General features: G+C 39.9%; 107 protein-coding genes, 1 tRNA gene and 1 other RNA gene (2 of these 109 running past the window's edge). 52 read left to right on the top strand and 57 right to left on the bottom strand.

The window, feature by feature from the left end:
* Positions 1–203: the 5' end (the start) of an FAD-dependent monooxygenase gene (locus AC27JL_RS03735; protein ID WP_487194828.1), read on the bottom strand. The gene continues 979 nt to the left of window position 1, outside the view; the window shows 203 of its 1,182 coding nt (coding positions 1–203); its start codon is at positions 201–203; the stop codon falls past the left edge of the window.
* Positions 204–447: 244 nt separating this feature from the next.
* On the opposite strand from AC27JL_RS03735, the gene miaB reads away from it, so the two are divergent.
* The 8 genes from miaB (at position 448) to AC27JL_RS03695 (ending at position 8,078) form a co-directional block, all read left to right on the top strand.
* Positions 448–1,896, top strand: coding sequence for a tRNA (N6-isopentenyl adenosine(37)-C2)-methylthiotransferase MiaB (miaB, locus tag AC27JL_RS03730; protein WP_010556002.1), 1,449 nt, complete (start codon positions 448–450; stop codon positions 1,894–1,896).
* A gap of 51 nt (positions 1,897–1,947) precedes the next feature.
* The gene (locus tag AC27JL_RS03725; RefSeq protein ID WP_006793414.1) at positions 1,948–3,006 is read left to right on the top strand and encodes a PhoH family protein; all 1,059 of its coding nucleotides are present in this window, start codon (positions 1,948–1,950) and stop codon (positions 3,004–3,006) included.
* Between the two features lie 4 nt (positions 3,007–3,010).
* Complete coding sequence (gene ybeY / locus AC27JL_RS03720; protein WP_006793413.1) at positions 3,011–3,469, top strand: rRNA maturation RNase YbeY; 459 nt, start codon at positions 3,011–3,013, stop codon at positions 3,467–3,469.
* 22 nt (positions 3,470–3,491) lie between these two features.
* Complete coding sequence (corC, locus tag AC27JL_RS03715; RefSeq protein ID WP_006793412.1) at positions 3,492–4,376, top strand: CNNM family magnesium/cobalt transport protein CorC; 885 nt, start codon at positions 3,492–3,494, stop codon at positions 4,374–4,376.
* On the top strand, positions 4,357–5,907 hold the full coding sequence (gene lnt / locus AC27JL_RS03710; protein WP_487194826.1) for an apolipoprotein N-acyltransferase: 1,551 nt from the start codon (positions 4,357–4,359) through the stop codon (positions 5,905–5,907). The genes corC and lnt overlap by 20 nt, the downstream gene beginning before the upstream one ends.
* A 156-nt stretch (positions 5,908–6,063) precedes the next feature.
* Positions 6,064–6,648 (top strand): hypothetical protein, encoded by a 585-nt coding sequence (locus AC27JL_RS03705; protein ID WP_487194825.1) that lies wholly within the window; start codon positions 6,064–6,066, stop codon positions 6,646–6,648.
* Between the two features lie 15 nt (positions 6,649–6,663).
* Positions 6,664–7,407: a hypothetical protein gene (locus AC27JL_RS03700; protein WP_487194824.1), complete on the top strand. Its 744-nt coding sequence runs from the start codon at positions 6,664–6,666 to the stop codon at positions 7,405–7,407.
* Entirely contained in the window at positions 7,404–8,078 is a 675-nt protein-coding gene (locus AC27JL_RS03695; RefSeq protein ID WP_487194823.1) for a hypothetical protein, read from the top strand. Before AC27JL_RS03700 ends, AC27JL_RS03695 begins: the two co-directional genes overlap by 4 nt.
* A 63-nt stretch (positions 8,079–8,141) precedes the next feature.
* Here AC27JL_RS03695 and AC27JL_RS03690 read toward each other — a convergent pair whose 3' ends face one another.
* Both AC27JL_RS03690 and AC27JL_RS03685 read right to left on the bottom strand, forming a co-directional pair.
* Positions 8,142–9,002: an alpha/beta hydrolase gene (locus AC27JL_RS03690; RefSeq protein ID WP_487194856.1), complete on the bottom strand. Its 861-nt coding sequence runs from the start codon at positions 9,000–9,002 to the stop codon at positions 8,142–8,144.
* Between the two features lie 40 nt (positions 9,003–9,042).
* On the bottom strand, positions 9,043–10,056 hold the full coding sequence (locus AC27JL_RS03685; protein ID WP_487194822.1) for an RDD family protein: 1,014 nt from the start codon (positions 10,054–10,056) through the stop codon (positions 9,043–9,045).
* A gap of 327 nt (positions 10,057–10,383) precedes the next feature.
* Between AC27JL_RS03685 and AC27JL_RS03680 the strand changes: the two genes are divergently transcribed.
* The gene (locus AC27JL_RS03680) at positions 10,384–10,908 is read left to right on the top strand and encodes a CIA30 family protein (protein WP_487194821.1); all 525 of its coding nucleotides are present in this window, start codon (positions 10,384–10,386) and stop codon (positions 10,906–10,908) included.
* Positions 10,909–10,957: 49 nt separating this feature from the next.
* Here the strand turns inward: AC27JL_RS03680 and bamJ are convergent, their stop codons facing one another.
* The 3 genes from bamJ to AC27JL_RS03665 form a co-directional block, all read right to left on the bottom strand.
* A complete protein-coding gene (gene bamJ, locus AC27JL_RS03675; RefSeq protein ID WP_008128159.1) occupies positions 10,958–11,434 on the bottom strand; it encodes a BamJ family beta-barrel-assembly machinery protein in 477 nt (158 codons plus the stop codon).
* A gap of 2 nt (positions 11,435–11,436) precedes the next feature.
* Positions 11,437–13,875 carry a Lon protease family protein gene (locus AC27JL_RS03670; protein ID WP_410900113.1) on the bottom strand — a complete coding sequence of 813 codons (2,439 nt, stop codon included), beginning with the start codon at positions 13,873–13,875 and terminating at the stop codon, positions 11,437–11,439.
* 77 nt (positions 13,876–13,952) lie between these two features.
* Positions 13,953–14,411, bottom strand: coding sequence for a zinc ribbon-containing protein (locus AC27JL_RS03665; protein ID WP_010555995.1), 459 nt, complete (start codon positions 14,409–14,411; stop codon positions 13,953–13,955).
* Positions 14,412–14,701: 290 nt separating this feature from the next.
* On the opposite strand from AC27JL_RS03665, the gene leuS reads away from it, so the two are divergent.
* From leuS to lipA, 13 genes are all read left to right on the top strand, one after another.
* Positions 14,702–17,290 carry a leucine--tRNA ligase gene (leuS, locus tag AC27JL_RS03660; RefSeq protein ID WP_487194819.1) on the top strand — a complete coding sequence of 863 codons (2,589 nt, stop codon included), beginning with the start codon at positions 14,702–14,704 and terminating at the stop codon, positions 17,288–17,290.
* Between the two features lies 1 nt (position 17,291).
* Positions 17,292–17,783, top strand: a complete 492-nt coding sequence (locus AC27JL_RS03655) for an LPS-assembly lipoprotein LptE (RefSeq protein ID WP_006793400.1) — start codon at positions 17,292–17,294, stop codon at positions 17,781–17,783.
* Complete coding sequence (gene holA, locus AC27JL_RS03650) at positions 17,783–18,820, top strand: DNA polymerase III subunit delta (RefSeq protein WP_487194818.1); 1,038 nt, start codon at positions 17,783–17,785, stop codon at positions 18,818–18,820. The genes AC27JL_RS03655 and holA overlap by 1 nt, the downstream gene beginning before the upstream one ends.
* A gap of 24 nt (positions 18,821–18,844) precedes the next feature.
* On the top strand, positions 18,845–19,480 hold the full coding sequence (gene nadD / locus AC27JL_RS03645; protein ID WP_487194817.1) for a nicotinate-nucleotide adenylyltransferase: 636 nt from the start codon (positions 18,845–18,847) through the stop codon (positions 19,478–19,480).
* A gap of 55 nt (positions 19,481–19,535) precedes the next feature.
* Positions 19,536–19,853 (top strand): ribosome silencing factor, encoded by a 318-nt coding sequence (gene rsfS, locus AC27JL_RS03640; RefSeq protein WP_006793397.1) that lies wholly within the window; start codon positions 19,536–19,538, stop codon positions 19,851–19,853.
* A gap of 37 nt (positions 19,854–19,890) precedes the next feature.
* On the top strand, positions 19,891–20,361 hold the full coding sequence (gene rlmH / locus AC27JL_RS03635; protein WP_002958522.1) for a 23S rRNA (pseudouridine(1915)-N(3))-methyltransferase RlmH: 471 nt from the start codon (positions 19,891–19,893) through the stop codon (positions 20,359–20,361).
* A 9-nt stretch (positions 20,362–20,370) separates the two neighbouring features.
* Positions 20,371–22,251, top strand: coding sequence for a penicillin-binding protein 2 (gene mrdA, locus AC27JL_RS03630; RefSeq protein WP_058428612.1), 1,881 nt, complete (start codon positions 20,371–20,373; stop codon positions 22,249–22,251).
* Complete coding sequence (gene rodA / locus AC27JL_RS03625; RefSeq protein ID WP_006793395.1) at positions 22,248–23,354, top strand: rod shape-determining protein RodA; 1,107 nt, start codon at positions 22,248–22,250, stop codon at positions 23,352–23,354. Before mrdA ends, rodA begins: the two co-directional genes overlap by 4 nt.
* Entirely contained in the window at positions 23,354–24,118 is a 765-nt protein-coding gene (locus tag AC27JL_RS03620; RefSeq protein WP_305397870.1) for a septal ring lytic transglycosylase RlpA family protein, read from the top strand. Before rodA ends, AC27JL_RS03620 begins: the two co-directional genes overlap by 1 nt.
* 100 nt (positions 24,119–24,218) lie before the next feature.
* A complete protein-coding gene (locus AC27JL_RS03615; protein WP_008128128.1) occupies positions 24,219–25,382 on the top strand; it encodes a serine hydrolase in 1,164 nt (387 codons plus the stop codon).
* Positions 25,383–25,551: 169 nt separating this feature from the next.
* Positions 25,552–25,830, top strand: a complete 279-nt coding sequence (gene ybeD, locus AC27JL_RS03610; protein ID WP_006793392.1) for a DUF493 family protein YbeD — start codon at positions 25,552–25,554, stop codon at positions 25,828–25,830.
* A 19-nt stretch (positions 25,831–25,849) separates the two neighbouring features.
* Positions 25,850–26,503 (top strand): lipoyl(octanoyl) transferase LipB, encoded by a 654-nt coding sequence (lipB, locus tag AC27JL_RS03605; protein ID WP_006793391.1) that lies wholly within the window; start codon positions 25,850–25,852, stop codon positions 26,501–26,503.
* Positions 26,500–27,465, top strand: a complete 966-nt coding sequence (lipA, locus tag AC27JL_RS03600; protein ID WP_004585911.1) for a lipoyl synthase — start codon at positions 26,500–26,502, stop codon at positions 27,463–27,465. Before lipB ends, lipA begins: the two co-directional genes overlap by 4 nt.
* Positions 27,466–27,549: 84 nt before the next feature.
* Here the strand turns inward: lipA and AC27JL_RS03595 are convergent, their stop codons facing one another.
* Positions 27,550–28,827 carry a VCBS domain-containing protein gene (locus tag AC27JL_RS03595; RefSeq protein WP_487194816.1) on the bottom strand — a complete coding sequence of 426 codons (1,278 nt, stop codon included), beginning with the start codon at positions 28,825–28,827 and terminating at the stop codon, positions 27,550–27,552.
* Positions 28,828–29,047: 220 nt separating this feature from the next.
* Here AC27JL_RS03595 and AC27JL_RS03590 point away from each other — a divergent pair, with 220 nt between their 5' ends.
* Positions 29,048–29,290: an RNA recognition motif domain-containing protein gene (locus AC27JL_RS03590; protein WP_006793389.1), complete on the top strand. Its 243-nt coding sequence runs from the start codon at positions 29,048–29,050 to the stop codon at positions 29,288–29,290.
* A 156-nt stretch (positions 29,291–29,446) separates the two neighbouring features.
* Here AC27JL_RS03590 and AC27JL_RS03585 read toward each other — a convergent pair whose 3' ends face one another.
* The 17 genes from AC27JL_RS03585 to AC27JL_RS03505 all read right to left on the bottom strand — a co-directional run bounded on the left by AC27JL_RS03585 (position 29,447) and on the right by AC27JL_RS03505 (position 47,442).
* Positions 29,447–29,662, bottom strand: coding sequence for a TIGR02450 family Trp-rich protein (locus AC27JL_RS03585; RefSeq protein ID WP_058428609.1), 216 nt, complete (start codon positions 29,660–29,662; stop codon positions 29,447–29,449).
* 189 nt (positions 29,663–29,851) lie between these two features.
* Positions 29,852–30,184: a Na+/H+ antiporter subunit G gene (locus AC27JL_RS03580; protein ID WP_006793387.1), complete on the bottom strand. Its 333-nt coding sequence runs from the start codon at positions 30,182–30,184 to the stop codon at positions 29,852–29,854.
* A 9-nt stretch (positions 30,185–30,193) separates the two neighbouring features.
* Positions 30,194–30,463, bottom strand: a complete 270-nt coding sequence (locus tag AC27JL_RS03575) for a K+/H+ antiporter subunit F (RefSeq protein WP_006793386.1) — start codon at positions 30,461–30,463, stop codon at positions 30,194–30,196.
* Positions 30,457–30,993 (bottom strand): Na+/H+ antiporter subunit E, encoded by a 537-nt coding sequence (locus AC27JL_RS03570; protein ID WP_006793385.1) that lies wholly within the window; start codon positions 30,991–30,993, stop codon positions 30,457–30,459. The genes AC27JL_RS03575 and AC27JL_RS03570 overlap by 7 nt, the downstream gene beginning before the upstream one ends.
* Complete coding sequence (locus AC27JL_RS03565) at positions 30,993–32,510, bottom strand: monovalent cation/H+ antiporter subunit D (protein ID WP_487194815.1); 1,518 nt, start codon at positions 32,508–32,510, stop codon at positions 30,993–30,995. Before AC27JL_RS03565 ends, AC27JL_RS03570 begins: the two co-directional genes overlap by 1 nt.
* Entirely contained in the window at positions 32,507–32,860 is a 354-nt protein-coding gene (locus AC27JL_RS03560) for a Na+/H+ antiporter subunit C (RefSeq protein ID WP_006793383.1), read from the bottom strand. Before AC27JL_RS03560 ends, AC27JL_RS03565 begins: the two co-directional genes overlap by 4 nt.
* Positions 32,860–35,652: a monovalent cation/H+ antiporter subunit A gene (locus AC27JL_RS03555; RefSeq protein ID WP_487194814.1), complete on the bottom strand. Its 2,793-nt coding sequence runs from the start codon at positions 35,650–35,652 to the stop codon at positions 32,860–32,862. Before AC27JL_RS03555 ends, AC27JL_RS03560 begins: the two co-directional genes overlap by 1 nt.
* A 200-nt stretch (positions 35,653–35,852) precedes the next feature.
* Complete coding sequence (locus tag AC27JL_RS03550; RefSeq protein WP_487194813.1) at positions 35,853–36,962, bottom strand: hypothetical protein; 1,110 nt, start codon at positions 36,960–36,962, stop codon at positions 35,853–35,855.
* A 1-nt stretch (position 36,963) separates the two neighbouring features.
* On the bottom strand, positions 36,964–37,842 hold the full coding sequence (gene nlpI, locus AC27JL_RS03545) for a lipoprotein NlpI (protein WP_010555983.1): 879 nt from the start codon (positions 37,840–37,842) through the stop codon (positions 36,964–36,966).
* A gap of 212 nt (positions 37,843–38,054) precedes the next feature.
* Positions 38,055–40,181 carry a polyribonucleotide nucleotidyltransferase gene (gene pnp / locus AC27JL_RS03540; protein ID WP_010555982.1) on the bottom strand — a complete coding sequence of 709 codons (2,127 nt, stop codon included), beginning with the start codon at positions 40,179–40,181 and terminating at the stop codon, positions 38,055–38,057.
* 330 nt (positions 40,182–40,511) lie between these two features.
* Complete coding sequence (rpsO, locus tag AC27JL_RS03535; RefSeq protein WP_006793376.1) at positions 40,512–40,781, bottom strand: 30S ribosomal protein S15; 270 nt, start codon at positions 40,779–40,781, stop codon at positions 40,512–40,514.
* A gap of 109 nt (positions 40,782–40,890) precedes the next feature.
* Complete coding sequence (gene truB, locus AC27JL_RS03530) at positions 40,891–41,835, bottom strand: tRNA pseudouridine(55) synthase TruB (protein WP_487194812.1); 945 nt, start codon at positions 41,833–41,835, stop codon at positions 40,891–40,893.
* Positions 41,836–41,849: 14 nt separating this feature from the next.
* Positions 41,850–42,296 carry a 30S ribosome-binding factor RbfA gene (gene rbfA / locus AC27JL_RS03525; RefSeq protein ID WP_006793374.1) on the bottom strand — a complete coding sequence of 149 codons (447 nt, stop codon included), beginning with the start codon at positions 42,294–42,296 and terminating at the stop codon, positions 41,850–41,852.
* A 109-nt stretch (positions 42,297–42,405) separates the two neighbouring features.
* On the bottom strand, positions 42,406–45,063 hold the full coding sequence (gene infB, locus AC27JL_RS03520) for a translation initiation factor IF-2 (RefSeq protein WP_006793373.1): 2,658 nt from the start codon (positions 45,061–45,063) through the stop codon (positions 42,406–42,408).
* 25 nt (positions 45,064–45,088) lie between these two features.
* On the bottom strand, positions 45,089–46,588 hold the full coding sequence (nusA, locus tag AC27JL_RS03515) for a transcription termination factor NusA (RefSeq protein ID WP_006793372.1): 1,500 nt from the start codon (positions 46,586–46,588) through the stop codon (positions 45,089–45,091).
* Positions 46,589–46,627: 39 nt separating this feature from the next.
* Positions 46,628–47,083 carry a ribosome maturation factor RimP gene (gene rimP / locus AC27JL_RS03510; protein WP_006793371.1) on the bottom strand — a complete coding sequence of 152 codons (456 nt, stop codon included), beginning with the start codon at positions 47,081–47,083 and terminating at the stop codon, positions 46,628–46,630.
* 282 nt (positions 47,084–47,365) lie between these two features.
* A tRNA-Met gene (locus AC27JL_RS03505) sits at positions 47,366–47,442 on the bottom strand.
* Between the two features lie 392 nt (positions 47,443–47,834).
* Between AC27JL_RS03505 and AC27JL_RS03500 the strand changes: the two genes are divergently transcribed.
* Both AC27JL_RS03500 and AC27JL_RS03495 read left to right on the top strand, forming a co-directional pair.
* Positions 47,835–48,302 carry a globin gene (locus AC27JL_RS03500; RefSeq protein WP_487194811.1) on the top strand — a complete coding sequence of 156 codons (468 nt, stop codon included), beginning with the start codon at positions 47,835–47,837 and terminating at the stop codon, positions 48,300–48,302.
* A 164-nt stretch (positions 48,303–48,466) separates the two neighbouring features.
* Entirely contained in the window at positions 48,467–50,023 is a 1,557-nt protein-coding gene (locus tag AC27JL_RS03495) for a cryptochrome/photolyase family protein (RefSeq protein WP_487194810.1), read from the top strand.
* A 66-nt stretch (positions 50,024–50,089) separates the two neighbouring features.
* On the opposite strand, the gene AC27JL_RS03490 is transcribed toward AC27JL_RS03495, so the two are convergent.
* Together AC27JL_RS03490 and AC27JL_RS03485 are read right to left on the bottom strand one after the other, a co-directional pair.
* Positions 50,090–50,536: an Hsp20 family protein gene (locus AC27JL_RS03490; RefSeq protein ID WP_010555978.1), complete on the bottom strand. Its 447-nt coding sequence runs from the start codon at positions 50,534–50,536 to the stop codon at positions 50,090–50,092.
* A 309-nt stretch (positions 50,537–50,845) separates the two neighbouring features.
* A complete protein-coding gene (locus AC27JL_RS03485) occupies positions 50,846–51,373 on the bottom strand; it encodes a redoxin family protein (RefSeq protein WP_277054241.1) in 528 nt (175 codons plus the stop codon).
* A 300-nt stretch (positions 51,374–51,673) separates the two neighbouring features.
* Here AC27JL_RS03485 and AC27JL_RS03480 point away from each other — a divergent pair, with 300 nt between their 5' ends.
* From AC27JL_RS03480 to AC27JL_RS03470, 3 genes are all read left to right on the top strand, one after another.
* Positions 51,674–52,168, top strand: a complete 495-nt coding sequence (locus AC27JL_RS03480; protein ID WP_487194809.1) for a TlpA family protein disulfide reductase — start codon at positions 51,674–51,676, stop codon at positions 52,166–52,168.
* A 127-nt stretch (positions 52,169–52,295) separates the two neighbouring features.
* The gene (locus AC27JL_RS03475; RefSeq protein WP_010555975.1) at positions 52,296–52,559 is read left to right on the top strand and encodes a GrxA family glutaredoxin; all 264 of its coding nucleotides are present in this window, start codon (positions 52,296–52,298) and stop codon (positions 52,557–52,559) included.
* Between the two features lie 159 nt (positions 52,560–52,718).
* On the top strand, positions 52,719–54,521 hold the full coding sequence (locus tag AC27JL_RS03470) for a DEAD/DEAH box helicase (protein WP_008128078.1): 1,803 nt from the start codon (positions 52,719–52,721) through the stop codon (positions 54,519–54,521).
* A gap of 229 nt (positions 54,522–54,750) precedes the next feature.
* On the opposite strand, the gene AC27JL_RS03465 is transcribed toward AC27JL_RS03470, so the two are convergent.
* From AC27JL_RS03465 to AC27JL_RS03430, 8 genes are all read right to left on the bottom strand, one after another.
* Complete coding sequence (locus AC27JL_RS03465; protein ID WP_006793363.1) at positions 54,751–56,307, bottom strand: AbgT family transporter; 1,557 nt, start codon at positions 56,305–56,307, stop codon at positions 54,751–54,753.
* 145 nt (positions 56,308–56,452) lie between these two features.
* Complete coding sequence (locus AC27JL_RS03460) at positions 56,453–56,728, bottom strand: YfcL family protein (RefSeq protein ID WP_008126956.1); 276 nt, start codon at positions 56,726–56,728, stop codon at positions 56,453–56,455.
* Entirely contained in the window at positions 56,725–57,888 is a 1,164-nt protein-coding gene (locus AC27JL_RS03455) for an ATP-NAD kinase family protein (protein ID WP_487194808.1), read from the bottom strand. The genes AC27JL_RS03460 and AC27JL_RS03455 overlap by 4 nt, the downstream gene beginning before the upstream one ends.
* Positions 57,878–58,432, bottom strand: a complete 555-nt coding sequence (locus tag AC27JL_RS03450) for an elongation factor P hydroxylase (RefSeq protein WP_487194807.1) — start codon at positions 58,430–58,432, stop codon at positions 57,878–57,880. Before AC27JL_RS03450 ends, AC27JL_RS03455 begins: the two co-directional genes overlap by 11 nt.
* A gap of 107 nt (positions 58,433–58,539) precedes the next feature.
* Positions 58,540–59,187, bottom strand: a complete 648-nt coding sequence (locus AC27JL_RS03445; RefSeq protein ID WP_058428599.1) for a glutathione S-transferase family protein — start codon at positions 59,185–59,187, stop codon at positions 58,540–58,542.
* A 68-nt stretch (positions 59,188–59,255) separates the two neighbouring features.
* Entirely contained in the window at positions 59,256–59,630 is a 375-nt protein-coding gene (locus AC27JL_RS03440) for a DUF4112 domain-containing protein (RefSeq protein WP_058428598.1), read from the bottom strand.
* 52 nt (positions 59,631–59,682) lie between these two features.
* Complete coding sequence (locus AC27JL_RS03435) at positions 59,683–61,683, bottom strand: winged helix-turn-helix domain-containing protein (protein ID WP_487194806.1); 2,001 nt, start codon at positions 61,681–61,683, stop codon at positions 59,683–59,685.
* A gap of 202 nt (positions 61,684–61,885) precedes the next feature.
* Positions 61,886–62,050, bottom strand: a complete 165-nt coding sequence (locus AC27JL_RS03430; RefSeq protein WP_487194805.1) for a hypothetical protein — start codon at positions 62,048–62,050, stop codon at positions 61,886–61,888.
* A 59-nt stretch (positions 62,051–62,109) separates the two neighbouring features.
* Here AC27JL_RS03430 and AC27JL_RS03425 point away from each other — a divergent pair, with 59 nt between their 5' ends.
* The gene (locus AC27JL_RS03425) at positions 62,110–63,813 is read left to right on the top strand and encodes a fused MFS/spermidine synthase (RefSeq protein ID WP_487194804.1); all 1,704 of its coding nucleotides are present in this window, start codon (positions 62,110–62,112) and stop codon (positions 63,811–63,813) included.
* 227 nt (positions 63,814–64,040) lie between these two features.
* Here the strand turns inward: AC27JL_RS03425 and aroC are convergent, their stop codons facing one another.
* Both aroC and prmB read right to left on the bottom strand, forming a co-directional pair.
* On the bottom strand, positions 64,041–65,138 hold the full coding sequence (gene aroC / locus AC27JL_RS03420; RefSeq protein ID WP_006793355.1) for a chorismate synthase: 1,098 nt from the start codon (positions 65,136–65,138) through the stop codon (positions 64,041–64,043).
* A gap of 103 nt (positions 65,139–65,241) precedes the next feature.
* Positions 65,242–66,177: a 50S ribosomal protein L3 N(5)-glutamine methyltransferase gene (prmB, locus tag AC27JL_RS03415; RefSeq protein ID WP_006793354.1), complete on the bottom strand. Its 936-nt coding sequence runs from the start codon at positions 66,175–66,177 to the stop codon at positions 65,242–65,244.
* Between the two features lie 152 nt (positions 66,178–66,329).
* Between prmB and smrB the strand changes: the two genes are divergently transcribed.
* Complete coding sequence (gene smrB / locus AC27JL_RS03410; protein WP_006793353.1) at positions 66,330–66,887, top strand: endonuclease SmrB; 558 nt, start codon at positions 66,330–66,332, stop codon at positions 66,885–66,887.
* A 27-nt stretch (positions 66,888–66,914) separates the two neighbouring features.
* Complete coding sequence (locus AC27JL_RS03405; RefSeq protein ID WP_203984219.1) at positions 66,915–67,844, top strand: AEC family transporter; 930 nt, start codon at positions 66,915–66,917, stop codon at positions 67,842–67,844.
* Between the two features lies 1 nt (position 67,845).
* On the opposite strand, the gene AC27JL_RS03400 is transcribed toward AC27JL_RS03405, so the two are convergent.
* From AC27JL_RS03400 to sixA, 3 genes are read right to left on the bottom strand one after another with little or no spacing between them, the layout of a single operon-like run.
* Positions 67,846–68,583 (bottom strand): SDR family oxidoreductase, encoded by a 738-nt coding sequence (locus AC27JL_RS03400; RefSeq protein WP_487194803.1) that lies wholly within the window; start codon positions 68,581–68,583, stop codon positions 67,846–67,848.
* A 6-nt stretch (positions 68,584–68,589) separates the two neighbouring features.
* On the bottom strand, positions 68,590–68,943 hold the full coding sequence (locus tag AC27JL_RS03395) for a RidA family protein (protein WP_462673840.1): 354 nt from the start codon (positions 68,941–68,943) through the stop codon (positions 68,590–68,592).
* A gap of 14 nt (positions 68,944–68,957) precedes the next feature.
* Entirely contained in the window at positions 68,958–69,428 is a 471-nt protein-coding gene (sixA, locus tag AC27JL_RS03390) for a phosphohistidine phosphatase SixA (protein WP_033019453.1), read from the bottom strand.
* A 190-nt stretch (positions 69,429–69,618) separates the two neighbouring features.
* Between sixA and AC27JL_RS03385 the strand changes: the two genes are divergently transcribed.
* Complete coding sequence (locus tag AC27JL_RS03385; protein ID WP_487194802.1) at positions 69,619–72,342, top strand: insulinase family protein; 2,724 nt, start codon at positions 69,619–69,621, stop codon at positions 72,340–72,342.
* Between the two features lie 53 nt (positions 72,343–72,395).
* The gene (locus tag AC27JL_RS03380; protein ID WP_487194801.1) at positions 72,396–74,654 is read left to right on the top strand and encodes a putative bifunctional diguanylate cyclase/phosphodiesterase; all 2,259 of its coding nucleotides are present in this window, start codon (positions 72,396–72,398) and stop codon (positions 74,652–74,654) included.
* Here AC27JL_RS03380 and AC27JL_RS03375 read toward each other — a convergent pair.
* Together AC27JL_RS03375 and efpL are read right to left on the bottom strand one after the other, a co-directional pair.
* Complete coding sequence (locus AC27JL_RS03375; protein ID WP_006793346.1) at positions 74,651–74,845, bottom strand: hypothetical protein; 195 nt, start codon at positions 74,843–74,845, stop codon at positions 74,651–74,653. The genes AC27JL_RS03380 and AC27JL_RS03375 overlap by 4 nt on opposite strands.
* Positions 74,846–75,248: 403 nt before the next feature.
* Positions 75,249–75,821, bottom strand: a complete 573-nt coding sequence (gene efpL / locus AC27JL_RS03370; protein WP_006793345.1) for an elongation factor P-like protein EfpL — start codon at positions 75,819–75,821, stop codon at positions 75,249–75,251.
* Between the two features lie 192 nt (positions 75,822–76,013).
* Here efpL and AC27JL_RS03365 point away from each other — a divergent pair, with 192 nt between their 5' ends.
* Positions 76,014–76,409 carry an MmcQ/YjbR family DNA-binding protein gene (locus AC27JL_RS03365; protein WP_006793344.1) on the top strand — a complete coding sequence of 132 codons (396 nt, stop codon included), beginning with the start codon at positions 76,014–76,016 and terminating at the stop codon, positions 76,407–76,409.
* Between the two features lie 82 nt (positions 76,410–76,491).
* Here the strand turns inward: AC27JL_RS03365 and fadJ are convergent, their stop codons facing one another.
* Positions 76,492–78,711, bottom strand: coding sequence for a fatty acid oxidation complex subunit alpha FadJ (fadJ, locus tag AC27JL_RS03360; RefSeq protein WP_487194800.1), 2,220 nt, complete (start codon positions 78,709–78,711; stop codon positions 76,492–76,494).
* On the bottom strand, positions 78,711–80,021 hold the full coding sequence (gene fadI / locus AC27JL_RS03355; RefSeq protein WP_006793342.1) for an acetyl-CoA C-acyltransferase FadI: 1,311 nt from the start codon (positions 80,019–80,021) through the stop codon (positions 78,711–78,713). Before fadI ends, fadJ begins: the two co-directional genes overlap by 1 nt.
* 306 nt (positions 80,022–80,327) lie before the next feature.
* Here fadI and AC27JL_RS03350 point away from each other — a divergent pair, with 306 nt between their 5' ends.
* Genes AC27JL_RS03350 through AC27JL_RS03315 form a run of 8 tightly spaced genes read left to right on the top strand, consistent with a single transcriptional unit; the run spans position 80,328 to position 88,569 of the window.
* Complete coding sequence (locus AC27JL_RS03350) at positions 80,328–81,284, top strand: AAA family ATPase (protein WP_487194799.1); 957 nt, start codon at positions 80,328–80,330, stop codon at positions 81,282–81,284.
* Positions 81,285–81,287: 3 nt separating this feature from the next.
* Positions 81,288–82,232 carry a DUF58 domain-containing protein gene (locus tag AC27JL_RS03345; protein ID WP_487194798.1) on the top strand — a complete coding sequence of 315 codons (945 nt, stop codon included), beginning with the start codon at positions 81,288–81,290 and terminating at the stop codon, positions 82,230–82,232.
* Between the two features lie 3 nt (positions 82,233–82,235).
* Positions 82,236–82,670 (top strand): DUF4381 domain-containing protein, encoded by a 435-nt coding sequence (locus AC27JL_RS03340; RefSeq protein ID WP_487194797.1) that lies wholly within the window; start codon positions 82,236–82,238, stop codon positions 82,668–82,670.
* On the top strand, positions 82,663–83,649 hold the full coding sequence (locus AC27JL_RS03335; RefSeq protein WP_039036625.1) for a vWA domain-containing protein: 987 nt from the start codon (positions 82,663–82,665) through the stop codon (positions 83,647–83,649). Before AC27JL_RS03340 ends, AC27JL_RS03335 begins: the two co-directional genes overlap by 8 nt.
* On the top strand, positions 83,649–85,550 hold the full coding sequence (locus tag AC27JL_RS03330; RefSeq protein WP_487194796.1) for a vWA domain-containing protein: 1,902 nt from the start codon (positions 83,649–83,651) through the stop codon (positions 85,548–85,550). The genes AC27JL_RS03335 and AC27JL_RS03330 overlap by 1 nt, the downstream gene beginning before the upstream one ends.
* Positions 85,544–87,199: a BatD family protein gene (locus AC27JL_RS03325; protein ID WP_487194795.1), complete on the top strand. Its 1,656-nt coding sequence runs from the start codon at positions 85,544–85,546 to the stop codon at positions 87,197–87,199. The genes AC27JL_RS03330 and AC27JL_RS03325 overlap by 7 nt, the downstream gene beginning before the upstream one ends.
* Before the next feature lie 60 nt (positions 87,200–87,259).
* Positions 87,260–87,817 (top strand): sigma-70 family RNA polymerase sigma factor, encoded by a 558-nt coding sequence (locus tag AC27JL_RS03320; protein WP_021032391.1) that lies wholly within the window; start codon positions 87,260–87,262, stop codon positions 87,815–87,817.
* Positions 87,817–88,569 carry a DUF3379 family protein gene (locus AC27JL_RS03315; RefSeq protein WP_271479990.1) on the top strand — a complete coding sequence of 251 codons (753 nt, stop codon included), beginning with the start codon at positions 87,817–87,819 and terminating at the stop codon, positions 88,567–88,569. The genes AC27JL_RS03320 and AC27JL_RS03315 overlap by 1 nt, the downstream gene beginning before the upstream one ends.
* Positions 88,570–88,633: 64 nt before the next feature.
* Here AC27JL_RS03315 and ggt read toward each other — a convergent pair whose 3' ends face one another.
* Together ggt and AC27JL_RS03305 are read right to left on the bottom strand one after the other, a co-directional pair.
* Positions 88,634–90,307 carry a gamma-glutamyltransferase gene (gene ggt, locus AC27JL_RS03310; RefSeq protein WP_487194794.1) on the bottom strand — a complete coding sequence of 558 codons (1,674 nt, stop codon included), beginning with the start codon at positions 90,305–90,307 and terminating at the stop codon, positions 88,634–88,636.
* Between the two features lie 139 nt (positions 90,308–90,446).
* Positions 90,447–90,992 carry a GNAT family N-acetyltransferase gene (locus tag AC27JL_RS03305; RefSeq protein WP_487194793.1) on the bottom strand — a complete coding sequence of 182 codons (546 nt, stop codon included), beginning with the start codon at positions 90,990–90,992 and terminating at the stop codon, positions 90,447–90,449.
* 50 nt (positions 90,993–91,042) lie between these two features.
* Between AC27JL_RS03305 and AC27JL_RS03300 the strand changes: the two genes are divergently transcribed.
* Positions 91,043–91,411: a hypothetical protein gene (locus AC27JL_RS03300; RefSeq protein ID WP_006793331.1), complete on the top strand. Its 369-nt coding sequence runs from the start codon at positions 91,043–91,045 to the stop codon at positions 91,409–91,411.
* 71 nt (positions 91,412–91,482) lie between these two features.
* Here AC27JL_RS03300 and fabB read toward each other — a convergent pair whose 3' ends face one another.
* Entirely contained in the window at positions 91,483–92,694 is a 1,212-nt protein-coding gene (gene fabB / locus AC27JL_RS03295; protein WP_008126923.1) for a beta-ketoacyl-ACP synthase I, read from the bottom strand.
* A gap of 178 nt (positions 92,695–92,872) precedes the next feature.
* Between fabB and mnmC the strand changes: the two genes are divergently transcribed.
* The 4 genes from mnmC (at position 92,873) to AC27JL_RS03275 (ending at position 97,607) form a co-directional block, all read left to right on the top strand.
* Complete coding sequence (gene mnmC, locus AC27JL_RS03290) at positions 92,873–94,882, top strand: bifunctional tRNA (5-methylaminomethyl-2-thiouridine)(34)-methyltransferase MnmC2/FAD-dependent 5-carboxymethylaminomethyl-2-thiouridine(34) oxidoreductase MnmC1 (RefSeq protein ID WP_487194792.1); 2,010 nt, start codon at positions 92,873–92,875, stop codon at positions 94,880–94,882.
* Positions 94,883–94,941: 59 nt separating this feature from the next.
* Positions 94,942–95,271, top strand: coding sequence for a hypothetical protein (locus AC27JL_RS03285; protein WP_058428578.1), 330 nt, complete (start codon positions 94,942–94,944; stop codon positions 95,269–95,271).
* A 171-nt stretch (positions 95,272–95,442) separates the two neighbouring features.
* Positions 95,443–96,078 carry an SDR family oxidoreductase gene (locus AC27JL_RS03280; protein WP_487194791.1) on the top strand — a complete coding sequence of 212 codons (636 nt, stop codon included), beginning with the start codon at positions 95,443–95,445 and terminating at the stop codon, positions 96,076–96,078.
* 470 nt (positions 96,079–96,548) lie between these two features.
* Positions 96,549–97,607 (top strand): hypothetical protein, encoded by a 1,059-nt coding sequence (locus AC27JL_RS03275; protein WP_487194790.1) that lies wholly within the window; start codon positions 96,549–96,551, stop codon positions 97,605–97,607.
* Positions 97,608–97,702: 95 nt separating this feature from the next.
* Here AC27JL_RS03275 and ssrA read toward each other — a convergent pair.
* Positions 97,703–98,059: a transfer-messenger RNA gene (gene ssrA, locus AC27JL_RS03270) on the bottom strand.
* Between the two features lie 267 nt (positions 98,060–98,326).
* On the opposite strand from ssrA, the gene AC27JL_RS03265 reads away from it, so the two are divergent.
* Positions 98,327–99,952 carry a flagellar assembly protein A gene (locus AC27JL_RS03265; RefSeq protein WP_487194788.1) on the top strand — a complete coding sequence of 542 codons (1,626 nt, stop codon included), beginning with the start codon at positions 98,327–98,329 and terminating at the stop codon, positions 99,950–99,952.
* Here AC27JL_RS03265 and rnt read toward each other — a convergent pair.
* Entirely contained in the window at positions 99,936–100,619 is a 684-nt protein-coding gene (gene rnt, locus AC27JL_RS03260; RefSeq protein WP_487194787.1) for a ribonuclease T, read from the bottom strand. The genes AC27JL_RS03265 and rnt overlap by 17 nt on opposite strands.
* A 205-nt stretch (positions 100,620–100,824) precedes the next feature.
* Between rnt and AC27JL_RS03255 the strand changes: the two genes are divergently transcribed.
* Positions 100,825–101,703, top strand: coding sequence for a flagellar protein MotY (locus AC27JL_RS03255; protein ID WP_006794687.1), 879 nt, complete (start codon positions 100,825–100,827; stop codon positions 101,701–101,703).
* A 97-nt stretch (positions 101,704–101,800) separates the two neighbouring features.
* On the opposite strand, the gene AC27JL_RS03250 is transcribed toward AC27JL_RS03255, so the two are convergent.
* Positions 101,801–102,688: a DMT family transporter gene (locus tag AC27JL_RS03250; protein WP_243533019.1), complete on the bottom strand. Its 888-nt coding sequence runs from the start codon at positions 102,686–102,688 to the stop codon at positions 101,801–101,803.
* Positions 102,689–103,014: 326 nt separating this feature from the next.
* On the opposite strand from AC27JL_RS03250, the gene AC27JL_RS03245 reads away from it, so the two are divergent.
* Positions 103,015–104,220 (top strand): aromatic amino acid transport family protein, encoded by a 1,206-nt coding sequence (locus tag AC27JL_RS03245; protein ID WP_243533016.1) that lies wholly within the window; start codon positions 103,015–103,017, stop codon positions 104,218–104,220.
* Between the two features lie 87 nt (positions 104,221–104,307).
* On the opposite strand, the gene AC27JL_RS03240 is transcribed toward AC27JL_RS03245, so the two are convergent.
* From AC27JL_RS03240 to AC27JL_RS03225, 4 genes are all read right to left on the bottom strand, one after another.
* The gene (locus tag AC27JL_RS03240; protein ID WP_006794684.1) at positions 104,308–105,498 is read right to left on the bottom strand and encodes an amino acid aminotransferase; all 1,191 of its coding nucleotides are present in this window, start codon (positions 105,496–105,498) and stop codon (positions 104,308–104,310) included.
* A gap of 80 nt (positions 105,499–105,578) precedes the next feature.
* Complete coding sequence (locus AC27JL_RS03235; RefSeq protein ID WP_487194786.1) at positions 105,579–106,232, bottom strand: GAF domain-containing protein; 654 nt, start codon at positions 106,230–106,232, stop codon at positions 105,579–105,581.
* Between the two features lie 56 nt (positions 106,233–106,288).
* On the bottom strand, positions 106,289–107,941 hold the full coding sequence (locus tag AC27JL_RS03230) for a SpoIIE family protein phosphatase (RefSeq protein WP_487194785.1): 1,653 nt from the start codon (positions 107,939–107,941) through the stop codon (positions 106,289–106,291).
* Positions 107,941–108,246 carry an STAS domain-containing protein gene (locus AC27JL_RS03225; protein ID WP_006794681.1) on the bottom strand — a complete coding sequence of 102 codons (306 nt, stop codon included), beginning with the start codon at positions 108,244–108,246 and terminating at the stop codon, positions 107,941–107,943. Before AC27JL_RS03225 ends, AC27JL_RS03230 begins: the two co-directional genes overlap by 1 nt.
* Before the next feature lie 134 nt (positions 108,247–108,380).
* On the opposite strand from AC27JL_RS03225, the gene AC27JL_RS03220 reads away from it, so the two are divergent.
* Complete coding sequence (locus tag AC27JL_RS03220) at positions 108,381–108,710, top strand: SUI1 family translation initiation factor (RefSeq protein ID WP_487194784.1); 330 nt, start codon at positions 108,381–108,383, stop codon at positions 108,708–108,710.
* A 15-nt stretch (positions 108,711–108,725) separates the two neighbouring features.
* On the opposite strand, the gene AC27JL_RS03215 is transcribed toward AC27JL_RS03220, so the two are convergent.
* Positions 108,726–111,737 (bottom strand): bifunctional diguanylate cyclase/phosphodiesterase, encoded by a 3,012-nt coding sequence (locus tag AC27JL_RS03215; protein WP_487194783.1) that lies wholly within the window; start codon positions 111,735–111,737, stop codon positions 108,726–108,728.
* 359 nt (positions 111,738–112,096) lie between these two features.
* On the opposite strand from AC27JL_RS03215, the gene AC27JL_RS03210 reads away from it, so the two are divergent.
* The gene (locus tag AC27JL_RS03210; protein WP_487194782.1) at positions 112,097–113,254 is read left to right on the top strand and encodes a chorismate mutase; all 1,158 of its coding nucleotides are present in this window, start codon (positions 112,097–112,099) and stop codon (positions 113,252–113,254) included.
* A gap of 60 nt (positions 113,255–113,314) precedes the next feature.
* On the opposite strand, the gene tyrA is transcribed toward AC27JL_RS03210, so the two are convergent.
* The 3 genes from tyrA to trmD form a co-directional block, all read right to left on the bottom strand.
* A complete protein-coding gene (gene tyrA, locus AC27JL_RS03205; RefSeq protein ID WP_487194781.1) occupies positions 113,315–114,448 on the bottom strand; it encodes a bifunctional chorismate mutase/prephenate dehydrogenase in 1,134 nt (377 codons plus the stop codon).
* 447 nt (positions 114,449–114,895) lie between these two features.
* The gene (rplS, locus tag AC27JL_RS03200) at positions 114,896–115,255 is read right to left on the bottom strand and encodes a 50S ribosomal protein L19 (RefSeq protein ID WP_008132530.1); all 360 of its coding nucleotides are present in this window, start codon (positions 115,253–115,255) and stop codon (positions 114,896–114,898) included.
* 33 nt (positions 115,256–115,288) lie between these two features.
* Positions 115,289–115,343, bottom strand: the 3' end of a protein-coding gene (gene trmD, locus AC27JL_RS03195; protein ID WP_305397834.1) for a tRNA (guanosine(37)-N1)-methyltransferase TrmD. It continues 713 nt past the right edge of the window; the window shows 55 of its 768 coding nt (coding positions 714–768); the start codon falls outside the window, past its right edge; the stop codon is at positions 115,289–115,291.

The following is a 115,343-nucleotide window of genomic DNA, read 5'->3' as shown; positions in this document are numbered from 1 at the left end:
TCGAGTAACTTTTCAGAAAAACGATTAATAGCCGATACTCTTATATCAACGTTGTCATTACTCAAAACATGAGACGGATCGATTAGGTGTTTTTCGATAATGCGCACTGACTTTCCCTGTTGTGCTAACTTTATTGCCATTGCCGCACCAACCATGCCGCCGCCAACCACTATCACATTATTTTGAGTCATGTTTATCATCATTTTGTTAATACGTTAATCTATTTTAATTGTACCGTAACTCGCCGCTATAGTGCGAGAGTATATAACTATCAAGCTATTAAACTCGTCTGAGTTTGATTTGAGATCACAAACATGAAAACTATACTTGGATCTGGGCGGGTATCCAGCTAAAATACGCGTCCTTTAAGTGAGCAAGCTTGCTCCTTAATTCTGTTTCAAGCACATATTTGTGCCATTATCGAATTGAACACGAGGCTAAATTTCAATGAGCAAAAAGCTGCATATCAAAACCTGGGGTTGTCAGATGAACGAATACGACTCTCAGAAAATGGCTGAACTTTTAGATGCCACCAATGGCTACCAGCTAACTGAAGATGCAACAGATGCCGACGTAATCTTACTTAACACCTGTTCAATTCGTGAAAAAGCACAAGAAAAAGTATTTCACCAATTAGGCCGTTGGAAGTTGTTAAAAGACGACAAGCCTGAGCTAATTATTGGTGTAGGTGGCTGTGTTGCCTCTCAAGAAGGTGATTCTATTCGCCAGCGAGCTCCATTTGTAGATGTTATTTTTGGCCCACAAACACTGCACCGTTTACCTGAAATGATTAAGCAAGTGCAAGGTAATAAAGGTTCGTCTGTTGTTGATATTTCGTTCCCAGAAATTGAAAAGTTTGACCGCCTACCTGAGCCAAAAGCTGAGGGCCCTTCTGCGTTTGTATCAATAATGGAAGGGTGTTCTAAGTATTGTACCTTTTGTGTTGTACCTTATACTCGTGGCGAAGAAGTTAGCCGCCCAGTTGATGACGTGCTCCTTGAAGTGGCACAACTTGCAGAGCAAGGCGTGCGTGAAGTAAATCTATTAGGGCAAAATGTAAACGCATACCGTGGTGATACTCACGATGGCGACATTTGCTACTTCTCAGATTTAATTCGATTAATTGCTGCAATTGATGGTATTGACCGTATTCGTTATACAACATCGCACCCAGTAGAATTTACACCAGATATTATTGATGCATATGCTGACGTACCAGAGCTTGTAGATCACTTACACTTACCGGTACAAAGTGGCTCTGACCGTATACTAAACCTAATGAAACGCGGCCATACAGCACTTGAATACAAATCAACAATTAGAAAGCTGCGTAAAATTCGCCCTAACTTAAGCATGTCGTCAGATTTCATCATCGGTTTCCCAGGTGAGAGTAAAGCTGATTTTGAAGCCACGATGAACCTTATCAACGATATTGGGTTTGATATGAGCTTTAGCTTTATTTACAGCGCACGCCCTGGTACCCCTGCGGCGGATTTACCAGACGACGTAACTGAGCAAGAGAAAAAAGAACGCTTATACCTGTTACAGAACCGTATTACACAAATGGCACAGCACATTAGCCGCCAAATGTTCGATACAGAACAACGTATTTTGGTTGAAGGTCCATCGAAAAAGAATCCAATGGAATTACGCGGTCGTACCGAAAATAACCGTGTTGTTAACTTTGTTGGTCCACATTCGGTGATCGGCCAGTTCGTTGACGTACGTATTACTGAGGCGCTGCCTAACTCTTTACGTGGTGACTTAATTCGTACAGAATCAGAAATGAACTTACGACGCGATATCGCTCCATCAGCTATTTTAACCAAAGCAGCAAGCAGTGAGCCAAAACCAGAGACAGTTAACGAGATTGGCGTAGCTACTTTCGTTCCTTAGTCAATACACCTAGCGCCAGTAAATACTGGCGCCGTTCTATAGGAAGCAATTTTGAGTAATCAGTTAAAAACATTAGAGATTTATTTAGAACCTGCCGATAACAAACGCCTTTCTTCTTTATGTGGCCCGTTTGACGAAAACATCAAACAAATTGAACGCCGCCTAGCTGTTGAAATTATTCACCGTGACAACTTTTTTAAAGTAACGGGAAAGCTACTCAATAGTGCCTCTGCGGTCGAAATCTTAAAAAATCTATATGTTGATACTCAACCTGTGCGCGGTGTTATTGGTGAAATAGAACCTGATAATGTTCACTTGGCAATTACCGAATCTAAAGCCCTAGAGCAAGATGCTTCAAGCAGTGCATACGGCAAAGAAATGGTTATAAAAACGCGCCGTGGTGTTATTAAGCCCCGAAACGACAACCAAGGCCTTTACGTTGCCAATATATTAAACCACGACATTACTTTTGGTATAGGCCCTGCTGGTACAGGTAAAACCTATCTAGCAGTAGCTGCCGCAGTTGATGCCCTTGAACGACAAGAAATTCGTCGTATTTTGTTAACGCGTCCCGCTGTAGAAGCTGGTGAAAAGCTTGGTTTTTTACCTGGTGATTTAAGCCAAAAAATTGACCCATACCTGCGCCCGCTTTACGATGCGCTATTCGAGATGCTCGGTTTTGAAAAAGTCGAAAAGCTAATAGAAAAAAACATCATTGAAGTTGCACCCCTTGCCTATATGCGTGGTCGTACATTAAACGATGCGTTTATTATTTTAGATGAAAGTCAAAATACCACAGCAGAACAAATGAAAATGTTTTTAACCCGTATAGGGTTTAATTCAAAAGCGGTGATCACTGGTGATATAACCCAAGTTGATTTACCGCGCGGCACACGCTCTGGCCTACGCCATGCTATAGAAGTACTCGATAGTGTAGATGAAATTAGTTTTAATTACTTCAAAGCACACGATGTAGTGCGCCACCCTGTTGTTGCGCGTATTGTTGAAGCCTACGAGCGTAACGATGAGAGCGAGCGTTTGAAGCGAATTGAAAAGCAAAAAGCAAAAGACGAGCTAGCTGCTCAACTTAACTCTACTACTAAAGAGTAATACTTTGACAACCGAACTTGATTTACAAATAGCCTGTGAGTTTGACAACCTCCCTAGTGAAGCCCAATTTGCATTATGGGCTGATAAAGCGTTAAGCCAATATCGTGATGAGTCTGAACTCACCATAGTAATTAGCGACGAAGCGCAATCACAACAGCTTAATAACGACTACCGGGGTAAAAACAAACCCACTAACGTATTGTCGTTTGAATTTGAAGCGCCACCAGGAATAGAGCTTCCCCTTGTTGGTGACTTAGTTATTTGCCCAGCCATTGTATTGGCTGAAGCAGTGGAGCAAGAGAAGTCATTTCATGACCACTTTGCCCACATGGTCATTCATGGGTGCTTGCATTTACTTGGATTTGACCATATAAAGAGTGAAGACGCTTTGCAAATGGAAAGCATCGAAAAGCAATTACTTGCAGAGCTAAATATAGCAGACCCATACCGGGACGAAATTTAAATTAACGGAGCAATTAGACGCAATGAGCGACGGTAACTCGCAATCTAGCCAGGGTTCTTCTGGCAAAACGTGGTTGGGTAGAATAACCCAAATGCTGCAAGGGGAACCCCAGAATAGAGAAGAGCTGGTCGAAGTGATTGCCGATGCGCAAGAACGAGACGTAATCGATCCAGAAACAAAAGAAATGATTGAAGGTGTGCTTAGTGTATCTGAGCTTAAAGTGCGAGACATAATGATCCCGCGCTCACAAATGGTCACTCTTGAGATCGACAGCCCGCTTGAAGAGCTAATACCCATGATGGTTGACTCAACTCACTCACGCTTCCCTGTGGTGATTGAAGACAAAGATCACGTGGAAGGTTTTTTACTTGCTAAAGATTTGCTCCCGCTTATCTTAAATAAAGACGAGCATTTACCTTCAATACGCGATTACTTACGCCCTGCCATGGTCGTACCTGAGAGCAAACGTGTTGACACCCTGCTTAATGAATTTCGTCAGCAACGCTATCATATGGCTGTCGTTATTGATGAATACGGCGGCGTATCGGGACTCGTTACAATTGAAGATATTCTTGAAACCATTGTTGGGGAAATAGAAGACGAGCACGACGAAGAAGAAGAACAACAAGACATTCGTCAACTTGCAAAACACGTTCATGTTGTTCAGGCCTTAACGCCAGTAGATGACTTTAACGAGCACTTCAGCACAGGATATAGCACAGAAGAAGCCGACACTATTGGTGGCACCGTTTTACATGCATTTGGCCATATGCCCAGCCGTGGTGAAACAATAGACATAGATGGTTACCAATTTAAAGTAACCAATGCCGACAATCGTCGTATCTTGCAACTGCAAGTCACCGTTCCTAAGGCTGATGACACCGACAGTGAAGAAACTGCTAACTAGACTGACCCTATTAGCAAAAGATATAAAATCATGGCTCGCATTTATTGCGGGCCTTATTTTAACTTTTAGCTACTCCCCTTTTGAAATTTGGCCAATTGCATTTATTAGTATTGCAGCTGTCATTTTTTGTATTAATCCAAACAATACCGGAAAAGCCCATGCGAAGAATGCCGCTAAATATGGTTTTATATTTGGTTTAGGCTGGTTTGGTGCAGGTATTAGTTGGGTACATGTGTCTATAGCTACCTTTGGCGGTATGCCGCTTGTAGCCTCTTTTTCGTTAATGGCACTATTGTGCGGCTACTTAGCGCTTTATCCCGCCTTAGCGTTCTACTTAACAACTCGCTTTGCCACCAGCCCAAATAGCTTTGGTTTGCTGCTTATTAGCTTTTTTGCTCTTAGTGAATATTTACGGGGTGTGGTCCTTACCGGATTTCCGTGGTTAAGTTTTGGGTATACCCAAACCGATGGACCATTAAATATACTGGCCCCATACATTGGTGAATTTGGACTGACCTTAGTATGTATTGCCATTGGCTTTGCACTGTACCGATTAACACAAAAAGACATAAAGACCCCGCTGGTTACGCTCACTGTATTTACTGTTTTATGCATTGGTTCGCGTGCAACAAACACCGTAGAGTACTCAGGTAAGTCAATGTCGACTTTACTAGTACAAGGCAATATAAAGCAGCACCTTCGCTTTGAGCCTAGCGAGTTTTGGACCACCATGAGCAAATACCAAGACATGACTCGCCCACATTGGGATGCTGATTTAATTGTTTGGCCTGAAGCCGCAGTTCCTGAAATAGAAGCCCTTGCCGACAGCTACTTAGCTGGGCTAGATAGCGCAGCCTCATTTAATGAAACCGCCCTTATAACGGGCATTGTCGACTACCAAATCGATACTAAAACCATATTTAATACACTTATAGTGCTGGGTAACAAAGAGCGCGGCGACGAGCACGGCCATTATGAATACCTCGGTAAAAATCGCTATCAAAAACACCAGTTACTACCGATTGGAGAATTTGTACCGTTTCAAGATATTCTGCGCCCAATCGCACCTTTGTTTGATTTACCTATGTCGTCGTTTACGCGTGGCGACAGAATACAAAACAACTTGCGCGCCAATGGCTTTAATCTGCTCCCTGCTATTTGCTTCGAAATAGTATTTGCCGATTTAGTACGTGGCAATTATAAAACTAACTCAGACATATTATTTACTGTAAGTAACGACGCGTGGTTTGGTCAATCAATTGGGCCATTGCAACACATGCAAATTGCCCGCATGCGTGCCCTTGAGTTACAACGCCCGCTGGTACGTGTTACCAACAACGGTGTAAGCGCCGTATACGACCCGCTAAGCAATACACAACAAACCATGCCACAGTTTGAAGCCGCTGTATTAAAAGCCGATGTAAAATTGATACAAGGTAATAGTGTGTATAGCCAATATGGCAATGTGTTTGTATGGGGAATTGTGACGTTATTAGGGATTGGTGGGACTCTAATGCGATTTAAAAACTAAAAGTACTCAATATTTATGGGTCAAATTAGAGAATAAACTTGTGTGAAAAATTCATATTTAATTTTATTTACATTGAGTTACATATTATAAATTTATGTGTTTTAGTCTTATTTCATATTAGTTACTATCAATATACTAATAATAATTAAAATATTTATGAAAAAAGTAATAAGCATAGCAACCTTAGTCATATTATTGTTTGGCTGCGCTAATTCAGCTAAAAGTGACCTATCAAGACTAAAAAGTAATCCCGCCTGCTGTGTCAACTTAAGCGATATTGCATTTACAACACAGCAAATAAACAAGCTGACCTCTTATGATTTAAAGAACCAGCCTATTAGAGTTTTTAATGAAGCCAAAAGCCCATTCATTGCAATTGAAAAACCAAATAATAGTCGCTTCGCTCAAGTTTTTAGTTACGCCAATGGCGCATTTATTCAAACAGCAACGCTTGTTTACCCTGAGTTAATACTGTTAGATAAATCAAAGCAGATTATAAAACACCTTAAACCTTATGAGGCGTGGGAAAATGGTTTACCAACAACATTAGATTTAGCTGGTAACCTATATTACAAAACTCAATTTACTCTACCAGAGGAAGCCAAATACTTAATTTTTTATACTGATAGCAGTTTGAATAATAAAAAAACAACAATCAATTGGCGCTCACAAGTTGGTGGAAGTGAATATAGGCAACTTACCCTTACATCGTTCGCTAAAATTGGTATCAAATTACTTTAATTTTCAGGAGTTTTTATGAGATATATTTTTACCATTATTATCCTTGTCATATTAAGTGGATGTAAATCCTCACCAAACTACATGAATACGGGACAACTAAAAGCAAATTATCAGGTACTTGGATTTGGCGGTTTTTATGTTGAAGAAGATCTCACTTATTTTGAAAAACAATTAAAAAATCATTATAAAGCGCCAATAAAAAAAGCACTTGAAGCGCGTGGTTTTAAAGTAGTAGACGCCAGCGAAGTTTATACGGTATTTAATCAATTATTAGATAACGCTGAGAACTTATACGACCCGCTTACAGGACAAGCAAATGAAAACCTACGTAATGAACTCTGGAAAGAAGCACTTGCCACTACAAAAACAAACCTCGGTGTAAATGCTTTTGTGTTTGCAGGTGTTGATACTGTTCGCGCACATTTTACAAACAGTATTTTATTAGGCCACGTAGCCAAGTGGTATGGCCAAGAAGAGTCTTACCTTGAAGGTGGTGCCGATGGGGGTGATATATTCGTATCGTTATTTCAAAACGAACAAGGTTATGTGCCAGGAAGCAGAGTGTATATCAGAATTAGAGATGAGAAAGACACACTCTTAACTATGGGCTCTGGAGGTATTGAGTTAGTGGCACAATTTAACAGTGATGAAGAAATTATTGTGAAAGATGCCGCTAAATTATTTAAAGACCCTGCAAAATTGGATAGTGCATTACAGTTCGCATTAAAAACAATCGACACTTGGAAGACGAAAAAATGATTAAACACATGGTTGTCATCATCGTTTTACTCAATTTAGTCGGTTGCAAACTATTTCAATACAATAGCGACCCTAAAGTGATAGCGAATGGAATTAGAATCGCTAAACCGGCAACACATAGTAACCTAGCCTATATATGGTTACCAACAGCCAATACCGGTAACAAAGCACTCTATAGAGAAGCATTTGATAATAACGTAATTAACTTTTCAAAAAAATATAACTTAACTAACCTAAACCCTAAAGTTCAACCCATGTTTGATAACTTTATTATTGAACAAGGCGGTGCTTTTAACACAAAAACAGGCAAACTCGAATCAGGACGAGTGCAAGCAGCTATACAATTTACGTTTAACAGCATTAAGCAAACGTATCCAAATATTGGCAATTTGCTGGTTATCCACCCAAAAGAAAATTCAATTAAAATAGTAGACGGCACTGCAACTTGGAATGGTGTTGAGCAGCACGTATTGACAAGGTCAAGAGACTCAGTCGAATTCAGGCCTGCAATTAGTATCGCATTACAATATTATAATGACGTTGAAAAAAATAATTTTCATGAGGTTGGCCTAGATCTACATGCCCCTGACTTAACTGATAACGATAAATATGAGCAAATACTTAAGCATATTTTAACTCCTATTGTCTTGTTAAATACAAAAGTAAAATAGTCTTCGATCGTCCAATAATTAACTAAAACTTTAGCTAGTTATTGGGCTTTAATTTATAGTTATTTATCGATTTTCAATTACAACTGATTGTTGAAGTAATTTTCTCAATCCATAATACCAGCTAAGTGCAGCAACGGTACCGTGTGTTTCGTTTTCAAAGTAACGCTGTTTTACTGTTAATTTTTTACTTGGGTGATTCCTTAATTTATCTGCAAACGCTAATCCCCACTGATAATTTGTTTTACCTATTTCACCAAATGCTGTGGCGTTATTCGCAAACGTAAAATACACACCCCCTGCCATCTCTTTGTTTTCAAGTTGGTTATTTTTAAAGTAACGGTTTAAATAATTATTATCCCAAATGTAGGTAGCATCAATTATTAAGTAATCTGTAAATAATGTGTGATTAGTCAACAGTACGTAACTTGCAAATAAGCCACCAAAAGACTCACCAATTAATACCCGCTTATTTGATGTTCGGTAGTTTTTATTAATATGTGGAATAAGTTCTTTTTCAAAAAATGCACTGTAGTTTGCGGCATTGCCGATATTTTCAAACCTTTCTAATAATTTTTCGTTAAACGTCCAGTCAACATTGGTTGGGGTAAAGTCGCGCTCTCTTATTGCGTTTTGGCTGTTAGGAATAGCTACAATAATTGCTTGCTGTATTTGCTGCTCTAAACGCTCTGTACTTAACGCTTCTACCAGCCCTGCAACTGCTTTTAAATGTGTGCTATCACCATCAAGTAAGTAAACTACAGGGTATGTTTTATCAGTATTTTGGCTATAACTAGGTGGTAAGTAAACGCTATAAAATCGCCTCTCTTTTAAAATTCGAGACTCAATATGGTTATTCTTTGCTAACACAACCGACTCGGAAGCACTTGCACTGATTGCAAAAAATAAAGTGATAATCGTCAACATTAAAAACTTCACTAGCGTACCTATTGCCTATAACTATTAATTATTTAGCTTTTACGGTTTCTTCTACTGTTTCTATATTCACAATTTGCTTTACGCTACCTTGAATAACCACAGTCGCTGATATTTTATCTTGAATGGCTTGCCTGTTTGGGTCCCAATACACTTGTAAAAAGCCTAGTAACCCAGTGGCAAAACCCGCGCCATAACCACCGTAGCGGCCAAAGCAATCAAGCAAACCAAGTGGTTCGCCATTTAAGGCAACAACACGTATATTACACACCTTCTTACCGGGAGTTTGGCCACGCCAAAGTAATGAAAATAGCGTAAAGTAAACAGCAGCCCACCCAAAACCTAAGCCCAAGTCTTGGATAATACCTTTGCCCCACTGCAAAATACTGTTTGTGGTTGTTTGTGCGGGTTTATCTTCTGTTAACTGCGCAAGCTTTAATCCGTTATTTTCACCAAGCACTAATAATTGTAAAAATGCTTTTGCAAGTTGTGGGTTTTGTAGGTCGTCCATTTCGGCTAATTTGGGTACTTGCCCTATCAAATTATCAAGTGCATTTTGTTGACAAGATTGCTCACAGCTTTCGTCGTCTGTTTGCACTAAGTAGGCATTTACCTGCTTTTTTTCTGTGGAAGTAAGCTGAATGTCATCCTCTATTTTTAAGCCTTGAACAGTTAAGCCTTGAGCAGAGTCATCGCCTTCTAAGTAATCTATGCCAATTGAAAGCACAGCAAGAGCGCTTACAAATAAAATACTCGCCGCTACTATTTTTAATATTCTTCGCCATACACTCGACATTTTAGGAAGGTATTGCTGCGCAGTGCCTTTATAAAAAGCCATAGCAGCAACAAACGCAATTAAGGTGGCGCTAAGCTTTGCAGCTACAAATATTAGGGCAACATCTATTACTATTGCTAAAGCTCGTTTAAGAGGTGTTGCCAGAGGTATGCCTAACAGAGCGTTATCAACCTTAAATGCATAAGGGGTAATGACTTCTCTAGTTTCGGTTTTAGATAATTCTAATTGTTCTATTTCTTTTGCTTTCATTTTAATTCTTGTTATTAAAATAGGTAACGCGTTTAACTTACGCGCTTTTTATTTTTTGCTCAAGCTAATTCAAACAAGCGCTATTTACTGTTTGTTGCCTTCAAGGTGAAGGTAAAAGGGTGAGCGGGACGCAGAAGCTTTACTCGATTTTTATTTAGTCCACTAGGTTACAAACTTTGCGCAGTGACTAAAAACCCTCGATTTAACAAATTTTTTATCCTTAAAAGCCAGCAAGCCCTGCACGTTATTAATAAATTAGTTTAGGTTAAGTGAACAATTTATATATGTGATCGTATTAGTTTATCAAAACCCTTAGGAGCAACCCCAATGACCACTAAACAATTAGCCTCTCTTTTTATATTTAATACTTTGCTGCTAAGCGCAGAGGTTAACGCCAATCAGCGTTGGTACGTTGTAAACGATTCGGTCATGGGGGGCGTGTCTAATAGCCAAGTAAGCCATACAAAAGAGGCATTGGTATTTGAAGGTAATGTATCGCTTAAAAATAACGGAGGGTTTGCTTCTATCCGCACTGAGCTCAACACACAGGGCCAAAACGCAAATACTATTAATTTACGTGTTAAAGGTGATGGTCAAACGTATCAACTAAGGCTGCGTACATCCAACTACCTTGATGGACCTGCGTATACACACTCATTTAAAACAATAGAAAATGAATGGACTAACATTAATTTTACCCCAAGCGATTTTACGCTTACTTTTCGTGGTCGTACGCTAATGCAGCAACCGGTGATTGATTTTAGTGATATTAGACAACTTGGTTTTATGATTGCAGGAAAACAGGCGGGAAAATTTAAGCTTGAAATAGCACACATTGAATTTGCAGGTTAGTACGTCATGCTCACTTTTAATCGGTTAAAAGTGAGCATACACGGTAAGTTTACGACTCTATTGCAAGCAGTTCTACTTCAAAAATAAGCAGTGATGCTGGTGGAATACTCCCTACCCGCTTTTCGCCATAAGCCAACTGATGCGGTATATAAAACTGAAATTTATCTCCCGGGCTCATTAACTGTAACCCCTCGGTCCACCCTTTAATAACTTGGTGTAAACCAAAGCTGATAGGTGACTTGCGCTCTACTGAGCTATCAAACACAGTTCCGTCGATGAGTGTACCGTGGTAATGCACATTGACCATACTTGTTGGGCTAGGTGTGTTGCTGTTTTCTCCTTTGTGCAATACTTTATATTGCAGGCCAGATGCAGTTTCTAATACACCATCTACCTTAGCGTTTGCCACTAAATAGTCGCTTTCAATTTGCGCATTAGCAATCGACTGTTGTTTGGCCTTTTTACTGTTTTTAAATATTAAAACGCACAAAATAGCGATCACAACCGCCAAAATAATATTGATCATAATTAGTTTTTCTCGTCTTCTAGTTTTTCGTTTTCTAGCTCGTCATCCGCATCGTCTTCGTTATCGCCATTAACAATATCGGCAATCTCTTTTAAACGCGCAAGTGCGATGCCGTTTACTGAACTTTCAGGGTATACATCGTCGATGAGTTCGCCCGCTTCAATATCCATCAGTAAGTTTAGCGCCTGATCGACCGTCTCTACTGCGTAAATATTAAATTTGCCTTGCTCTACTGCATTGAGTATTTCGTCGTCTAAAACCAAATTAACTTGGTTTGACTTAGGAATAATGACGCCTTGCTCACCCGTTAAGCCGCGCATTTTACACAACTTAAAAAAGCCTTCTATCTTCTCGTTTACACCACCAATAGCTTGTACATCACCATGTTGGTTTATAGAGCCGGTAAGCGCAATTGATTGGCTTATTGGTAAGCTTGTAATAGCCGAAATTAACGCGCAAAGCTCAGCCAACGAGGCACTATCGCCGTCTATGTAGCCATAGCTTTGTTCTATTGCAATGTTTGCGCTGAGCGTAAGGCTAAACTGCTGGGCATATTTATTACCTAAATAACCGGTAAGTAACATCACGCCTTTAGAGTGAATAGCTTTACCCAGTTCTGCTTCGCGCTCTACGTCTATTACGCCATCAGCGCCGGCGTATACCGTGGCAGTAATTCGCGCCGGTGTACCAAACGACGTATCACCAATGTGCAGTACCGTTAAGCCATTTACTTTACCAATGGCTTGTCCGGTTGTAGCAATTAACGTGTGGCCTTCTTTGATATCACTGAGCATATTTTCACTAATTTGACCGGTGCGGTATTGCTTACCCTCAATGGCTTCATCAATATGATGCGCATCAATAACCGTTAGCTTATCTTGTTTTGCGTAATAACTTGCCTCAGCCACCAGCTCTAACACATCAGCAAAACGCGCTGAAAGCTTGTTATGATGCTCAGCTTGGCGATAACTAAATTTAAGCAATCTCACCATAGCGGCTTGCGTTGTGGTGCACTTAAGCGTTTTTTCGCAGTACTCTGTCACTTTAGTAATAAACTGGTACTGTAACTTATCACTGCTTGGTAAATAGTAATCAAAGTCTGCTAGTACTCTGAATAGCTCTGCGAATTCTTCATCGTATTCACCTATGGTGTAATACAAATCGCGCGAGCCTAATAAAATAATTTTTACATCAAGTGGGATCAATTGCGGGCGAAGCGTAAAGCTCGTGCCTACTGTACTATCTTGATATGGTAAGTCATTTTTAATTTGGTGCATTTTCAGCGATAACTTTAGCCCATCCCACACTTGCGGGTTAGCCATTACTTTTTCAGCATCCATTATCAAATAACCGCCATTTGCACGGTGTAATGCACCGGGCTGAATTGAGCGGTAGCTGGTGATTAGTGTACCTTGTGAAGTGGCATACTCTATTTTGCCAAATAAATTACCAAAGGTAGGGTTAGGCTCGTACACCACGGGGGCTGCATCGTCTTCTTTAAACTCGACTAAAATATTGGGTGCAAAAAAGTCAGTGAGCATGCCTTTACGATCAAAGTCTTCTTTATTCTCTTCGTTTTCGTCTTCATCGTCTAGCCATTCAAGTACAGCATCTATAATTTCTACACGTATGTCTTTTAAATAGCGAAGCACGCCAATATGTGTGGCGTATTTATGTTCTAAATCTTTTAACAGTGGTTTAGTTGCTTGCTCAGCGGTCGACTTTTTAAGGTTGCGGAGTTTTTCTTTAGATTCACGTTTCCAACGCGGCAACTCTATCAGTGCTTCAATTAACGCATCTTCTAGTTTTTCTATTTTCTCAAAAAACGCTTCGCGAAGTTCATCTTCTAGTTCTGCAAACTCGCTATCACTCAACTGCTTGCCATCTATAAGTGGCGCAAAGCCCACTGAGCTTTTTTCTTCAACAAGTGCAACACTTTGCTCAAGCGCAGCCACTTCAACGGCAGTAATTGCGCTGTCGTAAGCATCATTAAATTCACGATCAATTGATTTTTTCTTTCGCTGGTAAGCAGGGTTATCAAATGCGGCTGGAAACGTGTCGAGCACTTCGTCTAAAAACGAGTCTATATCGTCACTCAATTGTTTGCTTTGCCCTGCCTGCATAAACAATGCTATTGGCTCGCGATGGTCGTCGTAGTTATTAACATACAACCATTCGTTTGGGGTTACTCGGCCTTTGGCATGCTGTTTTAGTTTGTCCTTTACGAGTGTGTAACGCCCATGTGCGGCTTCGCCCATAACGTAAACGTTATAACCAGGTAATTCCATCCCCAGCGAAAAGTCGAGCGCACTTTGTGCACGTTGTTGCCCAATAAAATTGAGTTGCTCTGGGTAGGGATTATTCATGCACGTCAGTACGTGATTAGCAGAAATACTAGGTGCAAGCGTTGATACAGATAGTGGCAGCAGTTTTTTCGTCATTCTAACTTCTTTATATACCAGCATAATCGCTGGCTTTTGGGCGTATTAAGTGGCCAGCAGCCACTTAATACATATGCTTAAGGGTGCAGTGCCTTACGACTAAAATAGATTCCATCACACTCAATACACGGTAAAATTTGTGTGGCGTGATAAACATCGTAACTATGAGTGCAATTCTTACATACTAATGTGCCCATGGCTATCCATTCACCTGCGTGATACACCCCATTATGTTTAAAATCTTGGTTTAAGGATTGCCATTCCAGCTGAGTTTTGTCTTCTATATGTGAAAGTTCAAACCATAAAGATTCTTTAAGCTCTTGCCATGCAAGCGAATTATAGTGGGAATCGTTCTCGCTAAGGTGCTCTATGTCACGTTTTAAGTAGTTGCGGTAGAGCTGATACTTTTCCTCACCTAAATTTTTAAGTGCTTGCTCTGATTCAACAAAACGAGTTACCGCATCTTTTACCTCATGATCTTTGATGTCTTTTAGCCACGCGCTTAAATCACTAAGCCATGCTTTATAATCTGCCATTATGTACTCCTTCAAAATTGCTAATAAACGAGTTGGATTGACGCAATATTTATGAATCTTTGCTCAGGCCACTAAGTGACATTTTATAATGTGATTAGAAAACCCTAAACTGAGCAAATTTCAATCTACACAGGTCAACACGCCTGACGTTTAACATAGATAAGTATAGGTTAACCTGACATGAAGGTTACAATTTAGCAAAACGGTGTTTTTGACGCTGTGAATAGTGCTTTATTTGGGTTATCCTATCGGCAATTTTTTATTAGTTTGCAAGAAGTCTGGAATCGTAGATGCAAGAGCAATATAACCCGCAAGATATAGAGTCAAAAGTACAAAGCTACTGGGAAGAAAACCAAGTATTTAAAGTCACTGAAGATGAGAGCAAAGAAAAATATTACTGTCTTTCTATGTTCCCTTATCCGAGTGGTCGACTGCATATGGGTCATGTGCGTAACTACACCATTGGTGATGTTGTTTCTCGTTTCCAGCGCCTGCAAGGCAAAAACGTAATGCAGCCTATGGGTTGGGATGCGTTTGGTTTACCAGCAGAAAACGCCGCTATTAAAAATAAAACAGCGCCTGCAAAGTGGACTTACGAAAACATTGATTACATGCGTAACCAACTTAAGCAATTAGGTTTTGGTTACGATTGGGATCGTGAAATTGCAACGTGTCACCCAGAGTACTATAAGTGGGAGCAGTGGTTTTTTACTAAGCTTTACGAAAAAGGCTTAGTGTACAAAAAAATGTCGACCGTAAACTGGGATCCGGTTGATCAAACTGTACTTGCTAACGAACAAGTCATTGACGGTCGCGGTTGGCGCTCTGGCGCTGTGGTTGAGCAAAAAGAAATCCCGCAGTGGTTTATTAAGATTACCGACTACGCACAAGAGCTTTTAGACGATTTAGACAAATTAGACGACTGGCCTGAGCAAGTTAAAACCATGCAGCGCAATTGGATTGGCCGCTCTGAAGGTTTAGACATTGAGTTTACGCGTACCGATAACAACGAAAAGTTTAGCGTATACACCACTCGCCCAGATACTTTTATGGGTGTAACTTATCTTGCCGTTGCCGGTGGCCACCCTATTGCCCAAGAAGCAGCTAAAAACAGCGATGCGATTGCAATGTTTGTTGAAGAATGCAAAAACACCAAAGTAGCCGAAGCAGATATGGCAACAATGGAGAAAAAAGGCATTGCAACAGGCTTTTACGCAACTCACCCATTAACAGGCAAGCAAGTGCCTATTTGGGTGGCTAACTTTGTGCTTATGCATTACGGCTCAGGCGCAGTAATGGCAGTACCTGCCCACGACCAACGTGACTTTGAGTTTGCAAATGCATACGGCCTAGATATTAAACAAGTTATTGCGCCTGTTGAAGGCTCAGACTTTGAAGTAAACCTAGCGCAAGAAGCATTCACCGAAAAAGGTGTATTAGTAAACTCTGGCGAATTTGATGGATTAGACTTTTCAGCAGCGTTTAATGCGATTGCCGACAAACTAGAAGCACTAGGCGTGGGTGAGCGTAAAGTAAACTTCCGTTTACGTGACTGGGGTGTTAGCCGCCAACGTTATTGGGGCTCTCCAATTCCAATGCTGAGCGACGAAAACGGCAACGAGCTTGCTGCAACAGAAGATATGTTACCAGTTCGCTTACCAGAAGACGTGGTAATGAATGGTGTAACATCACCAATAAAAGCAGACCCTGAGTGGGCTAAAACCACAGTAAACGGCGTACCTGCTACTCACGAAACTGACACCTTCGATACTTTTATGGAATCGTCTTGGTATTACGCACGTTACTGTAGCCCACGTTACGACGAAGGCATGTTAGACCCAGCAGCCGCTAACTATTGGTTACCTGTAAACCAATACATAGGTGGTATTGAACACGCAATTTTACACTTATTGTACTCACGCTTTTTCCATAAACTATTACGTGACTTTGGTTTAGTAAATTCAGACGAGCCATTTGACCGCTTACTATGTCAAGGCATGGTATTGGCTGAAACGTTCTATCGTAAAGATGAGAAAGGTGGTGATATTTGGATTTCACCAAGCGATGTAGAAACAGAAACTGACGAAAAAGGTCGAGTTACTAAAGCATGGCACAAGGAAGATGGCGAACCAGTATTTTCTTCAGGCATGAGCAAAATGTCTAAGTCTAAAAATAACGGTATAGACCCACAACAAGTAATTGCACAATACGGTGCTGATACAGTGCGTTTATTCATGATGTTTACTGCACCACCAGAACAAACACTTGAATGGTCAGACTCTGGCGTTGAAGGCGCACACAGATTCTTAAAACGTGTATGGAAATACGCAGTAGACGTGAAAGCGGCAGGTTACCAAGCACTTGAAAAGTCTGCGCTTACTAACCCACAAAAAGTACTTCGTCGCGAATTACACAAAGCCATTGCAAAGGTAAGCGATGATGTTGAACGCCGTCAAACGTTTAACACGGCAATTGCTGCCATCATGGAGCTGTCTAATAAGTTAATAAAAGCGCCACTTAACGATGCACAAGACATTGCCATTGCAAACGAGGCACTTGAAGCGTTAATCATTATGCTTGCCCCTATTACGCCGCATTTATCTCATGAGTTGTGGGAAGAACTAGGTAAAGACGGTGATATTTTAGATGCAGCATGGCCAATAGTTGACGAATCAGCCTTAGTTGAAGATGAAAAGCTCATCATCGTTCAAGTAAACGGTAAACTTCGCGCTAAGCTAACTGTGGCAGCAGATGCAACACAAGAACAAGTAGAAACACTTGCCTTTGCAGAAGCAAACGTAACTAAGTTTACTGATGGTAAAACCATTCGTAAGATCATTTACGTGCCAGGTAAACTACTTAACGTGGTTGCTAACTAATATGGCTGTATTTAAGGCCATTAAAAACGGGCTAGCCTTAGCGCTAGTCTGTTTTTTGTTATCTAGTTGTGGGTTTCACTTAAAGCAAGCGTCAAGCCTGCCTGATAATCTAAAACTCATTACGCTTATTGGTGATGACGAAAAATCAGCTTTATTTGAACAGCTACAAAAAGAGCTGTTAGCAAGTGAAGTTGAACTTACCTCTTCATCTAAAAACGTAGCGCAGCTGTATTTACGTAAAGAAACCATAGAACGCCAAACGTTGTCGTTATTTAAAAATGGCCAGGTTGCTGAATACGAACTTGCCTATGGCGTTTCATATGTTCTAAAACACCCCAATAAAGATGCTATAGAAAAACGCTTTGAGCTTTATAGAAATTATCAAGACGACCCCGATAACGCACTTGCCAAAGCCAAAGAGCTAGAGCTGCTAATTAACGAAATTCGTAAGCAAGCAAGTCGCCGTATTGTTAGAGAGCTGTCGCAACTGTAATGCGCTGTTACGCTAATCAATTACCTAACGAGTTAAACAAAGGCTTAAAACCTTTTTACCTAGTTTTTGGTGAAGAGCCTTTTCAAGAAGCACAGTGTGTTCAGCTAATCCGCGATACTGCCAAAGCACAAGGCTTTGATGAAGTCATTAAATTTACTTTAATGCAAGGATTTGATTGGCAAGAAATAATAGCGCAATATCAAAGCATGTCGTTATTTAGTGCACGCACTATTATTGAGTTTGATCTAAACCAGCAAAAGCCCGGTGTAATTGGTAGTAATACCTTTAAGCGTGTCGTTGAGCTTGTTAACCCCGACACGATACTAATTATTAAAGGTGCAAAAGCGAGCCAAGAAGTACAACGCGGTGCCTGGTTTAAAGCGCTCGACAAACAAGGTGTATTTGTACCTTGTTACCCACTGACTGGCTCGCACGTAAAACAATGGCTTGATGAGCAATGTCAACGCTTGGCTCTTAACATGCAAAATGATGCCAAATTAAGCCTTATCAATGCTACAGAAGGTAACCTTCTAGCGTGTTTTCAGGAACTTGAAAAGCTCTCCTTACTGCATGGCAACGCACTTATTACCCAGCAATTGGTTATGCAAGGGTTATTAAATCAAGCCAAATTTGATATTTTTGATTTAAGCGATGCCTTATTAAATGGTCATGCCAAGCAAGCCATTAAAGTTTTAAACAAATTAGCCAGTGACAACACTGAAGTAGTGAGTATATTGTGGGCGATTACAAAAGAGCTCAACACCTTGATGAATGTGCAATTGGGATTGTTAAATGGTGAGCCAATCGCCAGCTTATTTAAACAAAATGCCATTTGGAAAAATCAGCAAGGGCCGGTGCAAAATGCCGTTAATCGCCTAAATATTACTGTACTTGAGCAAATTAATAGTGACATTGCTTTATTTGATGCAAGCTATAAACAAGGCAACTTAATTGCTCCTTATCAGGCACTTGCACATATTTGTATTAAGTTTTGTCAACCGCTCGATATTCCTATGCCGCGTCACAGCCTTAATTAGTTGCTTAACCTGTTGGACAAAAAAATGATTGCTATTTTTGGTGGCACCTTCGACCCCGTTCATCTAGGCCATATTAATATGGCTCAGCAATGTGTAAGCGCATTTAATTTAAGCACATTGTATTTTATGCCCTGCGCACTACCTGCCCACAAAGCGGCACCAGGTATAAGCACAGAACATCGTGTTAATATGCTCAATGCGGCGATTAAACCGTACCCTCATTTTGCACTCGATTTAAGAGAGCTAGATCGTTCAGGCCCATCATACTCATTACTTAGCCTGCAAGAACTGCGTAAAGAGTACCCAAGCACACCTATATTATTTTTGATTGGAATGGATTCATTTAATTCTCTTGATAAGTGGTTTGAATGGCAAACAATTACTGAGCTTTGCCATATTGTGGTATATCAACGACCAGCGCAGAGTTGTCAGGTAAAAGGTGAGCTTAAACACTACATGCAGCATGCCCTCGTGGATGACCCCGCTCTTATTGCAGAGCATTTAGGTGGTAAACTTTACTTTTTACCGGGTAAAATGCTTGATGCAGCTTCCAGTTCTATTCGTGATGATCTTAAAAAAAGTAACAAAAAGAATGAACTATTACCCGATGCCGTGAGTCATTACATACAAATGCATCAGCTATATCAAATTGATGCTTAAAAATGCCTAGCGTGTTAAAATACGCGCCATTAAATTTTTAAATTGAGACAAAACCTTGGATTCAAAACAACTACTCGCCTTTGCAATGGATAAAATTGACGATATGAAAGCGCGTGACATCGTTGACATAGACGTAACTGATAAATCAGACATTACCGATTACATGGTAATTTGTACTGGCACGTCTAAACGCCACGTTCAATCAATCGCTGACCACTTAGCAAAAGAAGCACGTCATGCAGATTCAGAGCCATTAGGCTATGAAGGCGAAAATGACGGCGAATGGGCACTGGTTGATTTAGGCGATGTGGTTGTACACGTGATGCAAACTGAAGCACGTAGCTATTACGATCTAGAAAAACTGTGGGGCTAACCACCCACTTGTTAAAAGCAACGCTTGGAAGTTATTCGTGAAAATACAAATGATTGCTGTTGGTACAAAAATGCCAGCGTGGGTAGAAACGGGATTTGCTGAATACCAGCGCCGTTTTCCCAAGGATATGGCTTTAGAGCTAATTGAAATACCCGCTGGTAAACGTGGCAAAAATGCCGATATAAAGCGTATTTTACATATTGAAGGCGAAAAAACATTAGCCGCTATTCCTAAAGGCAATCGTATTGTTACGCTAGAAGTCACTGGCAAAGCGCTAGATACTCACCAACTTGCTAAAAACATGGAAAAATGGCAACTCGATGGCCGCGATGTAAGTTTACTTATTGGCGGCCCAGAAGGACTTGCTCCAGAATGCATTGCTGCATCGGAGCAAAAATGGTCGTTATCGAACCTAACATTACCACACCCTTTGGTGCGAATTATTGTTGCAGAAAGCCTATATAGGGGCTGGAGCTTAAATAACAATCATCCCTATCATCGCGAGTAATGCCTTGCCATGCTAAAACAAAGACCCACTATTCGCGATCACTCCGCAGAAGCAAATTTGTTTGCACGGCGTGCATTTGTGGGTTTTGTTTTTGTATTAGGGTTAGTAGCTGTTTTAATTACTAATCTTTACAACATTCAGGTAAAAGACCACCAAGATTATCAAACCCGCTCCAACGACAACCGTATTAAAGTTATTCCTATTGCACCTAATCGCGGTTTAATTTACGACCGAAACGGTGTACTGCTTGCTGAGAACAAACCCGTTTATAATCTCGAGGTGATCCCCGAGGAGGTTGATAACCTTGAAAAATCACTTGAGCAAGTAAGCCAACTAATCACGATTACAGAACAAGAAAAACAAGATTTTTTAAAAGATATAAAAAACACGCGCCGTTTTAAATCACAAGTACTTAAAGCGCGCCTTGATGAAGCCGATGTTGCTACCTTTTCGGTTAACCAGCATAAATTTCCCGGGTTTAGTATCGAAGCCCGTTTAGCACGTTATTACCCATTCGGCGACACGCTTACTCATGCCCTAGGTTATGTTGCAAAGCTAAACCGAAAAGAGCTGAACAAGCTCGAACAAGAAGGCCAAGCCACAAACTATCGTGCAACCCACGATATTGGCAAACTCGGTATTGAAAAATACTACGAGCAACTTTTACATGGTCAAGTCGGTTCGCAACGTGTAGAAGTTAATAACCGTGGTCGTGTTATCCGCACCCTGAGTATGCTTCCCCCACAGCCAGGTAGTGATTTAGTGTTAACGCTCGATATCGGCCTGCAACAAATAGCCCAACATGCACTCAAAGACATGCGCGGTGCGGTTGTCGTAATGGATGCAAAAGATGGCGGAATACTTGCGCTATATTCGAACCCAAGCTACGACCCCAATTTATTTGTACACGGTATTAGCAGTAAAAATTATAAGGCACTTCTTAACCCAGATCGCCCACTCATTAATAGGGCTACCCAAGGCCGATACGCACCAGCATCCACCATTAAACCGCATATGGCTATTTTAGCACTTGAAGAAAACATGGTGACGGAAGGGACAACCATGTGGGATCCGGGCTTTTTTGAAATACGAAACGTAGAGCACAAATGGCGTGACTGGAAACGTTGGGGGCATGGCCATGTGGATGTATACAAAGCCATTGAAGAGTCGTGCGATACGTACTTTTACGATACCGCGTACCGATTAGGCATTACAAAAATTAGTAATTTTATGGCGCATTTTGGTTTTGGCGATCTATCGGGTATTGATATACACGAAGAAACCACCGCGATATTGCCTTCAAAAGAATGGAAAGAAAACAGATTTAAAGAGTCTTGGTGGCCTGGCGATACAATTTCTGTAGGCATTGGCCAAGGGTATTGGACCGCCACACCCATTCAAATTGCTAATGCAACTAACATACTTGTTAACAAAGGGGTTAACCACCCTCCTCACTTAGCGCAAGTGGCTAAAAAAGAGGACGATGTGACGCAAATAAATAATGAAGAAAAGCCACCTGTAGTACTGAACAATCCTGACAATTGGCGTATAGCCATTGATGCTATGCATAATACCGTAACTAAAGTCACAGGCACCGCCCACAAAGCGTTTAAGGGCGTAAACTACGACCCTGCAGGTAAAACGGGCACGGCACAAGTTGTGAGCATTGCACAAGGTGAAAAGTACGATGCAGAATCACTTAAAGAGCGACAACGCGATAATGCCATTTATGTGGGGTTTGCCCCTTACAATAATCCTCAAATAGTTGTGTCTATTGTTGTTGAAAATAATGGTGGTGGCAGCACGGTTGGCGCACCTATTGCCAGACAGTTAATGGATTATTACTTTGCAGCTAACCCTGTTGAACTGGCAAGGAATAACACCCTATGACCGCCCTGCATGACAAGCGCTCTATTTGGATGCGCATGCATTTAGATTTGCCTTTACTTATTGCCATTTTACTTATGATGGCTGGAAGCATTACGGTTGTGTACAGCGCAAGTGGCCAAGAGTCAGCGATGATGATAAGACACATGACGCGGATGGGTGTGGCCATCATTGCCATGGTAGTACTTGCACAAATTCCTCCCGCGACACTGAAAAGACTCACTATACCGATGTACTGCGTTGGGTTATTAATGCTGGTTGGTGTGTTGTTATTTGGTGTGAGCTCTAAAGGCGCGCAACGTTGGCTTGATTTGGGGTTAACTCGCTTTCAACCTTCAGAATTAATGAAGCTAGCAGTACCTATGATGGTAGCTTGGTATATTGGCCGTAAACATTTACCACCACGACCACTACACTTAATTTTTGGCTTTGCGATAGTAATGCTGCCTACATTATTAATTAAAGAGCAACCAGACTTAGGAACATCAATACTGATTGCAAGCTCTGGCATATTTGTACTTTTTTTATCAGGTTTGAGCTGGCGATTAATTAGCTTTTTAAGTGCAGCAGTTGCATTAGCTGCATGGCCATTTTGGCAGTACGGCATGCATGCTTATCAACGACAACGCGTACTGACATTTTTAGATCCGGAGAGCGACCCTCTTGGCTCGGGTTATCATATTATTCAATCTAAAATAGCCATTGGTTCTGGCGGTGTCGAAGGTAAAGGCTGGTTGCAAGGTACACAGTCACAACTTGAGTTTTTACCAGAGCGGCATACCGATTTTATTTTTTCGGTATTAAGTGAGGAGTTTGGCTTATTTGGTGTCTGCGTTTTACTTAGCTTGTATTTGTTTATAATTGGCCGCAGTTTATATATTGCAGTAAATGCACAAGACGCATTTGGAAAGCTGTTAGCTGGCGCACTGACTTTAACTTTTTTTGTTTATATATTTGTAAATATTGGCATGGTATCGGGACTACTACCTGTTGTTGGTGTGCCCTTACCCCTGATAAGTTATGGTGGCACATCGATGATTACGCTAATGGCCGGCTTTGGTATTATTATGTCGATTGCAACAGACAAAAGGATGCTTTTAAAATAATGCAACGTTACGCTCAGATTCTAATAATCATCTTAATCACTATCACTGTCAGTGCCTGTAGTAGTGGTTCGAGTGGGCGTTACCATATGCGCCATGATTCAGCCCCTCTTAGAGCACCCACAGCGCTTGAAATGCAAGATGCTATTGTTACTGAGGTGCAAAAAAGTGCTAGTGCTTCTCGCCCCTACGAGGTGCTAGGTAAACGGTATACCCCAATGCTTGACGAAACGGGTTACAAAGAAGAAGGCATTGCATCGTGGTACGGCAGAAAGTTTCACGGATACCACACTTCAAATGGTGAAATATACGATATGTTTGCCATGACCGCGGCGCATAAAACATTACCTTTACCTAGTTTTGTTCGTGTTACAAACACGCAAAATGGTAAGTCAGTAATTGTACGCGTAAACGACCGTGGGCCTTTTCATGATGACAGAATTATCGACCTGTCATATGCGGCCGCATACAAGCTAGGCTACTATACACACGGTACAGCAAAGGTTAAGCTTGAAGCGGTTACGCTTTCGAATTCCGCTGCTAATAAAACGTATATTCAAGTAGCTGCAGGCAGTACATTGGCAAATATTGAAGCCCTTGCACAACGCTTACGCCAACAATATAAATTACCAACAAACATTGTAAAAAAAGACACTATTTACAGATTACATTTGGGGCCAATACAAAACGCCCAACATGCAGAAAAAGTATTAAAAAAATTAAAACAAAATCAATTTCAAAACGCGTTCTTGCTTTACACTCAGTAAGACAAATACCCAAACCAGCCTAACCACACTCGCATCTCGGGGGTGTTTGGGTATAGAATGGCGTAACGCGAATTTTTAACTTTAACCATTAATGAGTATGATGAAATCAATTAAACATAAAATCCTCAAAGGTGTATGTGGCTTAGTTTGTTCAGCCGCCGTATTTTCAGCCAGCGCCCAAATTATTCCGGCACCACCTCAAGTTAATGCAAAGGGTTATTTTTTAGTAGACTTTACAACAGGTAAGGTTATTGCTGAAGGCGAAGCCGATACTAAACTTGCGCCAGCAAGCTTAACTAAAATGATGACCAGTTATGTAATTGGTACAGAAATTAAAGTTGGTAACATAGCCCCTACCGACATGGTTACAATTAGCGAAAAAGCATGGGCAAAAAACTTCCCAGAGTCTTCAAAAATGTTTATCGAAGTGGGTAAGCAAATTAGTGTTGATGAGCTCAATCATGGCATTATTATTCAATCAGGGAATGACGCCTGTGTTGCTATGTCTGAGCACATAGCTGGCAGTGAAAGTGCTTTTGCCGACTTAATGAATGCTCACGCTGCTAAATTAGGTATGACTAACAGCCACTTTATTAATAGCCATGGCCTTGATACAGATGAGCACTATACTACACCACGTGATATGGCCACGCTAAGCGCCGCACTTATCAGAGATGTACCTGAAGAGTATGCTATTTATAAAGAAAAATCATACACCTACAATGGTATTAAGCAATACAACCGTAACTCACTATTATGGGATGAAAGCTTAGACGTAGATGGTATAAAAACAGGCCACACGTCTGAAGCTGGCTACAGCTTAGTTACATCAGCCACTAAAAATGGTATGCGTTTAATTGCTGTTGTTATGGGCACCTCAAGCGAGCGTGCACGTAAAGTAGAAAGCAAAAAACTACTTAACTACGGCTTTCGCTTTTTTGAAACAATTACACCTTACAAAGCGGGCGACAGCTTTGCAGAGCAGCGCATTTGGATGGGTAACAAAGAAAATGTATCGTTAGGTATTTTAGAAGACACACCTATCACTATTCCACGTGGTCAGCATAAAAACCTAAAAGCTAACTTTGAGCTAGACAACACCCTTGAAGCACCATTAGCTAAAGGCACTAAAGTAGGCACTTTATTCTTGCAACTAGAAGGGGAAGACATTGCGCAATACCCACTAGTGACACTTGAAGAAGTGGAAGAAGGCAGCTTCTTTAGTAAAATTTATGACTACTTACGTTTACAGATCATGCAATAACTTGTAAATGACTAAGTATATATAATTTAAGCGCCTCCATTGTGAGGCGTTTTTTTTTGCTTGAAAAATGCTAGAATGCGCCCCATATATGCATCACTGCTAAACGCCTATCTGTATTAAGCTTCGTGCTTTACATAGAGTTCACACTTTTGTATGAGGAGTCACTAACGTGGTTCAACCAGTTAAAAATACTAAATTTGATGAGTACCTAGAGTACCCTTGCCCATTTACATTTAAAATTATGGGTTTAGCCAACGTTAATTTAACAGATCAGATATTAGCAAAATTACAACCTATTGCTCCGGGCGACTACGCACCAAAAGTAAAACCAAGCAGTAAAGGTAATTATGAGTCTGTTACGCTAGTAGCTACGGTTACAAGTGGTAAACACATTGAAGAAATTTACAACGTGATCAGTAATATCGATGACGTACGCCATATGCTTTAAGCCATAGTTGAGATTTGATGTGAGCGAAAACACTTTAATCGTACGCCAATTAGGTCGCCAGCGTTACATGCCTATTTGGCAAAAAATGCAAGACTTTACCGATACACGTGATGAAAATACCCCTGATGAAATTTGGCTTGTAGAGCACGAAAGTGTATTTACTCAAGGCCAAGCAGGAAAAGACGAGCATTTACTTGCCCCTGGCGACATTGAAGTAATTAAAGTTGATCGCGGTGGCCAAGTTACCTACCACGGCCCTGGCCAACAAATGATGTACGTATTATTTAACCTACGTCGTTTAAAGATAGGTGTGCGTGAACTTGTTACTTGGCTCGAAGAGTGCATTATAGAGTCGCTTGCTGAATACAATATTGAAGCATACGCTAAAGCCGACGCCCCTGGTGTTTACGTTAACGACAGCAAAATTGCATCATTGGGTTTAAGAGTTCGCCGCGGCTGCTCATTTCATGGCTTAGCATTAAATGTTAACATGGACCTAAGTCCATTTTTACGCATCAACCCGTGTGGTTATGCCGGTATGAATATGGTGCAAACAAAAGAATTAGAGGGTCCTCAAAACCTACAAAGCGCAGGTGAAGGACTCGTAAAACACATGATTAAAAAGCTTAATGCAGCACAGGTTAAGCATACTGAAGGGTTTGAAAACGAATGAATAAACCAGTCAAAATGGAACCAGGTGTAAAACTACGCGACGCAGAAAAAATGGCGTTGATCCCCGTTAAAGTTTTGCCAACAGAAAAAACTGAAATGTTGCGTAAGCCAGAGTGGCTTAAAATTCGCTTACCAAAGTCAACAGAGCGTATTGACGGTATTAAACAAGCAATGCGAAAGCACGGCTTACACTCAGTATGTGAAGAGGCATCATGCCCAAACCTATCAGAGTGTTTTAACCACGGTACAGCAACCTTTATGATTTTAGGTGCTATTTGTACGCGTCGTTGCCCATTTTGTGATGTTGCTCATGGTCGCCCATTAAAACCTGATGCAGCAGAGCCTGAAAAGCTTGCACTAACTATTAAAGACATGAAGCTTAGCTACGTTGTAATTACCTCGGTTGACCGTGATGATTTACGTGATGGCGGCGCACAGCATTTTGCCGATTGTATTCGCGAAATCCGTAAGCACAACCCAACTATTACTATTGAGATTTTAGTACCCGATTTCCGTGGCCGTATGGACCGTGCTCTTGAAATTTTAATTGAGACACCGCCTGATGTGTTCAACCACAACCTAGAAACAGCACCGCGTCTATACAAACTTGCGCGCCCAGGTGCCGATTACAAATGGTCGTTAGAATTACTTCGTCGTTTTAAAGAAGCACACCCAGAAGTAAAAACTAAGTCTGGCTTAATGGTTGGTCTAGGTGAAGAGATTAGCGAAATAGAAGAAGTACTTCGTGATCTACGTGCTCATAACGTTGACATGCTTACCGTTGGCCAATACTTACAGCCTTCTAAGCATCACTTGCCAGTTAAACGTTACGTGCCACCAGCGGAATTTGACGCGTTGAAAGAGTACGCTGATGAAATTGGCTTTACACATGCAGCCTCTGGCCCATTCGTTCGTTCAAGCTACCACGCTGACCAACAAGCTGCCGGTAAAGAAGTAAAATAATTACTTTTAAAATGCATTAAAAAAGCCCTTGGTAATTAAATTACTAAGGGCTTTTTTGTGGATTTTATAATTGTATTATGTCGATTACTTTATTAAAGAACCTTTCTTAATCACAAAATCAGCAAATCGTACCTGTTCTTCTTCAGCGCGAAGGCTATCGGTCTCTACTATTGAGCGGTAAATTCCCCATTTAGGGCGTGCAAAGTCATCATCGCTAACGCCTCGCCACATATCTATGTTTTGCTCGTTTATATTCAATAGTTCTTCATTGTCGCTTAAGCGGGTAAGGGTCATCTCAAATTGCCCCTCCTCGCTAAATGTGGCTTGAACAAAAACCTGTATCCACTCATCGGTTATAAGTGACCAATCTGTTTCTAAAAGGTTTTTATCAAGTCCTGTACTGTTACCGTTTTCATCAAAACCTGCGCTATACCTTACTTGCAACTGGTTCCCTGTACTGTTTTTTTGAGCACCAGAGAGCGTAATGATAGGTTGATCGTCGTTACCATTGGTATTGTCGTTGGTATCGTTACGGGCTTTTATTTGGAAAAAGTGACTGAATTTACTCGTTAACTCAAGCTCACTACTTACTTTAAACTTCCAGTTGTATTGTACGGTTTCATTTTCAAAAGCAAGCGTTGCCGGGGGTGATTTATCATAGGACTTAATTTCGTTACGCTGACGATCACTTGGGCCTTTGTCTTTATCTTGGTCTTCATCGCGATGAGCTAAAAATACAAAGTGATTACCTACAATATCGTCTGTATCTTCCACTATATGTATAACACCTTCATGATTACCGCTATACATATCAGGCGATTCAATTGAGCCTTCACTAAATACATTTTCTATTAACGTATAAGCGCTGAGGCCTAAATTAACGCCATCAGCATTTAGGGTTGTTTCATCGCTTACTACAAAATTATCTGGCTGTACTACGCCAACAACGGTAATGCTTATTGTCGCTTTAGTGCCATCCGCAGAGCTAATTACTATTTCATCAAGTAATGTGTCACCTATATCTAAAGCGGTCACGTTTGTGTTAGCGAGGTCCAAGGTGTAAGACCAACTACCATTACTTGAAATATTAAATATACCATAACGTGTTTGACTGCTCGTCTGAGTAATAAACACCGCCTCACCAGCTTGCTCATCTGTTATAGAAAGCTCACCCACAACTGCACTTTGACGATTGTTTTCTATATTTGCTGATATTTCACCACTGATAATTGCGGCAGATTGTACCGACAGCTCAGAGCTGACCGACTCATTTTTCGAACTTGAACTCCCACAGCCCAATAATGAAAAACTTAAAAAGCACACAGTATAGATATTTAATACACTCAAACGAAATATCGACATAACAAACCAGCCCAACACATTAATGGTAAGTAAACTTTTAAAAATATAACTTACCAATTATTAATTTTAATAACTAGTTATTTATTACCAATAACTCATTATTCGCTTTAAGGGCTAGTTAAGTGTTTTAAACTAATAGAAGTAACGATGCTAAAAATATAATTAGGTTAAAACCAAGTTACTTGAGATAATCTATCCGATACCATTATTTAGGTTAAATATGAAATTATTAGTTCGTAACTTATCTCGCACTACATCAGAGCAAGATCTTCGTACATTGTTTTCAGCGCACGGCAAAGTGACTACCTGTAACTTAGTACTCGATAAAGAAACAGGCCAATCTAAAGGATTTGCCTTTGTAGAAATGCCAAACGATATTGAAAGCAAAAGCGCTATTAAAGCACTTAATCAATTAACCGTTGATAAAAGTAAGATTCGCGTAAAATACGCAGATGAAAAATAGCTGTTAGCTAAACACTTTTGTAAACCAGCTAAATGCTGGTTTTTTATTGTTGGTATTACTTTTTATCAATCTGATCTTCCCTAAAATTGATGGTTTTAAACTACTTTAACTATATATTTAAAGTTCAATCTATTGATTTATATAAATTTATTAAAATTATTTCCAGCCTTGACGCCATTTTTCTGTGTTTTTAAGATCGCGCCAACTAATGGGGTATTGGTTTTTAGAAAACACAGACTCAGTAATACACGCTATCACGTTAGCCTCTTCATCGTATTCTACTTCCACAATGATAAAGTGTTTTTCTTTATTGATAGCTGGAGTTGCAGTCCACTTACTGTTTAGTAATTTTTTTGGGTTTATGTTATTCATAAAATTTAAAGTTTCTTGTCAATTTGTGAGGCTCTATACGCACAATTATGTTCTTAAGCTCAATTAATCACTCTTAAATAAAAGCGTTAACGACTTCTCTAGTAACAAAAAACCGAATAAATCTGTTTATTCGGTTTGAGAACGCTCATTGCTATGGCACGACCTAGATAGTGTGATAATTAATAAAGCTTAATCATCTTCAATATTGTCTAGGCCTTTGGTTCCCTCTTTTGGCTTAAGTTTGTGATGAATAGCAGACTTAATTAACATATAGCCACTTATTGGGGCGGTAATTAATAGAAATATAGTGATCAATATTTCCTTAACACTTAAACCCGTTTCAGAGTTTGCAAAAAATACCATGGCGGCAATTAATATACTTGCCATACCTAAAGTGGTGGCCTTTGTTGGGCCATGTAAACGCATAAAAAAATCGGGCAGTTTTAATAAGCCTAACGAGCCAATTAAAATAAACGTGCCGCCAAATAACAATAAAATTGATACAACCCACTCGCTAATCATCTTGCCACCCTATTCAATTATATCGCCACGTAGTAAATACTTACACACCGCAACAGTACTTACAAACCCTAACATGGCTATCAACAATGCAGCCTCAAAATACAAGCCTGTTCCCATACTTATGCTGTATAAAACAATAAGTGCAATAACATTAATATACATAGTATCAAGGGCTAAAACTCTATCAGGAATCGAAGGCCCTATAATAAGGCGCCACAAATTAAGTAATAAAGAGAGCCCTATCATGGCAAAAACGATAAGTAATACGGTATCTAACATTGAAATATCTCCTTTAGTGGAGCTTCGTAACGCTTTTTAATATGCTTGATAAGCTCGGCTTCGTTATCAAGGTCAAGTACATGTATGAGCAAATAACGTTGTGTCATTTCCTCGCCCTGTGCTAACGATTCAGGAATAGGGTACACCTCCGCACTTACAGTACCGGGTGTTAACGACACACTGCTTGCTAAAATTGTAATCGGCATATCATGTGTTAAGTCTAAGGGGACTTTAATAAAAGCGGGGCGTAATTTTTTGGAAGGCCCAACAATTAATAACGCAACCTGTAAATTAGCTACAATAATATCGTAAAGTACAATTAAAAATTGTTTTAGAGCTAGCCCTGGCTTTAATATAAGCGGCTGAGGGTCTCTAAACGAGAAGCTTAAAATAGGAATAAAAATAGCAAAAAATGTTGCCAGTACAATATGACCAACCGACACACTATTATTGAGCAACAACCATACTATAAACAAAAATAAGCTACGAAATGGTGTTGGTAACCAACGAAAACGGGCTTGCAGTCTCATTACATGCCTCCTTTTAGTACAGCATTTATGCCACCGCTAATATCATGTAATTGCGTAGCAGCACCTATAATGTATTCGCTAATCGGCCCGCCAAAAATAACTAATAATGGCGAACATGCGAGTAACCCTATAATTACCGTAACTTGTAATGGGTTTGCATCAGCGCAGTCTGGGCTTTCGCTGCGTTTATCTTTTCTCTCCCAAAACAAGCTTGTACCTGCACGAGAAAGTGCAACTAGCAATGCAAAGCTTGTTATTAAATAAACGGGCCAAAATACTAAGGCCTGCTCACTATTTAACGTCGATTTTAGTATCCATATTTTACCAACAAAGCCAGATAACGGCGGCATACCTACTACTGTTAAAGCGGCAACAACAAAACATGCTCCAAGTAAAAGCGGCTGTTTAACTGCACGCCCACCAACAAGCCTGTCGGCAACTTTACCACGTTGCTTAGTAATTAAGTCGGCTAATAAAAATAACGCGGCACTCACTAATGTTGAATGCACTAGGTAATACAATAATGCAGCCGTTGCATTTACATTTTGTAAAGCCACTAGCGCAACTAATGTACCTACAGACACTAACACTAAATTAGCAGTTAACTTACGCAAGTCTTGGGCGGCTATTGCGCCCATAGCTCCGACGATAATAGTGGCAATTGCTAATCCCCAAAGCCAAGGTTGTACCATGTGCTCAAGTGCACCCGCCTGTTCACCAAATATAACGGTGTAAACACGCAGCATGGCATATACGCCCACCTTAGTCATAATAGCAAATAAGGCTGCAACAACAGGTTTAGCGCTTGCATAGGTATTTGGAAGCCATAAATGTAGGGGCAATAATGCGCCTTTTAAAGCAAATACAATAAGTAGTAATAAACCACCGGCTTTAGCAATAAATACATCGTCACCATTAAGCTGTGATACCTTTTGCGCCATATCAGCTATATTCAATGTACCTAATACGCCATATAAAATACCTAAACCTATTAAAAATACACTTGAGCCCACTAAATTTAAAATGACATATTGTAGCGCTGCACGTGTGTTTTGTTTGTCGCCACCGTGCATAAGTAATGCATATGATGCAATAAGTAAAACTTCAAAAAATACAAACAAGTTAAACAAATCACCCGTTAAAAAAGCGCCGTTAACACCCAATACTAAGAAATGAACAAGTGGGTGATAAAAGCTCCCTTTTTCATCATCGCCTGCACTGCCATATAAAATGGCCCCAAGTCCTAAAAACGAGGTTAGCGCTACGAGTAATGTTGATAAATTGTCGGCCACAAGTACTATCCCAAAAGGGGCCGACCAATCACCAATGGCATAAACACTGATGCCTGTATTGTAAATATGTATCAATAAAAACACACTGACGGCAAACGTAACAAGCGCCATAGCATTTGATGCGTAACGGCGAATCTTTACACTTTTACCACACGGTGGAAGTAACAAAATAACCGCTGCAAGCATAGGTAATAAAATAGGTAAGGATGCTAAATGTTGAATCATTTTTGCTCCTTAACTACAGCAGCTGATTTAACTGGGCTTCCATCAACATGATCGCTCCCTAAATCAGCACGTCCACGAATAGCCAAAATAACCACAAATGCTGTCATCGCAAAACCAATTACAATTGCGGTTAAAACCAAGGCTTGAGGAAGTGGATCTGCGTAATCTGCTCCGGTACCAAGTACCACTGCTTTATTTATAGTTAAACGCCCCGATGAAAATAAAAATAAGTTTACTGCATACGAAATCATGGTAAGACCCAGTACTACAGGAAACGTCCGTGCTCTCAACAGTAAAAATATACCGCAGCTAACTAATACACCAACGCACGATGCGTATAATAGCTCCATTAAATATTCACCTCTTTTTTAGGGGCATCGGAAGTCATATTACCCAAACTAGCTAAAATCATTAATGTTGCACCTACTACAGTGAGGTACACGCCAAGGTCAAACACAATTGCACTAGCAAGTTCTGTTTTACCTACAAACGGAATATCAAAATAATCAAACCACGTGGTTAAAAATGGCCGACCGAAGAACCAGCTACCTACACCAGTAAACATTGCGATACCTATCCCCAAGGCAATAATTTTACGGTAGTTGATGTCAAAACGCTCGGTGATCCAGATAGAGCCATGTGCCATGTACTGCAATATGAAAGCAATTGACGTAACCAAACCAGCAATAAAACCACCGCCTGGTAAGTTGTGACCACGCAAGAATATATACGCTGATACTAACAACGCCAACGGCAATAAGCTTTGTGAAATACTTGCAAGTAATATTGGGTAACGCTCACGCGCCCATGGACGTCCTTCGCTATCACTGGCAGGCATAAATAATGGGATACGTGAAAGCACTTTAAATATACCTAATGCGGCTATACCCAGTACCGTTATTTCACCTAGGGTGTCAAATCCCCTAAAGTCGACCAAAATAACGTTAACCACGTTTGTACCGCCACCACCTGTTTTGGCATTAGCGATAAAGTAGTCAGAAATAGAATTTAACGGACGCGTTAATATCGCATAACAAATACTCGCAACCACTACACCAATAGTAGAGGCAATTCCTAAGTCGCGCAGTACTCGCAACGAGCTAGACTCTTTAGGCGTATGCTGAGGTAAAAAGAACAACGCAAGCATAAGCAATATAATAGTGGCCACCTCAACAGTAAGCTGAGTTAACGCTAAATCTGGCGCAGAAAAACGAGTGAATAAAACCGACACCATTAAGCCTACAATAGACAGCATCAAAAGTGCGACCATTCTCGACCTGTGCCAAATAACGGTGGCTATTGCGCCAATTATTAATAAACCAGCACCAATTGCGTTATGCACATCAACAGGTGTGCGCGGCATACTGCCAGCTAATTGTTGCATTTCAAATAATGGCCAACCGGCACAAAGTAATACGACACCCAGCATAATAACCAAATAGCGCTGTAAAGAACCATTTTCAGTGCTGTTAATCTTGCTCTGACACCATGCAACTACACTCAGCACTGCACGTTCAAAGGTTTTTTTAGCATTAAGTGTGGGAAGTGATGCCTGAAATTGAAATAAATATTTGCGATTCACGTAAATAAACAAACCACCTACAACGGCCATTGCACTCATCAGTAACGGTAGATTAAAACCATGCCAAATTGTTAATTTGTACTCTGGCATCGCTTCCCCTAACACCGCTAATGACGCCGCAGATAAAATACTATCAACAGTAAAGCTTGGGAAAATACCCACCAAAATACATAGCACAACCAGTATTTCTATTGGCACACGCATATAACGTGGTGGTTCATGCGGTGTTCTAGGCAAGTCTATTGGGTCGCCGTTAAAAAATACATCGTGAATAAAGCGTGCTGAATAGGCGACTGCAAATGCACCTGCCACCGTCGCAAGTACCGGTATTAACCATGACATAGATCCAAGTACTTGTTGATGTAGTGTTTCGGCAAAAAACATTTCTTTAGATAAGAAACCATTGAGTAGAGGTACGCCCGCCATAGCTGCAGCAGCAACCATTGCAAGAGTCGCGGTATAAGGCATAAATCGCCACATACCATTAAGTTTACGCATATCACGCGTGCCTGTTTCATGGTCAATAATACCAGTAGCCATAAATAACGAGGCTTTAAATGTTGCGTGGTTAATTATATGAAATATGGCTGCAACCGTTGCAAGCTCGGTATCAAGGCCAAGCAATAGCGTGATCAAACCTAAATGGCTAATTGTCGAATACGCAAGTAACCCCTTTAAATCGTGCTTAAATAACGCTATGTAAGCACCAAATAACAATGTAGCTAAACCAGTTAAACCAACTAATAAAAACCACATTTCGGTTCCAGCTAAAGCTGGATAAAAACGCGCAAGTAAAAAGATACCGGCTTTAACCATCGTTGCTGAGTGCAAGTAAGCGCTAACGGGCGTAGGTGCTGCCATTGCATGAGGTAACCAAAAATGAAACGGAAACTGAGCCGATTTAGTAAATGCACCCAGCAAAACTAAAACAAGTGCTAACTCGTATAAATCATGGGATTGAATAATGGCTTTACTTGCCAAAATAACATCCAAGTCATAACTGCCAACAATATCACCTAGCAACATTAACCCGCCAAGTAGTGCTAAACCACCCGCCCCTGTTACAGCTAAAGCCATTCGCGCGCCCTTACGCGCTTCAGATTTATGCCACCAATAACTTATCAATAAAAAAGAACTGATACTGGTTAATTCCCAGAATAGCCATAGCTGTATAACGTTATTAGACATCACAATGCCTAGCATTGCTGTCATAAATAACATTAAGTAGCTGTAAAGCTTAGCCATTGAGTCATTGGCGCTGAGGTAATAACGTGTATATACAATAACAAGCAAACCAATGCCTAATATCATAAACATAAACAAGAGGCTTAAACCGTCTATACGAAGCGATAAATCAAGACCAATAGAGGGGATCCACGCTAAGGAATAGCGGATAGTTTCACCGGCAAGAACCGCTGGTGCATGGTATAAAGTAATCCCCAAAGCGGTTAACGGTGCAAGCACAGTAGCAAATGTACTTTGATTGCGAGAAAGTTTGCCTGTGAATGCAGAAATAACACTGCCAATCAAGGATAACAAGGGTATCCAGAGCAAAGTCATAATGTAGGGCCTTTTATAATCATAAGTTTATCAGGGCGCCACTTTTATACATTAAGTGATGCTTTTACTGCCTGTTTTTAAACGACATTAATGGTAATAGTTATACTCAATAACAGATATTTTGTCTATAAAAAGCGAAGCATGTTGAGTTAATTTTAAGTGAGAAAATAGGGACTTAAAAACCAATGGTTATAGACATATTAACGCTTAATTTTATCTATATGTGCTAACCAAAGGGCCCTGTATTGATCAGAGAGCTTTATCTGTTGATATTCTAGAATTGACCAGTCTTTACTTGGTTTGTAGGCTACACCGCCACTCTGGCAGCTTTTACTTCTATGCCAACCTTTTGGTGATTTTTCATCTTTTTGTGCAATATACAAGTTAGGAGCAACTAAGCCTCTCATTTTACACAACCAAGCCTGCTTAGCTTTGGGTAAAACATACTCATCTTCAAAGCCATTAAAGTGCATTAGCTCATGCAAGAAAATCCCATAATTGGCATCTGAATTTAATTGCATAATGCCTCGGCTAACATTAGCACTTCCATATTTGGGCATCATTACAACAAAATCAAATTTTCTTAAAAATTGTTTATTTATTAAAGTAGATTGCCAATCACAATTAGCCGCTTCGCTCATGCTATTATTGCACTTTAAAGCACCACCCACATACACGGGCTTACTAAAGCAAAAAGCGTCCTGTCTTGGCTCAGGGTTTTTATTATAAGTTTTGACTAATGCCGATAATTTATAAAGTCCACTTCGATGATCGCTCATCGTTAAAACATTAAACTGGCATTTTCTATTTACCGCAATAGTAGAATTTAACGATAAAAAGTCCAATGAGTGCAAAAATGGTTCGGGGATCTGTGTGTGAATAACACCATTGTGTAAGTTAAGGTGATTTAATACAAAACCAGGCTCTAGGTAGCCTAACGTGTTTAATAATTTAAGATCGTCCCACTGCTTATTAACAAGTAATTGCTGGGCTAACTTGGCAAGCTGAAAATTACTTATTTTTGGTAAACTAAGTCGCCAAAATAACTTCGCTGCTTCAGCTTGGTCTTTTTTGATCAGGTGTAAAGAATACTCGTATTGAGCAGAAGGTATGTGATGCCTAGCAAGTAGGCCAAGAGTATTTTTAGGCAGTTTATTTATATTTGCTAAAAAGTAGCGAGGAAACTGCCAATATAATTGTAGCGGTTCGGCTTTGGCATTTAATACCTGCCAAAAGCCAATACCACCATAGCTGTTGCTCGACCCTGCAACCAACAAGCTAAAAAGTAATGCTAATGTTGTTTTTAACACACTAACTTGCGTCTGCTTCCATTAAAAGTTCAAGCTCTAAGCGAGCATATTTGTATTCTATAAACTCATGTACATTAGTAGATAGTGCCAATCTAAAATAATCAGCGGCAACATAGGTATCACCCGCTGCTTGGTGTAGCTTTGCTAAGTAAAAATAAGCTTCGCACAAACGCTGGGCATATTCTTGCTCTGACTTAACGCCATCGCTTACACCAGATAAAAATGTATGCTCACTCATATCACCCGCAAAAAGTGAGATTAACTGATATGCCCATTGCGAGTCATCAAGCGCTTTAGAGTTAGTTTTTAGCTCAGCAACTGCTGAATCTTTGTCTAATTTAGCTTGTGCTAAATACACCCACAAAACGCGATACGGGTCGTTAGGAGAACGCGCTAAAAATTGACTGAAGTCTGTTTTTGCAATACTGGGCCTATCGCCATAATAAAGCGCAATACCGCGGTTCAAGTAAGCGTATTCGTGTTCTTCATCTAGCTCTAACGCAGAATCAAAAAGCTCATATGCTTTTTCATATTGCTGCATTAATGTGTGTTGAATACCTAAAAAATTATACACCTCAGCTAAGTCAGGCTTAAGTTTTACCGCACGGTTAAAGTCAATGCGCGATAAAGTGGTCATGCCTAAACTATCAAACAGCACTCCGCGATCGTAATATAACTTTGCTTGTTGCTCTGGCGTTAAATCAGCTCTATTAAGTAATTCTGAATAACGTGCAATAGCTATTTCACTGCGAAAATCAGACGCTAAGGGCGCAGTGAAAGGCACGTTTACTACAGGTGCTGATTCTGATTGGGTTGTTGTTTGGCAAGCGCTTAAAGACAAAATAGCAAAAGACGCCAAAGCAATGTGTTTGAAAATCATTAAAATCCTTAATACCAAGGTTGGTAGCCTTATGACTGACGACGAATGATTTGGTTCATAGTTGCACATACACTGTTGTGTATCATCGTAAGTAATTTAGCTTCCTTGAATAATCTTTGTTTAAATTCAAGTCCCTCATTAAAGCATAAAAAAAGGGGCTAAACAGCCCCCTTTTATATTATCCAGAAAATATCTGGATTAAGTATTAGCAATTAAGCATCAGTTGACGCATCTGCCGCTGGTGCAGCTGATTCCATTGCTTCTTTAATACTAAGACGTACACGACCTTGACGGTCTACTTCTAGTACTTTAACTTTAACTTCTTGACCTTCGCTAAGGTGATCTGCAACGTTATTAACGCGCTCTGTGCTAATTTGAGAAATATGCACTAAACCATCTTTACCAGGAAGAATATTTACAAACGCACCGAAATCTACAATACGTACAACTTTACCTTCGTAGATAGTACCTACTTCAAGTTCTGCTGTTAATTGCTCAATACGGCTGATTGCATTTGCAGCGCTTTCACCGTCAGTAGCGGCAATTTTAATTGTACCGTCATCACCGATTTCAATTGTTGTGCCTGTTTCTTCAGTAAGTTGACGAATAGTAGCGCCACCTTTACCAATAACTTCAGCAATTTTCTTCTGTGGAATTTTCATTGTGTAAATGCGCGGAGCAAACATTGAAAGCTCTTCAGAAGGAGCAGAAATCGCTTCGTCCATCACTTCTAATATGTGTAAACGTGCTGCTTTTGCTTGTTTAAGCGCAATTTGCATGATTTCTTGTGTGATACCTTCAATCTTGATATCCATTTGCAATGCAGTAATACCGTTAGTAGTACCTGCTACTTTAAAGTCCATGTCACCTAAGTGATCTTCGTCACCTAAGATGTCAGAAAGAACAACGAATTTCTCGTCTTCTTTAACTAGACCCATAGCAATACCTGCAACAGATGCTTTAATTGGAACACCCGCGTTCATAAGCGCTAGTGATGTACCACACACAGATGCCATTGAAGATGAACCGTTTGATTCAGTGATTTCAGATACAACACGGATTGAATATGGGAAGTCAGTCAATGTTGGCATTACTGCTTGGATACCACGCTTAGCTAGGTTACCGTGGCCAATTTCACGACGCTTAGGAGAACCAACAAAACCCGTTTCACCTACACAGAATGGAGGGAAGTTGTAGTTAAGCATAAAGTGGTTTTTGTGCGTGCCCGTTAAATCGTCGATTAACTGTGAATCACGTTCTGTACCAAGCGTTGCTGTTACTAATGCTTGTGTTTCACCACGTGTGAAGATAGCAGAACCGTGAGTACGCGGTAATACGCCAGTCATTACGTCTAGTGCACGGATCATATCTGGTTCACGACCATCGATACGTTTTTCGCCTGCAGCGATACGGCCACGAACAATTTTCTTCTCAAGTGAACCGAATACTTTACCCACTTCTTGCTTATCAAGCGTTTCGCCTTCAGCAAGCTCGCTTGAAAGTGCTTCGATAACTGCATCTTTAGCTACGCCAAGTGCTTCTTTACGCGCTACTTTATCAGTAATACGGTAAGCTTCGCCTACTTTATCAGCAGCAAGTTCAGCTACTTTCTCTTCAAGAGATACGTTTTTCTCAGGTGCAGTCCAATCCCAAGTAGGCTTGCCTGCTTCTGCTTTAAATTCGTTAATAGCATTGATGATAGACTGTGATTGCTCATGGCCGTATACAACCGCGCCTAGCATTACGTCTTCAGCAAGTACGTCTGCTTCTGATTCAACCATAAGTACTGCGTTATCAGTACCAGCAACAACTAAATCAAGTTGGCTCTCTTCAAGTTCTTTTAACGTTGGGTTAAGAACGTATTCGCCACCAATGTAACCAACACGAGCTGCACCAATTGGACCACTGAACGGGATGCCAGAGATAGCAAGTGCTGCTGATGTACCAATCATCGCAACCATATCAGGTTGGATTTCTGGGTTTACAGATACAACAGTTGCAATAACTTGTACTTCGTTTACAAAACCATTTGGGAAAAGTGGACGAATTGGACGGTCAATAAGACGTGCAATTAGTGTTTCGCCATCGTTAGGACGACCTTCACGCTTAAGGAAACCACCTGGGATACGACCTGCAGCGTACATACGCTCTTGGTAGTTAACTGTTAGTGGGAAGAAGTCTTGACCTGGCTGTGCTTCACGCTTACCAACAACCGTTACTAGTACTGACGTATCGCCAATGCTTGCTAGTACTGCGCCGTCTGCTTGACGTGCGATTGCACCTGTTTCTAGGGTTACAGTGTGTTGACCTAGTTGAAATTCTTTTATAATTGCTTGCACTTAAAATATCCTTTAAATCTAAATAAGTGTTCCATCAAAGTACCAATTACAGTACATAATTGTATTCAGTTGGAAATCAATTAAGTACTACAATTGGCAATGATGTTAATAACCGTAGATAAACCTTTTTATCTACGCGCACAGTATATACCAAAGCCACGTAAAAATGCGAGTCCAGCAAACAGTTTTAGTTTGTGTGTTTGGCATCTAATTGGCTCGAATTAATGAGAGCGACTACAGATAGCTTTAAAGGTGACATTGCGATGTAATTTGTTAAATTTCAGGCACAAAAAAAGGAGCTAAAAAGCTCCTTTTCTCGTAATCAAGTTCTTAGCGACGTAGGCCAAGTTCTTTGATTAGTGCAGTATAACGCGAGATATCTTTACCTTTAAGGTAATCAAGCAATTTACGGCGAGTGCTTACTTTACGAAGCAGACCACGACGTGAGTGGAAGTCATGCTTGTGATCAGCAAAGTGACCTTGAAGCTTGTTGATATCAAAAGTAAGTAATGCTACTTGTACTTCAGGTGAACCAGTGTCGCCTTCAGCACGTGCGAATTTAGCAATGATATCGATTTTTTCTTGATTGCTTAGTGACATAGTAACTCCAAAAATTAAATTTAAAAGGTGTCTTAGCCGATCACTAATTCAGCCAAAACGATTAAGCGGGCGTATTCTACCAAGTATAATAATAACTACAAGTTAAACTTTACTCTGCCTGCTGGTTTGATAGACCGCGTTTTGATTTTAAATGGCCATCAGGGTTTTTCTCGCCTGTGCCTATAAACAAACCATCGGCTAATACCTTTATTGCACCATCAGGTAATTCTTTACCAAGAACTACAGCTTGCCCGTGGCTAAATGAAACACCCTGCTCTTTAGTGATTTCCACAACCGGTAAATCAACTAGAGCGGTGTCCATTGGCAAAAGCAGTTCGTCAAGGTAGGTTGACGGAACGGTTTCTTCGTCTTTTGCTTTAGCTAGTAACGATTCTAACTGCTCTATCGATACCATTTTATCTGCGGGGTAATGGCCAACAGCCGAGCGGTGAAGCATAATTACATGAGCACCACAGCCTAAGTTTTCACCTAAGTCATCAACAATAGTACGAATGTAAGTCCCTTTAGAAACGTGAGCTGTCATTTGTACTTCATTATTCGCTTCATCAAACTCATCAAGCGTTAGGCTAAATACATTTATTTTTCTGCATTTTCGAGGAACTTCAATCCCTTCACGCGCATATTTATACAAAGGTTTCCCTTCATACTTAAGCGCAGAATACATCGATGGATACTGATCAGATTCACCTAAAAACGCTGAAATTTCTTGCTTTAATTGATCAACAGTTACGTTTACATCTCGCGTCTGAACTATTTCACCATCAGAGTCTGATGTTGTTGTTCTTTCACCTAACTTAGCACGCACAACATAGGTTTTATCGGTATCAAGTAAAAACTGAGTAAACTTAGTCGCTTCACCAAAACAGATTGGCAGCATACCGGTAGCAAGCGGATCGAGTGCACCTGTGTGCCCCGCCTTTTGGGCAAAATATATACCTTTTGCTTGCTGTAATGCCTTGTTTGACGAAATACCTTTGGGTTTATCTAACAACAAAATCCCGTCTATTGCACGGCCTTTACTGCGTCTTGCCATCGCTATATGCCTTCTTAGCTATCTTTATCATCTGCTTGTTTAATGTTGTCACCTGAGTTCGACGCATCATCAACACTGCTATCGTCTTCATTGACGTGTTTTGCGTTATCTTCTCTGATGATTGTGTCCACTAAGTTAGAGATACGCATCCCTTCCATTAATGAATTATCAACCACAAACTTTAGCTCTGGCATAATACGAGCACGAATACGCTTGCCTAAAAGCGAACGAATATAGCCCGTAGCTTCGTTAAGTACTTTTGCGCTTTGCTTTGCTGCATCTTCATCTTTTGTGTTAAACACAGTGATGAAAATTTTTGCATAAGATAAATCGCGCGATACTTCTACCGCAGACACTGTCACCATGCCTAAGCGCGGATCTTTAATTTCGCGTTGTAAAATCACAGCAATTTCTTTTTGGATTTGCTGGCCAACACGATCAGTGCGAGAAAATTCTCTCATGAAACTTGTCCTAAAAATGTAACTTATTGAAATTTAATAATAAGCTAATTAAGTAATAGATACACAAATGGGGGCTAAGCCCCCATTTATTTGTTTAGTGAGCTAACAATTATAGAGTACGTTGTACTTCAACTGTTTCAAATACTTCGATTTGGTCACCAACACGTACGTCATTGTAGTTCTTAACACCGATACCACATTCCATACCATTACGCACTTCTTGCACATCGTCTTTAAAGCGACGAAGTGATTCAAGTTCGCCTTCGTATATAACCACGTTATCACGTAGTACACGGATAGGCGCGCTGCGCTTAATAACACCTTCAGTCACCATACAACCTGCAATTGCGCCAATTTTTGGTGATTTGAACACGTCACGAACCTGAGCAAGACCAATAATTTCTTGCTTAAATTCTGGTGCAAGCATACCTGACATCGCTTGCTTAACTTCTTCGATTAAGGCGTAAATAACGCTGTAGTAGCGTAAGTCGAGGTTCTCAGAATCAATCACTTTACGTGCAGATGCATCAGCACGAACGTTAAAGCCAACAACAATCGCGTTAGATGCCGCAGCAAGCGTTGCATCTGTTTCTGTGATTCCACCAACGCCAGAACCCACAATCTTCACTTTTACTTCGTCAGTAGAAAGCTTAGTTAGTGAATCAGAAATCGCTTCGATAGAACCTTGAACGTCTGCTTTAAGTACCACGTTAACTTCAGAAACGTCACCTTCAGCCATGTTAGTAAACATGTTTTCAAGTTTCGCTTTTTGCTGGCGTGCTAATTTAACATCACGGAATTTACCTTGACGGTATAATGCAACTTCACGCGCTTTACGCTCGTCTTTAACTACCGTCGCTTCATCACCGGCTGCAGGGATACCAGATAGACCTAAAATCTCTACTGGAATAGAAGGACCTGCAGACTTGATATCTTTACCGTTTTCATCACGCATAGCACGAACACGGCCATACTCAAGACCACATAATACAATGTCACCTTGGTTAAGTGTACCTGACTGAACAAGGATAGACGCTACTGGACCACGGCCTTTATCAAGACGCGATTCAATTACAACACCTGCAGCCATACCTTGACTTGGTGCAGTTAGTTCTAATAGCTCAGATTGCATAAGTACGGCTTCAAGTAGTTCATCAATACCTAAGCCTGTTTTAGCTGAGATATGAACGTACTGCGTGTCGCCGCCCCATTCTTCTGGGATAACGTCAAGCTGTGCTAGCTCGTTCTTAACGCGATCTGGATCTGCGCCTTCTTTATCCATTTTGTTCACAGCAATGATTAAAGGAACACCCGCTGCGCGAGCATGCTGTACCGCTTCTTTAGTCTGTGGCATTACACCATCATCGGCTGCAACTACTAGGATTACAATATCAGTTGCTTTAGCACCACGAGCACGCATTGATGTAAACGCGGCGTGACCCGGAGTATCTAAGAATGTGATCATGTTGCCATTTGTTTCAACATGGTATGCACCAATATGCTGCGTAATACCACCGGCTTCGCCTGAAGCAACTTTTGCTGAACGAATGTAATCAAGCGTTGATGTTTTACCATGGTCAACGTGACCCATTACAGTAACAACTGGAGCACGAGGCTCTGACTTACCATCTTCATGGCGGTCGTTAAGTACTGTTTGCTCTAATTCGTTTTCTTTAACGATGATAACTTTATGGCCCATTTCTTCTGCTACAAGTTGCGCAGTTTCTTGGTCAATAACTTGGTTAATTGTAACCATGTCACCCATTTTCATCATTGTTTTTACAACTTCAGCGCCTTTAACAGCCATGCGTGATGCAAGCTCAGCAACTGTAATTGTTTCGCTAATACGTACTTCATTTTTTACATCAGCAGTTGGTTTTTGAAAACCATGTTGTAATGATGCAGGTGCTTTTAGCTTACCTTTTTTACCCTTAGACGCTGCAAACTTATCTTTTGCTGGCGCTTTTTTCTTTTTCTTAGCACGGCGAGAGCCTTGCTCTTCACGAGCATCAGCTACATCTTCTGCTTCACGTGCGTAAGTTGAAGTTGTAAGGTGGTGATCTGCTGTTTCTTCACGCTTCTTACGCTCTTCCTCTTCTTTCTTCCAACGAGCCGAGTTTTCTTCAGCTAGTTTTCTTGCTTCTTCTGCCTGACGTTTCGCTTCTTCTTCAGCTTTCTTCAATGCGGCCTCTTCTGCTTCTTTTTGCAGACGCTCAGCTTCGATGCGATCTTTCTCAGACTTAGCACTTTGCTCTGGGGTCATCTGCTTTTGTTTCGCTTTACGTTCAGCGTCTGCTTTACGTTTAGCTTCTTCTTTGGCTTTACGATCAGCGTCTTCTTTCGCTTTACGTTCTGCCTCTTGTTTTGCCTTTAACTCAGCTGCAGCTTGTTCAGCTTTTTGCTGCTCTTCAAGACGGGCTTTTTCTTCAGCGGCTAAGCGTTGTTGCTCTTGCTCTTGTTCCATCGCGCTTTTCTTCACGTATGTACGTGTTTTGCGAACTTCAACCTGAACCGCCTTCGCTTTACCTGTAGAGCCAGTCACATTTAATGTGCTTTTGCTCTTACGCTGTAAAGTCATGCGTGCAGGGCCTTCAGAGCCCGTGCCGCCATGTGATTTGCTTAAATGATCAAGTAACGTTGCTTTTTCAGCTTCAGTTACATTATCAGTTGCCTGCTTAGTGATACCCGCTTGCGAAAATTGCTGTAGCAATTTATCAACAGTTGTACCTATATCGCCGGCTAGTTTTTCAACATTTACTTCTGCCATAGTGTGTAATACCTCCGTTAATAAATTACTCGTCTGCAAACCAACAAATGTTTCGTGCAGCCATAATCAGCTCACCTGCTTGTTCAGATGAAAGCTCTGTGATATCGACTAGCTCGTCAATACCTTGCTCAGCCAAGTCTTCAAGTGTTACAACACCTTTACTTGCCATTACAAATGCTAGATGACGCTCTAAGCCTTCAAGCGCAAGTAAGTCTTCAGCTGGCTCTGCGCCTTCTAAGCTTTCTTCCGTTTTAAGTGCTTTAGTTGTTAATGCATCTTTAGCGCGTGAACGTAAAACATCCACCGTTTCTTCGTCAAGACCGTCAATTTCTAAAAACTCAGAGGCTGGCACGTACGCCACTTCTTCAAGTGTTGAGAAACCTTCGTTGATAAGTAAGGTTGCAAACTCATCATCGATATCTAAATTTTCAGTAAATAAGTTAAGTAACTTATCTGATTCTGCTTCATTTTTAGTACGCATCTCGTCAACAGTCATAACGTTTAGTTCCCAACCAGTTAACTGGCTTGCTAAACGAACATTTTGACCATTACGACCAATCGCTTGTGCTAGATTATCGGCTTCTACAGCGATATCCATCGAATGAGTGTCTTCATCTAATACTATTGAAGCAACCTCAGCTGGCGACATTGCATTGATAACAAATTGTGCAGGGTTGTCATCGTAAAGAACGATATCAACACGCTCACCACCAAGTTCAGACGAAACAGCTTGAACACGAGCTCCACGCATACCAACACATGCACCAATTGGATCAATGCGCTTGTCGTTTGACTTAACAGCAATTTTAGCGCGCGAACCTGGATCACGTGCAGCAGCGCGAAGTTCAATCATTTCTTCGCCAATTTCTGGCACCTCAATGCGGAATAATTCCATCAGCATTTCTGGCTTAGAACGCGTTACAAATAACTGTGCGCCGCGTGCTTCTGGCTTAACTTCGTATAAAAGACCACGAATACGGTCGCCTGGACGGAAGTTTTCGCGTGGTAGCATGTCATCACGGTAAATAACTGCTTCAGCGTTGTTGCCTAAATCAAGTACGATTGAATCACGCGTTGCTTTTTTAACAACACCTGTTACTAACTCACCCACTTGGTCTTTATATGCGTCAACAACTAAAGCGCGCTCAGCTTCACGTACTTTTTGTACGATTACTTGTTTAGCCATTTGTGTTGTGATGCGGTCAAATTTGATTGAATCAATTTGCTCTTCAACAAAATCACCTAGCTGTAAGTCAGGCTCTTCAACCTGCGCAGCTTCTAATGTTATTTCGCTGTAAGGATTTTCTAATGAACCATCCTCTAATACTTCAGCAATCTGCCAGCGGCGGAACGTATCGTAATCACCTGTTTTTCGGTCAATTGATACACGTACTTCAATTTCACCATCGTGTTTTTTCTTTGTCGCAGTCGCTAATGCGAACTCTAATGCTTCAAAAATCTTTTCTTTTGGAACCGCTTTCTCATTGGAAACGGCTTCAGCAACCAATAATATCTCTTTTGCCATGGGTAATGCCTCGCTTGCCCTATTCCTTCGCACTCGAATTTAAAACTTTGCGATTAAATTCGCACGTTCTATATTACTAAGCATGATCAAATGCTCTACACCATCACTAGATAGTGTGATCATATCGCTGCTAACTGCTATTAAGTCGCCTTTAAAATTTCGACGACCGTCTTGTGGAAGTTTAGTACGCACGCGTACTTCCTCTCCTTGCGCCTGCTCGTAGTGATCTTGTTTGAATAATGGACGATCAACACCAGGAGACGACACTTCCAAATCATATTCATTTGTAATTGGGTCTTCGACATCTAAAATCGCACTAATTTGGCGACTAGCGTCCGCACAGTTATCAACTGAGATCCCATCCTCATGAGCAATATATACTCTTAAGGTAGAATGGCGACCCGCTTGTACAAATTCAAGACCATGTAACTCAAAGCCTAACATTTCTACCGCAGGCGTTAACATGGTTACTAAATCTTGTTCAAGTTTTGTCACGAAAATCCTCCATACAAACAAAAAAAGGGCTTATAGCCCTAAAATACTGAGTTTAAATTTTAATTTAATGACAACCGCCATAAATTAAGAAAGGTGCAGATACAACAACGCCCCGAACCAAGCGGGGCGTCACACCAATAAAGCATAAAACTGTGTGGCCTAGGGCCGAGCTTGGTTGCGAGTCAGTAACTGACCAAATTAAACTACATTAGCTTAAACGCAAAACGCGCATTACATAGAATGCGCGATATAAAATAATAAGTTCTCACTTATTAGTAGAATTGGTTGCGGGAGCCGGATTTGAACCGACGACCTTCGGGTTATGAGCCCGACGAGCTACCAGGCTGCTCCATCCCGCGCCAATAGATATCAAACCTTGATTTAACATCGCTGTTAGCTGTTTTAAAACAGACTAAACAATGGCCGCTATTATAGGGATGTTGGGGATAATTAGCAACCATAATAACCAATAACTTTGGAAATACAGTTCAAATCAGATGTAAGGAAATAAAACATTATACCTATTATGGGTATAAACCTATTTTAAACGGCTAACCATTTGCTGTTTAAGCCTAGTGAAATCACAATAATGGAATTAATAACTACTCTCACTTTTATTTAAAAAAACAATAGAACTCAAAAAGTTATCAATGAATTAATACTTTTATATCAAAAAACGTGTAATTTTTGTTACGCGAGCTATAATAATAAAAATAATAAAAATAAGTTTTTAATCTTCTGTGAGGCTCTGATGAATTCACATAAATCTGTTTTATTAAAAAGTATTGGCATCATAAAACCAAACTTTCATGCATTTACCGCGCGTTTTCATAGAAAGCTTGTAGAGTCAGATATTTCGATGAACACGCTAACAGCTGAACAGTTTAACGAAAAAAGTTATATTTTATATTGTACCTTAGAGCGCATAATCAAAAATATTGATAATCCATCATCGGTTGCGCCATTTCTGAGCCATCACTTACAGTTTTTAAAAAAATTAAATATTCAGCAGAGTGATATTAAACCTCTGACTGATATATTTTATGTAACATTAGTTGAGCATTTAGGTCGGTTTTTTAATGAAGAAAGTCATTTAGCATGGCGCAAAGTGCTTACTTACTTTGAACGCTATACGAATGATACGCTGTTTAACGTCTCTAACGTGGTGTGCTTAACCCAACTTTCTAAGCAAAAGCAAAAGCAAAGCAATAATAACTAAGGCGCTTTTAATTGAGCCTACTCATATCAAATTTGATGCTTGATGAGTGTTTATACACTCATTAGCGAATATTTAAATAAAGCTCAAATTATACAATTTGTTATTAAAGTTACAGCGATCGATTAAGCAGACACCCTCGTACAAATTTCAATTTTGGTTTAATCATGGCGACTTACAAAACCTTAAGACTCATTTTAGGCGATCAACTCAATCCTTCTCATTCTTGGTTTAAAAGTAAAGAGGACGATGTTCTCTACCTTATCGCAGAATTAAAACAAGAAACCAATTACGTTAAACACCATGTGCAAAAGCTTTGTGCTTTTTTTAATGCGATGGAAAACTTTGCAACTGCGTTAAAATCTGCAGGTTTCAATGTATTGCACTTAACCCTAGACGACACACACGAAGATAAACACCTACCCGCATTGCTAAATCGTGTTGCTAAGGAATATAACTGCTCCTGCATAGAATACTTATACCCAGACGAATTTAGGTTAAAATCGCAATTAGCTGATTTTGAACAATCATCCGAAATAAATGTATCAGCATATGACTCAGAGCATTTTTTACTGCCCTTTAATGATATTAAAGATCGATTCAAAAAAGATAAGCACGTGACCATGGAGCACTTTTATCGTGCTATGCGTAAACGATATGATTTATTAATGGAGGACGATAAGCCAGCTGGCGGTAAATGGAACTACGACAGTAATAACCGCAATAAATTCTCTAAGCAAGACTTAAAATCTATCCCAGAGCCTAAATTATTTAAAAACGATGTAAGTCATATCCTCGCTCGTTTAAAAAAACACAACATCGCTTACTTTGGAGAAATTAAAGAAGGAAAACTCGAATGGTCTACGTCACGTAAGCAAGCCAAAGAATCTCTTGAATACTTTTGCGAGCATTTACTTGTCAATTTTGGTAAGTTTCAGGATGCAATGACAGATCAAAGTAAAGACAATACCAGTCTTTACCATAGCAGGATCTCTTTTGCCCTAAACACTAAACTTCTTCACCCCTTGTATGTAATCAAACGTGTAATATCTGAATTCGAGCAGCGGCCTGACGAAATATCTCTTTCACAAGTTGAAGGGTTTACCAGGCAAATACTCGGTTGGCGAGAATACGTTCGTGCTGTTTATTGGGTAAACATGCCCGACTACGCAACTAAAAATCAACTAAAAGCCAATAATAATCTCCCTCAATATTTTTGGGATGGTTCTACAAAAATGAACTGTTTGAGCCACTCGTTAAAACAAAGCTTAGATACTGCCTACGCTCATCATATACAACGCTTGATGATCATTGGTAACTTTTGTTTACTCAGCGGAATAAACCCTGACGAAGTTGATAACTGGTACTTAGGTGTCTACATAGATGCCATTGAGTGGGTTGAAATGCCTAACACACGTGGAATGAGCCAATTTGCAGACGATGGAATTATTGCCACTAAACCCTATGCTGCAAGTGGTAATTACGTCAATAAAATGAGCGACTATTGCAAAAATTGTCAATACGACGTGAAACAAAAAGTGGGGGATAAAGCTTGCCCACTGAACAGTTTATATTGGCGTTTTATGCAAACACACCGCGAAAAACTAGAGAAAAATCCACGCATAGGCATGGTTTATAGAAATTGGGATAAGCAAAGCGATGATTTACGCGAAGACACACTTAATCAAGCTACACACTACATAAATAACATTGAGTCTTTATGACACAAAAAAGCCGCCTCAAAAGAGGCGGCTAAATAATCAGGGAAAAAAATGTTGTTAATAACCAGATTAGCTATCTTCTAGTAAGCGTCCTTGGCCAATCTCAATTTTGCGTGGCTTTAATGCTTCAGGTATTTCGCGCTTAAGCTCTATAGTAAGTAAGCCGTTTGCTAAGTCGGCGCCAAGTACTTTAACATGGTCTCCTAGCTGGAACTTTCGCTCGAAATTGCGTTCTGCAATTCCTTGATGAATAAACTTACGTTCTTTGTTTTCATCTTTATTAGCTTTTATACCCGCTACTTTTAATGTGTTATTTTCTGACTCAATGCTTAGCTCGTTGTCGCTAAATCCGGCAACAGCCATAGTGATTTGGTATCTGTCTTGATCGAGTGCTTCAATGTTGTAAGGAGGAAAGCTCGGCTGCTTGTCTGTATTCGCCGCAGCATCCATTAAAGACGCTAAATGATCAAATCCAATGAATGAACGATAAAGTGGTGATAAGTCTACTGTACGCATAATAATATCCTCATATTTAAGCGATATTTTGTCTGCACTTTTCATTTGAACAAGCGCTAACAAATATAAATTAATAATATAAATTTCAATTGTTTAAGTTTAGTTTAGGACCCATCAGGCGTCCTACTAAACTATATATGGACGGTAAAAATGTTTTCAAGTAAATAAATTAAAATATTTAAAAAAATTCCTCATTTTATAAACTAGTGAAATTAGTAACCCATTTTGAGGCATTAAAAAGTCAAATGCTTTTAATTCCTCAAAATGGTTGTCCAGTATTGTAGATTAGCGCTAAGTATTCATCGCTAATTAGTGTGTTAATGTGCCACGAATTGGATAATCGTTTTCGCGAATAAATTCAATGCCAGCGAGCAAATCATTTAAATCAGGGCGTGAAAAAGGTGCATTTGATTTATCTAGTATCTGAATTTGATCATGCTCGTTAATTACAAAAATAGCAGGTTCAGCAAATGGGTGATCGGTTTCTTTTTCACTGCGTGGTTCACTAATATACAGGCCTAAATCAGTCATTTGAGCTAATGATAACCCACTATAAAGAGGAAAATTAACGTGTAAATCGTTTAGATGCTCTGTTAATTGTGCGTGACTGTCACCACTAACAGCGGCAATCTCTACCCCTGCATCTTTAAATTTATCACTCATTTTAGCAAGTGCATTAAGTTGTTTAGTACATAATGGACAATGCTTTCCGCGATAGATTACTATCATTTTCCAGGGTAAATCTGTCTGTCGAGCCGACACGTCAGCAAGGTTGTTCTCATTATCTTTAACTTTAAGTGAAGGCATTTTCATTGCTGGTTGTAAATAATTGCTCATGATCTTGATCTCCTTTGCAGTTAAAAAACATATTCTATATGTTCGTCTCAAATATAGAGCTTAGGGTTAAAGTTATAAATTCAACCATTAAAATGTAATCAGGAAATTTCTAACGTAATCAGCAAACCTTATTAGCTAAAGGCCTGATTTGTGTAAAGCAGTGAAACTTTAACGTATGCTTTATTAGCAACTGGGCTTGATACACAAGCAAACGCTAAAGCTCTGTCTGTCAAATAACAGTGGCTGCTTAGCATTTATGTTAGGGTTGGCTTTTAATTATAAATAGGTCAGATAAAATCAATGGCATTAATACGTAGCACGTTAATGAATTTAAGTTTAGCAATACTCGTGTTTTACTTAGCAAGTGCCTACCAAACGCGTAATTTACTTGAAACAAACCATACTCCTGCCCCTTATTTTAACTTGCCTATTTTAAATAAAAATAACGAAAGATTTAGTATTGCAGAGCTTGAAGGGAGAACAACCATTGTGTATTTCTTTGCTCCTTGGTGCTCAATATGCCGCTACAGCATGCCCAATTTACAAAGCACCTTAATAAACTCAGACATTAATGTAATTGGTATTGCCCTTGATTATAAAAATGAGCAACAAGTTACTCAATTTATTGATGACTTAAACCTAAGTATGCCCATACTTCTTGGTAATCAATATACCCAATCAAATTATAAAGTAAGCGCTTTTCCAACTTACTACGTAATAAATGCAAATTTACAGATAACAGCACACGCAATGGGCTATTCAACCCAATTAGGAATAGCGGCAAGAACGTGGTGAATTATGCCATTCATGACTCGGTCAAATTAATGTTCATCGCAATAATAGAATGGCACAATCACTTTTTTGCGCTTTATTATATTTTTTAATCATTTAAACTAAATTCAATCAAATAAAGGAGAGCACTATGCTTACAGTAATTTTTGGCCGTGAAGGCTGCCCATTTTGTGTTCGTGCCAAAGATGTTGCAGAGCAACTTGCCAATGAGCGCGATGATTTTAAATTTCGTTACATCGACATCATAAAAGAAGGCATAAGCAAAGCCGATTTAGAGAAGTCAGCAGGTAAACCTTGCCCTACTGTCCCGCAAATTTTTGTTGATCAAAGTCACATTGGCGGTTTTACCGAATTTGAAGCTTATGCAAAAGAAAACCTAGGCTTGTACAAGTAGTCGTGTATTAAATTTGTTAACCAGTTCAATAATCCCACAACTGGACTGGTTAAATTTCAACCAACATCAAGCACATACAAATTAGTTTTAATTTATACAAGCATTTGCCTCGCTAATCCTATATAATGCGCGCCTCTTTAAATTCGTTGAGGCGTATTAATGTCAGAACCAGTCACGTTTGAATCTCTAAATCTTTCTCCTGCAATTTTGAAGGCAGTTGAAGAGTTGGGTTACAAGACACCATCTGAAATCCAAGCTCAATGTATACCGTTATTGCTAGAAAGAAAGGACGTACTGGGACTAGCACAAACGGGTACAGGTAAAACCGCAGCATTTGCACTGCCGTTACTAAACAATATTGACCCGTCTGTGAAACAGCCACAGATCCTTGTACTCACACCTACACGTGAGCTTGCGATCCAAGTTGCTGAGGCATTTGAACAATATGCAAAAGGTACTCGTGGTGTTGAAGTATTAGCACTATACGGTGGCCAAAGCTACAGCATTCAATTAAGCGCACTTCGTCGTGGCGCTCAAATCATTGTTGCTACTCCGGGTCGATTAATCGATCATATTAACCGTGGCACTATCAAGTTTGATGCTCTTCAAGCACTTGTACTTGATGAAGCCGATGAAATGTTACGTATGGGCTTTATCGATGATGTTGAAAACATCATGGAAAAAACACCGCGCGAAAAGCAAACATGTCTTTTCTCTGCGACCATGCCTAAGCAAATTCAAAACATCAGCAGCAAATATATGAATAACCCTGAACAGGTTCATATTTCTGCGCGTAACTCGACAGTATCGTCTGTTGAGCAAGTGTTTTGGAACGCAAGCGTACATAAAAACAAAGCGATTGTTCGCTTTTTAGAAGCTGAGCAATACGAAGGTGCTATTGTTTTCGTACGTACACGTAACGATACCGTTCAACTTGCTGAATTATTAGAGCGCGAAGGTTTCTCTGCAGCTCCGCTTAATGGTGACATGAACCAGCAAGCACGTGAACGCACTGTTGACCGCTTAAAAAGTGGCATGCTGAACGTTGTTATTGCAACAGACGTAGCAGCTCGTGGTCTTGATGTAGACCGTTTAAGCTTAGTTATCAACTACGACATTCCACAAGATTCTGAAGCCTACGTTCACCGTATTGGTCGTACAGGTCGTGCAGGTCGTACTGGTAAAGCAATTTTATTTGTTAAGCATAACGAACGTTACTTACTTAAAAATATCATTCGTCATACTAAGTCTGAAATTGCACAGGTTGAATTACCAACAGCTAAAGTTGTTGAAGAAAAACGTATCGCTGCGTTACAAGCAAAATTAAGTATTGCGCTTGAAAACAAAGACATTACGTTCTTTAACGAAGTGGCTACTAACATGGCTGAAAAGCTTGACCTTCCTCTTGAAAACTTAGCGGGTGCTTTACTGTGTTTGGCACAGCAACAGTCGCCAATTAAAGTTGAAGAAGTTAAGATTCAACCACGTGAGCGTAATGAACGCAATTCACGCAATGAGCGTGGTGATCGCGGACGTCGTAACGAACGTGGTGGTGAACGTTCTGAACGTAAACCACGCGAGCGTAACAGCCGTGATGCAGGCCCTATGGATACTTACCGTATCGAAGTAGGTCGTGAGCATGGTGTTCAGGTTAAGAATATTGTTGGCGCAATTGCTAACGAAGCTGATATCTCAAGCAAGTTTATTGGTGACATTCGTTTACACGATCAACACAGCACTGTTCAGTTACCACAAAACATGCCTAAAGATGTACTGGATCATTTCCAAAAAGTGTTTATTTGTAAACGCCCAATGGGTATGACAATTACACAAGATCAAGGCCCAGCTGAACCACGTGGCGAACGCCCATCTGGTGATAGAAAACGTAACGATGGCCCACGCGGTGATAAGCGTAGCGGACCTCGTAAAGAACGTCGCCCAGTTAGCTTTACCGCTAAGTAAGCAACAGTTCTCTAATAAAAAAACCTTGGTACGAAAGTGCCAAGGTTTTTTTGTGTCTGAAATTTAAGTAATGGTTCAAGCTGTTCTGCGTAACTCACAACCGCAAGCCATGATTATCTTCTAAGCAAGGCGACTATAAACTTCTGTGTAAATCATTCAATTAAAACTAAAAAGCCCCACTACTTTATTAATAGTGAGGCCTTTACTGTATTGTACCGAATGCTCTATGTTAAGGCGCTACTGCTGGATACACGTAACTTGCATCTAACCCTAGCGGAATACCCAATGCCCAATAACCGAGTAGAAACAAGCTCCAGCCAATTAAAAATGCAACCGAGTATGGCAGCATCATCGCTATTAGCGTACCAATTCCCGTACTTTTAACGTACTTTTGACAATAAACCACAACTAATGGGAAGTAAGGCATAAGCGGTGTAATAATATTAGAGCTAGAATCACCAACACGATAAGCCGCTTGCGTTAAATCAGGTGAAATACCCAGTTGCATTAACATAGGTACAAATACCGGCCCTAGTAATGCCCACTTGGCCGAGCTAGAGCCTACAAATAAATTAACAAATGCGGTTAAAAATATAATACCTACCACCGTTACCGAACTTGGAAGAGCCATGGCTTTTAATAACTGCGCCCCTTCGATTGCAAGTAATGCCCCTAAGTTAGATTTGCTAAAGGCAGCAATAAATAACGCACAAAAGAATGCCATAACAATGTAGTAAGCCATACCGCCCATTGCCTTGCTCATGGCATCTATCATATCTTTAGAGCTTTTAAATGTACCTACTGTAAAGCCATATACTGCGCCTGGGATCCAAAATAACAAAAAGATCAACGGCACAATAGATTGCATTAAAGGTGAACGGAAATTAGTTAAGGAGCCATCGCTACTACGCATGGCTGAATCTACCGGCGCAGAGACATACGCAAGTAAAGCAATGCCTGCAATCATTACGCTGCTTGCTATGAAGAATGCGCGCTTTTCATCGCTTCGAGCATCTTCAAAAACAGGTAAATCTTCACTGTTTCCATCAAGTGGCGTATTTTGTAAACGAGGTTCAATAATCTTATCGGTAATATACCAACCCAGTAATACAATAAACATGCTTGATGCTGATGCAAACGCCCAATTATTTAATGGATTTATCGACATATCAGGATTAATAATATGAGCAGCACTTTGTGTAAAGCTTTGGAGTAATGGGTCTATTCCAGATGGAATAAAGTTGGCGCCAAAGCCACCACTTACACCGGCAAATGCCGCTGCAATCCCGGCTAATGGGTGCCTTCCTGCTGCATAAAAGATTACGCCAGCTAACGGTATCACAAGCACGTAACCTGCGTCCGTGGCTGTATGGCTTACAATAGCCACTAAAATAATAGACGGTGTTAACAGCTTTTTAGGCGTTACTTTTAACATTAGCTTAAGGCCTGTATTAATAAAGCCTGAGTGCTCAGCTACACCAACACCTAACATAGCCACAAGTACTACGCCTAGAGGAGCAAAGCCGGTAAATGTTTTTACCATTGAAGATAAAAAAGTGGCCAACGAATCGCTTGCAAGCATGTTGTTTATAATAATTGCTTCGCCTGTACGCGGATCAATCGCATCAAAACTTACGCCAGAAAACCACCACGACAAACCCCATATTAATAACATAGCAAATAAAAATATAATTGCTGGATCAGGTAGCTTATTACCAACCCGCTCAACTACATTCAAGAAGCGCGCAACAACTCCTGAAGGTAAAGCATCTTGATTATTACTCATTGTATTTCGCTCATTAAAATTTATTTAAGTAACAATATCGCATTAATACGCAACAGTAAATTAACGTAAAAAGCTATTTTAGGAACGTTAAATAAAAAAAGCACGATTACCAAAGATAATCGTGCTTTTTTTGTTCATTTGGTTACTAAGCGAGCGCTTTAACTTCTTCCCATAAGCGAACAACTAGTGCCTTGTCTTCTTCGTTAAGTTCTCCGTTACGGTACGCTTTTACAAGACTTTGCTCTACTGTTTCGTTTAACTGATCAATACTGATAGTAAGTTGCTCAACTTCAGCATAGCCTACAGCAAGATCAAAATGACCGCGTAAGTAGCCGCCTGCAAATAATTCGTCATCCGTTGCTTTGATAACTAAATCATCATAATACTGTTGAGCCGCGTCAATATAGTTTACTAAGGTCACTTGTTTATCTCCTGATTTTGTATAGCACCCGTTTCATCTTGGTATTGGTGCCCTACTGCATACATAATATGATCGTTAAATCCGGTGGTTACTTTTATGTAACCTGTTAATTCGTCGTCTAGTTCGTTGTCGCCTGTATCGCAAATTAGCGGGCGGTTATTCAATGCCTGTAGCTTGGTTTTTGTTGCAACAACAATAATATTCTCTTTGCCAATAGCGCGGATAAGCGCAGGGCTTAGCTGCTGATTTCCGCGACCAAAAATATGACCCTGCCCACCAATTAAAGTGATCACAAGTTTGGTCTTTTTCTTATGGGTAAGTTCAAGTAAGTCGGCGGCTGTTAGGTCTTGGCCTACAAGTGTTTGATCTTTTATTAAATCAACACCCAACAAAGTATTTTCAAGGCCCATTTCTTCCATTATAGCTTCGACTGTTGAACCACTACCCATAATGTAAAGTGTGTCCTCGTCCATTTCGCTCACAACGTAAGCAGCTATATCTGAAAGTACTAATTCGTCTGTTTCTTTACCGCCATTTTTTACAGCTTGCACATAACGTACTTCACTGGGTATTTGCATTTCGCCAAAGCGTTTAGCTTTTACTGTCCCCTTCCTAAATGCGTCTTCGTCAATATCCATTACATCGGCATCAGCTAACGTCACTAACTCGCCTCTTACGAGCATTTCAACTACTCGCCCGGCAGCTTTTGGTGTAATGGCATATACGCCAGAATGGATTTTACATCCGGCAGGAATGCCAAGCACTGGGACAGTATCTTCAATGGCATGGCAAATATTACGTGCGGTGCCATCGCCACCTGCAAATAGAACTAAATCTACATCGGCATTTTTTAACACCTTTGCGGCACTCTCGGTATCATCCGGCGTTGTTACTGCGTCTGTGTTGTATACAACTTCAACATTAAAACCTAAAGCTTTTGCTGTTTGTTCGCCCATTTCGCCATTTACGGTATAAATAACAAGCTGCTCTTTATACGGTAACAGTATTTCTAGTGCGGCTTTAGTACGGCTATTTGCTTTAGGTTGTGCACCTAGCTCAATCGCTTTTGCTGCGGTTTGCGCCCCATCGCTTCCCTTGAGGGCGACACTTCCGCCTAATCCTGCTACAGGGTTTATAATTAAACCTAATTTAAACTGCATCACAAAACTCCTGAGGGTGTTGCCAATCAAACTGATTTGCAGTCATTGGCCATGGTGTGTGGTAAAAACGAGTAAGCGCGATTAATAATGATTGAGTTCGTGCATTAAAACCACTTTCAATCAACGTAAGTACGCGCTGGTGAACCCGCTTTTGAAAATCAAAACGACATGTTTGCTCACCATTTAAATTATCTACCGATACATTAAAGGGAAAACCCGCTGCAGTGCTTAATAGCCATTCAATGGCTTGTGGCTTGACTTCTACACTTTCGAACTCAGCCTGCTGGTGTTTATCGCGGCCATCGGGGCAATACCAATAGCCGTAATCTTCTTGTTGTCGACGATCAATGCCCGCAACCAGCCAATGGGCTATTTCATGCAAGGCACTGGCATAAAAACCATGTGCAAACACAATTTGATGATAAGGGGTGTTTTGTGTTGCGGGAAGGTACACGGGCTCACAATCACCTTTTATCAGCCTTGTATTATGGCTTTGGTAAAATGTGTTTTCGAAAATAGAAATAAGATCAGCGATTTGATGCATATAATACGACTAATTCGTCTCGGTTAAAGCGCCTTTTGGCGCACTAAAAACGAGATGAATTGTACGGGCTTTTATAGCTAAAGTAAAAGTCGCTTACTGACCTATATTTATAAATCAACCCCAGCTTCATCTGCATCAACAATATCGGTTTCTTGCAGTGCTTGAGTTATCCAGCTTTGTAATACAGGGCATGCTAATACATGTTGGCAATAACTATTAGCGGCTTTAGACAAGGTTACCTGATAGGTTTTCAATCGCAGTACAATGGGGGCATACATTGCATCAACAATACTAAAATCGCCAAACATCCACTGGTTTGGGTAAATCTCTTGCTGTTTAGCAAATATGTCGTCGATGCGGGCGATGTCTTTTTTAGCATCATCTGAAAGTGTAATTTTTCGCTTTGCCCTTATATTCATTGGCATTTCACTTCGAAGAGCCATAAAGCCTGAGTGCATTTCAGCGCTTAAAGCTCGTGCAGTTGCACGCTGCGTTACGTATTTAGGCCAGGCAACTTGCGAAAGGTACGCATCGTTAATGTATTCACAAATAGCAAGTGAGTCCCAAACGTGTAAATCACCATCAATTAATGCGGGTACTTTTTGAACTGTAAAATGTTTTTTTAACTCGCAGTAAAAGTCTGGGGTATCGAGTACAAGCTGAATTTCATCAAACTCCAATTCAAATTTACTCATTAAATACCATGCGCGCAATGACCAGCTTGAGTAGTTTTTATTGCCGATAAATAATTCCATTACCTATTCCTTGTTAAAAACGAACTTCCCAACTGTACATTAATTAATCGCAAAATAAATACTAAAAATTACCCGTTACTGTTTTTATTTAGTTGCTTAGTAATATACTTTTTCAGTATGAGTGTATTTCGGGTGTTAGCTTTAAAAAACGCATCAAATATATCGCCAAAAAGAGGGATTGATCCGATAAAAAAATCTATCAGCATATTAATAATTATCCGCAGTTTAACATGCCAGCTAATACCTAACTTATGAGCCTCAAATAATACGTAACTAGATAAAATAAGCCCTATCACATCCCCTACAACGGGTACAAAACCAATAACCGCCTCAATACCAAACCTAAAGTTTGTAAAAGGAAAACGAATACTACTGTCGGTTAGTTGACTAAACCTTTCTAAGCGTTTTAATGCTGCTTGGCGGTGTTGCGTGTTTGTCTTCATAAACCCCCTATCTTTAATTTCATAATTTGACAATTACTAATTTTTATAATTGTTAATTTAAGCGCACTAAGGTACGTGTTCTTTTCGGCTCTGTTAAATAAAGAAATTGCTGAAAATCATGGGATGCATTTATTAGTATTTTCCCATCATCTTTGCCGGTGAATATAGTTTTATTACGACCTGTTTTAAAGTCTATTTCATTTATCTCATAACCGTCTTTATCTGCAAGTGTGACTGTCATCATTGTAGCTTCGGCACTCAAACCGATGATCTCTTTTGCAGTTGATTGCCAAACAGTCTCAAGTTCTTTGTTTTTGTTCAATCTAAAGATCTGTTTTTCATTGGAAAAATAAACCTGATCCTGTTGATCAATATCCATGGCATAACATGCCAATCGCTTTCCAGAGCCTGTATAAGGTGTTAATTCGAGCGTTTCTAAATCAAATTTAGCTGGGTGAAAAGTAACACCGTCTGCAGCGCGATAAGAAACTAAAATAGCGTCTTCGTGGTGATACATTTCTCGTAGATAAAATGAATGATAGGAGTGAGGAATACTCACAAAGCTCTTTTCTTTGAAATTAATTCGAAAGAGTGTATTTTTACTAGCAGTGATCACCTCTTCACCATTTTTTGACCAAACTATACCAAATAGTTCTTCATTATCTGGATTCGAAAAAATCAGCGTTTGCGTGCTATTTTCATACAAAAATAATTGCTTTGTACCAAAACGATGAGATTCAAATACAAATTTTGACGAGTCAGGGGAATACACAGGTAAAAAGTCGATCGATGAGGTATCTACAAGGGTTTCAAATTGCGTTGGCGCTTGACGAGTAGAGCGGGTGATATCCACATCAATCTTAACTAATTCCATTAAAATATCGTTACCTGACAACGAGAAATGCGCGTCTCTAATAATGTGGTAGTTATTAAACGCCAACTTTTTTAGTTGCCCTTGTAAATTTAATAACTGGAGTTCATGCTTATTACTAATCAATAATTGTTGTTCATCGGGGTGCCAGCTCAATCCCTGTACTGAATCTTCAACAATCGCTAATGTTTTCGTTGTGCTTGTCTTAATGTCGAGCAAATCAACTCTGTATTTATTTTGCCCAGCTTCATAAGCTAGTGCAATAGACTGCTGGCTCGGTGATAATGCCTGCAACTTCATCCAATCCTGTCCTGCGGATGACTTGATAACACGTTTTTCTTGCGTTGTTAAATCAATTGCACTTAGTTGAGTATGATTATCGCTTTGGCGTTTTTCAATAAAATAAATATGGTTGTCACTGGCCCACTCTAACTGCTGACTCGTCACAGTAAAGTCTTTAAAAGTATAAACTTCTCTGTAGTTGGCAGGTTGTAATGTCAGTTTATCTAAGGTGAAATACCCCAGTGTTTGAGTATCTTGCTGGTGCACAAATGCGACTTCACTGTCCTCTCTGCTCCAGCCTAGGCTGTGATAGGTTGATTGCTTCTGGGTTAATCTAATTTCTTTTCCTGAGCGTAAGTTTTTTAACCAGATAGTTTGATTTGGCTTATCACCACGCACAAACGCTATATGCTCACCATTATGTGATAAGGAAATACTGGATTCATTTTCTTCACTCGAAGAAATGGGCATCAATTTAGTAAAGTGTGTTTTTACTTGGGGTGTATCGGGATACAACCAACTTACAGCCCCAATCAACGTGACCATTAAAATGACCAACGCAGACAAATATATACGCTTGGGTTTATTTAACTGAGGCTCAGCTACTTCGAGGCTATATCCACGTTTTGGGTGAGTAATAATATAGCGTGGATTTTTTGAGTCTTCACTCAATGCTTTTCTTAGCAATGCAATACAGCGCTGTACATAACTGGGGCTAAATGTCGCATTGGGCCATACGGCTGAAAAAATTTGTTCTTGGCTAACCACAGTACCCCGGTGTGAATAAAGGTATTGCAGTACATCCATGACTTTAGGTTCAACGACTTGCTCTGTGTCAGCTGATGATATTTTGCATCGACTGACATCTATAGCAAATTCCCCTATTACAAACTTGCCCACTAGCTACTCCAATAAATTATTATAAATCATATATTAAGGTTTTCTTAAGAGAAACTCTAGGCTAATTCCATTGCTGCTTAATCAGTTACCCGCAATGCTGCTCACATGATTCATTAATAATTAAAATCCATGCTTCGTATCATATTTATTTTAACCATTTTTGTTAGCGCCTTTTTACTATTTCAAATTCAACCTATGCTATCTAAAGAGCTGTTACCGCGATTTGGAGGCGGCGCATCGGTGTGGTCAGCCAGTCTGTTTTTTTATCAAACTGTTTTATTACTTGGCTACTTTTATGCACATTTTTTAAGTCGTTATCCTTTAAAAAAACAAATGCTAATCCATCTTTCGCTTGTTGTTTTAGCAAGCTTAATTAGCCTAAACAAGGTCCATGTTAATTTAAACTTAGCTCCTAACTGGTCCGTAATGGCAAACTTACTAAATCAAATTGGCTTAGTGTTTATGTTACTGAGCGCAACTAGTGTGCTTATGCAACGATGGTACATTGAGCATGGTAAAAATACCGTGCCCTATCATTGGTATTCGGTTTCTAACCTTGGCTCTTTATTAGCCTTAATAAGCTACCCAATCGTATTTGAAGTGTTTTTTTCACTGCCACAACAAAAACATTACTGGCAAATAGGGCTGCTTACCTACTGCATGCTATTAATCTGTTTAGCTTATAAACTCTTAAGCAAGAGCAGCAAAGTAAGTAACTCATCACTACCACACGTTCAAACCATTCTCAAAAAACCAAATGTGCTTTGGATTATTTTATCCGCAACAAGCTCAATAATGCTAATTGCGACTACGCAAATGATCAGTACTAATATCCCACCTATGCCACTTGTATGGGTGGTGCCGCTTGCTATTTATTTAGGTAGTTTTAGTTATACGTTTGCCAATAAAAATAACTATAACCGTTCTGTTTGGGTATATGCTTTTATATTCAGCGCATTTGCAGGTCTAATAATGTACTTCTTAGGAAGTCAGTTTAATGCAATTGCACAAATTGTTATTTATAGCTTTATACTATTGAGTGGCTGCATGATTTGCCATGGGGAACTGAGGCAACTCGCACCACAAAGTACATTACTAACACACTTTTATCTATATATTGCTTTAGGTGGCGCACTTGGCAGTTTATTTACAACGTTATTTGCTCCACTGCTGTTTGAACAAATCACCGAGTATATCGTCGCTTTAGCAGTGCTGCTAATTCTTATTAGTTACACTCATCTGACTCAATTTAAAAAAATAAATACGCTTTTAATCGGTACGACAGCTCTGTGGTGTGGCTGCTATTTAGTTCTTTATTCTAGTTTTAATCAATATAACGTTGCATCGCAGAGAAATTTTTATGGTTACCTCACAGTAAAAGATATCAATACTCCCGAGCTTGCACAAAGGCGCTTAATTGATGGCACCACAATACATGGCTCGCAGCCTTTGCATGGTCAAGATGCACTCGCTAGCAGTTATTATAATCAGCACACAGGCGTTGCTAAATCGCTCGCAATACTTAAAAGCCAAGAAAAGCTCAACATGGGCGTGGTAGGGTTAGGTGCTGGAGTGTTGGCTAGTCTCGCTGACAAGCACGATTCAGTGCATTTCTATGAGCTAAACCCCGCGGTATACACTATGGCAAATACATATTTTGATTACCTTAAAAACAGCCCTGCTAAAGTAAATGTCACCATTGGTGATGGCAGAGTCGCATTAGCAAACGAGTTTAAAAGTAATGCACCCTTAATGAATGCATTAGTCATAGATGCATTTTCAAGTGACGTCATTCCCACCCATCTATTAACTCAAGAAGCGTTTGAGCTGTACTGGCAACGATTAAGTGAAAACGGTATTTTAATCATCCATATATCAAATAATCATATAGATTTACTACCAGTGATCCAAGCGCATAGTACTTACTTTGATAAAGCATTAATAAAGTTTAAGCACAGTGCAAATAAATTAACTGCATTAGACTCTGAATGGGTTGTATTAACCAGCAACCAACGGTTTTTAGATACTGTTGAAATCAGTGAGTTATCGCCAATCAAATTCTACCCAGACTCTCAGTTAGTACACTGGACGGATCAAAAAAATAGCTCATTACCCCTAATAAAATTTTAAACCGAAAAATGGGACTTCGCCCCAAAGTATTATAGGTGTTCTTTATTCAAATAAATCAATACCTACTTAAACTTTCACAGGACTATAGATTTCTGGATTTAATTCAGTTACCTAGCGCTGCAATATTGAGTAAACCAATATAAAATTTATAAGAAAAATAAACATAAAAAAGCACGGTATTAAATCGTGCTTTATTACGCTTAAAAAATTAATTTAAAAACAATGAGTCAAACTGAACCATTAATTGGCCCGTGCTCGTGGTTTACATGCGGGTTTTGCCCGCGCTGGCGCAGTAAATGGTCCATTAATGTAATAGCCATCATAGCCTCAGCAATAGGTATTGCTCGAATGCCCACACACGGATCGTGACGACCTTTGGTGATCATCTCAACCGCTTCATTGCTTGTATTAATGCTCTTACCAGGGATAGTAATACTTGACGTCGGTTTTAACGCAATAGACGCTACTATGTCTTGCCCTGTAGAGATACCTGCAAGCACACCACCAGCATGGTTAGATGTAAAACCCTCAGGGGTTAACTCATCACGATGCTCTGAGCCTTTTTGTTCAACAACGTCAAAGCCATCGCCAATTTCTACACCTTTAACGGCATTAATACTCATTAGTGAATGCGCAATTTCAGCATCTAACCTATCAAATACAGGCTCGCCTAATCCTACCGGTACGTTGCTAGCCACCACTTTTACTTTAGCGCCTACTGAGTCACCTTGTTTTTTTAGGTCACGCATGTATTCATCGAGCGCTTCTAGCTTGCTTACATCAGGAAAAAAGAACAAGTTGTTTTCAACTTCATCCCAATCGTAACTTTCTGCTTTAATAGGACCTAGTTGGCTTAAACATGCTTTTACTTCAATACCATGAAATTGCTTTAGATATTTTTTAGCAATGGCGCCAGCTGCAACCCGAATAGCGGTTTCACGTGCAGACGAGCGGCCACCTCCACGATAATCACGAAGGCCATATTTGTGCCAATAGCTGTAATCACCATGGCCAGGTCGAAACACGTCTTTAATTTTGCCGTAATCTTGTGAACGTTGATCGGTATTTTCGATTAATAAACCAATACTTGTACCCGTTGTTTTACCTTCAAAAACGCCTGCTAAAATTTTTATTTGATCGCTCTCGCGGCGCTGCGTGGTGTATCGGCTTTGGCCTGGTTTGCGGCGATCTAAATCTATTTGTAAGTCGGCCTCTGTTAATTCAAGACCTGCGGGAGTGCCGTCAACAACGCCGCCTAAAGCAACGCCATGGCTCTCTCCAAAAGTGGACACTTTAAATAACTGTCCAATGCTATTACCTGCCATTAACTTTCCTCATTCCTAATGACGACCATTAGCTGGGCTAATATGCCCAGCCATGTATTCACTCGCGTTTAAGTTAGTTCATATTAACCTAAAGCAAGTCGTGTTATTTTGAAAAATACTCATCTAGCTGTTTTTTGCTAATAACAAATACGCCTAACCCACCTTGCTCAAACTCAATCCATTCAAATGGCGCATTTGGATATAAAGCATCCATATGTACCATAGAGTTCCCCACTTCTACAAATAACAAACCGTTATCGGTTAGATGATTGCTGGCTTCGCTTAAAATAGTACGCGTTACATCAAGACCATCGTGCCCTGATGCAAGGCCTAGCTCTGGCTCATGGTGAAATTCACGCGGTAAGTCTGCCATGTCTTCAGCATCCACATACGGTGGATTAGCCACAATTAAGTCGTACTTTTGGCCCTCTACGCCACTAAATACATCTGATTGAATAGGCAGTACTCGATCACTTAACATATAATCATTAATGTTGATATCAGTTACTTCAAGCGCTTCATACGAAATATCAACAGCATCTACTTGCGCTTGCTCAAATGCTTGTGCAAGTGCGATGGCTATACAACCTGACCCTGTACATAAATCTAAAATACGATTTACCGAGTTTGGCTCAACAAGCCAAGGCGTAAAACGATTGCTAATAAGTTCTGCAAATGGTGAACGAGGAATTAGTACACGTTCATCTACGTAAAACGGCATACCTGCAAACCATGCAATGTTAGTTAAATAAGGAACTGGAGTGCAGTCGTTTATACGCTCAGCAATAAGACTCGCTAGTCGGTTTTTTTCTGTACTTGTTAAACGCGCATGCATTAATTCTTTTGGTGCATCAACGGGTAAGCTAAGCGCTGGTAAAAGCAGGCTCACAGCTTCATCCCACGCGTTATCTGTTCCGTGTCCAAAAAATATACTACTACTTGCAAATTGGCTTGTAGTCCAACGTAACCAGTCATGTAAAGTTGACAGTTCTGCAACAGCTTCTTCGAGTGTTGCTTCTTCAATTTGTAAATCGCTCATATATTTTTACCTGTATTAGCTTACTGACTGTTTTGAGTCTTTAAGACGATTGCATTGCCTATATTGGCTTAGCAAATTACAATTGCCTCTCATTTAAGTATTGTACCGCCTTTTGCGCTGCGTTTTTACGTTTTTTTGTTTAGGTAATTGTTATGAAAAAAGACTCTCCATCACCATCGTCCCTAAGCAATGACGACATAGACTTATTTCGCCAAACGATCACAGGCGCTAAAGTATTTAAACAAGATACTCATCGTTTTGATACAAAGCCTAAGGTGTCACAAGCAAAGCAATTTGCCCAGCAAAAAAAGCAGGCTCAATCTGAATTTTATTTCTCAGATGAATATATTCCCGATATAGACACCCACGGCACTGTCCATTATGTAAAAGAAGGGCACGACACTTATTTACCCAAGCAATTACGACGAGGCGACTTTGCACCTGATTTAACCCTTGATTTGCATGGCTTAAACAAAGAAATTGCTAAAGATGAATTAGCAGGACTCATTCACGAATGTAAAAAACAACATTATTATTGTGCGTGTGTTGTGCACGGAATTGGTGGTGGCATACTTAAACATAAAATTCCTCAGTACCTAGTTCAGCACCCAGACGTAATTGCAATGCATCAAGCGCCACTTGAATACGGTGGTAAAGGCGCGGTACTTATTTTGATAAACTTACCACAAAGCGATGAATTTAGACGCTAACCCAACATATTACTAGGAAGTAATTACGTGCATATTGTTTCTATTATTTTTCCACTTATATTCATTGTCGCATTGGGTTATGGCTGTTGCCGGCTTTCTTTTTTTAACAAACAGCACATTACAGGGCTGAGTAAATTTACTTTTTACATAAGTTTGCCGGCTTTTTTATTATTGAATATGTCGCAAATAGACTTAAAGCAAAGCATTAGTCTTTCTGCATTTTTAAGTTTTTATATCCCGGTATTGTGTATTTTTGGATTAGGTATTTTAGTCGACCGATTTTATTTGAATAAAAATAATAGTAAAAATTACCAAAAACACGGCGTATTTGGTCTTGCGGCTAGTTACTCAAACATGGTGTTGGTAGGTATTCCTATCATTATTGCATCGCTGGGCAAAGAGAAAATAGCCATTGCTTTTATGATCATCACCTTTCACAGCACTTTATTATTTGCACTGACCTATTTAATTGGGGCAAAGGGCAATAGCAGTTCGTTCTCGTGGTCACAGTTTGGCAAAAGCATGGTGCTTAACCCTATTGTTTTAAGTATTGGTTGTGGCTTAATCATTAACGTCTCGGGCATTGTATTATTTAAAAACTTAACGGACAGTTTGGCATTATTAGCAACCCCTGCAATAGCCTGTGCGCTATTTGTATTGGGCGCAAACCTAGCGTTTTATAAAATAGCAGCAAACTGGCAACCTGCTTTAATTGCCTCGATTTTAAAAATTATTATATTGCCGGTAGGCGTACTATTTATTGGGTCGTATATATTTAAGCTCGACCCGCAAATACTAACCGTACTAGTTTTATTAAGTGCCTCACCTGTTGGCGTAAACGCCTATTTAATAGCGAGTCAAATTAAACAACATGAAGCAACGCTTGCAGGAGCGGTGGTGCTATCTACTATTTTAAGTGTAGTGAGTTTAACGTTTTGGTTAGCGGTTTTACTTTAATTTATAAGCCACCAGCTACATCAATAAAAGTGCCTGTAGTAAATGAAGCAGAGTCTGAGGCTAAAAAGTATATTGCAGCAGCCACTTCTTCAGGTTGCCCACCCCTACGTAGAGGAAGATTACTTTTAAGCCGTTCTACCCGCCCCTCTTCACCACCATCTGTGTGCATATCAGTGTAAATAAGGCCTGGCCTAACACAATTAACGCGCACGCCTTTACAAGCAACCTCTTTGGCGAGACCAATGGTCAATGTATCAATAGCGCCCTTTGTCGCTGCATAATCAATGTATTCATTAGGTGAACCTGTTTTAGCCGCTACCGATGACACATTAACAATACTGCTACCGGGCAACATACGCTTTATGGCTTCTCGGCTACATATAAATGTGCTGGTAATGTTTGTAGTGAGTAATTCGTTAATTCGCTTTGCGTCCATGTTTAGCAGCGGCATTTGAGGTTTAAGCACACCGGCATTATTTACAAGCACGTCGAGCCGGCCAAATACTTTATCTATACGTGAAAATAAATCGTTAACATCGCTCTCTTGAGATACATCGGCCCTTACTAGTTCGGCTCGTACACCATAACTTCTTACTCTATCGGCAACGTATTCTGCTTGAGTTAAATGGGTCTTATAGTTAATACATACATCATATCCGTGGCGCGCAAAATAAACAGCGGTGGCTGCCCCTATACCTCGGCTAGAACCGGTTATAAGTACCACCCGCGCTTTGTTCATACAAAATTAGTCCTTTAGCGCTGCCACTACCGAAATTTCGACCAATAGCGCACCGCGCGCCATTTTAGCTTCTACACAGGCGCGTGCCGGTGCATAACCTTCTGGTACCCATGCATCCCACACAGCATTCATGTCGGCAAAATATTCCATACTTTTTACATAAATTGTTGCGCTTAACATATGCTTTTTTGAGCTACCTGCCTCATCTAGCAATGCTTCTACTTTATCGAGCATGGTTTGTGTTTGCTCTGTTATTCCCTTTTCAGCATCAGCGCATACCTGTCCACACAAATACACAGTACCGTTGTGCTTTACAATGCGGCTCATTCGCGCACCGGTTTGAAGACGTTCAATGGTCATATTAGTCTCTTAATTTATAAATCGGCAGGAGCGTTTATATTTATATATTCGCTACGATTCGTATTTTCGTTGTAATGAATGACAGCCACAGCGCCTGTATTAAATATAGGCATGTTTCCTGGGCAAAGCTGATCAACCAAATAGCTCACTATTGGCATATGCGCTACAATTAACCAGCTATTACACTCGGGGTGCATTTGGATGAGTGTTTCAAGGTAATCAGCTGCAACATGCGGTTTGCCTTCCGGGGTAATATCGGCACACGTTTCGCTATATTTAAACGTGATGCTTTCAGCGACCCCGTTTGCTGTTTGTTGAGCTCGTACGTAAGGGCTAACTAACAATGCATCCGGTTTTTGCGTATTGGCAAGCCACTGCCCCATTTTTTTTGCTTCTAAATGACCCACTTGGGTTAAATTTCTTGCCGCATCATCGGCCTGCATAGGTGCAGCTTCGCCGTGGCGCATTATTAAGATTGTTTTCATAAAAAATCAACCGATTAAAGAATATAAACAGTAGCCAGTTTGCTCACTTGTCAGCTATATTAACAACATAAACTTATTTTTTCTAAAATAGTTCTTTCACGACATTCAGGTAAATCTTTTAGCACACCCTTGCTGCCCTGAAGTTATCCTCTGTTGTTATCAAGTAAACGTTTAGTTTCAGGAGCACCATTTGAATATCAGCCGCAATGATAATAGAGCATATCGCGCCCTTACACTGGACAATGGTCTAAAAGTATTGCTTGTGCAAGATAAAGATTCAACAAAGGCTGCAGCATCAATGGCTGTAAATGCGGGCCACTTTGACGATCCTGCTGATAGGCAAGGTCTTGCTCACTTTTTAGAGCACATGCTTTTTTTAGGCACAGACCAATTTCCAGACTCTGGAAGCTTTAATAATTTTGTTTCTCAATCAGGCGGAAACACAAATGCATGGACCGGTACAGAACACAGCTGCTACTTTTTTGATATAAACAATCAAGAGTTTGAACACGCATTACTACAATTTAGCCGCTTTTTTATTGCCCCACTGTTAAGTGCTAATGAGACAGAAAAAGAACGTAATGCCATAGATGCAGAATTTAAATTAAAAATTAAGGACGATGCCCGCCGCATTTATCAGGCCCATAAAGAAACGGTTAACCCTGCGCATCCTTTCGCTAAGTTTTCTGTTGGTAACCTGCAAACACTCGCAGACAGAGAACGCTGCATTAGCGACGAACTTTGTGACTTTTTTAATGAGCATTACCAAGCACAATGGATGACATTAGTTGTATGTGCAAACGAAAAGCTAGACACTCTTCAAACTTGGGTAAAAGCTCACTTTAGCCAAATTTTAGGAAATAAAGCATCTGTAAAACCTGAGATCAGCGAGCCACTTTATCGAAAACAAGACCTAGGGAAAATTTTACATATAGAGCCACACAAACACATGCAAAAACTAATCGTTAGTTTCGCAATGCCTAATATTGATGACTTTTACCGACATAAAACCGTAAGTTTTATTGCACATATACTCGGTTATGAAGGACAAGGCTCACTGTATTCTATTTTAAAAGAGCAAGGTTGGATAAATGCCCTTTCAGCGGGAGGGGGCATTAACGGCAGTAACTTTAAAGATTTTAATGTCAGCATGGCGCTTACCGATGAGGGTATAGAATATTTTGAAGATATTATCGAAATGCTTTTTGAGTACATATGTTTAATTAATGCCAACACAGAAAAGCTGCCCCGCTTATATCAAGACAAAAAAAATCTTTTACAAATTGCGTTTGATAACCAAGAAAAATCACGACTTATTGATTGGGTAAGTAGTTTGAGCATCAATATGCAGCATTATGACGAATGCAACTATGTACAAGGTGACTACCTAATGGAAGGCTTTAATAAAGCAACGCACGAAATGGCGATGCAATGGTTAAAACCTAACAATATGCGTATTGTACTCATTCACCCTGACGTAGAACCCGAGCATAAAACTGCGTGGTACAACACACCCTATAAAGTAGAAAAAGTATCACCTAGTTGGCTTGATGCCCTTAGTGATATCAATAAACCACTTAAAGATATGTACCTACCCACTGCAAACCCATATCTCACTAAAGAGGTTGAGCTTTTCGAAATAGAAAAGCCCCAAGAGCAACCCACACTTTTAGTAAAAGAACCTGGGTTTGATTTTTGGTTTAAACAAGACAACACATTTAGAGTAGCGAAAGGTCATTTTTATTTAGCTATGGACTCTGACTTTGCGGTAAAAGACGTAAAGCACATGGCGCTAACACGCTTATTTACCGATTTATTTATGGATAGTGTTGGCGAGCAGTTTTACCCAGCAGAACTGGCTGGTTTAAGTTATCATTTAACCTCCCACCAAGGGGGACTTACACTACATACTGCAGGGTTATCATCGAGCCAATTAGAACTCGTCGATGAACTTTTAGATGCGTTATTTAATGTAGATATATGTGCAAAGCGCTTTGCCGAGTATAAAAAACAACTTGTTAGGCATTGGCGTAACAGCAACCAAAACAAACCTGTTAGTGAGTTGTTTAGTATTTTAGGTGCAAAACTAATGCCTTGGAATCCACAGCCTAACGATTTAGCAGACGCGTTAAAAGCAACAAGTTTTCAGCAATTTAATGAATTTAGACAAGACTTTTTTCAGGCGTTACATGTGGAATCTTTTTTACATGGCAACTGGCAAGAAAATCATGCTTTAGAATTTCAAAAAAAGGTGGCTGCACATTTGCAGAATGCCACAACTATCGACGATTTAAGACGCCCTTTATTTGAAATAAAAAAAGCAACACGTTATGAAATTGAGTTACCGTGTAACGATCATGCCATGGTTGTGTATTACCAGGCACAAACCAATGACGTGAACGAAAAAGTTAAAATGATGGCGTTAAATCATTTAATGAACCAAGACTACTTTAACGAGTTGCGCACAACACAACAATTAGGTTATTTGGTTGGTGCGGGTTACGCGCCTTTTAACACCCGGGCAGGCATTGCTTTTTATATACAGTCCCCTAAATTTGACTCAAAAACATTGCTACATCGCCATACTCACTTTGTGAATCAATATTTAAGTAATATCAATGAGCTAGACGAGCATAGCTGGCAGCAACAAAAGCATGGTTTAAAAACGCATATTGCAGAAAAAGATAAAAACTTACGTTTGCGATCACAACGCTTATGGCTTGCCATAGGTAACAGAGATCATAATTTTGATATGCAAAAACGATTGCTTTGTGCACTTAACATGCTGACTCTACAAGAAATTAAAGATTATGCTCTGGTACTTTTTGATGAAGATAGGCCAAGATACGAGCTTTTAAGTAACGCTAAAGTTAATAAATCTCAAAAAACACCGGTTTACTCGCATTCTCTTTGACTCTTGAATGTCCTTGTTTTAAATTGTCATTAGTAAATTAGTAGTAATAAAAAATGATAATAAAAACAATAAAACTAAACCTATTCGCTGTATTACTTGCTTACTCGTTTGATACTTACGCCTTTGAGTCTTCATTTAAATACAATTCAGACACTCTGCTGTTATTGTCGAGCGCTATTATTGCGCTCGCTTTGCCATACCTATTATTTGTTATATACAAGCTTAGGCGCTCTCGTCGCCAACTTCGCCTCTCTGAAAAACGTTTAAAAAGTACCGTTGAAGGCAGTGGTGACACCTTGTGGGATTGGAATATAAAAACAGGCGAAGTTATTCGTATTAACGATAAATACATGATGAACTCCCCCACTATTATGGGTTTCCCACCAAATAAAGGACTTATACACCCACAAGATATTCCTCATGTTGAGCATCTACTAAAAAAACATTTTGCAGAGCAAAGCGTTTTTTTTGAAGCCACATACCGGGTCAAAGATACATTTGGCAAGTGGCATTGGGTGCTTGACCGCGGCAAGGTTATCGAAAAAGATGCAAATCTAGCCCCGCTCAGAATGACAGGCACTGTTCGCGATATTTCACAGTTAAAATCAACCGAAGAACGATTAAATCTGTTTGCTAAATGTGTTGAGTCGTTTACTGATGCGCTGGCAATTTACGATAAGAACTTTAAATTAGTCGATATAAATCCCAGTTTTTTAACGTTATTTGGTGGTATGCGCGAACAATACCTAAATAAAGATTTTAATTTGCCTGGATACGATACAAGTTACGTTGAAAACATTATCGATGTAGTGCGCCAAACTGAGCATATTCAGCAAGAAATTAAACTGCGCAATAATGAGCGTGTATTGCTGCCAATAGAAATATCAATTGATGAAATTAAAAACGAGCAAAATCAAATTACTAACTACGTGGTTGTTTATTCCGATTTAACAGAGCGAAAAAAAGCAGAATCGCAGCTGCATAATTTATCAAATCGAGATCGCACCACAAGCCTGCCTAACCGTAATTTATTTTTTACTAACTTACATAAACTGGTTCAGCAAGACGCTCACCATGCATTACTTGTTTTTGATTTAGATAACTTTAAAAAAATAAACGACTCATTAGGTCATCAACTAGGTGATAGTTTACTGGCAAAACTTGCTATGCGATTAAATAAACTCACCCGCGAAAACGATGTATTTTATCGCTTGGGAGGCGATGAATTTGCACTTGTAATGTCAAATACGAACGACCTTCATGTAATAACTCGCACTGCAAAACAGTTTTTAGCGGCTATTTCCACCCCATTTAAAATGGCAGGGCACGAGCTGGCTATTACCTCAAGCGTTGGTATTGTGTTGTTTCCTGAAGATGGAAACACACCCGAGGTACTACTTAAAAATGCCGATACCGCAATGTATCATGCTAAAAAGAAAGGTAACAGTTACCTGTTTTTTAACGACACTATGAACCGCCAAGCAGTTAAACGCTTACAAATTGAAAACCTAATGCGCTTTGGTTTGAAAGAAGATCACTTTGAAGTCTACTATCAGCCAAAAATGAATATACGCACGGGCAAGTTAACAGGCATGGAAGCGTTAGTCCGCTTTATTACTCCTAAAAAAGGAATAATAAGTCCGGGCGTATTTATCCCTATTGCTGAAGAAACAGGTCAAATAATAGATATTGGTGAAGTTGTTCTAAACAAAGCCTGTCGCGATGTAAAAAAATGGCTGGACGATGGACTGTTTAATGGGCGCGTTGCTGTTAACTTGTCTGCTAAACAATTTAGCCTTCCTGATTTAACGTCGCGTATTGATATTATTTTGCAAAAAAATGCTTTGCCATCGTACTTTTTAGAATTAGAGATCACTGAAGGCACAGTAATGGATGATCCAAACGAAGCCATTAATATTATGCGCTCGTTAAGCGCCCGAGGTATTCATTTAGCCATGGACGACTTTGGTACTGGGTATTCTTCTTTGGCTTATTTAAAACAGTTTCCGCTAAATACACTAAAAGTTGACAAAGCGTTTATTGATGATATGAAAAACGAGCGCGGCCGAAATATGGTCGATTCAATCGTCACGATTGCTCACAACCTTGACTTGCATGTTGTTGCCGAAGGCGTAGAACAAGCACATCAAATAGACATTTTAAAAACGCTTAATTGCGAAACGGTACAAGGTTATTATTACTCAAAGCCGTTATCTAAAGACGAATTTACTGATTTTTTAAAACAACAACAAAGTAAAGCAACGCCAAGCTTAATTAGCTCTAAAAAAAGTAATGTGGCGTCTATAAGCTAAGCGCGCCACATGCAGGTATTAACACCGACATATCTCAACCAGGCTCGCCTGTAATGAACGTTAAATAAAAACCAAGCCAAGGGGCCAAGCAGCGCACTGAGTAAAAGCCAGCGCTTTACGGGCATGCCTTTTTGTATTGTGTCTAAGTACATAAGCGGGATAAACAAACTGCTAAGTAAAACAAACCACAAAACCACATACCTTATCTAATTAAATTGGCGCGCAGTTTAGCGTTTCTTCGATTAAATTTAAAGCAATTCACCTTTAACAAAAAGGCAGCGTATTTAGGGCTGTTGATCTTTGGGATTAAATTTTGTTCAAATCAGCGGCTATTTAATCGCGGCGCGAGGTTTGTAACCTAGTAGATTAAGTAAAAACTGAGTAACAAAGAGTCGATAGCCCATAGGAAGAACCCTTTTGGCTGCAGCTGTTTAGTATTAATGCGACGTTATCGCCAGTTGATGGGGAATAACCACACTACATAGGCTCTGCCTTAACTACATACCAAACAGACAGCTGCAAATTTAACCTTGAAGGATTAACAGACCCTAGCTAAACCGCAGCTTTTTAATTTAATTAATAATTTGATGAGCGCTACTTTTCAGCACGCCCCATAAATTTGTTTTCAACCGTATTGATACGAATGCGATCGCCCGTTGAAATATGCTCAGGAACAGATATATTCAAACCAGTAGACATGCGTGCTGGTTTTGAACGAGCACTGGCTGAAGCGCCCTTAATAGATGGATCAGTTTCTTCTACAACAAGCTCAACGCTTGAAGGTAAATCAAGCCCTACTGGCGCTCCATCAATGACAATAACGTGCACCCCTTGGGTTTCTTCATTGATAAACAAAATTTCTTCGCTAATGGCATCTTTATTCAAGTTATACGGCGTGTAGTCTTCGCTATCCATAAACACGTATTCGTCGCCATCTATGTACGACAGCATAGCCTCACGACGAATTAAGTCAGCAAGCGTTAGCATATCGCTGTCTTTAAACGTTTCATCAACCTTGCCACCGGTTACTACATCGTATAAACGCATACGGTATAAGCTTCCACCAGCACGGCCTTGAGGAACCGAGCGCACAATATCTTTTACTACTAATACACGACCATTAAACTCAATAGCTGTGCCTTTTTTTACTTCACTCGCCTTTGGCATGTGTAAATCCTATTATTTTTTGATTGCCAGAAACATACCATGAACTGAACTTTGTTCAACAATAAAGTGAGCTAAAACGGCTTATACCTTGTATTGACTTGTAAAATCTATATTTATACTAAAATACATATAATCAATTCATTAAAAAACTGCTATGGTGTATCTACCTAGTATGACTTCAAGGAATGGATCATGGATCAAATAAAAGTACATGAGTATTTAATCAAAAAGCCGCTTGTGTTGGTTACAAAACCATTTGCTCAAGAGGTTGATGTCTATAAAGTGAATCATAAAATGTTCGCCACGCTTGCTGTTGGTAACGATGGTGAAACAAACGAAAACGGTGAAGTAATTTGGTGGCTTAATTTAAAGTGCGATCCCGACGAGGCACTTTCGTTACGCGATATTTTCCCCGCGGTTATCCCCGGCTATCATATGAATAAGCGTTTATGGAATACGGTTATTTTAGACGGCTCAATCCCCCAAGGTGAAATTGAACGCATGATTGATAATTCGTTTAATTTAGTCGTGGAAAACATGCCTGAAAAAGACCGTAACATGATAGCGCAACATTTAAATGCTGATTAAGCTACTTATAAGCCTGTTACTTGGCCTAGTTAGGACACAAAAAAACCGCATATAAATGCGGTTTTTTAATACGTGTTAAACGTTATTTAGTGTCATCTTTAGCAACGTCTGATTGCTCTTCAGGCACAACGTCTGCTTCTTGCTCTGATGTTTCTAGCTTTACTACTTCAGCAACGGTTTCGTCTTGTGTTGGCTTTTCGCCATAAAACGTTTCACCTGACTCAGCCATTGATACTAACGACTCACAGGGTGCAAATATAGCGTTGCTATTAGCAAGCGTAGACATATCCGAACTTACTTTGCTCGTACCGAATTTATCCATGTAGCTAAATGGACCACCTAGGAATGGCGGGAAGCCAATACCAAAAATAGCGCCAATATCACCATCACGTGGGCTTGCAATAATGCCCTCATCTAAACAACGCGCAGCTTCATTAAGCATTTGCGCTACACAACGCTGAGCAATTTCATTTTTGTTTAAACGTGAATTAGGCGTTACACCCAGCAACTCGTAAACTGACTCGTCAACTTTTTTGCCTTTTTTCTCGTAATCATAAAAACCACGACCCGTTTTACGGCCAAGGCGTTTTGAATCAATCATGCGTGAAAAGGCATCAGGTCCTTTAAAGCGCTCTCCCAATTCTTTTTCAAGGATAGGTGCGATCTTAGAGCCAATATCAATACCTACTTCGTCAAGTAATGCAAGCGGACCTACTGGGAAACCAAACTCTACAAGTGCTGCATCAATTTTTTCAATTGGCTCACCAGCAAGCATTAAGTTAGCCGCTTCATTTAAGTAAGGTGCAAGTATGCGGTTTACGTAAAAACCAGCCATATCTTTAACAACAATTGGCGTTTTACCCTGCTTACGCGCAAAATTAACAACACGTGCGATTGTCTCTTGAGACGTGCCTTCGTGCGGAATAATTTCAACCAGTGGCATTTTTTCTACCGGAGAGAAATAATGCAAGCCAATTACGTTTTCAGGACGTGTAGCATTTGCCGCAATCTGAGAAATAGGCAACGATGACGTATTACTCGCAAAAATTGTATTCTCTTGGCATTGCTGTTCTACGTCTACAACCATACCTTGCTTAAGTGCTAAGTCTTCAAATACCGCTTCAATAACTAAATCAATGTGTTTAAAGCCACTGTAGTCAGTTGTACCGGTGATACGGTTCATTGTTAACTGCATATCTGCTTTAGACATGATGCGGCGCTTAAGGCGCTTATCAAGAATTTTGTAGGTGTAGTTCATCGCATTGCTAATGCCTTGCTCTGCGACATCTTTAATACGAACAGGCACTTTCGCTTTTACAGCACTTACATGGGCAATACCAGCGCCCATCAGCCCGCCACCTAATACGGCAGTTTTAGTCACTGCTGGCGCGTCATCGTTGCGCCACTCTTTTTTCATTTCGGTGGTTGCAAAAAATAAACCACGAAGCGCTTTAGATTGCTCACTCATAACAAGCGTTGCAAACCCTTCTGCTTCGGTTTTATATGCTTTAAGCTCATCAAGCTCAACGCTCGCTCGTACTGCTTTTATAATAGCCAATGGCGCTGGGTAATGGCCGCCCGTTTTTTTCAGTACGTTTTCTTTTGCTTTTTTAAAGATAAAGTTACGACCAAATGGGTTTGACTCTAATAGCTTGCTTACTTTATCGAGCTTTGGCTCTTTAGCTTGAGGCTTTTTCTTAGCAGCAAACTCTTTTGCTACTTTTAAAAGTACGCTTTGCGGTACGCAATCATCTAAAACACCGGCTTTTTTTGCCTGCTTAGGACGAATTTGCTTACCAGTTAGCATCCATTCAAGTGCTTTTTGAATACCCACTATTTTAGTTAAACGCTGCGTACCACCGCCACCAGGTAATAAACCTAGTTGAACCTCAGGTAAGCCAATTTTAGTTAAATCGCTATCTGTACCAACACGGTAATCACACGCTAAAGCAAACTCTAAACCACCACCAAGCGCAGCGCCATGAATGGCACTTACTGTAGTGTATGGTAGTTTTTTCATATCAAAAAAAGCTTGATGACACAGCTCGCTAATAGCAAGTGCATCTTCACGTTTTTCTACGCTATCAAGCATTTTTACGTCAGCGCCCGCAATAAAGTTATCGCTTTTACCGCTGATAAAAACCATGCCTTTAACAGCATGTTCTTGTGCTTGCGTAAGTAAGGCTTTTAAATCGTCTGCAAACGAGTCACGCAGGGTATTCATTTTTTCACCCGGCACGTCAATCGTTACAACGGCAATTTTATTTTCGTCTACCGCTAAATTAAATACTGAATCTGTCATTACGCGCTCTCCAATACAAAGGCTGCACCTAAACCACCAGCAGCACATGCTGTTGTTAATGCTAAACCGCCACCACGACGTTTAAGCTCGTTTAAGCTTTGTGTAATTAAGCGAGCACCTGTTGCTGCAAATGGGTGACCATATGCAAGCGAGCCGCCATTCACGTTAAACTTATCCATGTTAATTTCGCCAATTGCTTTGCTACGACCTAGCTTTTCTTGCGCAAACTTATCTGAAGCAAACATCTTCATGTTCGCAAGGGCTTGCGATGCAAATGCCTCATGCATTTCAATTAAATCTAAATCAGCAAGGGTAATACCAGCTCTGTCTAATGCGATAGGTGTTGAATGCGCAGGACCCATTAACATGTCTTGCTCCACACCAATGGCAGAAAACGCAAAGCTACGTACGTAACCCAAAATTTCGTAACCAAGCGCGCGTGCTTTACTTTCGTTCATCATTAATACCGCAGCGGCACCATCTGTAAGTGGTGTTGCATTTGCGGCTGTAACCGAACCATGTTGACGGTCAAACACAGGCTTAAGTTTTGCGTAACCTTCAACTGTCGAATTTTTACGAATATTATTATCTTCTTCAATAAAGCTTTTGTATGGCGGTAAATGTGCCGTCATTACTTCATCTTTTAACTTGCCATCTGCCCATGCTTGGGTAGCAAGTGAATGTGAACGATGCGCTAATGCATCTTGGTCTTCACGGCTAATATTATGTGTTTTAGCCATTTGCTCAGCAGTTTGCCCCATTGAAAGGCCTGTTGAGTACTCTGCAACTGCAGGCGGTACTGGCATTAAATCTTTTAAGCGCAGCTTTGAAAAAATTTGTAAACGTTGCCCTAAAGTACGCGCTTTGTTTAAATCAACTAAGCTACCGGCCAATTTTTTACTTACGCCAATAGGTAATACAGATGACGAATCGGCACCACCGGCAATACCTACACTCACAGAGCCCGCCATAATAGACTCAGCCACGTTAGCAATTGCCTGAAAGCTGGTAGCACATGCACGTGACACAGAATAAGCATCAACACCAACTGGCATGCCTGTACCAAGTACAATTTCACGCGCAATATTTGGCGCTTCTGGCATTTGTACTACTTGACCAAATACAAGTTGATCGATTTCTGACTTATCGAAATTTAATCGCTCAAGCATTTCGTTAACCACTAATTTACCCATATCAAGTGCTGGTACGTGGTGGAATGCTGTTGCTTGTTTTGCAAACGGTGTACGAAGGCCACTTACAATGGCAATACGATCACCCTTTGGTGTTTTTAGTATGTTTTGCTCAGACATTTATGCTCTCCCGCTGACAGGTCTGACCTGTTTGTTTTCCTCGATTCTAAACAACCCGTGTGCTAAAGCCAATAGATAAACTGAAATTTATACAAAGTAGTCATGTTTACATATCACACAATAGGCTTTTTTAAACGCATTTACAAAGATTTGTGGTACGCTAAAAACCGTTAAAAAATAACGAACTATTTTAAAAAATACAGTCTAACTCTTGAGTTACCCTATTATAAACCTTATAAATAGGTCAGTATTTGCAACCTAACCCATTTAGGTACTAACCCAGCTGACGAGGACAGTCCACTTATTATGGCAGCTAACGCATTTTCACAATTAAAAACGTACTTAGATACACAAATCATTGGCCAGCCAGAGCTTACTCAAGCACTACTTATTGCTATTTTAGCTGACGGCCACTTATTAGTTGAAGGCCCACCAGGGCTTGCAAAAACACGCGCTGTAAATGCGCTTGCAAAAGGGATTGAAGGTTCGTTTCAACGTGTCCAGTTTACACCCGATTTATTACCGGCCGATGTAACTGGCACCGATATTTACCGCCAACAAACAAGCGAGTTTGTGTTTGAGAAAGGCCCTTTATTTCATAACCTTATTTTGGCTGATGAAATTAACCGTGCCCCTGCAAAAGTACAGTCAGCATTACTAGAGGCCATGGCTGAGCGCCAAGTAACGGTAGGAAAAAACACCTATCCGCTTAGCGATTTATTTTTAGTAATGGCCACTCAAAATCCGCTAGAGCAAGAAGGCACCTACCCGCTGCCAGAAGCACAGCTTGACCGCTTTTTACTGCATTTAAGTATTGGTTACCCGGGCGCCGAGCACGAGCTAGACATTTTACGCCTAACGCGCGGTGAAGCATTAAAAGAGCAACAAGCTGTTTTACAAAAAATTAGCCAAAGCGATTTATTTGCTGCCCGCCAAGCAATTTTAGGTTTGTACTTAGCCGAGCCTCTTGAGCAGTATTTGGTTCAACTTATTATTGCTACGCGAGAAGGCGCGCAATTAGATGAACAACTAGGCCGCTGGATTGAATTTGGCGCCAGCCCTCGTGCCACTATCGCGCTCGATAAATGTGCACGTGCTCATGCATGGTTACAGGGCCGCGACTTTGTAGCCCCTGACGACATAAAAGCGGTTGTTCATAATGTACTACGCCATCGCATTATTTTGAGCTACGAAGCCCAAGCCGATGGTATTACAAAAGATCAAGTAATTAGCCGAATTGTAGAACTGGTAGCTGTACCTTAATTTATGCATAAACAATTAGACCCTCAGGCATGGCTGAAACAAAGCCATAGCCACGGTGTTAATTTAGCACTAAAAGAGCTGATGTATTACAAAGCCAAAGCGCAACTGCTTGAGCTTGCTCCTAAGGTTAAAATTAAAAATACTTTAGCAGGGCAATATCTTGCACCGCATAAAGGCCGTGGTATGGAATTTGCCGAAGTTCGCCATTACCAGCAAGGTGACGACATTCGTTCAATTGACTGGCGAGTTACAGCGCGGACAGGCGAAACCCATACAAAACTTTTTCAAGAAGAAAAAGAACGCCCTGTTTTTGTATTTACCGATTTTTCAAACTCGATGTTATTTGGCTCAAAGCTCCTGCTTAAGTCAGTGCAAGCTGCGCACATTAGTGCTTTAGTTGCATGGTCTGCCTGCCAGCGTGGCGACAGAATTGGCGGCATTGTATTTAATCAACACGCTCATTTAGAGCTCAAACCCAGCGCGCGAGAAAAAGCCGTATTAAAGCTTTCTCACAATTTATGTGCTAACCACCAGCAAGCCCTTGGGGGAATAGATGCAAAAGCCCACAATAACTTTAGTGATAACCTAAAGCGCCTTAATCATTTGGCAAAGCCGGGGAGCTTAGTGTATTTGGTATCAGATTTTAGTTCTCTTGACGATGCAAGCTTCAAACAGCTTGAAATACTTAGCCGCCATTGTGAGCTTATTGGGTGTCATATTAGCGACCCATTTGAACATCAATTACCGGCTTATAAAAATACTGTAAGCGTTAGTACAAATGGCCAAGATATTGCTTTGCCACTAATGGATAATACCTTTAGAGCGCGCTTTGCTAAAAATGCTGAAGATACATTCAATAAGCGCCTTACTCGCTTAACTAAATCGGGTCTTAATTTAATATCGTTCAATGCAGCCGAACCACTTGAACTGCAGCTTGTGAGAAAATAAACCATGCAAACCAATCCACTCGATGGCCTGCACGATGTAATAGCACCTAACCAAGTTGATTGGTGGCCACTCGCCCCTGCTTGGTGGGTTATTATTACTCTACTTTGCATTGCGCTTTTAACCGGTGTGTATGCAATTTATAAAGCGTACCAATTTAAAAAAGCAAAACGTTATGCCGTATCATTAAGCCAACAAGAGCAATACCCTCAGCATTTACATATTATTTTAAAACGCCTGGTCGTTGAATATTACGGTAAGCACCTTGCCACACAACCTACAAAGCAGTGGTGTGAAACGCTTAATACACTCAGTGGACTCACGTTTACTGAGCAAGAAATTTTAAGCTTATACAGTAGCGAAAATAACAATGTCGATTTAAGTAAAAAATTTCGACAAGCAATCAAAAACTTTAAAGTAAAGGAGCCGCTATATGTTTGAATTTAGTTGGCCATGGCTTTTTTTGCTCCTTCCGTTACCTTTACTGCTTTTATTACTAAAGCCAGCAGCAAGTAGTAACAATACTCGCTTACGAATTCCGGGGTTTGCTCAGCACAGCTTGAGTAATCAAAGTATTGAACCTCGATCACGTCGTTTATCGTTATTTGAATGGCTACTTTGGTTATTACTTGTCAGCGCAGCTGCTAACCCCACGTGGTTAGACGAGCCTATTTTGTTGCCAAATGAAGGCCGAGATATCATGCTTGCGGTGGATTTATCTGGCTCCATGACCGAACAGGATATGGCCTACAATGGTCAATATGTTGACCGCTTAACAATGGTAAAAGCAGTACTTAGCGACTTTATAGAACAACGCACTGGCGACAGACTTGGACTTATTTTGTTTGGCGATACGGCGTTTTTACAAACACCTTTAACGCGCGATTTAAAAACGGTAACTAAAATGCTTAACGAAGCACAAATAGGTTTAGTTGGACGCGCGACAGCTATTGGCGACGCACTTGGCTTATCAGTGAAACGTTTTGCTAGTAAAGACGACAGTAACCGAATCGTTGTGCTATTAACCGACGGTCAAAATACCGCGGGTAACTTAAACCCTGACGACGCATTATTACTCGCCCGCGAAGAGGGCATTAAAGTCTATACCATAGGTGTCGGCTCTGATAACCCACGTGGCTTTAGCCTATTTAATATGGGTGGCTCAGGCGGAAGTAATTTAGATGAGCGCCTACTAAAAAATATAGCTGACGATACCGGTGGCCTTTACTTTAGAGCCAAGGATGTAGCGGGCCTCAAACAGATTTACGCAGAGCTGGATAAGCTAGAGCCCATTAGTGCGGACGAAAAAACCTTTCGCCCACAAAGCTCATTATTTTATTACCCGCTACTTATTGCCATTTTACTAATTAGCTTAAACGTGATGCTAAGTACATTGCGCGCATTAAAGGAGCCAAACTAATGGATTTTGAATTTATTCGCCCTGCCATTTTATGGCTGCTTATACCTGCAATTGGCCTATTTTTTGTAGCGTTAATTAAGCACAAAAAAAACACAGACGTGCAATTAATTGCACCGCACTTAGCCCAATTTGTCATCAATGATACCAACACAAAAGCCAGCCAACCACTTTGGCTGATAGCTGTATTTTGCAGTTTAGGGGTTTTATTCAGTGCAGGCCCAAGCTTTGAAAAAAAACAGGTACCCGTTTTTCAAAGCAAAAGTGCTCGTGTCATCGTTATGGATATGTCTTATTCAATGTACAGCACCGACATTTTACCAAACAGGTTAACGCAAGCTCGTTTTAAATCCCTTGATATGATTGAGCTTTTTAAAGAAGGTGACACCGCGCTAGTTGCTTATGCTGGCACTGCGTATACCATATCGCCACTAACCAATGATGCCACAACACTCAGCAATTTAATTCCAAGCTTAAGCCCCGACATAATGCCCGACAAAGGCTCTAATGTTTTAGCTGGCCTCGATATGGCAAAAGAGCTATTAAATCAGGCAGGTTATATTGATGGCGATATTATTTTAATAACCGATGGTATAGAACAAGAAGAACAAAGCGATGTAACAAGCTTTATAAATAACACAACATTTAGACTCAACATTTATGGTGTAGGGTCAGAGCAAGGTGCGCCTATAAAGTTACCTGAAGGTGGTTTTTTAAAAGACCGGTACGGTCAAATTGTCATCCCTACTATAAATATTTCACAACTAAAAAGCTTAGCAACGCGCAGTGGCGGGAAATTTGCGCGCTATCAACCAAGTAATAGCGACATAAATACGTTTTCGCCAATGGCTAATAGTGAGTTATTAAAAGATGAAACACAAAGCCAAGCACTGTGGCGCATTGACGCCGGTATTTACGGGCTTTTGCTCTTGTTACCATTTGGTTTGTATTTATTCAGGCGCTCTGCCTTCTTAGGCGCGGCTTTGTTGCTTACCTTTTTACCTCAGCAAAACGCGTATGCATTGGAGCTCCCTACACTATTAAAAAATACAGACCAACGGGCTCTCACCGCCTATAAAAATGAAGAATACGACAAAGCCGCTAACGCGAAGTCAAACCAATTAAAAGGCGCAGCGCTTTACAAACAAGGCAATTATAACGCCGCTTTAGATGCATTTGGTCAAGATAAGTCCGCCACAGGTTACTATAACTATGGCAATGCACTTGCCAAAGCGGGCAAACTTGAAGAAGCCATAAACGCCTATAAGCAAGCTCAAACGCTGCAAAGTGATTTTAGTCAAGCCTCAGATAACCAAGCCTTAGTTGAGCAGCTGTTGAATCAACAAGAACAGCAAAACCAGCAAGAACAAAGTGGTGATGAATCTCAAAATCAAGAAAACCAGCAACAAGGTGATAAAAACCAACAACCCAATAACGAACAATCTGGGCAAGAGCAAAAAAATAATGAGCAAAACGACTCAGCAAAAGGTGAAAGCCAAAGCCAGAGCGATGCGAGCGAAAAATCAGAGCAAGAATCTGAAGATCAGCAAGGGCAAACCAGTGAGCAATCAGAGGAGCAAAATAAACCTGATATGCAAGCACAGCCACACAGCGAACAAAGCGAAAATAAAAACGCTGAACAGTCTGACCAGCAACAGACCCAATCGCAAGCAATGAGTGAGCAACCCGTTAGCGACGAGCAAAAACAAAAAGCGCAACAACAGGCAATGCAAGCACAAGCCAGTGAGCTTACAAATGAAGAAAAAGAAAAAGCCCAGCAGCTTAATCAGTTACTCAGAAAAGTACCGGACGACCCGGCAATTTTACTACGGAATAAAATGCAACTCGAAGCCCAAAAAAGACAATATCAACGCCGCCCTACAGGAGTAGAAAAATCATGGTAATGCGATTATTTTGCTGTTTATTGCTACTATGCGCGATCCCCTCGTTCGCAGCGACAAAACTTCAGGCGAGCGTAGATAAAAACCCTGTTTTGGCGGGGGAGTTTTTTATGCTCAATATATCAGTAGACGATAACGTGAAAGGTGAACAACCCGATACGTCTGTACTGCTGAAAGATTTTGTAGTCGGCCCAACAAGTTTAAGTACGCGAACTAACATCATAAACGGTAGCATTAATAAACAAACTACATGGAGCGTTAAATTAATGACCCGCACCGAGGGGCAGTACACTATCCCCTCATTTACGGTAAGTGGATTAAGCTCGCAGCCAATTGATTTAACCGTGACAAAACGTGCCGCAAACGCTGACAATAATAACGACATTTTTGTAAAAACATCACTTTCTAGCAATTCACTCTATGTGCAAGAAGCAGGCGTTTACACACTAAAACTATACTTAGCTAAAGAGTTACTTGATGGCAGTTTAAGTACACCTAGCATGGAAGATGCACAGCTAACACAACTAGGTAAACAGACAGAAAGTTACGAATTAGTTGATGGTAAACGCTACCTAGTTATTACTCGAGAGTATTTGATTCAACCCCAAAAAAGTGGTCCTTATACTATTGCTGCCCCCGTATTTCAGGGCCGAGTGCAACAAAATTATCGCCAGTTAGAAGTGTCTGCAATTGGCGAAGACCAACAAATAGAAATTAAACCCATTCCCAGTGATTACAAAGGTGCATGGTTGCCCAGTGAGCTGGTGAACCTTGGTGAAGAATGGCAACCAAGTGATGACACCATTGAAGTCGGTACACCTATAACTCGTACAATTACACTTACAGCGCTTGGCGTCACCAAAGAGCAACTCCCAGATATAGAAATGCCAACAATAAATGGGATCCGTAGCTACCCTGATCAAAAAGAGAACAACAACGCAGTAAGAAATGGGCGTGTTGTTTCGCAACAAACTGCATCGTATGCATTATTGCCACAGACACCGGGCACTTACACCTTACCTGAAATTAAATTACCTTGGTTTAATACTAAAATTAACCGTATTAGTTTTGCCACGCTCCCAGCGCGTAAAATTACTGTAACGCCAAGCAGCACCGTTGTTAATACCCCTGTAAATACAGAGCAAAGTATTGATAATATACCCGTTGATGAAACTAAAGCTGACGCTGATACCTCAATCCAAATGCAAACTGCTCACAGCTACACGCCACTATGGCTTATTGCTGTTGCTGTACTGGGTTATATTTTATGGATTGGCACTGTAATTTTTTATTGGTTTACAAGTTCTAATATAAATACCATTGAAAAAGTGAAGCCTTTACCTACTCCACGCAGCCAGCCAAGTTTAAAAAAGCTGTTAAACATACAAAAAGCAGGTGATGTTAAGGCCTTTTACAATGAGCTAAATAATTACGCTGTACAAATAACCAAACAGGATACCGGCGCTATTGATGAGTTATGCCGACAGATTAATAACTCACAGTTGAGTACTGAGGTAATTAAATTACAAGCGCAATTGTATGGAAATAAAGCTACAAACAGTGACCTTGGTGCTATTATAAAAATACTTGAGAGTGAGCAAGCTCAAGCATCAAATTCGCAACAAACTGTATTAAAAGACCTTTATAGCTAAAATAAAGTTACGTATGAGTCTTTTTTCATTAAATAAAAATATAGTAGTAAAAAAGTGCTTATGCTGGGAAATAAAAAATCAAATAATCAGGTCTTAATCGATATGGCAGAGAAACAAAAACGTTATGAAGCCTTAGTTCACGTTTATAATAAAGAGCTTTACCGCTTTGCATACTGGTTGTGCCGTGATCCGCACATAGCTGATGATTTAGTACAAGAGACATTTTTGCGCGCTTGGCGCTCACTTGATTCTTTACTCGATCAAAAAGCAGCAAAACCGTGGTTACTGACTATTTTACGCAGAGAAAACGCACGACGATTTGAACGTAAACAGTTTGATTACAGTGATGTAGAAAACGATACGCTAGTTGATGAAACCAGCCACTCGCTTGATGATGAAATGGAGCAAACCGTTATTCAACGACAAATTGGATTGCTATCTGACGAATACAGAGAGCCACTATTATTACAGGTCGTAATGGGGTGCACCGGCGAGGAAATTGCCGACATACTCGATTTAAATAAAAACACGGTAATGACACGTTTATACCGTGCTAGAAACCAACTTAAAGAGGCTTTAAGCCGTGATGATGAACAACTTAAAGGGGCATCAAAATAATGGATGAACTTGAGTTTCGTCGCCGCACTATTGCGCAACCAAACGATATAGATAAGGAACTTATGGAGTTTGCCCAGAGCAACCCTGAGCGACAAAGTTTTATTACCGAAATGAAAGAATTTGATCAACACCTTCAAGATGCACTCGATATACCTGTGCCTGATAACTTAGCTGATCGTATTATTTTAAATACATCGTTAAAAGAAAAAGCCTTACAAGAAGAGCAAGCTGCTGGCACCAATGTTGTTGACGCTAAATCGCGTTTTAAGTTTGACCGTGTGCACCTTGCCTTAGCGGCATCATTCATGGTCGCCGTGAGTGCGTTCTTTTTCAGCTCAGAGCAGCATATTGGCCACGAAGCGGGCGAGCATGCACTTGCGCATGTGTACTACGAAATAAATGCCCTTGATAAAAAATCCCCTATCAGCCTTCAAAGTGTCAATGACAAACTGGCCGTACTTGGTGGTCACATAGATGAGCTTCCTGGCGATATAACTTACGCTATGTTTTGTGATTTTAAAGGGGAAAGAGGCTTACATTTAATTTTTGAATCGGACTTTGGTCCAATGACGGTATTTATTGTACCTTCAGAAAATAAATCGTTTGGTTTGGGAAATGATCATTTCCAAGATGAGCGCTTTGAAGGCCAAATCAATCGCGGGTCGCAGGCTGATACCATTTTGGTTGCCAGTGTGGGTGCACCACTAGATACCTATAACGAGCGAGTAACCAGCGCAATTCGCTGGCTCTAAGCCATAGTAAATAAAAAACCGCTTAGTACATACTGAGCGGTTTTATAAATCTAATTTTAATTAGTTAAAAAACGATTGATTTACCTCTTCCTGAATTTTCAGACGCAGCATCTAATTCCCCATCTTTATTAATAATCACATGCATGTCACCAAAGTGGCGCTCGTCAATTGTGTAACCCATTTTTTGAAGCTCTACTTTTACCGCATCATTTAACCCTTCGTGAACACGTATAACGTTTTTAGGCCACAGCTGATGATGAAAGCGAGGCGCGTTAACCACCTGATCTGCACTCATATTAAACTCTATTGCATTTAAAATTGACTGGTAAACCGAGCTAATAATCGTTGTACCACCCGGTGAGCCGGTTACCATTTTTACTGTGTTATCCTTTAATAAAATGGTCGGTGTCATGGAGCTAAGCATACGTTTATGTGGCTGTATTTCATTAGCTTTACCACCTAACGCACCAAACGCATTCATAACACCCGGTTTTGCGCTAAAGTCGTCCATTTCATCATTTAAAATAAACCCGGCGCCTTCAACTACAACCCCACTACCAAACCCTAAGTTTATAGTTGTGGTATTTGCTACGGCATTCCCCATTTTATCAACAATAGAAAAATGTGTGGTTTGTTCGCTTTCTTTCAGTCCGGGCTTTATTTTTTCGGTTGTTGAAATCGCTGTTAATGAGATATCAGCCATACGCTTTTTTAAATATAATTCATTGATTAATGCGTTTACTGGCACATCAAAAAAGTCAGGATCACCTAAGTACTCTGCTCGGTCTGCAAACACGCGTTTACCTATTTCAGAAAGCAAATGCACGTAAGACGACGAATTATGAGCCACTTCGTTATTTAGTTTTTGCAGTTCATACATTTTTAGCCATTGTAAAATTGCAATACCGCCTGAACTGGGTGGCGGCGAAGTAAGCACTTCATACCCGTTCCAACTTGCTTTTAATGGTGTGCGCGACTTAGCCGTATAGTTTTTTAAATCAGCTTTGGTAATAATACCGCCATGCTTACGCATAAATTTTTCGATAATATTGGCTGTTTCGCCTTCATAAAACCCAGCTTGCCCATCATCGCGAATTCGCTTTAATGTTTTTGCCAGCTCAGGTTGTGCAAATTTTTCATTGGCTTTTAAACCAGCAAAATATTTTTCGAAGTTAACATCTATTTGTTGCTCGTTTAAATAGCTTATGTAATTACTAACCCCTTGCGCCAATTTTGGTGGCACAATAAAACCTTGCTCAGCTAAAGTAACTGCAGGTTGTACTAATTTTTTCCATTCTACCGTACCGTGTTTTTTATGAGCTAACCACATACCCGCAACACTGCCAGGTACACCACTTGCGTGTATGCCATAGATAGATCTATTAGGTATTACATTGCCTTGTTCGTCTAAGTACATGTCTCGGTGTGCATCGCTTGGAGCCGTTTCTCGGTAATCTATAAAATCACTTTTGCCATCTTTTTGGATCAGCATAAATCCGCCGCCACCAATGTTACCCGCTTCAGGCAGGGTTACAGCCAATACAAACTGTGCTGCTATAGCTGCGTCTACGGCATTTCCGCCCAGCTCTAATATATTTTTAGCCGTATCAGCACTGTACGAGTCAGGCATAGCAACAGCACTTTGCGCAACTTGCTTGGCTGCTACATGAAATGCACTGAATTGAAACACAAGTACACTCGTTATCACTAGCTTGGTTGGCGAAAAAAATAAGCCCATATAACGTCCTTAAATTATTGTTTTAGTTGTTGGAAGTTTCACTTAAAAGTTAAGTTAAAAATAATAAGCAGTATAACCTTCCCATATTTATGCACAGCATTTATGGCTAGGTCAATCCTTGTGGGTGCAGATTTTAGTCTTACTTTAGGCGCTTAGAATATAAAACAGCAGGTAAGTCACCCTGCTCATCAGTATGCGTGTAAGATTTGACAAACGTTAGTCCAAGCTTTTTCATTACTTTTATAGAACTTATGTTATCTGCTAACGCACTTGCACTAATATAATTAACATCAGGCTGTTTGGTGAGCTCTGCGCATAATGCTCTCGCGGCTTCAGTTGCATACCCTTGTCCCCAGCTTATTTGTTTAAAGCGCCAACCAATTTCAATATCACTAAAGTTTGGTTGTTCACTAAAAAAATCCATAGGTCTTAAAAGGACCCAACCAATAAATGTATTGGTGTCTTTAGTTGTCACAGACCAAAGCCCCCAACCCTTTTTAGCATTGCGGTATGCAAGCATACGCGGTATCCCCTCATCTCTAATTTGTTTTTTAGTTGTAGGCACACCACGCGTTAAAAATTGCATTACTGCAGGGTCTTGATCAAGCTCATATAGTTGTTGCCAATCATGCTCGTTCATTAATTTAAACTTTAACCGCTCTGTTACGGGAACGTTCATTTTCATTACTCTATAATTATCTGGAATTAACTATTAATCTCTTGAGGAGATAGCATATGAACAAATTAGCAGGTTTAGCATTATTAGGCACTTTAATTACTTTAACCGGTTGTGAAGACGCTAAAGAAGTAAAAGAAGAAACAAAAGAAAAAAGCGCTCAAATGCAAGAAAAACTAGGTGATGCCTGGAATGAAGTAAAAGAAACAACACACGATCTTAAAAATGATGAGTCGTTAAACGAGTTACTTCAACAAAGCAAAGCCATGGGCTTAGATATGTACGACGATGGAAAGGAAATTGCTATCGATGCATGGATAAAAAGTAAAGAAGCCGCAGGTGAATTAACAGAAAAAACCAAGCAAAAAGCCCAAGAAATTGCAGACGAAATTGAGCAAGCTCGCGAAGAACACAGTAAGGGGGAATAACTCCCTTTATAATAAAAAGGTAAGCCATTGTGGCTTACCTTTTTTTAACCGAAAAAAACAAATGCAGGTAATTAAGCTTTGTATTTGCTCATTACCAAAGTGGCGTTTGTACCACCAAAGCCAAAGCTGTTAGACATCACTGTATTTAGCTCTACATCTTTGCGTTCAGTAACAATATCTAAACCTTCAGCTTGCTCGTCTAATTCATCAACATTAATAGACGGTGCTACAAAACCATGCTCAAGCATTAACAAAGAGAAAATGGCTTCATGCACACCGGCAGCCCCTAGAGCATGACCCGTCATTGCTTTAGTCGCACTGATCATGGGCGAGTTACCACCAAATACGTCTTGAATTGCACCAAGCTCTTTAACATCACCCACAGGTGTTGATGTGCCATGCGTGTTAAGATAATCAATGCTGTCTACATTTTGCATTGCTTGACGCATACAACGTGCAGCACCCTCACCCGATGGAGCAACCATATCGTACCCATCAGATGTAGCACCATACCCTACTATTTCAGCGTAAATATGTGCGCCGCGTGCTAATGCATGCTCTAGCTCTTCTACAACTACAATGCCACCACCGCCAGAAATAACAAAACCATCACGGTTAGCATCATAAGTGCGCGATGCTTTTTCTGGTGTTTCGTTGTATTTAGTAGAAAGTGCACCCATTGCGTCAAATTCCATAGCAAGCGTCCAGTGAAGTTCTTCACCGCCACCAGCAAACACAACGTCTTGCTTGCCAAGTTGAATTTGTTCAACCGCATTACCAATACAATGCGCCGACGTAGCACATGCAGAACTAATTGAATAATTAACCCCTTTTATTTTAAAAGGAGTCGCTAAACATGCTGAAGTTGTACTGGCCATAGTGCGAGGCACCATGTAAGGGCCTACACGCTTTACGCCTTTCTCACGTAAAATATCGGCGGCTTCTACTTGCCATTTAGATGAACCACCACCAGAGCCAACTATAATACCCGTGCGCTCGTTTGATACTTGCTCTTCTGATAACCCTGAGTCTTCAATTGCTTGAGTCATCGAAATGTAAGAGTACGCAGCAGCATCACCCATAAAGCGCATTGCTTTGCGGTCAACATGGTCTTTAACGTTTATATCAATTTTACCTGATACGTTGCTGCGCAAGTTGTAGTCAGCAAACTCTTGGTTGAAAGCGATACCACTTTTACCTGTTTTTAATGACTCTAAAACTTCTTCTTTGTTGTTACCAATGCTTGATACAACACCGATACCGGTAATTACGGCTCTTCTCATGGGTGATTCCCTTAGCTTAATACTTAATTGCGTTTTATTTTACGCGAATTTAATCACTTAAGTGGTCAGCTTTCTAGCGTACACTTGTACTCTGAACTGCTAGCTTATAAATAACGCCAGACTATTACAAAGAAAACCCGTAAAATAATGAAAAATATATTTTGTAAATTTAAAAATTATGATTAAAAACGCACATATACACTTTAACGATTTAGGTACACCATTTGCTGATGACTTTGGTGATATTTATTTTTCGAATGACGACGGTCTTGCCGAATCGCATTATGTGTTTTATGAGCAAAATAATATAGAAACTCGATTACAAACTCATGACCAACCCCACTTTGTAATAGCAGAGACAGGATTTGGTACTGGGTTAAATTTTTTGAATACATGGCAACACTTTAACGATCATATTGCACGTCAACAATCACAAAATCAATTAGATAAAGGTGTAAAGCGCCTTCACTTTATTTCGTTTGAAAAATACCCATTAAAAGTTAACGATTTAAGCAAAGCGCTTCAAGCGTGGCCTACATTACAAAAATTAAGTGAAAAACTCGTCAACCATTACCCTATTAATTTACAAGGGTGTCACCGACTTGAGTTTGACAACGGACGTGTTGTCCTCGACTTACATTTTGGCGATGCACTCGCGTCTATTAATACAATGAGCTACCCACAAACAGGGATTGTAGATGCCTGGTATTTAGATGGGTTTGCCCCAAGCAAAAACCCTGAAATGTGGCAGCAAAGCTTATTTAATAGCATGGCTGACATTTCAAAGGCAAAGGCAACTCTAGCTACGTTTACAGCAGCAGGTTTTGTTCGTCGTGGTTTAATAGAAGCCGGGTTTGATACAATTAAAACCAAAGGCTTTGGCAAAAAAAGAGACATGCTAATTGGCCAAATACCTCATGCAAACAAGGCTCAATCAGCCCCCCCTTACTTTAATCAAGACGATAGTAAACTTAATAACGTCGCTATTATTGGCGGCGGTATAGCCAGTAGTTGTATTTTATACAGCCTTGCTAAACGCGGTATAAACGCTGAATTATTCTGCAAAGACCCGCAGCCTGCCATGGGTGCGTCACATAATGTGCAAGGCGCGGTGTATCCTCATTTACAAGCTAAAGATTCACCGCATAGTGAACTTTTTGCGCATAGTTTTTTATACGCAAAGCGCGTTTACCAGCAATTATTAAATGATGGATTTAGCTTTGATCACCAATGGTGTGGTGTTTTGCAGCATGCTGTAAAAAAGCCCCTTGCTGATAAACACAAAAACCTTGCTCAAAAGCAACTTTGGCCAAAGCAACTTATGCAAAACGTAACCGCAGAGCAAGGCGATGAAATAGCCGGCGTTCAAACTGGGTACCCCGGTGTTTATTTTGAACAAGGTGGTTGGGTTAATCCACCACAACTCGTTAATGCAATGCTAGGCGCGGCCAATAAGCTAATGCCCCACAACAGCCACTTTAATTGCAATATAGTAAACATAGAAAAAACAGCAAACGGCTGGGTTTTAACAAGCAATAATCAACAGTTTGGCCCATTTAGCGATGTTATTATTTGCGCTGGTGAGCACAGCGACACATTTGAGCAAACAAAATCACTTCCTATTGTAGGCGTGCGCGGGCAAGTATCGCATGTTCAAGCAAGTCCTGAATCTCGAAAGCTTAAAACGGTACTTTGCCATAAAGGCTACTTTACACCAGCTTATTTAGACCATCATTGCATGGGCGCTACATTTGATAAAAACAGTAAAAGCCGCCATGTTTCAGATGAGGATAACCACACTAACCGTGCTCAACTCATAAACTTTTACGATCATAGCGACTTTGCTACAACGTTAGGAAAAGTAAGCTCTGCAAAAGCAGCAGTAAGATGCACATTCATCGACCACTTGCCAATGGCTGGGCAATGGTGTGAACAAAGCGATTATACAAATGCATTTGCAAACCTTAGGTTGGGTAAGCGTTATCAATATTTGCCTCTCAATCACCCTCAACAAGGGCTACATATTTTTACCGGCTTTGGAGCTCGTGCCTTGTGCAGCGCACCACTGTGTGCTGAACATTTTATTAGCTGCTTAGCAAACGAGCCGCGCCCACTCAGCGAGCGAGTAAGCCAAGCTATACACCCCGCTCGCTTTATTGTAAGAGATTTAATTCGTAATAAAATATAAATGACAAAGCACACTATTTGGGTAAACTGTTCTCAATAAAAGGAACTTAAAGAGTCACAATGAAAAAACTAATTATACTATCGCTGTTATTGTTTACCTCGTTTAAAACACTTGCCATAAATGTTGTTGATATTGCAGTGCCAGATGAGTTTGTAACAACCATGGAAGTAACTGATGAATACCCACTTGTTAAAACTGGGTATTTAACGCAGTCTATTTCCTCCATTACAGACTTTTATCAGCAACAATTAGGTGACCCATTGAAGATAACCGGCAGTGAAAACTACCGCACCCTTTATTACAATTACCAAAATCGTAAGGTACGTATTAGCTTATACCACCGTAACTATGTTACCGAAGTGAGTATAATGATTGAAAAAACGTTATAAAAAACACAAATATAACCACTCATTTTCATACTCAGTTAAGGTGCTCTTTTTATATTAAATACTTTTTATAATTAATACGTTAATGTCTCTTTTTGCCCTTTAAAAACAATTTTTAAGCCCAAGGTCTACTTGTAAGCAAATACATTTACTAACAAGTGAAAGGAGTTAATTATGAGTAAGACCTTAATTATTGGCGCTAGTGGTCAAATTGGTAAAATGACAACGGAGTTATTACTTAAGAACGAACAAAATGTTACCGCCCTTGTTCGTGATAAAACTAAGCTAAGTGATTTAGAAAGCCCGTTTTTAAATATTGTAGAGCAAGATTTAGAAGGTGATTTTAGTGAGGCTGTTAAAGGTTGTGATCAAGTAATTTTTGCGGCTGGTTCCGGTGGAAGCACAGGCGACGACAAAACACTATTAATTGATCTATGGGCTGCAGCAAAAGCGGCTAATTACGCAAAAAATAATAACGTTAAGCACTTTATTATGGTCAGCTCAATAGGTGCAGATAACCCTGACGCAATAGAAAGTGATTTAAAACCATACTTAGTTGCCAAGCACATGGCCGATGAACACCTTGCCGGTAGTGGTTTAAATTACACCATTGTTCGCCCGGGCACGCTCACTGATGAAAGCGCATCAATGAAAGTGACAACACAGCGCCCTGATGACCAAGATAAGGCTAAAATTAGTCGTGAAAATGTAGCCAATGCACTGCTGCATATCGCAACCAATTCGTTTGAAAAGAACCGTATTTTTGAACTTTTTGACGGTGATACTGCCATTAAATCTGCGGTTAAATAGCCAAAGTGCTCCATTAACAAAAGCGTTAATGGGGCAACACTTTCAACTATTAGCAAGTTAACTAAACAGCTGACACTCAAAACAAGCTGCTAATATTTAATTCAAAAAGAACAAATCATTTAGATACGCCACAACAGCCATAAGGCTACCCCAAACAATTTACCCTCTAACCACATCAACAACTGCAAACCAAAGCATTGCCTATAAGAGTTAATAAATTAGCAATAGAATCCCTTCACGATAAGCCCCTAGTGAGCAGCGCTCTGTGACCTAAACTTAACCTATTATCACTCTTTCTTTCAAATTTTCTTCTCGTAAAGTCACTTTACTGTATTAAGTTTAAGCACATTAAATTATTAATAAAAAATCATTAGTGAGGAATATAGAAAACAGGGCCTTAATCTGTTAAGTTTATGTTATGTATATAGATAAAAAAGCTCCTTAAGGGAAATGAAAACAAAGGAATTAAAGTGAGCGCTACATTTAAAATTATTTTTAATGGCCAACTACAGCAACATGCCGATATTTCATTGGTACAAAAACAACTTAGCCAATTTTTAAATATTCCCCACACTATTGCTATAAAGTTGTTTGATGGTAAATCTTACGCATTAAAAAAAGATCTAACGAGTATTGAAGCCGTTAAAGCAGAATCGTCACTAAAAAAAATGGGCTTAATAACACGAGTTGAACTGCATCAATCTACCGCTCTTACAGCAAAGCAGTATCCTTTAGCGTTAAAAAAATTAACAAAACATGATGATGCAGAAGAACATAAAGCGTCTAATTCAAAACGTACACTACTGCAGAAAAAAACTAATTCTATACAAACTATAATTACGCGTTACAAAAACGACAAAGTAAAGCTACAGCGATCTTCACTAAAAAGCCTACTCTATCTTTGCTATATAGCCCTGTTAGTTATGACAATTACGGGCCTTACTCTTAGCTATAATTTGCTTTCAAATACAATGAGTGAATCACAAAGTAACACGATAATTGGCTTAACCTACCAAGATTACAAACAGTACATAACTGAGCAAAAGGTAGTTAGTAATCAACAAAAAACGAATTTGAGTGCCAATAATAATGCACAGCAAAGCCACGATAGCGAGCAGTTCAATCGGTTTTCTCTATTAATTAATAGCTATGCCGACAGTGTAAAGCAGCCTAATATTGAAAAAATGGGAGGCGAAAAATTAAACCTTCGCCTGCAAGAAATAGACGACTTGGGTGAGAAAAATGCGTTTTGGTTGCAACTCATTAATTTAGCAAAAAGTTTAAATAATGACGCACATACAATGAGTACACTCAATAATACAGATCCAAATAAAGTACAATGGATCAACGCCGTAGACTGGATAAGCCAGCGTTATATTAGGCAACAGCAAAATGGCAACGCACACCCTAAAGTAAATCAGCCCAACAACGCCGTAATTAACTTAACGCTATCAATTAGTGTTTTATCACTACTTATATTAATGATCATTGTGATAAAAATGAAGCTACGCACAATAAGAGAATCATAATAGCGTTTATTAACCACATAAAAAAACCCGCAACTTGATTGCTCAAGTTGCGGGTTTTTTAGGGTTTTTAAACAAACGAATTTAAAAACCGTTATTGGTGGAGCTGGGGGGATTTGAACCCCCGTCCGAAAAGCCTCGACCGTCGGTACTACATGTTTAGTATTGTCATTTAATTAACCTTTAAATCCCGGACAAACACGGTAAGTAAAGGCGAGGCCGCTTAGTTTTAACGCTTCAACCCCGGCCAGGGTTTCCATCGCGATCAGGTGTTAGGGTGACACTCCAGAATCCAGTCCACAAGAATACATGGAAGGAGCGCTAGCCAGCCTAAGCTGCTAGAGAGTAGTTATCGTCGTTTGCGATTACTTTAGATTGCGGCTTTTTTACGAGGCAAACCGCACCTCGACATGCACCTTGGGCTTCTTGAATTCCGTCGAATCCTAATCAGCCCCTGAATTAGTAAACTCATTCAGAGCGTGCAAGCAGTATAACTGAGTAAAGTGATGATACTCAAGGCTTAATGACGCTTTATTTGATTTACACAGGCTAACTGCATATTTAGCAACCAAATTAGCAATAATGTATTAGCTACAGTAAACATTTACTTAACAATATGGTAAACCTGTGTTCAAATAAGGGATTAGCCAGCTAGTGCTAAAGGTTTAGTTGTAACTGTAAAGGTTAAGAATAATAACAGGCATAAGAAGTAGGGATTTAAAATGTCGGTTTTTTCATTAGATAAAAATACAGGGTGTGTTTCTTTAATTAAACATCCTATTGATAGCGGTTTTCCGGTCACAAGCACTCAATTAATTGAAATGTTTGAACAATCTGAATTTGGCGAGTATGAAACTATTACAGCTAATATCGGGAAACTTTTTGCGCCTTCTAAAAACCACAAAGAAGTATCTTTGGTGATTGCTAAAGCAGTGGATGCCACTATCGCTATTAATATTGATGAAAAGAATATGGTTGCAGAGGCCACTATTACTACAGCTAAAGGTGGATCACTGCTAACAATGGAAGATGCGCAAGAGGCGCTTAGCCAAGCAGGTGTAAAAAAAGGGATTAGTCCGCGTGCGCTTGATAGTTTTTTAGGCCAACAGTTTGAAAAAGCTTCAGGTGTGGCATATAGCGCTATTGTAGCCCATGGCCGCAATCCAAAAGAAGGTAGCGATGCTAAATTTGTTCGCCTTTGTTCAACAGCACAAGATCGCGTTTTAAGCCCGCAAGCAACTGCTGGCGGTAAAGTTGATATGAAAGATCTTGGGGCTATCATTACTGTTAAACCGGGCACTCCTCTTATGCAACGTATAGCCGCCACCCAGGGTGAAGACGGATACACGGTGTTTGGCGATATTATCCCTGCTTCGCCAGGAAAAGAACTTGAACTACAACCCTTTGAAGGGACAAAAATAGACCCAACAAACCCTAATTTACTGATTGCAGATTGCAAAGGCGTTCCTGTTGCGCTGCCACGTGGAATGCGCGTTGACGACGTTTTATGTTTCGATAATGTAGATGTAAGTACAGGCCACATTGATTTTGACGGCAGTGTAATTATTAGTGGCGATATAAAAGACGGAATGCGAGTAAAAGCGAAAGGTGACATTACTGTTTTAGGCTTTGTTGAATCAGGGATTGTGCAAAGCGAAAGTGCTGTAACTATTGTATTAGGTGCCATAGGCCGAAACCGTGAAAACGAAGAAGCATTTACTTGCCGTATTTCAGCCAAGCGTACAATTTCTATAGGCTATGCTCAATATTGTGACATTAAGACTGAACAAAGTTTATTCATAGAGCGCCAAGTATTACATTGTGACCTAACAGCTAAACGTTTAATACGTGTTGGCAAAGCCGATAACCCTCGTGGCAAAATTATTGGTGGTAATATATTTGATGCAATGCGTATTGAAACAGGTGAATTAGGTGCGCCTGCTGGTACTAAAACGCGTGTATTTTTAGCACAAAATTGGTTTGAACTGCGTGATAAGCAAAGCCAAATTAACGACTTTGAAAAGGTATTAAGTACTAAATTACTGGATTTAAAAAATGCGCGAACTAAAGCAGAGAAAATAACTAACCCTGCTCAGCGCAAGCAATTTACTGATAAAATTACGGCTAACGAAAAGCAAGTGAATGCCCGCTCTCGTCATGTTAAGCAACAAAAAGCACTCGTAAAAAGAAAAATAGCCCAGCTATTAGCCTCTAGCCGCTTAAAAGTGAACGAATTAATGCACCCTGGTGTGGAGCTTAAAATAGCAAAAGAAACAAAACAGTTTTCGCGTATTTATCCCCCCCACTTCGTAAGATTATCTGAGGGTAAAATTACTCAGTCGTTTTAGCTTCCTTGGCGGCTTCATCATCGTCACTTTCATCGAGTGGCGCAAGCGGCCAACCGCCCAGCTCTTGCCAGCGGTTTACAATTAAACAGTATAATTCAGCGGTGCGTTCTGTGTCGTAAAGTGCCGAGTGTGCTTGACTGTTATCAAATTCAATTCCAGCTGCACGACAAGCTTTAGCTAATACTGTTTGGCCTAAAGCAAGCCCTGCTAACGTTGTTGTATCAAAGCTCACAAATGGATGAAACGGTGTGCGCTTTATATTATTGCGTTCAATAGCCGCATTTAAAAAGCCATGATCAAACGCGGCGTTATGCGCCACAATAACAGAACGCTGGCACCCTGCTGCTTTTTGCGCTTTACGCACCACCTTACAAATCTCTTTAATGGCGTCTTCTTCTGCGACTGCGCCTCGTAATGGCGAAAATGGGTCAATTCCGTTAAATTCAATTGCTGCTTGCTCAATATTTGCGCCTTCAAACGGCTCAACGTGAAAATGCACTGTTTGATCTATGCTAAGCAACCCGTCATCATCCATTTTTAAAACAGAGACTGCAATTTCAAGTAATGCATCTGTCTCTTTGTTAAAACCAGCAGTTTCAACATCAATAACAACAGGAAAAAAGCCACGAAAGCGTTTTGCGAAAAGGGTTTGCTCAGTATTTGCCATAGTATTCTTGGTTTGTAGGTATAAGCCTTCTATTATGTCAAAAGTAGGTGCCGTTCGGCTAGGGACTTTTTCCTATTATTTATGCCTATAATTTTAGGCATACAATTTGCTTTAAGTGATACTAGCTAAGTGTTAACTGCTATATAATATGGCAGTACTGAACAAAGCCAAATTTTTGGCGTGTCGGGTTTACGGGGAGTCTTTGATGAAATTAAAGTTATTATTAATGAGCGTTAGTATTAGCTCTGCGCTATTGAGCGTCAGTGCACATGCGGCCATGCGTAATTACTCTGCAAATCAAGACAGTTCAAATTGGGAAGTGGTTAAAACAACACGTTTGCAATGCCAGTTGAACCATGAGGTACCTTACTATGGCGAGGCTATTTTTAAAGCATCGGCGAGTAAAAATAAAAACCTAACTTTCAATTTAGATATGGTTGTTCGCCCTGAAAATTACGCCATTGCAGGGCTTAAAGCAGTTCCTCCTTCTTGGCGCTCTGGGCTGCCAGCACGCGACATAGCAAATATGAAGCTACTTAAAAAGTTTGATGGTGAACTCGGTAATCAAACTGCTTGGGAAATGCTTACAGAACTTGAAAAAGGGTTTTACCCCACTTTTTATTACCAAGACTGGCAAAATAGTGCCGATAAAATTGCCGTTGGTATTTCAAGTGTAAACTTTAAGCAAGCCTATTGGGCCTTTTTGCAATGCCGTGACGAACTATTACCTTACAGCTTTGAGGATATTTCGTTTACAGTGATGAACTATCAATCTAATAGCAGTAAGTTAACTAAGTCATCCCAGCAACGCCTTGATAAAATTGCTGAATATCTAAAAAACGATTCAACCATTGAGTCCATTAGTATTGATTCTTATACCGACAGTTATGGCGGTCGTTGGAACAACTTAGACCTATCTCGTAAGCGTGCAAAAGCGATAAAAGATTATATGGTTAGCTTAGGTGTGGATGAAAATAAAGTAAAAACAACGGGGTTTGGTGAAAAACGCTTTGTAGACACCAATGATAATATTTTAGGCCGCGATAAAAACCGCCGTTTGGTCATTCAAATAGCTAAAATGTAGGGGATTTTACTTAATTTACGAGGTTACAAACTTTGCGCCGTAATTTAATTAATCGCTCTCGATTAAAGACATTTTATGCCGCAAAGTTAAACACGCCCTAGCGCTTACTTTTAGTTTTTAAGTATTTATCACCAAATTGAAAAAAGCCTAAACTAATTACAATAATAGCAGCGCCAATTATTAGCTCTTTACTTAGTGGCTCGTTATTAAGCCACGCACCTAACCCTATTGCAAAGCTAGGTGTAATAAGTGTTGTTAACGCAACGGTGCTCGCGTTTAAGTTTTGTAAAACATGAAAATATGCCAATGCCCCTATTAACGACCCAAAGAGTCCTAAATAACCAATTGCCCAAAGCGACCTTAAATTCCAGTTTTGTATATTAAGCTCACCATCAAGCACCCACCACGCAATAAAAAATAATGGCGTTACAAATACTAGTGCACCAAATGTTGTGGCCATAGGGTGAATTGCAATTCTCACCCGCTTTATCATCACACCGCTTAAGCTAAAAAAGCACACAGCCATAAATACATATACAAGCCCAAGTCCCTGAGTTTGTGAGTTTTGTACTTGGTTATAGCTTACAAAATAAAGTCCGACTAACGCACTTGCTAAAGCAATGAGTTTTATTAAACTAAATTTAGGCTCGTTTAATAGCTGTTGAGCAAGCAATCCCGATAAAATAGGTGCCAATCCAAACATAAGTGAAATAATGCCAGAGGGCACTGTTCTAGCCGCCATATAACTCAATAACATGCCACCAAAAATACCAATGCTTGAGTAAGCATAGAGTAGGCAAGCTTGCTTACTCCATGGCACTCTTACATTAGTGACTGCAACAACAAGCGCACCAATGAATAGCCCAACGAGCATACGCATTAACACCGCTAGTGATGGCGAAACACTCTCACTACTCCACACTATACCCAGCGGAGTGGTGGACCATATAAGAACCATTAAAAAATATGAAACTTTAACAGGCACGAACCATTCCTTTGTTAGTTAAAAATAAGGCGAGTGGGTTTTGAGGGAAAAAGCCAGCCAAGCGTATTAATGCACTAGTTACAGTACACATACTTAACTGTCAGTTTAATCTTAAGATATAAACGCTCAATAACTAGTAATAGAATTATACGCTGTAAAGGGATTATGAATAGATATTTAATCATATTAAAGATTATAAAATGCTTAAATATACAGCTGTAAAATGTAAGTTACATTTTATTTAATGTCATTTATAACAAAACTATTTGAGTTTTACCGTTCTAGTTATATGGTGCGTGTAAATTAATAATAATTAAGGTAATTAAGTGCTCAAAAATAAAACAACAGGCAGCATGTTAATTGTAGCTGGTACCACTATTGGTGCTGGTATGCTTGCTTTACCTATCGCTTCTGCTGGTTTAGGTTTTATGACTGCACTTGCACTCATTGTTGCAAGCTGGATATTAATGACTTACACCGCCTTGCTGATGCTAGAGCTACATCAGTTTGCCCCTCGTGATGCAACGTTAAATACACTTGCTAAACGCTGGCTTGGGAAGCGCGGTCAATACATTGCTAATTTTTCAATGGTGTTTTTATTTTATGCTTTATGTGCAGCTTATATCGCAGGCGGTGGTGCTCAGCTTCAAGAGCGAATCAATCTTGGATTTGAATTAGAAATTGCCCCGCAATTTGGCTCCGTTATTTTGGCGGTCATTATTGCAAGCGTGGTTACACTAGGGACTAGCAAGGTAGATAAATTTAATAGAATACTCTTTTCAATCAAGGTGATTGTTTTAGCTAGCCTATTTTATATGCTTACGCCCTATGTACAATCAAAGCACTTGCTCGAAATGCCCGTTGAGAAGGGGCTAATATTATCGGCAATTCCTGTGGTATTTACATCTTTTGGTTTTCACGGCTCTATCCCATCAATTGTTAAATACGTAGGTCTTGACGTAAAAGTTCTGCGTAAAGTGATGATTGCAGGCGCAGCATTGCCCTTGGTGATTTACATATTTTGGCAACTATTAAGCCAAGGTATTATGAGCCAAAGCGATTTACTCAATAGTGAGGGCTTAAGTGGTTTTGTAGCCAGTGTCGCAGGTATTGCACATAATTCAAATGTATCTATAGCGGTGAAATTATTTGCTGATTTAGCATTAGCGACTTCATTTTTAGGTGTAAGCCTAGGTTTATTTGATTTTTTTGCTGATGCATTTAAACAAGGAGATAACAACCAAGGCCGTGTTATAACAGCGCTTATTACATTTATTCCGCCTTTGGGATTTGCTCTTTTTTACCCGCAAGGCTTCATAATGGCCCTTGGCTATGCCGCCATTGCTTTAGTTGTACTGGCTGTATTTTTACCTGTTGCTATGGTTTATAAACAACGTGCCTCAACCAGTACCAACACTGGTTATAAAGTACGCAGTGGTCGTACAGGGCTATTGATTGCAGCGTTATGTGGTGTGCTAATAATTACTGCGCAATTTATGCAAATGAGTGGGGTTATACCTGCAATTGGTTAAAGCTTGCTTTTATAACACCAAAATTTAGCTAATAAAAAACCGCACATCATGATTAAATGGAGTGCGGTTTTTTTATATTAGCTACGTTTATTTACAAACGTCAGCAACTGCATTTGCAAAGTAATCAAGGTTTGCTTTGCTAACACCGGCAACGTTGACACGACTTGAGCCAACAATGTATATGCCGTACTCTTTTTGTAATCGCTCAATTTGCTCTTTATTAATACCCAAGAACGAAAACATACCGTGTTGACGTTCAATAAATGAGAAGTCTTGTGCTATGTCTTTTGATGCTAGGCTTTCTTTAATTAAACTACGAAGGCCATTAATACGCGTACGCATTTCATCAAGTTCAGCATGCCACATTTGCGTAAGCTCTGTACTGCTTAAAATAGTGTTAACAATATCAGCACCATGTGCCGGAGGCATTGAATAAATGCTACGTACCACACTTAACATTACTGAGTTTGACACATCAGCTGTCGCACTGTCTTTTGCAATTAATGAACATGCACCGATACGCTCACGATATAAACCAAAGTTTTTAGAGCACGATGAGCAAATAATTAACTCTTCAACGGCATCAGCTAAAATACGAAGTCCGCGTGCATCTTCTTCTAGTGAAGAGCCAAAGCCTTGGTAAGCTATATCTACTAATGGTGTAAAGCCAACTTCTTTAGCAAGCTCTGCTACTGTGTTCCACTGAGCTTCGTTTAAATCCATGCCACTTGGGTTATGACAGCATGCGTGTAATAGCACTACATCACCCTTTGGTACTTGCTTAAGGGTATTGATCATCTCATCAAATAGCAGGTCTTTATTCTCGTAGTCGTAGTACGGGTATTCTTTTACGGTTAAACCCGCAGCTTCAAATAAACTAATGTGGTTTGCCCAAGTAGGTGTAGTAACCCATACAGTTGCATCTGTATTACAACGCTTAATAAACTCAGCAGCAACACGAAGTGCACCTGTACCACCTGGTGCTTGTGCTGTACGCACGCGATTTGCTAATAATGCTTGGTGCTCACCAAGTAATAGCTGTTCCATTTTTTGACAGTAGTCTAAGTTACCTGCTAAGCCAATATAAGATTTGCTTGTTTCATTTTCTAAGCGAAATGCTTCTGCTTTCTTCACTGCGTTTAATACAGGTGTATTACCGTGCTCATCTTTATAAACACCCACACCTAAATCTATTTTATTAGGGTTTGTATCTTTTTTGTAGGCCGCCATAAGGCCAAGAATAGGATCGGTTGGTAATGGTTTTAATACTGAGAACATGGGCTATCTCTTATCTATATTTATGGGTTAGCAATTAAGCTTAGCTTAACATAAAAGCACATCACGTTGACTAGTGTTATTTACACGAGTGAGTGAGGAATTTTAATACAACACGCAATTAAAATGGCCAAAACTTTGTCATCAAAAAAGTCATTATCAAATGCTTCAGCATCAATAATACCTACACACTCATTTTGGGCATTAAATAAAGGCAAACATACTTCAGATTTAACTTTAGGGTCACAGGTATAATACTCTCCACCTTGTGCTAAATACTTCTCTACATTATTAATAATGCGACCTTTTTGTGATAACGCCACTTGAACATTATTGCTTCCTGCAGCAAAGGCCTCTGTAAGCGGAAATAGAGGGCGGCTAGGTACACCATGATAAGCAAGCTTTAAAAGTTGTTTACCTTCGTCTGTGTCCGTTGATTGATAAATACCGTACCAGTCAACACCCGTTTGCGCGTGTACATAGTTAACAATACTTTGCAGCTGTGCAAGCTTGGTATTGCTATCTTTATTTATAAAATCAGCAAGGTTAAAAGGCTCATCTTGCAAGTAACCAAATAAGCTACACGCCCCGCCTTCACCTAATTCAGGTATTTGATACTGCCAACGCGTTTCTGGTAAAGATGTATGCGCTAGATAGTGCTCAAGCTTTTCAAGCTCGGCTGAAATTAAGTTTGCATTAACGCGCAACTGCGCTTGCGTTAAATAAGAAGAAATCATTTGGCCATCCATACATCTAAGTTGCCAGAAATGATAGCATGGATATTTTCACAGAGCTAGATCAACTTATAGGACATTTCAACTTGGTTACCACTGGCGTTATATGTAACTTTTTCTGCAATTTCTTCAAGCAGTGAAAGACCACGCCCAAATTCATTATTGCCACTTATTTCATCATTTGATTGGCTACTGAATCCCCTTCCCGAATCACAAATGATAAAATACAAACTGAGTGTTTCTGGGCAGTAGCGTATATCAATAATGATCATGGCATCTTTTAACTCATTTATGGCTTTCTCACGCATTTCATAAAACTTAAAAAAACCGTCTTCTTGCAGCTTTATTGCGGAGTCTAATCCTAAAACACCATGATCAAGTGAATTGTTATAAGCTTCAGAAAGGAGTAAAAAAATGTTTGAGCGATGGTCATTTAATCCCTCAATACGACTAAGAATATTGACAATATCGTAGACAGGATCGGTTTGCTTAATTTGCTTTGAATTAAGGCTTAATGACAAATTGAAGGCAAGCGTTGAAAAAGGCTCTCTCGGCTTTTCTTCCACCTGCAAAGGCAAACAGTTAAGCAAGACAATGCTTACATCATCTTGTTGTTGTAAGCCCTGCGCAAAATCACTCACATCAGCAATTATATCTTCACAAGAGATCATGGGCTTACTTTTCAATGATGCTATAAAGCGTTCTTCAGCAAAAAACTCGTCCTGCTTATTAGTGGTTTCTGTTATGCCGTCGGTAGCAAAAACTAAACGTGTATCACTATTTACTTCAAAATGTATTAAATCGTACTCAAATTCATGTTTGTCTAATATACCCAATGCCATGTGTTGAGATTCTAATGTCTTTTTTATATTACCTTCAGTATCGATCAAATATGCATCGGGTAAGCCACCAAGCCACGCTGACATACTTTTTCCTGACGCACTGAGCTCCACAATGGTAGCCGCGCAAAACATATGCCCCGGTAACAGGTTGTAAAGAAGTGTATTTAGCTCAAAGGCAATATCATTAACGGCCTTACCTTTATTTACCATTGTATAAAATGCGCGAGATACAGGGAGTGCACCTATAGCAGCTGCCAAGCCATGCCCAGTAAAGTCACCCAGCATGCAATACAAGTTACCTATTGGACTTTGCGCAACTAAAAACATGTCTCCATTAAACATGGACGCTGGCGACAAATTAAAATCGAGATGCTGCTTAAAGTCATCTTGATATTCGAGTGAATTATTAAATATGTGCTCAACTATTTCGTGTTCACGTTCAATTTGATTGTGGTGATACTCGAGTAGTTTTTTTTGTTGGTTGGCTTTTTTGCTTAGCTCACGAGTTCTTCTATGAGCTTTAATTTTTGCGTGAAGAATAACTTTATCAAATGGTTTGTGGATAAAGTCATCCCCGCCGACTTCTAAACATTTTTCAAAACTTGCTTTGTCGTCTAACGAAGTAATAAAAATAATAGGTAAATAAACTTCACTGTATTTATTTTTTATTATTTTGGCTGTCTCAAAACCATCCATAACCGGCATTATTACATCGAGTAACACAATGTCTATGGCTTCATGCTCAAGGACTTTAATTGCTTCTTGGCCGTTGAAGGCCATCGATACTTGATAACCTTCATCTTTGAGCATTTGACTTAATAAAATACGGTTTAATGCCTGATCATCGACAATAAGAACGTGTGCTGCCATTAGCTAATATCAAATTTCTTATCGAAGCGCGATATTTGTAATATTTTTTTCAGCTGTGGCTGGCAATTAGTGATTTCAAACACAGTCACTTTATCTTCTAATGTTTTTTTCATATTTAAAAGCATGCCTAGTGCAGAACTATCCATATAGTCAGTTTCTCTTAAATCTACAATCACTTTGTTAGTGCTACTGTCTATCTGAGCATAGGCTTGGCGAAAAGACTGCACTAAATTAAAGTCAAACTTTCCCTTTATTTGTATTGTTAGCGCTTTCCCATCGGCTGATGTACGGGTAGTTAAATTCATCGATTTCTCCGTTAAATGTATCTTTGATTAAATATAACCTGTTAAAAGTATTTAGCAAAAAGAAAAACACACAACAGCAAATTTGCTATTATTTATGCCATTATTTAATACATTTTGACTGAATAAGGTAAACCATGGCAGATAGTCACTTAGTATATTCAACAAGCACTGGACGCATTGACCAGCCAAAACCAGAAAAAGAGCTTGATATTAAGCTTTTCAAAGATGGGTTTGTTCGTATTGAGCGTCAAACAAAAGGCCGTAAAGGTAAAGGCGTAATGCTTGTTGTTGGCATAGACCCAAAAGAACATGACTTAAAAAAGTTAGCTAAAACAATAAAAAGTAAAATGGGCCAAGGTGGCGCTGTAAAAGAAGGCGTTATAGAAGTCCAAGGCGATGACCGAGATAAATTAAAAGCAATTTTAGAGGGCTTGAAGTTTAAAGTGAAAATTGCGGGTGGTTAACCCGCAATTATAAAACTACATTACTTTTTTAAATGGTACTTCACCCAGCTTTAGATATAAATCTGGTAAATCAGACTCAGGAATTGGGCGGCTGTAATAGTACCCTTGCACTATAAAACAGTTGTTATTTTGTAAAAACTCAACTTGCTCTATGGTTTCTACCCCTTCAGCAACCACATCTAAATTAAGCTTTTGAGCCATTGCTATAATAGCGGCAGTAATCTCCATGTCATTGCTATCTTCTGGGATATCTTGCACAAATGAACGATCTATTTTGAGTATATCTACCGGGAAGCGTTTTAAATAACTAAGCGAAGAATACCCCGTTCCAAAATCATCAATTGAGATAGAAATACCTAGTGCTTTTAGCTCATGAAGTTGAGCAATAGCAGCCTCTACGTTCCCCATCAACATGCTTTCAGTTAACTCTAAATGTAATCGTTTAGCCGATACGCCCGATGTAATAATCATCTTACTTAGGGTCGGCACAAGATTCGAATCTTTAAATTGGCGAGCAGATAAGTTAATCGATACGTTATTTTCACGATTTTGCTCTGTCAATCTCACAACGAAATTACATGACTCCTGTAATACCCACTCACCTAATTCAACAATAAGTCCTGTCGCCTCAGCTATAGGAATAAACTTATCTGGCGGTATTAAACCTTCTGTTGGGTGGAACCATCTCAATAATGACTCGTATCCTACAACCTTTTGAGTACGGCTATCTATCTGCGGCTGATAATAAACCACAAACTGATCTTCTTTTAACGCAATACGCAGCTCGTTTTCAATAAATAATCGCTCATTTGCGGCTGCATTTAGCTCTTGGCTATAAAAGTGGAACGTATTACGCCCTTTCTCTTTGGCCTCATACATTGCTAAATCCGCGTGCTTTAATAATTGATCTTCTTCGAGGCTGTCATATGGCGCCATAGTAATACCAATACTCGCGCTTATAATTACCTCGTTATTTCCTAGCATAATAGGCATATTAAGCGTTTGCTGGATTGTATTTGCCACATCGGTTGCGTGTTCTTGGCTTTCAATTCCACTGAGTAATACTGCAAACTCATCGCCGCCTAAACGTGCAATCGTATCTTCCGATCTTAGGCGCTTCTTCAGTCTATTCGCAACCTGTATTAATAATTGATCGCCTGCGTCATGTCCAAGGGTGTCATTAATTCGCTTAAATTCATCTAAATCAAAGTAAAAAAGTGAAAATGCATAATGACCACGTTCTGCAAGCGCAAGAGATTTGCGTAACTGCATTCTGAAGAAGGTTCTGTTTGCTAAACCTGTTAGCGTGTCAAAATAAGCGAGCTGTTCCATTTTGCGCTGGCTTTCTTTAACAAACGAGATATCTTGTGCGGAAGCAACATAACTTGTGATATTACCGCCTTCCTCTCGTATCGGTGAAACGCTCAATGAAACCCAAATAGGCTGTTTGTCTTTGCTTTCAATTAACGTATCACCGCGCCAATAGTTACGACTACGTAGGTCTATATCAATATCTTCAACCAAAATAGCCATATCAGACGCAATAATGTTTAAAAGTGGTGCTCGAGTGAAATGACTCTCTGGATAACCTGTCATCTCTAACATTTTGGGATTAACGTATTCGATAACAAAGTTCTCGTCAGTTATAACAACACCTGTGCCAGAGAAAGCGACTGCTTTTGATAATCGATTAGCTGCTTTTTCGGCTATTTCTTTTTCAGTTATTCGCTGGTTAAGTCCATCTATTAATTTACGAATTTCAACCGTCATATCTTTAAACGAACCGATAAGCGTACCAATTTCGTCTTTGTTCTCTTCTGGAAATTGAGTATCTAGTTTGCCCTGACCAAAGCTTGATACCGCATAAACAAGTGAATGCAATCGGCGTAACACAAGATGCTGCAAGGCTTGATGCAATAACAAGGCAACTAAAATAGCGTAAAGAATAAAAAGACCAAAAAACTTAAGTTTCAAATCTTGCAGAGCAGACAATGTAGAAGAACGCTTTTTATAAACCCCTATGTACCAATCTAGCTGATCAATTTTTTGAATATTGATTAAGTGTGCCTCGTCATTTTGTAAAAAAGAACTTGCATATTCTGGAAGCTTTGTCGCAATTGCCTCACTAATAATTGACTTGAGCTGAGGGTTTACAAACTCGTCCATAGCCACTTTTTTATTATTTTTTCCGTATTCAGCAAGTAATGAAGTACTCAAATCTGGGTGGGCTAATAATTGGCCTTTACTATCAAAAACAAGTAAGTTTTTTTCTTTGTCTCCTATAGGTAGAAAAGACACGAGTTTATTAAGCGTAATATCACTGCCTGTAACCCCTATAAATTCATTATTCGAATAAATAGGGACCAGTAAACTGATCACCCAATCATGCCATACTCTATCGTAGTAAACCTTTGACCATTCAGGTTCTACAGAGTTGCCTAAACTTTCGCGAACATACTTATAAGTTGAACCACCGCTTACTCGAAAATCAGCAGGAGCATTTAACGCCCAATTAGGTGGCGATATTCTGATAAAGTCATCATTGGTTATAAGGTAAAAATTGTAGAAGTCATAAACTAATGTTGGTGAGATAACATCCCATAGTGCTTCAGAGTTATTAAATAACTGTTTGTAAAAAGGTGTGAACTTTTCTTGTGGTAAAAACGCGGCAGATAAACCATCCGATGAAGCGCTTCGAATAGTGCCATCACTATTAAACTGTAATTGTGCTTTACTGGTTAGATCAATTGGGGAGTTTTTTTGAAATAACTGCTCATTAACTATGTTGTTAGCTTGCTTAGCAATGTTAACTTTTGTTTCTATTCGTTCTTTAAATTGCCTTACTAATAAATCGGTCGAGCTTTTTAGTACTTCGTGCTCTTCAAAAACCAGCTGTTTTTCCTCAGATTTAAGCATAAAAAAGGCAGCACAAACACCCGCAATTAAACAAATTGAGGATATGAGTAACGACAATTTCACACTTAAAGAGTTTATTCCAAAACGCGATGGAGGGCGTCTATATAGCACAAGCCAACCTTAATTATTAATAGTTGTTATTATTTAGCTGTTAATGAAATATACCAGATTCAAATTCATTATTATAAATTTTTTGTAAACTTTATAAAAAAATTACAAAAGTTGAAATAATCAATACTTAAGCACTATATTAGTAAAGTATGTTATTGACATTACCCCTAACTCTCCATACATTAACTGCATGAACATATTTTATTCTCGCATTAATTTTTCTTTTTTTAGCTTCTTTATATAAAAGAGGCTGGTCTGTTTGTGAGATAAATCAATCGAATAGTAAAGCCTCCCAACCGGGAGGCTTTTTTGTATATGCTGCATTTACGCAGACGACTTTTGGAATGAGGAACCCCAAAATGACCAATGATGTATTAAACACATTAAGACATGATATAAATGAAATAGACTCTGACTTACTTGTACTCCTTGCTAAACGGCGCCGGATTAGTCATGGTGTTGTTGAATATAAAATTGCAAATAACAAGCCTATTCGTGATGAAGCCCGAGAACTAGCACTGCTAGAAAAATTAATTGGTTATGGCAAGTCGCTTGGCTTAGATGCGTATTATGTAAACAATGTTTTTCAAACAATCCTAGAAGACTCCGTATTACACCAGCAAGCAATGCTGCAAAAAAATCTAAACCCTGATGCATTAAGCGAAACACACCGTGTTACTTATTTAGGTGGGCAAGGCTCATATAGCCAACTTGCTTGCCATAAGTACTTTAGCCGTCGCCCCGGCAAACTCGTTGAAATTGGGTGTCCATCGTTTGAAGAAATCACCTCTAAGGTAGAAAGCGGCCAAGCAGACTTTGGATTACTTCCTATTGAAAATACCAGCTCAGGCAGTATTAACGAAGTATTTGATTTACTACAACACGCACAAGTATCTATTGTTGGTGAAGTGACACACAGTGTTGAGCATTGCTTATTAGCTAAACCTGATACACAACTTGAACAGCTCACAAAAGTATTTGCTCATCCACAACCCTTCGCGCAATGTAGCCGCTTTTTACAAGGGTTAGGGGATTTGCAACATGAAACATGTGACTCAACATCTTCAGCGCTTCAATCTGCGCTCAGTACACCAAATAGTGCTGCAATTGGCTCAGCTCAAGCTGGTAAAAATGTAGGCCTTGAAGTTATTAAATCAAATTTAGCTAATCAAAGCGAAAACCACAGTCGCTTTATAGTCGTAGCGCGTAAGCCTTTGCATGTGTCGAATCAAATACCAACGAAGACCAGCTTGATCATGTCGACCAAACAACAAGCCGGCTCACTTGCTGATGCACTGATGATTTTCAAGCAACACAAAATAAACTTGGTAAAACTGGAATCACGCCCTACCCCTGGCAACCCATGGGAAGAAGTGTTTTATGTTGATTTAGAAGCAAACTTGGCTGATACCCAAGTAAAAGAAGCGCTAGAGGAACTTAAAGAACATACCCAATATGTGCGCATATTAGGTTGCTACCAAAGTGAAACATTACAAGCTGTTAGTGTGAATACTTAAATATAGGCTATTCAAAAGGAGGCACAAAATGTGCCCCCTTTACATTTATTTGATGTAAAACTAGTCGAGCACCTTAGCGTCATTCGCTTTATTAAGTAAACTGCGGCTTTGTGTTAAAAAATGCGCAGTTGAGTCTGAAAAATATGATTTAGCATCTGCAAATGCCTCAATTAAGGCTGCTTTATCACCTATCCTAAGCTTTTCAAGCGTTTGTGCAAAGGTATCTTGGTATTGAGCTAACAAACTTTCAACGTCATCAAACTGAGCCAACATTATATCGGAATAAAGCTCAGGTGATTGCGCAAACAAACGCCCTACCATCATTAGCTCTAATTGATATATCGGCGACGAGCAACTTCGTAACTCTGCTAAAGTATGGCTTTGCTTTGCTAAAAACTGCCCATAAACAAACGTTGTTAAATGTCGCATTACCTGAATTATTTGCATGGCTTCATCGTGTTTTTTAGCGTCTAGCTCTACAAGCTGACACCCCCACACTTGTAACTGCTCTAATAGCCCTTTTGCCGCCTTATGCTCTCTGCCCTCACATACAACTACCGTTTGTTTTACCCAATGTGAAATATCAGGCCCAAACATAGGGTGTAAACCAACAACTGGACCACTATGAGCTGCTTTTAATGCTTTAATTGGCGATTGCTTTACTGATGTAATATCTACGAGCAAACAGTCATCATCTAGTTTTGGTAGTTTAGCAACTACAGACTCTAAAGCATTAATAGGTACACTGATCATTACCAGTTTTGCACCGGTTAAAATGCTTTGGGCATCATCTTGCTGCTCTTTGTCCAATATTTTGACGTCATAACCTGAGCGCATAAATTGTTGGGCAAATAACTGCCCCATCGCCCCTTGGCCGCCCACAATAACAATAGGTGAAAGTGATGGCGCTGCACACGCTAACTTAGCCTGTTGGTTTTGATATGCTTCACGCATCATCCGTCTGAGAATATCTTCAACTAGATCAGGACTTACATTTTGATTAATTGCTTCTTGCCGCCTAGCCGCTAGTAATTCAGCTTCACGCTCTGGTGCATGTAAAGGCGCACCTGTTTGCTGTTTGATCTCACCAATTTTTTGGGTAATACCATTACGTTTAGCTAGTAAGGCAACAAGCTGCGCATCACATTCATCTATACCTTGTCTTAGTTGGGCCAAATCACTTATATTTGCCACGTCTAATCCCACCTTGAAAAAAATCAAAATTCGTAAATTTATATTTACATAAAAGTAAACTAATCAATACGATAAATACTAACAGGATACGTTAGACGTTAAAAGGGCTGATCACATATAGCAAGGTTAAAACCAACGGTGAATTTATGTTATCAGTTAGATTATGGGCAACATCTCAGAAGCTTTTGTAGGGAATGATCAATGAGTCTTCAGTTTTTTAGTAGTGAGCTAAATATCGATAAACCCATTGCGTAAAAACAATAAAAAATTTTAAACCTAAGCTGCAGTAAATAAAAAAGAAAAACGTTTTTTGAGTCAATTTATTTCAAATACGTAATAATGCCTGCGCCACTCAACATTACAATAAAAATCTAGACCGCTTAAAAACGAAAACGGGTTGCAATCCGAAGACTGCAACCCGTTTTTTGCGTTGATAAACAGCGCGTATTAGTTAAGTTTTTCTCTAATACGTGCAGATTTACCAGAACGCTCACGTAAGTAGTAAAGCTTAGCACGGCGAACTGCACCGCGACGCTTAACTGTTACGCTATCGATAAGAGGGCTGTGCGTTTGAAATACACGCTCAACACCTTCACCGTTCGAGATTTTACGAACTGTGAATGCTGAGTGAAGACCACGATTACGCTTAGCGATTACAACACCTTCAAAGGCCTGTAGACGCTCTTTAGCACCTTCTTTTACTTTTACCTGTACAACCACTGTATCACCAGGGCCAAATGCAGGTACGTCTGTTTTAAGCTGCTCTTCTTCAAGCGCTTTAATAATATTTTGGTTTACTTTTGCCATTATGTTTCTCACTTTCCTAGGTGTAACTGTCTTCTAGCCACAAGCTTTTTGGTACTCTTGCTGAAATTCTGCGAGTAATACCGCTTGC

This window comes from Pseudoalteromonas sp. 4NS20-0020, assembly GCF_057554385.1.
This window is presented reverse-complemented; position numbering and strand designations above follow the sequence as displayed.

Bases quoted from the DNA above. Each gene is read 5' to 3' on its own strand.
- AC27JL_RS03210 (WP_487194782.1), top strand. From the start codon at position 112,097: ATGACCAATGATGTATTAAACACATTAAGACATGATATAAATGAAATA.
- AC27JL_RS03305 (WP_487194793.1), bottom strand. From the start codon at position 90,992: ATGAAAATGAACGTTCCCGTAACAGAGCGGTTAAAGTTTAAATTAATG.
- AC27JL_RS03345 (WP_487194798.1), top strand. From the start codon at position 81,288: ATGCATAAACAATTAGACCCTCAGGCATGGCTGAAACAAAGCCATAGC.
- AC27JL_RS03340 (WP_487194797.1), top strand. From the start codon at position 82,236: ATGCAAACCAATCCACTCGATGGCCTGCACGATGTAATAGCACCTAAC.
- AC27JL_RS03225 (WP_006794681.1), bottom strand. From the start codon at position 108,246: ATGAATTTAACTACCCGTACATCAGCCGATGGGAAAGCGCTAACAATA.
- AC27JL_RS03565 (WP_487194815.1), bottom strand. From the start codon at position 32,510: ATGATTCAACATTTAGCATCCTTACCTATTTTATTACCTATGCTTGCA.
- AC27JL_RS03470 (WP_008128078.1), top strand. From the start codon at position 52,719: ATGTCAGAACCAGTCACGTTTGAATCTCTAAATCTTTCTCCTGCAATT.
- holA (WP_487194818.1), top strand. From the start codon at position 17,783: ATGCGCTGTTACGCTAATCAATTACCTAACGAGTTAAACAAAGGCTTA.
- rodA (WP_006793395.1), top strand. From the start codon at position 22,248: ATGACCGCCCTGCATGACAAGCGCTCTATTTGGATGCGCATGCATTTA.
- fadI (WP_006793342.1), bottom strand. From the start codon at position 80,021: ATGTCTGAGCAAAACATACTAAAAACACCAAAGGGTGATCGTATTGCC.
- AC27JL_RS03685 (WP_487194822.1), bottom strand. From the start codon at position 10,056: ATGAAAGCAAAAGAAATAGAACAATTAGAATTATCTAAAACCGAAACT.
- nlpI (WP_010555983.1), bottom strand. From the start codon at position 37,842: ATGATTTTCAAACACATTGCTTTGGCGTCTTTTGCTATTTTGTCTTTA.
- AC27JL_RS03620 (WP_305397870.1), top strand. From the start codon at position 23,354: ATGCAACGTTACGCTCAGATTCTAATAATCATCTTAATCACTATCACT.
- AC27JL_RS03280 (WP_487194791.1), top strand. From the start codon at position 95,443: ATGAGTAAGACCTTAATTATTGGCGCTAGTGGTCAAATTGGTAAAATG.
- AC27JL_RS03595 (WP_487194816.1), bottom strand. From the start codon at position 28,827: ATGTCGATATTTCGTTTGAGTGTATTAAATATCTATACTGTGTGCTTT.
- AC27JL_RS03700 (WP_487194824.1), top strand. From the start codon at position 6,664: ATGAGATATATTTTTACCATTATTATCCTTGTCATATTAAGTGGATGT.
- AC27JL_RS03380 (WP_487194801.1), top strand. From the start codon at position 72,396: ATGATAATAAAAACAATAAAACTAAACCTATTCGCTGTATTACTTGCT.
- AC27JL_RS03465 (WP_006793363.1), bottom strand. From the start codon at position 56,307: ATGAGTAATAATCAAGATGCTTTACCTTCAGGAGTTGTTGCGCGCTTC.
- aroC (WP_006793355.1), bottom strand. From the start codon at position 65,138: ATGGCAGGTAATAGCATTGGACAGTTATTTAAAGTGTCCACTTTTGGA.
- AC27JL_RS03485 (WP_277054241.1), bottom strand. From the start codon at position 51,373: ATGAGCAATTATTTACAACCAGCAATGAAAATGCCTTCACTTAAAGTT.
- efpL (WP_006793345.1), bottom strand. From the start codon at position 75,821: ATGCCAAAGGCGAGTGAAGTAAAAAAAGGCACAGCTATTGAGTTTAAT.
- AC27JL_RS03300 (WP_006793331.1), top strand. From the start codon at position 91,043: ATGAACAAATTAGCAGGTTTAGCATTATTAGGCACTTTAATTACTTTA.
- AC27JL_RS03555 (WP_487194814.1), bottom strand. From the start codon at position 35,652: ATGACTTTGCTCTGGATACCCTTGTTATCCTTGATTGGCAGTGTTATT.
- AC27JL_RS03285 (WP_058428578.1), top strand. From the start codon at position 94,942: ATGAAAAAACTAATTATACTATCGCTGTTATTGTTTACCTCGTTTAAA.
- mrdA (WP_058428612.1), top strand. From the start codon at position 20,371: ATGCTAAAACAAAGACCCACTATTCGCGATCACTCCGCAGAAGCAAAT.
- AC27JL_RS03235 (WP_487194786.1), bottom strand. From the start codon at position 106,232: ATGATTTCTTCTTATTTAACGCAAGCGCAGTTGCGCGTTAATGCAAAC.
- AC27JL_RS03450 (WP_487194807.1), bottom strand. From the start codon at position 58,432: ATGCATCAAATCGCTGATCTTATTTCTATTTTCGAAAACACATTTTAC.
- AC27JL_RS03500 (WP_487194811.1), top strand. From the start codon at position 47,835: ATGAATTCACATAAATCTGTTTTATTAAAAAGTATTGGCATCATAAAA.
- AC27JL_RS03240 (WP_006794684.1), bottom strand. From the start codon at position 105,498: ATGTTCTCAGTATTAAAACCATTACCAACCGATCCTATTCTTGGCCTT.
- corC (WP_006793412.1), top strand. From the start codon at position 3,492: ATGAGCGACGGTAACTCGCAATCTAGCCAGGGTTCTTCTGGCAAAACG.
- bamJ (WP_008128159.1), bottom strand. From the start codon at position 11,434: ATGATCAATATTATTTTGGCGGTTGTGATCGCTATTTTGTGCGTTTTA.
- smrB (WP_006793353.1), top strand. From the start codon at position 66,330: ATGAAAAAAGACTCTCCATCACCATCGTCCCTAAGCAATGACGACATA.
- lipA (WP_004585911.1), top strand. From the start codon at position 26,500: ATGAATAAACCAGTCAAAATGGAACCAGGTGTAAAACTACGCGACGCA.
- AC27JL_RS03220 (WP_487194784.1), top strand. From the start codon at position 108,381: ATGGCAGATAGTCACTTAGTATATTCAACAAGCACTGGACGCATTGAC.
- ggt (WP_487194794.1), bottom strand. From the start codon at position 90,307: ATGGGCTTATTTTTTTCGCCAACCAAGCTAGTGATAACGAGTGTACTT.
- AC27JL_RS03670 (WP_410900113.1), bottom strand. From the start codon at position 13,875: ATGACGAAAAAACTGCTGCCACTATCTGTATCAACGCTTGCACCTAGT.
- AC27JL_RS03480 (WP_487194809.1), top strand. From the start codon at position 51,674: ATGGCATTAATACGTAGCACGTTAATGAATTTAAGTTTAGCAATACTC.
- nadD (WP_487194817.1), top strand. From the start codon at position 18,845: ATGATTGCTATTTTTGGTGGCACCTTCGACCCCGTTCATCTAGGCCAT.
- AC27JL_RS03455 (WP_487194808.1), bottom strand. From the start codon at position 57,888: ATGCAGTTTAAATTAGGTTTAATTATAAACCCTGTAGCAGGATTAGGC.
- AC27JL_RS03490 (WP_010555978.1), bottom strand. From the start codon at position 50,536: ATGCGTACAGTAGACTTATCACCACTTTATCGTTCATTCATTGGATTT.
- miaB (WP_010556002.1), top strand. From the start codon at position 448: ATGAGCAAAAAGCTGCATATCAAAACCTGGGGTTGTCAGATGAACGAA.
- nusA (WP_006793372.1), bottom strand. From the start codon at position 46,588: ATGGCAAAAGAGATATTATTGGTTGCTGAAGCCGTTTCCAATGAGAAA.
- infB (WP_006793373.1), bottom strand. From the start codon at position 45,063: ATGGCAGAAGTAAATGTTGAAAAACTAGCCGGCGATATAGGTACAACT.
- rbfA (WP_006793374.1), bottom strand. From the start codon at position 42,296: ATGAGAGAATTTTCTCGCACTGATCGTGTTGGCCAGCAAATCCAAAAA.
- AC27JL_RS03445 (WP_058428599.1), bottom strand. From the start codon at position 59,187: ATGGAATTATTTATCGGCAATAAAAACTACTCAAGCTGGTCATTGCGC.
- AC27JL_RS03255 (WP_006794687.1), top strand. From the start codon at position 100,825: ATGAAATTAAAGTTATTATTAATGAGCGTTAGTATTAGCTCTGCGCTA.
- fabB (WP_008126923.1), bottom strand. From the start codon at position 92,694: ATGAGAAGAGCCGTAATTACCGGTATCGGTGTTGTATCAAGCATTGGT.
- AC27JL_RS03575 (WP_006793386.1), bottom strand. From the start codon at position 30,463: ATGTTAGATACCGTATTACTTATCGTTTTTGCCATGATAGGGCTCTCT.
- AC27JL_RS03705 (WP_487194825.1), top strand. From the start codon at position 6,064: ATGAAAAAAGTAATAAGCATAGCAACCTTAGTCATATTATTGTTTGGC.
- AC27JL_RS03570 (WP_006793385.1), bottom strand. From the start codon at position 30,993: ATGAGACTGCAAGCCCGTTTTCGTTGGTTACCAACACCATTTCGTAGC.
- AC27JL_RS03580 (WP_006793387.1), bottom strand. From the start codon at position 30,184: ATGATTAGCGAGTGGGTTGTATCAATTTTATTGTTATTTGGCGGCACG.
- AC27JL_RS03585 (WP_058428609.1), bottom strand. From the start codon at position 29,662: ATGAATAACATAAACCCAAAAAAATTACTAAACAGTAAGTGGACTGCA.
- fadJ (WP_487194800.1), bottom strand. From the start codon at position 78,711: ATGACAGATTCAGTATTTAATTTAGCGGTAGACGAAAATAAAATTGCC.
- AC27JL_RS03560 (WP_006793383.1), bottom strand. From the start codon at position 32,860: ATGGAGCTATTATACGCATCGTGCGTTGGTGTATTAGTTAGCTGCGGT.
- AC27JL_RS03425 (WP_487194804.1), top strand. From the start codon at position 62,110: ATGGCAAACTTACTAAATCAAATTGGCTTAGTGTTTATGTTACTGAGC.
- AC27JL_RS03330 (WP_487194796.1), top strand. From the start codon at position 83,649: ATGGATTTTGAATTTATTCGCCCTGCCATTTTATGGCTGCTTATACCT.
- rplS (WP_008132530.1), bottom strand. From the start codon at position 115,255: ATGGCAAAAGTAAACCAAAATATTATTAAAGCGCTTGAAGAAGAGCAG.
- AC27JL_RS03230 (WP_487194785.1), bottom strand. From the start codon at position 107,941: ATGGCAGCACACGTTCTTATTGTCGATGATCAGGCATTAAACCGTATT.
- AC27JL_RS03320 (WP_021032391.1), top strand. From the start codon at position 87,260: ATGCTGGGAAATAAAAAATCAAATAATCAGGTCTTAATCGATATGGCA.
- AC27JL_RS03590 (WP_006793389.1), top strand. From the start codon at position 29,048: ATGAAATTATTAGTTCGTAACTTATCTCGCACTACATCAGAGCAAGAT.
- mnmC (WP_487194792.1), top strand. From the start codon at position 92,873: ATGATTAAAAACGCACATATACACTTTAACGATTTAGGTACACCATTT.
- leuS (WP_487194819.1), top strand. From the start codon at position 14,702: ATGCAAGAGCAATATAACCCGCAAGATATAGAGTCAAAAGTACAAAGC.
- AC27JL_RS03400 (WP_487194803.1), bottom strand. From the start codon at position 68,583: ATGAACAAAGCGCGGGTGGTACTTATAACCGGTTCTAGCCGAGGTATA.
- AC27JL_RS03265 (WP_487194788.1), top strand. From the start codon at position 98,327: ATGTCGGTTTTTTCATTAGATAAAAATACAGGGTGTGTTTCTTTAATT.
- prmB (WP_006793354.1), bottom strand. From the start codon at position 66,177: ATGAGCGATTTACAAATTGAAGAAGCAACACTCGAAGAAGCTGTTGCA.
- rnt (WP_487194787.1), bottom strand. From the start codon at position 100,619: ATGGCAAATACTGAGCAAACCCTTTTCGCAAAACGCTTTCGTGGCTTT.
- AC27JL_RS03690 (WP_487194856.1), bottom strand. From the start codon at position 9,002: ATGTTGACGATTATCACTTTATTTTTTGCAATCAGTGCAAGTGCTTCC.
- AC27JL_RS03680 (WP_487194821.1), top strand. From the start codon at position 10,384: ATGACCACTAAACAATTAGCCTCTCTTTTTATATTTAATACTTTGCTG.
- AC27JL_RS03440 (WP_058428598.1), bottom strand. From the start codon at position 59,630: ATGAAGACAAACACGCAACACCGCCAAGCAGCATTAAAACGCTTAGAA.
- AC27JL_RS03695 (WP_487194823.1), top strand. From the start codon at position 7,404: ATGATTAAACACATGGTTGTCATCATCGTTTTACTCAATTTAGTCGGT.
- AC27JL_RS03335 (WP_039036625.1), top strand. From the start codon at position 82,663: ATGTTTGAATTTAGTTGGCCATGGCTTTTTTTGCTCCTTCCGTTACCT.
- truB (WP_487194812.1), bottom strand. From the start codon at position 41,835: ATGGCAAGACGCAGTAAAGGCCGTGCAATAGACGGGATTTTGTTGTTA.
- AC27JL_RS03350 (WP_487194799.1), top strand. From the start codon at position 80,328: ATGGCAGCTAACGCATTTTCACAATTAAAAACGTACTTAGATACACAA.
- sixA (WP_033019453.1), bottom strand. From the start codon at position 69,428: ATGAAAACAATCTTAATAATGCGCCACGGCGAAGCTGCACCTATGCAG.
- AC27JL_RS03615 (WP_008128128.1), top strand. From the start codon at position 24,219: ATGAAATCAATTAAACATAAAATCCTCAAAGGTGTATGTGGCTTAGTT.
- rpsO (WP_006793376.1), bottom strand. From the start codon at position 40,781: ATGTCACTAAGCAATCAAGAAAAAATCGATATCATTGCTAAATTCGCA.
- AC27JL_RS03325 (WP_487194795.1), top strand. From the start codon at position 85,544: ATGGTAATGCGATTATTTTGCTGTTTATTGCTACTATGCGCGATCCCC.
- AC27JL_RS03395 (WP_462673840.1), bottom strand. From the start codon at position 68,943: ATGACCATTGAACGTCTTCAAACCGGTGCGCGAATGAGCCGCATTGTA.
- AC27JL_RS03365 (WP_006793344.1), top strand. From the start codon at position 76,014: ATGGATCAAATAAAAGTACATGAGTATTTAATCAAAAAGCCGCTTGTG.
- AC27JL_RS03655 (WP_006793400.1), top strand. From the start codon at position 17,292: ATGGCTGTATTTAAGGCCATTAAAAACGGGCTAGCCTTAGCGCTAGTC.
- AC27JL_RS03665 (WP_010555995.1), bottom strand. From the start codon at position 14,411: ATGGCAGATTATAAAGCATGGCTTAGTGATTTAAGCGCGTGGCTAAAA.
- AC27JL_RS03315 (WP_271479990.1), top strand. From the start codon at position 87,817: ATGGATGAACTTGAGTTTCGTCGCCGCACTATTGCGCAACCAAACGAT.
- AC27JL_RS03495 (WP_487194810.1), top strand. From the start codon at position 48,467: ATGGCGACTTACAAAACCTTAAGACTCATTTTAGGCGATCAACTCAAT.
- AC27JL_RS03475 (WP_010555975.1), top strand. From the start codon at position 52,296: ATGCTTACAGTAATTTTTGGCCGTGAAGGCTGCCCATTTTGTGTTCGT.